We start from the raw sequence: 114,143 nt of genomic DNA, 5'->3' as shown, positions 1-114,143 counted from the left end.
AGTAACCCTGGAAGATCAGCTCACCGGAGATCAGGATCTCGCCGTCGTCCTCGATCCGCACGGCCACGCCGGGCAGCGGGCGGCCGACGGTGCCGATCCGGGTGCCGCTGGGCAGGTTGGCCGCGGCGGCGGGCGAGGTCTCGGTCAGGCCGTAACCCTCCAGGATCGTCACACCGACGCCGCGGAAGAAGTGACCGAGCCGGGCGCCGAGCGGGGCGCCTCCGGAGATGGCGTCCCGGCACCGTCCGCCGAGCGCGGCACGCAGCTTGCCGTAGACCAACCGGTCGAAGACCGCGTGCTGGGCGCGTAGCGCCAGGCCGGGTCCGCGAGGGGTTTCCAGTGCCTCGCTGTACGCGATGGCGACGTGCTCGGCGCGGGCGAAGATGCCGCCCTTGCCGTCGGCCTCGGCCTTCTGCTTGGCCGCGTTGTAGACCTTCTCGAACACCCGGGGTACGGAGAGCACGAAGGTCGGCCGGAAGTCCTGCAGCTCGGCGACCAGGTTCTTGGTGTCGGCGCAGTGCGCCATGGTGGCCCGCGCCTGCACGACGCCGATCTGGATCAGCCGGGCGAAGGCGTGCGCCAGCGGCAGGAAGAGCAGGGTGGACGCGCCGGCGTTGAACAGGTTCGGCAGCACCGGCACCGCGTTGGCGATGTCGGCGTACATGTTGCGGTGGGTGAGCACGCAGCCCTTGGGCCGGCCGGTGGTGCCGCTGGTGTAGATGATCGTGGCCAGGTGGTCGGCGCGGACGGCCTTGCGCCGCCGCTCGACCTCGGCCAGCTCGACGCTGGCACCGGTCGTGACCAGCTCGTCGACCCCGCCGAGGTCGATCTGCCAGACGTGGTTCAGCTCGGGCAGCCGGTCTCGGACATCGGCGACCAGGGCGGCGTGCGCCTCGGTCTCCACCACGATGGCGACTGCGTTGGAATCCTCGAGGATCCATGCGGCCTGCTCGGGGCTGGAGGTCTCGTAGATCGGCACGGTGACCGCGCCGACGGTCCAGATGGCGTAGTCCAGCAGCGTCCACTCGTAGCGGGTACGGCTCATCAGCCCGACCCGGACACCCGGCTCGATGCCGGCGGCGATCAGCCCGCGGGCAACGGCGGCCACCTCGTCACGGAACTGGAGGCAGGTCACCTCGGCCCAGGCGGTGGCGGTGCCCTCGGTGCCCGACGTGGGGCGGGCGAACTGGACGGTGTCGGGCGCGACCTCGGCGTTGTCCCAGACCGGATCGGTGAGGTTGGCCGCGTCGCCAACGGTGACGATCGGCGGGACGGAGAACTCGCGCACCTGCACTCCTTCGTGCTCGCACTGGTCGGACTGGCCGTCACCGTGGGCGTCGGCTGCCTCGAAACCTACCCGGCGGGCGGTCCAGGTGGAGTAGGCAGGATGCCCCGGGGGACTTCGTGGCGGTTGGGCCGACGCTGCCGGTGGGGATGCCGAGCCCCGCTGCCCCGCGCGGCGGGGGCGGCGCGACGTGGGGGCGGTACCCGCCGGGTAGCCTCCCCCCATGGCGGACTCCTCCACCCAGTCGATCATCATCGGCGCCGCACCGGATCGGGTGACGGCGGTCATCTGCGACTTCGCGCGCTACCCGGAGTGGACCGACGCGATACGCCGCGCCGAGGTCGTCGAGGAGTACGAGGACGGGTACGCCAGTCAGGTGCACTTCATCATCGACGCCGGGGTGATGGCCGACGAGTACGTGCTCGCCTACGAGTACGCCGAGGACCTGTCCCGCATCGAGTGGCACCTGGTGGCCCCGTCGAAGATGCAGAAGACCCAGCGCGGTTCGTACGACCTGGTGGGTAACCCGGACGGCAGCACCTCGGTGACCTACACGCTGGAGGTCGAGCTGTCGGTGGGAATGCTCGGGATGTTTCGGCGCAAGGCCGAAAAGATGATCATGGACACCGCGTTGAAGCAGCTCAAGCGCCGGGTAGAAGCAACCGGTGCGGCGCAATGACGTGTCCGGTGACACGGTAGAGGAGCCGAGGGTGGGCGGAACGGATCCGGGTTCGGCCCGGGAAGAGGCGGAGCGGCTGGTCGCCACCCTGCTCGCGGGGGCGCGACTGGCCTCCGCAGGCTCGGCGGGGGGCGCCCTCGGCTCGTTGGGCGGGCTGCTGTCTGGTGTCCTCGGTCACAGTGCCGGCCCGGACGGGCGTTCCGGCACCAGCGGTGCTTTCGCCACTGGTTCGGCGGAATGCTGCGTCTGCCCGGTCTGTCGGGGCATCGCCGCGTTGCGGGACCCGAGTCCGGAATTCGCCGAACGCCTCGCGACCGGCGCCGGTGACCTCGCGGCGGGCGTCGCCAGCCTGCTCCGCGCGTTCTCCCCGGCCGAGCCGCCCGCGACGAGCCCGTCCGAGCCGGCATCCGAGTCGACCGCCCCGCCGCCGCCGGCACCCGCCGCGAGCACCGACGGCGTGCTCCCGGAGCCAGCCGGGAACGACCCGTCCAGCACGGCCCGCGACGATCACGTCTGGCGCGATGCCACCCGTACCGGGCATGATTCTCAGCCGGCGCCGGAGCGGGACGTCTGGTCGGTCGCCACCCGGACGGCGGACCCACTCGCCCCGGCCGCCGCACCACCCGTCGACGAGGCCGGGTCGGCGACCGTACCGGCACCGACCGCCCGTCCCGTGGTGCCCGCGTCGCGGGTGCCCGACGACACTGGCGCGGAAGCTCCGGGCGACGGCGCCTGAGCGCGGGACATCCCGACCCGGACCGGCATACCGCCGGGACGCGGGCCGGACAGCAACAGCAGAGGGGAGCGCCAGCGGTGACGCTGACCATCGGAGTCGACGTCGGTGGCACGAAGGTGGCCGGCGGTGTCGTGGACGACACCGGCACGGTCCTCGTGCAGACCCGACGGGACACTCCCGCCGATGACGTCGGCAAGACCCGCGACGTCATCATCGAGCTGGTCGGCGAGCTGGCTGCCGGGCGGACGATCGAGTCCGTCGGCATCGGCGCGGCCGGCTGGATCGACGCCAGCCGCTCGACCGTGCTCTTCGCCCCCAACCTGGCCTGGCGGGACGAACCGCTGCGCGAGTACGTCAGCAAGGCCGTCGGCCTTCCCGTGATCGTCGAAAACGACGCCAACGTGGCCGCCTGGGCCGAGTTCCGCTACGGCGCGGCCCGCGACGCCGACGACTCCATGATCATGTTCACCATCGGCACCGGCGTGGGCGGCGGCATCGTGCTCGGCGGGGAGCTGATGCGGGGCGCGCACGGCATCGCCGCGGAGCTGGGCCACATGCTGGCCGTGCCGGACGGGCACCAGTGCGGCTGCGGCCGGCTGGGTTGCATCGAGCAGTACGCCAGCGGCAGCGCCCTCGTGCGTTTCGCCCGGGCCGGCGCCCGGCAGGAGCCCAACCGGGCCACCGCGCTGCTGGACCTGGCCGGCGGTGAGGTCGAGGCGATCACCGGCCCGATGGTGACCGCCGCCGCGCAGGGTGGCGACCCGATCTCCGCCGAGGCGTTCGCGCAGATCGGCCGGTGGCTGGGCACCAGCCTCGCCGACATGGCGCAGATCCTCGACCCGCAGACCCTGGTGGTCGGCGGCGGTGTGATCGACGCCGGTGACCTGCTGCTCGGGCCGACGCGCCGCTCGTACCTCGACGCGCTCGCCCAGCGCGGTCGTCTGCCGGTGGCCGAGGTGCTCCCGGCCGAGCTGGGCAACAGTGCCGGTGTGATCGGCGCCGCCGACCTGGCCCGCCGGATCTGAGGCGGTCCGGGATGGGCCAGGGTGCGGGCGTGCCACTGCGCGTGGTGTCGTACAACATTCACAGCCAGCGCGACGACACCGCCGCGCTGGCGGCGGTGGTCCGGGCCGTGGCGCCGGACGTGGTGATCGTGCAGGAGGGGCCGCGCCGGTTCCGGTGGCGGCAGAAGTCCGCCACGTTGGCGGAGTCGTTCGGCCTGGTGGTGGCCGCCGGCGGGCTGCCCGCGCTGGGCAACCTGCTGCTGACCAGCCTGCGGGTCCAGGTGCGGGGCACCCGGTGCCAGCGCTTCCCGCTGACCCCTGGCCGGCACCTGCGTGGCGCCGCGTACGCCGACTGCCGGGTCGGCGACGCCCGGTTCACCCTCGCCGGCTCGCACCTGTCCACCGATCCGGCCGAGCGTCCCGGGCAGGCCGCCGAGTTCAAGCGTGGGCTGGACGCGGCGACCAGCCCGGTGCTGGCCGGAGCCGACCTCAACGAGGGCCCGGACGGGCCGGCGTGGGCCACCGTGGCGCGCGGGTTGACCGACGCGGCGGTGGCGGCCGACCGGGCCGACCGGCTCACCTACTCCTGCGCCGACCCGCGCCGACGTATCGACGGCCTCTTCGTCGACCCGCGGATCACCGTGGTCGACTACGACGTGGTGGACACCCCGCAGACCCGCCTGGCCAGCGACCACTTCCCGGTCCTGGTCGACCTGCTGCTGCCCACCACCGGCTGACCCCCAACCCCGGCTCGACCGTCGACGTGTCCGCGTCAGGGCTGGACATCCGGCTCCGTTGTGGAGAGGATTTCGCGGCGACCGGCACGCGTGCCGTACAAAAGGAGATGTCCCGGTGTCCACCTCCACCGACCACGGCCGGCCCGACCCGGAAGCGACCCCGTCCGCGCAGAGCAGCGACGGCCGGCCAGTCTCCGACCGGGGCGACACGGTCTGCGTCATCGGGGCCGGGGCCAGCGGCCTGACGGCCATCAAGAATCTGCGCGAGCACGGGTTCGGCGTGGACTGCTACGAACGGGAGACGGGCGTCGGCGGCGCCTGGAACTGGCGGCACGACCGCAGCCCGGTGTACGCCAGCACGCACCTGCTGTCGTCCAAGCCGTTCACCCAGTTCCCCGACTTTCCGATGCCGGACTCCTGGCCGGACTACCCACACCACAGTCAGCTGCTGTCGTACTTCGAGCGGTACGCCGACCACTTCGACCTGCGTTCGCACATCTGGTTCGGCACCGAGGTCATCCGGGTTGAGCCCGCCGAGGGGGAGCGGTGGGACGTGACCACCCGCTCCACCGGCGGGTACGGCCCGGAGCGCACCTCCCGGTACGCTGCCGTGCTGATCGCCAACGGCCACAACTGGTCGCCGAAGCTGCCCCGGTACGAGGGGCTGGAGCAGTTCCGCGGCGAGATCATGCACGCCTCGTCCTACAAGGACCCCGCGCAGCTGCGCGGCAAGCGGGTGCTGGTGGTCGGCGCCGGCAACACCGGCTGCGACATCGCCGTCGAGGCCGCCCAGCAGGCGTCACGCTGCTGGCACTCCACCCGGCGCGGCTACTGGTACGCGCCGAAGTACGTGCTCGGCCGCCCCGCCGACCAGGTGAACGACGCCCTGCTGGCGCTGCGCGTGCCGCTGCGGGTGCGGCAGTGGCTCTACCACTGGACGATGCGGTTGACCGTCGGCGACCTGACCCGCTTCGGCCTGCCCAAGCCCGACCACCGGGTGTACGAGACGCACCCGATCGCGAACAGCCAGCTCGTCTACTACGTGGGCCACGGCGCGATCGGCCCGGTGCCCGACATCGCCCGGTTCCACCCGTACGCCGTGGAGCTTGCCGACGGCCGCGAGATCGACCCCGAGGTGGTCATCTTCGCCACCGGCTACCTGCCGCGCTTCGAGTTCCTCGACGCCTCGGTGTTCGGTGACAGTGCCGGCGCGGGTCGGCCCACGCTGTGGCTCAACGCGTTCACCCCGGGGCATCCGACGCTGGCGGTCGCCGGCCTGGTGCAGCCGGATTCCGGGTTGTTCACCCTGTCGCACTGGCAGACGGTGCTCTTCGCCCGACTGCTGCGGGCCCGCCGGGATCGACCGGAGCGGGCCGCGGCGTTCGCGTCTCGGGTGCGTGACCGGGCCGGCGAGCGCTACTCCGGGCAGGTCAAGGAGAGCAGCCGGCACTGGTTCGAGGTCGGTCACGCCGACTACCTGCGCGCCGTCCAGCGCGCCCTAGTCGACCTGGAGGGCAAGTGACCGGCGACCGCACAGGTGCGAGCGAGAGGCAGACCCGTGACTGAGCTGCGGATCATGCGGGGCCGGGAGTGGTCCCGCCCGGTCCGACCGGCACGGCGGGAGGTGCTCAGCGCCACTCCCGAGCAGGAGGAGGGGCGCCCGCCGCTGCTCTTCGTCCCCGGGTTCGGGCACGGTGCGTGGGCGTTCGCCGAGCACTGGTTGGGTCACGCGGCGTCGCGGGGCTTCCCGGCGTACGCGATGAGCCTGCGCGGGCACGGTGGCAGCGAGCCGGCGCCGGAGGCGACGCTGCGGGCGTACGCCCACGACGTGGTTCAGGTGGCCGCGGGTCTGCCGCGTCAGGCGGTGCTGGTGGGGCACGGCGCCGGGGCCCTGGTGGTGGCGCACGCGTTGGCCCGCTACCCGGCGCGGGGCGCGGTGCTGGTGGCGCCGGTCTTCGGCGGTTGGGGAGTCTTGGGGGCGGCGCTGCGCCGCAACCCGGCGGGCACGTTGCCGGCGGTGTTCGGCGGCCCGTTGCGGCTCAACCGTGGGCAGCTGTTCAGCCGTGAGTTGCCCGACGAGGAGGCCCGGCGGTACGTCGGACGGCTCGGTCGGGCGGGCCGGCGGGCGCAGTGGGCTCTGCTGGGCGAGCCGGAGGCCGAGCCGGCCGTGGGCACGCCTCCGGTGCTGGTGTTGGGCAGCCCGGATGACCGGGTGGTGCCGGCGTCGACGTTGACCCGGATCGCCCGCCAGTACGGTTCGGCCCCGCTGCTCTTTCCCGGGATGGGCCACGACCTGATGCTGGACTCGCGTTGGGCGGAGCCGATCGACGCGATCCTGGACTGGCTGGAGAAGGAACCCGCGGCGCACTGAGCGAGCAGGCGGCCCTGCGGCCGGACAGGCCCCTGCGGCCGGTCAGCCGCTGGCGTGGCGGGTTGCCGGGCTGCCCTTCGGGGTGGCGGGTCGGGGCACCCGAGCGGCGCCCTCGGGGTTGGCGTCGGTGCTGGTCAGCCAGCTGATCAGGGCTCCGCCCTCGTCCAGCGCGCGGAGGTAGGAGCGGGCCCAGGCCCGGATGTCGTGCTGGTGCAGGTAGGCGCGCATGGCCCGCATCCGTTCGGTGACGTCGGCCGGGCTGGCCCGCAACGCCGCGCGCAGCCCCTGCTTGAGCCCCTCCAGGTCGTGCGGGTTGACCAGGTACGCCTGGGACAGCTCGGCGGCGGTGCCGGCGAACTCGCTGAGCAGCAGAGCGCCCGTGTCGTCCACCCGGGCGGCCACGTACTCCTTGGCGACCAGGTTCATCCCGTCGCGCAGCGGAGTCACCGCCATCACGTCGGCGACCCGGTAGAGCGCGGCCAGCTCGGCCCGGTCGAAGGGCTGGGTGAGGTAGTGGATCGCCGGCTCGCCGACCCGGCCGAACTCGCCGTTGATGCGGCCCACCTCGCGCTCGATCCGCTCGCGCAGGATCTGGTATTGACCGACGCGTTCCCGGCTCGGCATCGCGACCTGCACCAGCACCGTGTCGCGGACCTTGACGTCGCCGTTGGCGAGCAGCTCGCTGTACGCCTTGAGTCGCTGCTCGATGCCCTTGGTGTAGTCCATCCGGTCCACGCTGAGGATGACCTGCCGGGGATCGCCGAGGTCCTGACGCAGCCGGCGGGCGCGGGCGGCCACCTCGGGACGGGCGGCGAGCGCGCCCATCTCGGCGGTGTCGATGGAGACCGGGAACGCGCCGATGCGCACGACCCGGTCGTCGATGCCGATGCGGCGGTCGGTGGCCGGCAGCTCCAGCACCTTGGTCACCAGTTGGGCGAAGTTGTGCGCCGCCTGGGCTCGCTGGAAGCCGACCAGGTCGGCGCCGAGCATGCCGCGCAGCAGCTCGGCCCGACGGGGCAACTGCATGAACAGCTCTGGCGGCGGGAACGGCACGTGCAGGAAGAACCCGATGCGCAGGTCCGGCCGGAGCGCGCGGAGCAGACCGGGGACCAGGTGCAGGTGGTAATCCTGCACCCAGACCACCCCGCCGGGCTCGGCCACCTCGGCGGTCGCCTCGGCGAAACGTTGGTTGACCCGTTGGTACGCCTCCCACCAGCGGCGGTGATGCTGCGGCTGCTCGACGGCGTCGTGGTAGAGCGGCCAGAGGGTGGCGTTGGCGAACCCCTCGTAGTGGTCGCGCAGGTCTTCCGCGGTGAGCGCGACGGTGTGCATCCGGACGCCGTCCACGTCCGGAAGCGTCGGGGCCGGCCCGACGCCACCGGCCCAGCCGACCCAGGTCGCCGGGGTGTGTCGCAGGAGCGGGTGCAGCGCGCTGACCAGCCCGCCCGGGCTGCGCCGCCACTCGCAGGCCCCGTCGGGAGCCTGGCTGTCGTCGATGGGGAGGCGGTTGGCCACCACCACGAGGGAACTCTGTCGCATCTCGGGCATTCCGATCAGCAGAGGCTGACCGCCGCGAGCAAGGAAAAACCGGTCAGTCAGCGGGGGAAGTGACGTACAGCGGTATTCCTACTGACAGTAAGTTACACCACTGTTACGCCCGCAGCGGGCCGGCGACCGTCCCGGGATGCGGGCCGGAATCAGACGACGGCGCCGTTGTCCGGGTCGTCCTCGTCCTCGTCGCCGGGGCGCAGCCGCCAGATCAGCGTGACGAAACCGGCCAGAATGCCGGTGAACCCGAACAGGGTGACCGCCGAGCGGTCCACCGGAAGCAGCCAGGGGAAGAGGAAGAGCGCGAACCCGATGACCACCCCGAGCACGCCGATCACCGCGTACTTGCTGACGCGGGGCAGCGGCGGTGGTGGAGGCGGGTGGTAACCCTCGTCGTCCTCGTCGTCGGGCAGGTCGGCGCCGAAGGTGTCCAACCCGTCGAGGAGCGACGGCTCGTCGGGCCGGGTGCCGCGCCCGATGGAAATGCCGGAGATGTCCGTCGCGGACGGCAGCCGCCGGACGTCGGTAGCGGTCGGGCCAGGCTCGTCGGCGCCGGAGCGGGCCAGCGGACCCGCGGCCGTTTCGTCCCGTTCGTCCACGTCCTCCGCAGCCGGCCACGGGTGCTCGCCGACCGTGGAGGTGCTGTGGAAGCCGGCAACGATCCGCGCCCACTCGGCGTCGATGTCCGGCTCGTCACGGGCCGGCGGCTGCTCCGGGGTGGTCTCGTCGGCGAGCTGGGTGAGGTAGTCCCGTGCGGTGGTCAGGTGCGAGCGGTCGACGTAGAGCCGGTCGACCGGCCGGGCCGGAACGGTGGTGGTGCGGGTGACCGGGTTGAGGTCGGCGGAGGGCTGCAGGTAGGCGGCGATCCCGCCGGCGGCCAGCACGTCGAGCAGGTGCTCGCCGACGCGCGGATCGACATCGCCGACGACGGCGTACTCGTTCGCGTCGAGCCCGTTGTCCCGCCGTCCCCGGCGGGCACCACCCGCTGACACCCGGACTGCCCCCTTAACGCGCCTTCCGGCGCGGCCACCCCTGCCCCTCGACGCCCGTCCGCACGCCGTGCTCTGAATCGTGACACGTCAGGGGCGGGTTCCGGGAGTGCGTTGTGTCGCGTCTTCCAAAGTCACGGCTGCTGCCGCAGGTCGCGGCAGGGGCTCTTTGTCCGTTCTTGCGCAACAAGTGCTATCTCGATGATCGTTGACGTCTGAGCGACTCGACACGCCGAGCGCCGCCCTGCTGAACTGCCAGCGATCGAGGCGGCGGCCGCATACCTGGACGACCGTGGTCGATGTGGTCAGCTTCCGCACTTCGTCCGTTGTGGTGGGAGTCCCCGCTTCGTAGGCTCCTCGGCGACGACGGCGTTCCCGGGGCCTGGCGCCGTCGCGGGCACATCGTGGGAAGGGACGCCGGTGCTCTACTGGCTGCTGAAGTACGTCATCCTCGGTCCGCTGCTCAAGCTGATCTTCCGCCCGCAGGTGGAGGGCCTGCACAACGTGCCGGCGACCGGTCCGGTGATCCTGGCCAGCAACCACCTCTCCTTCTCCGACTCGATCTTCACGCCCCTGATCACCGCGCGGAAGGTCACCTTCGTGGCCAAAGCCGAATACTTCACCGGCAAGGGGATCAAGGGCTGGCTGACCAAGATGTTCTTCGTCGGCACCGGCACGATTCCGGTGGACCGCTCCGGCGGCCAGGCCGCCCGCGCCGCACTGGACACCCAGTTGCAGGTGCTGCGCGCCGGGGGAGTGGCGGGGATCTACCCCGAGGGCACCCGATCGCCGGACGGCCGGCTCTACCGGGGTAAGACCGGGGTGGCCCGGCTCGCCCTGGAGAGCGGTGCCGTGGTGGTGCCGGTGGCGATGCTCAACGCCGACGAGATCCAGCCGCCGGGCAAGCTCATCCCCAAGATCGATCGGGTGCGGATCCGCTTCGGGACGCCGCTGGATTTCTCCCGCTACGCCGGTCTGGCCGGCGACCGGTTCGTCGAGCGCGCGGTCACCGACGAGATCATGTACGAGTTGATGGAGCTCTCCGGCCGGGAGTACGTCGACATCTACGCCCAGAAGCTCAAGGAGCCCGTCCCGGCGCCGGTGGCCGCCTGATCCCGGCTCAGCACGCCACCGCCGGCCCGGTCGGGCTGATCGGCCGACCGGCCAGGGCGAGCAGACCCGGGGCGTCGTTGCGCAACGCGAAGGTGCGTACCTCGGCACGCGGCGCCCGGGCGCCCGCCGGGTCGCCGGCCCGGGTCAGCTCGGCTGCCGCGAACGCCAGCGCGAGCACGCGGTCGCTGACGTCCGGGATCCGCCCGTAGGTCTCGGCGGCGACCAGGTGCAGCTCGGCCGAGCGCCGGTGGTCGCCGTCGGCCGCGGCCAGGGCCGCCGTCACGGTCCGCAACGCCGCCTCCGACCAGGGCGTGCGATGCCCGACCCGGCCCAGCATCGCGCGGACCCGCACCGCCGCGCTCCGACCGCTCAGGGCTGCGGCGTACGCGGCTGCGGCGATCCACTCCCCACTGGCCAGGGCCGGCACCGCTGACCAGCACCGGTCCAGCTCGTCGATCAGCTCCGCCGCCTCGGCCTCGCGCCCCTGCAGCGCCCGGCACAGCGCCGCCATGCTCAGCATCGTCCAGTGCAGTCGGTGGAACCCGCTGCGTCGCGCGGTGTCCAACGCGTCGGTCAGGTCGTCCGGATCCTCGTCGTCCCGCAACACCAGCAGACAGCAGCGAAGCCCGCGCACCTGCATGTCCCAACTTCCGGTGGGCGTGTCCACGAACGCCTCCGCCGCGGCGAGGAGCCGGCCGAAGTCGCCGTCGAACCAGGCGCGCATCGCCTCCGCCGAGTAGCTGGTGGTCAGGGTCTGCCCGCTGGCGGTACGCGCCGGCGCGGCCGAGAGCAGGGCGTTGGATCGCAGCCAGTCGCCTTCCTCTCGGATCGCCCAGGCGAGGTTCTGGGTGGCGCGGGGCAGCGCCAGCAGTTGACCGGCCCGGGCGAACTCCACGATCGCGTGCAGCTCGTCCAGGCCGACCCGGTCCCCGGACTGGTAGCGGGCGGTGGCCGCGGTGATCCGGGCGTTGGTGCGGCTCTCGGTCAGACCCAACCGCTCGGCGATCTCCGCCGCCGTGTCCGCCGCCGTCACAGCCTGGTCCCGCTCGTAGTTGAGCATGTGCAGTCGGCCCAGCTCCGCGTACGCGTCCGCCTTCTGCGGGCTGTCCGGCAGCGGCTCGAACAGGTGCACCGCGCGATCCAGGCAGGCCAGCGCGTCGCCGCGGTCGGCCCGCAGCCAGGCGGCCTGGCCGAGCAGCGTCCAGGCCCGGGCGGCGCAGGCGTCGTCGTCGTGCGCCAGCAGCCGGTCGGCGAGCGCGTGCAGCTGCTCCGGCCCGCCGCCGGAGAGGAACCCGTTGCCGTCCCGATAGAACGAGATCTCTGTGCTCAACAGCTCCAACTGGAGCCGACCCACCGGGTCGCTGTCGTCGGCCAGGCCGAGTGCCCGGCCCGCATGGCTGGCCGCCGCGTCCAGCCCGTGCAGCGCGTACGCCCGGCGGGCCGCCCGGTGCAGCGCCTGCCGCGCCGGCCCGGCGTAGCGCCGCACCTGCATGCCCAGCGAGCGGGCGATCTCGTGGGACGCCCAGCGGTGGTGGGCGAGCACCTCGGCCAGGTCGGTGTCGCGGCTGTGCGACAGCGCGTCGAGCCAGTCGGCGGCCCGCTCGTGCCGGGCAACCCGCTCGGTGCGCGGCAACCGCTGGTAGCAGACGTCGCGTACCAGCACGTGGCGGAACCGGAACTCCGCCTGCCCGGCCATCGTCGACGCGGACTGCTCGTGCACGAAGTCACGCTGTTCCAACCGGCGCAGCGAACGCTCGACCGACTCGACCTGCTGCCCGAGGGCGGCGGCCACCGCGCCGGGCCAGAACTGCACCCCGACCACCGAGGCGGCCAGCAGCACCGCGCGGTCCTTGGCGTCCAGCAGGTCCACCCGGTTGGCGATCACCGCGTGCACGCTCTCCGGCATGGTCAGCTCGAGGTGCTTGTCCAGCGACCACCCCCGCCCGGACTGGCGCAGCGCGCCCTGCTCGATCAGCATCCGGACGTACTCGTGGGCGTAGAGCGGGTTGCCGCCGGCCACCTCGATCAGCGGGCTCAGCATGTCGGCGGAGAACGCCGCCTGGCCGAACAGGTGCGCGTACAGGGCGGCGATGCCGGTGTCGCGCAGTGGCGGCAGGGTGATGGTCACCGAGCCGGTGATCGTCCCGGCCCAGCTCGGGTCCCGGTCGACCAGCTCCGGGCGGGCGGTGCACAGCAGCAGCAGCGGCACTTCGCGGGCCGCCGCCCCGAGCAGCTCCACGAAGCGCAGCATCGCGTCGTCGGCCCAGTGCAGGTCCTCGAAGACCAGCACGGTGGGGCGGCGGGTGGCCAACGCCAGCAGGAAACGCCGCCACGCCGACTCCGCCTCCTCGGCTGGAAGCGGCGTGCCGGGCAGCCCGACCAGCGGACGCAGCGCGTCCACCACCCGGTCCCGTTCGCCCGGGCCGATCAGCTCGCCGACGGCGGCGGCCAACCGCTGCGCGGCGCTGCCCGCCGGGTCGGTGTCCAGGATGCCGGCCTCGGACTTGACGATGTCGGCGAGCGCGGCGAACGTGACGTTCTCCCCGAACGGCGGGCAGCGCCCGATCCGCCAGGTCAGCGGCTCGTCGACCAGCCGGCCGGTGTGCCGGTAGAGCTCCCGCAGTAGGCGGCTCTTGCCGATGCCGGCCCGGCCGAAGATGGTCACCACCTGCGGCAGCCGGTCGCGTAACGACCGGTGCAGGGCGTTGACGAGCATGCCCAGCTCGTGTTCCCGGTCGACCAGCGGCGTGGTGTCCGGCTCCCGATCGGTGGGCTGGCGGCGCAGCGGGGACAGGGCGAGCCACACCTCGGTCGGCGACGACCGGCCGCGCAGGGTGACCGGAGGCTGCTCCTCGTAGCGGATCGCGTCCTTGGTCAGCGCGTGGGTGGTGCCACAGACCAGCACCCCTCCGGGTGGCGCGACCGACTGCATCCGGGAGGCGGTGTTCACCACGTCGCCGGCCACGATCGCCTGCCCGCCGTCGCGGGCGGCGGCCACGTCGACCAGCGCCTCGCCGGTGGCCACCCCGACCCGGAACCGCAGTTCGGTGCTGCCGGTCGGCGCGAACCGGGTGAGCACCCGTTGCAGCTCCAGACCGGCCCGTACGCAGCGTAGGGCGTCGGTCTCGGTGGCGATCGGGGCGCCGAAGAGCGCCATCACAGCGTCACCGATGTACTTCTCCACGACCCCGCCGTACTGGCCGACCACCCGGCGGGCGGCGGAGAAGAACCCGGTCTGCATGCCACGGACCTGCTCCGGGTCGGTCCGCTCGACGTACGGCGTGAAGTCGATCAGGTCGACGAAGAGCACGCTCACCCGGCGGCGGTCCTCCTGCGGCGTGACCGCGGCCGGTCGGTCCGCGCCCGGTCGGGGCGACCCGCACGAGGTGCAGAACGTGACGTCCGAGGCGAGCGGGCGCAGGCAGTGCGGGCACACAGCGCCCAACTCGGCGCCGCAGCCACCGCAGAAACGGTCCCCGTCGGCGGCCGTGCGTCCACAGCGTCCACACTGCGCGGCGATGACACCCCTCCACTGGCGAACCGGATGACGCCGGTGGCGTCCCCTGACAGTGAGTATCGCCGCCGGCGCGGCTGTCAGGTACCAGCCTGTTGGCTTGTGGACAGTCCAATCGGGTAGTCGGCGGACTAGATTCAGGCGGCCAGATATGGATCAGGGACCAGAGGGGGACAGGTCAATGGTGTACGTCAAGTTGGAGAGCGACTGGACCGACGGCAACGGGGTCAGCCACTCTGCCGGTGAGTCGGTGGACGTCGACGCCGCGACCCTCGCCAGCCTGCAGGCCGAGGGCATCGTCAGCGAGCAGTCCCACGGGCCGGGCGGCGACGGCAAGGGCCCGGACAAGTGGGCCGGGCCGGGCAGCTCCGGAGTGTGAACCAGCGCTGGTAACGCGTCGACGCGGTCGGGTCGCCTACGGGTGACCCGGCCGCGTCATGCCGTCTCGGTGCGTCAGCGGTCGTTCATGCCGGCGCGGCGGCGCAGCGCGGCCACGTCGGTCACCACGATCCGGCGCCCCTCGGTGCGCAGCCAGCCACGGCTGGCGAACGAGCCGATCGCCTGGTTGACGCTCTGTCGGGAACCACCGGCCATCTCGGCCAGCTGACTCTGGTTGAGCTCGATCGTGATCATCGGTGCCTGGCTCTCGCCAGCCAACCGGACCAGCGTCTTTGCCACCCGACCGGGCAGGTCGAGGAAGACGTGGTCGGCGTTCTGCTCGGTGAGCCTGCGGATCAGCCCGCCCAGGGAGCGCATCACCGCGTCCAGGATGCGGGGGTTGGAGTGCACCAGCTCCATGAACGCGCCCCGGGAGAGCGCGAGCGCCGCGCAGTCCTCGATGGCCTCTGCCGAGGCGGACCGGGTGGACGCGTCGAGCAGGGAGACCTCGCCGAGCACATCCGGTGGACGGATAACCGACAGCACGGCCCGCTCGCCGGTGGGCGCGGTGCGAAAGACGGCCACCGCGCCGCGGCGCAACACGATCAGCGACTCACCCGGGTCGTTCTCCACGAAGAGCAACTGACCCTTGCGGTAGGTGCGCGGGACGGCGGCGGCGATGACGCGCTGCCGCACCTCGGGCTCCAGCCCGGCGAACATCTCGACACCCGTGAGCGCGTCACCCGGCTCCGGCAGGCGAACCTCCACGGCCCAACCCCTCCCCGGTCATGGACCAAAAAATCGCTCACCGGGTGAACCTGATGGCCCTGACAAGGTGAACTGACACCGATTCGGCGTCCGGTAGCGATACACATCAGATCATGACGCTCCGGTCGCTTGCTGTACACCCCTCGAAGCACTTCCGTGACCGTCGCGAGCTGCGGCGTACCGCTTCGTGGGGTGCAGATCCAACCCGGCGGCGCGGGTCATCGCTGGCCTGGGCCGCGCCGTCCGCCGGCCCCGCCTGCCAGCGCCGCCGGGCGGTGGGCGAGGATGGCCGGAATGGTCTACCGCTACTTCTACGACTGCGAGTTCATCGAGGACGGCACAACCGTCGACCTCGTCTCGATTGGTGTCGTCGACGAGTACGGCCGCGAGTTCTACGCGGTCTCCACCGAGTTCGATGACTCCCGCGCCGTGCCCTGGGTCCGGCGGAACGTGCTGGACAAGCTGCCCTCCCCGGCCGACCGGGCCTGGCGTTCGCGCGAGCGCATCCGCGACGACCTGTACGACTTCCTGGTCGAACCGATCCGGGACCGGCCGGGGGAGCAGTTGGAGCTGTGGGCCTGGTTCGCGGCGTACGACCATGTGGTGCTCGCCCAGCTCTGGGGTGCGATGCCGGCGCTGCCTCGGGAGATCCCCCGCTACACCAAGGAGCTGCGGCAGCTCTGGGATGACCGTGGTCGGCCGACCCTGCCGGATGCGGACGCGGCCCGGCACGACGCTCTGGTCGACGCCCGGCACAATCTGGCCCGCTGGCGGGCGATGACGGCCCGCTGAGTGGCGGTGCACTGACGGTTGTGTCGCCGTAGGTTTGACCGGTTCTGTCCCGGGCATCGGTTCGACGAGTCGAGCCGAGGGAGAGTGCAATGAGCAACGAGTCGACCAGCGCCGCCGAGGCCCGCGCCCGGGTCACCGAACTGGCCCGGGCCGCGCGGATCTGCATGCTCACCACGATCGCTCTGGACGGGCGGCAGGTGAGCCGGCCGATGGGGCTCCAGGAGGCCGAGTTCGACGGCGACCTGTGGTTCTTCGCCTCCGCCGATTCGGCCAAGGTCCGTCAGATCCGGGTGAACCCGGAGGTCAACGTCGCCTTCTCCGACCAGAAGCACAACGCCTGGGTGTCGATCTCCGGCACCGCCACCGAGGGGTTCGACCGGTCCCGCGCGGAGCAGTTGTGGAGCCCGGTGCTCACGGTGTGGTTCCCGGACGGGCTGGACACTCCCGGCCTGACCCTGATCAGGGTGCATGCCAGCTCGGCCGAGTACTGGGACTCGCCCAGCAGCACCGTGGTCAACCTGCTCGGCTTCGCCAAGGCCGCCGTCACGGGCCGGCCGCCGGAGGCCGGCGAGAACCACGAGGTGACCTTCTGACCCGCGAGAGGTCGCCGATCGACCCGGGGCGCGCAGTCATCGCACAGGCAAGCCGACTACAGTGCGCAGTGACGGCCCGCCCCGGGCCGGCAATGGCGCCGATGGTCTGACCTGACACATATCCTGGGGCATATCGGGCTTTACCTGATGCTTCAGGAGGATGAGCAGATCATGCGTATCGGCGTGCTCACTGGCGGCGGCGACTGCCCGGGTCTCAATGCGGTCATCCGGGCGGTGGTCCGCAAGGGCGTCGCCACTTACGGTCACGAGTTCGTGGGCTTCCGGGATGGCTGGAAGGGCCCGCTGGAGGGTCTGTCCCGGCCGCTGGACATCGCTGACGTCCGCGGCATCCTGCCCCGCGGCGGCACCATCCTCGGCTCGTCCCGGACCAACCCGTTCAAGATCGAGAACGGCGTCGAGCGGATCAAGGACAACCTCGCCGCACAGGGCGTGGACGCGCTGATCGCGATCGGCGGCGAGGACACCCTCGGTGTGGCCACCAAGCTCTACGAGCTGGGTGTGCACGTGGTCGGCGTCCCGAAGACGATCGACAACGACCTGGGCGCCACCGACTACACCTTCGGCTTCGACACCGCGGTCAACATCGCGATGGAGGCCATCGACCGCCTGCACACCACCGCGGAGAGCCACCACCGCACCCTGGTCGTCGAGGTGATGGGCCGGCACGCCGGCTGGATCGCCCTGCACGCCGGCCTGGCCGGTGGCGCCAACGTCATCCTGCTGCCCGAGCGTCAGTTCGACGTCGAGCAGGTGGCCGGCTACGTCGAGAAGCGCTTCCAGCACCAGTACGCCCCGATCGTGGTGGTCGCCGAGGGCGCCCAGCCGCTGGACGGCCAGATGGTCCTCGCCAACCAGGAGCTGGACTCGTTCGGCCACGTCCGCCTCGGCGGCATCGGCCAGTGGCTCGCCGAGCAGCTGGAGGCCAAGACCGGCAAGGAGGCCCGCACCGTGGTGCTGGGCCACATCCAGCGTGGTGGCACTCCGACCGCCTTCGACCGGGTGCTCGCCACCCGCCTGGGCCTGCACGCCATCGACGCGGTCAACGAGGGCGACTGGGGCAAGATGGTCGCGATGCAGAGCACCGACATCGTCCGGGTGCCGCTGGCCGAGGCCACCCGCGAGCTGAAGACCGTGCCGCTGGAGCGGTACGCCGAGGCCGAGGTCTTCTTCGGCAGCTGATCCGCCAGCCCGCGGCGCGGCGAACCTGCGGGTCCGCCGCGCCGCGAGCCCCCGGGCGCCCTCCGGGCGCCCCGCGCCCATCGCCCCGTCGATCTAGGGCGTATCGCTGTATTTGGAGATCAACTGACGACGATCCGCCCTAGATCGGCGGGGTGAGGGACGGTGCGGGCGACATGGCAGCTGGGGTGCACACCGTTGCCGTTATCGGCGCGGGCAAGATCGGTGAGCTGATGCTCTCCGGGCTGCTGCGTTCGGGGTGGCCGGTGGATCGGCTGCTGGCTACCGCTCGGCGGCCGGCCCGCGCCGCGGAGTTGACCGAGCGGTACGGCGTACGAGTGGTCGACAACCTGACGGCGGTGGACGAGGCGGCGGTGCTCGCGGTCTCCGTGAAGCCGCAGGACGCCGCCGCGCTGCTCGACGAGATCGGTCCCAAGGTGCCGGCCGACAAGCTCGTCATCTCGCTCTGCGCCGGGCTGCCCACCAGCTTCTTCAGCCGACGGCTGCCCGACGGCACCCCGGTGGTCCGGGTGATGACCAACACCCCGGCGCTGGTCGACGAGGCGATGACCGCGATCTCGGCGGGCGCGTACGCCACCGGCGCGCACCTGGCGCTGGCCGAGGAGATGTTCAAGCCCCTCGGCCAGACGATCCGGGTGCCCGAGTCCCAGCAGGACGCGGTCACCGCGCTCTCCGGCTCCGGCCCGGCCTACTTCTACCTGCTCGTCGAGGCCATGATCGACGCTGGGATCCTGCTCGGGCTTCCCCGACAGGTGGCGCACGAGCTGATCGTGCAGACCGCGATCGGCTCGGCGGTGATGCTGCGCGACTCCGGCGAGCACCCGGTCAAGCTGCGCGAGGCGGTCACCTCGCCGGCCGGCACGACCATCTCCGCGATCCGTGAGCTGGAGAAGCACGGCGTACGGGCGGCGATGCTCGCCGCGCTGGAGGCCGCCCGGGACCGCGCCCGCGAGCTGGCCGCCCAGGCCGACTGAGCGTTGCGGGGCCGTGCGCTCCTGCGTGTGTGCCGCATACTGGCCCGGTGTTCACACTCGCCCAGGCCCGGCACCTGGTGGCCACCCTGCAGCCGCGCGTCGATGAGTTGATCCGGGTCCGGGCCGACCTGGCCGAGCTGCGCGTCGACCTGGCCGACCACGGCGTGAGCGCGCTCGGCGGGCTGGCCGAGGTGAAGGGGCTGGAGGCCCGGCTGCACGCCGTCGTCGACGAGTTGCACCAGCACGACATCCAGGTCAAGGGCATCGCCCCGGTGCTGCTCGACTTCCCGGGCGAGCGGGCCGGCCGCGCGGTGCTCTGGTGCTGGCTGGAGGGTGACTCGGACGTGCGCTGGTACCACCGGGCCGAGTGTGGCTTCGCCGGCCGCCGCCCCGTCTGAGAGCACTGCCCCCGCTGAGCGTCACGGCCCCGGCTCAGCCCGCCGCCGACTTCGGCAGGACCGGGTCGGCGGCCTCGGTCACCGCGAACACCACCACGTTGTCCCGGTAGTGCCCGCGCTGCCGGTCGAAGTCGCCGCCGCAGGTGACCAGGCGTAACTCCGCGCCGGGCGTCGGGCCGTAGACCACGGCCGTGGGGAACTGGTCCTTGCGGGTACGCAGCGACCCGGTCACCCGGAACGACAGGCGCTGCCCGCCACGCCACACCTCGACCAGGTCGCCGGGACGCAGCTCGCCGAGCCGGGCGAAGACCGCCGGGCCGCGCCGTGAGTCCAGATGCCCGGCGAGGACGGCCGGGCCGGTGTCGCCGGGGGCCGGGCCGCCGCCGTACCAGCCAGCGGTGTCGAAGTCGGTCGGCGGGATCAGCGCACCGGCGCGGTCCAGGCCCAGCACGGTGAGCGTGGAGTCGACGCCGATGCGCGGTACGCGTACCCGCGTGGGTGGGCCCTGTGCCGCGGGCGCGGCGGCCGTCGACGGGCAGTCGTCGGCGCAGCCGGGGTGCCAGCTCGCCACCGGTGGCGGCGGACCGGTGGTGGCCAGCCCGACCCCGGTGCCGGCGGCCAGGCAGACCGCCGCGCCGGCCGCGACCAGCGCGGCCAGCGGCACCCGGCGGTCGCGGTGCCGCCGGATCGACGGGTCGGGCCCGATGCTCACCAGGTGGTGCGCCGCCGCCGACGCCACAGCAGCAGGGTCACCGCGACGGCCGTCGCGGCCAACCCACCTACCACCAGGGGGTACGCGCCGAGCCCGGCCCTGGCGGTGCCGCCGGCGCCGGTGTCCACCCCGCCGGCGGGGACGACGGTGCCGCCCTCGGCGTCGCGGCGCAGCTCGGCGGTGAGCCCGCCCTGCTTCGCGTCGAGCACCAGCAGCGAGTAGACCGCGCCGCCGGTCAGCCGCACCTCGGTGTCGGTGCTCGGCCCGCCGGCACCGGTCAGCTTCAGCCGCCACCTGCCCGGCTCGACCTGCTGGTATTCGGTCGTGGTGGCGAACTGCACGCCGTCGGCGATCATCGGGCCGTCGGCGGCGGCCACGTCGAGCACCGGGGTACGCACGGAAGCCTGCACGACACGCACCTTGGCGCGGCCCTGCGTGGGCGCGCTGAGGTCGTCGTTGAGCACCCGCAGCCCCAGATCGGCGTGCCGGCCGACACCGGCCACCGTGTACGCATCGCCGCTGTTCACCGCGACCTCGGTGGTGAGCACCGGGGGATCGCTGGCGGGGGCGCCGGCCTCGCGCATCGCCACCGCGTAGCGGCCGGGTGCCAGCTCCAGATAGTCGGAGACCACGCCGTAGCCGACCCCGGGGAAGACCCTCGGCTTCGCGGCGTCCGGCGCGGCCAGGTAGACGTCGACGGCAGGGGTGTCGGGGGAGAGGTGAGCGAGCCGGACGTAGCCGACGGTGTCCGCGCCGGTCGCGGCACTGGCCGGAACCGGGGTGCCGGCGGCGGCGAGGGCGGTGGTGAGCAGGAGCGCGCCGGAGCCGGCCAGCAGCCGGCGGGGGACGGTACAAAGCGTGTGCATGTCGCCTCCGGAAGCACGTTCGGTGAGCGGGCGGCAACCCAGAGAACAGAGTCCCGTGTGCGGGACTGCAACGCAAGTTGCCGAGGCGAAGTTTCTGTCGCCGCCCCGTCGCTGCCCCGCCCGGTGCAAGATCCACGCTAGGGACCGGCATCCGACGCACCGTTCCCCCTCTTCCCGAGGGCGGACGGGCCGCCGCAGGACGTCGTACTCCCTTATTCTCGGTCGATGCGGGATCGCCGGGTGGCGCTGGTGTGGGCGGCCTTCGTCGTCGTCGCGCTGGTGTCCTGCGTGCTCGTGCTGCGACGCGAGGACCGGCTCTCCGACCTGCACATCTACTACGGCGCACTGTCCGATCTGCACGCCGGTAAGCCGCTGTACGGGTACGTGGCGGAGAACGGCGGGCCGTTCACCTACCCGCCGTTCGCCGCCCTCGTGCTGGGGCCGATCACCGTCGTCGGCGAAGGCGTACTGCAGGGGATCTGGCTGGTGGCGACGTGCGCGGCGGTGGTCGCCATCGCCGGGGCGGTCGGTGTCTCGCTGACCACCCGACAGTCCCGGCGCCCGCTCGTCGTGGCGGTGGCGGCCACGGTGCTGATGCTCTCCGCGCCGGTGCAGAGCAATCTGCGCTTCGGTCAGGTCAGCATCCTCATCGTGCTGATGGCCCTGCTCGACGGGATGGGCGTCGTCCCGCCCCGGCTGCGTGGGGTGCTGGTCGGGATGGCCGCGGCGATCAAGCTGACCCCGCTGCTGTTCGTGGTCTATTTTCTCGCCACCGGGCGCTACCGCGACGCCGCCCGCGCGGTGGCGACCTTCGTGGCCTGCGCCGGGCTCGCCGCGATCGTGCTGCCGGGCGAGAGCTGGACCTACTGGACCGAGGCGGTGCGGCAGACCTCGCGGATCGGCAACCTGGCCTCACTGGGCAACCAGTCCCTGCACGGGATGCTGCTGCGCATCGGTGTCGACGAGGCGACGTTGCCCCCGCTCTGGGCCGGTCTGGTGGCGCTCATCTGCGCGGCGGCGCTGCTGCGGGCCCGGCAGTTGGCGCTGGAGGGCCGCCCGGGGCACGCGGCGGTGCTCGTCGGCTGCGCCACCGTCGCCGCGTCCCCGGTGTCCTGGACCCATCACCAGGTGTGGCCGGTGCTCGCGGCGATGCTGCTGGTCGGCGCGTCCGGCGTCACTCAGCGGGCCGCTGGCGCGGCGCTGCTCGCCACGATGGTCGTCTCGTTGGGCGCGGTCCTCAGCCCGGTGTCGATGCGGCCGGGCGTGCAGTTCCTCTTCGAGAACGCCCGCGCCGTCGGGGTGTGCCTGCTGTGCCTGGCCGGCTTCGGTGGCGTCGCGGTCGCCGCCGCCCGAACCAGCCGGCGGCCGTCCCGGGGGCGGGGCTGGCTGCGGGTGGGCGTCCCGGCCACGGTCGCGGTCGCGTTCTTCGCCGTGCAGCCGTTGCCCGCCGGGGCCGACCCCACCTTCAAGGCGTACGTCCTCGACGACGTGGCCAACCCGCGATACTTCTTCGTCTGCCGTGGCCCGGTCGAGTGCGCCGCCTACGGCACCGACGCGCCGGTCACCTTCGGCACCCGCGCCGAGAAGACCAAGGTCCGCGTCAACGGTGTGGTCTCCCCACAGGTGACCCGACTGGAGTACTACTCCGCCCCCGGTGGGGCACCGCGGGCCATCCCGCTGCTCGACGCGTACCCGGGAACACGCACGTTCTCGTTCCGTTCGGCGAACATGGCCCAGGGGCGGCTCGTCGCGTACGCCTCGGACGGTCAGCCGATCGCCAGCTACGACGACGAACTGGCCGCCGCCCTCCGTACGGCCACCCGATAGGGGGTCGCACGAGGGGCGGGCGGCGTTGCTCAGCGGGTGGCGGCGGCCAGGGCGGCGCGCAGCTTCTCGGCGTCGGCCGGGGCCGGGTGCTCCCAGTCAGTCGGGTCGGCCGAGTAGATCGAGCCGTACGCCGGCGTGTCCGGCTGGTAGCGCCATCCCTCGGCCAGCGACCCGGCGTCCACGACGTCGTAGCCGATCCGGTCCAGGAAGGCGGTCACCTCGGCCTTCGCGGCGGCGTCGTCACCGGCGATCGCGAGGGCGCTGCGGTCGGCCGCGCCCGTCGGCCGGGGCAGCGCGGCCAGGTGCTTGAAGAAGATGTTGTTGAAGACCTTGACCACTCGCGACTCCGGCAGGTGCTGCTGGAGCAGCTCGCTGCTGGTGGTCTCGCCGGAATCCAGCTCCGGGAGGTTCCCGTCGCGCTGCGGGTAGTAGTTGTTGGTGTCGATGACGACCTTGCCGGCCAGCGGCTCCACGGGCACCGCGCGGTACGCCTTCAGCGGCACGCTGACCACCACCAGGTCGCCGACCTGCGCCGCGTCCTGTGCCGTGCCGGCGCTGGCGTGCGAGCCCAGCTCGTCGGCGAGGTCCTTCAGCGTCTCCGGGCCGCGCGAGTTGCTCAGCACCACGTCGTAGCCGGCGTCCACCGCCAGGCGGGCCACCGTGCCGCCGATGTTGCCACTGCCGATCAGTCCCACAGTTGTCATGTTGCTTCCCAACTCCGTCCACCCGCGACGCATTCCCGACCGGCGCGGTGGGTTATTCCCGTTGCCCGGTGCCGACCGGCTGCGCACACTGCCGGGCATGCGCTGTCTCGTCGAGGATCTCGCGACCTTCGCCGCCACGGCGGGTGCCTGGCTGCGGCGCGAGCCCGTCCTGCACAACGTACTGCTCACGCTGGTCGCCGACCGGCTCTCCGGGGACGTGCCACTCTCCGGTGCCGAGCGGTTCGTCCGGGTGGTCGACGACGACGGGGTGACGGTGGGGGCGCTGGTGCAGACCCCGCCGCGCTGACCCCACCCCGCCTCTTGGTCATGGAGTTGTGGCGGGGAGGGCCTTCTCGATGGCGACACGCAGTTCGTCGGCGGCGGGCTCGACCGTCGGGGCGAACCGGGCGGCGACTGTGCCGTCCGGGGCCACCAGGAACTTCTCGAAGTTCCACCGGATGTCCCCGGTGTGCCCGTCGGCGTCGGGGGTGTCCACCAGTTCGGCGTAGAGCGGGTGCCGGTCGGGCCCGTTGACGTCGACCTTCTCGGTCAGCGGGAACGTGACCCCGTAGTTGACCTGGCAGAAGTCGCTGATCTCGGCGGCGCTGCCCGGCTCCTGCCCGGCGAACTGGTTGCAGGGCACGCCGAGCACCACCAGGCCACGGTCGGCGTAGGTGTCCGCGAGTGTCTGGAGGCCGGCGTACTGGGGGGTGAGGCCGCAGCGGGAGGCCACGTTGACGACCAGCAGCGCCTTGCCGCGGTAGCGGGCCAGGTCGGCAGGGCCGCCGTTGAGGGCGTCGATCGGGATGTCGAAGACGGTCATGGGCCGAGGCTACGCGCCGACCGTGCGGGGCTCCGGAGGGTGGGCGGAGCGAATGCACTCCACGCACCAGAGGAAATCGAAACATGCGCATCTTGACGAAGTGATGACGCCGTGAGTACCGTCTCACCATCGCTTTTGGAAAGTTTCCTAACAGTTCGGGAGACGCCTCATGAAAAGATCGCTCCGCCGGGCCCTATGGGCCGGTGCCGTGGTCGCCGTGACCGTCGCAGCGGTGCCGGTGACCACCGCCTTCGGCGCCGGCACGGTCACCACCACGTTCACCAAGGCGCAGGACTGGGGGACCGGTCACGAAACGAAGGTGACCGTCACCAACGGATCCAGTGCCACCGTCAACACCTGGCGCATCGAGTTCGACCTGCCTTCGGGCACCACCATCAGCAGCGCCTGGGACGCCGACGTGACCAGCAGCGGCAACCACTACGTCGCGGTCAAGAAGAGCTGGGCCGGTGGGCTCGCCCCCGGTGCCTCGTTCAACTGGGGCTACAACGGCACGGGCGCCTTCAAGGCGCCGCTGAACTGCACCGTCAACGGCGCACCGTGCGGTGGCGGCACCCCGACCACCCCGCCGACCACGACGCCGCCGACCACGGCGCCACCCACCACCGCCCCACCCACCACCGCCCCGCCCACCACGCCACCGCCGACCACCACCCCGCCGAACCCAGGTGGCAAGAAGGTCGTCGGGTACTTCGCCGAGTGGGGCGTCTACGGGCGCAACTACCACGTCAAGAACATCCAGACCAGCGGCTCGGCCGCCAAGCTGACCCACATCCTGTACGCCTTCGGCAACACCACCGGTGGCCGCTGCTCCATCGGTGACAGCTACGCCGACTACGAGAAGGCGTACACGGCTGCGGACAGCGTCGACGGCGTCGCCGACACCTGGGACCAGCCGCTGCGCGGCAGCTTCAACCAGCTGCGCAAGCTCAAGCAGATGAACCCGCACCTCAAGGTCATCTGGTCCTTCGGCGGCTGGACCTGGTCCGGCGGCTTCACCCAGGCCGCGCAGAACCCGGCCGCCTTCGCCGAGAGCTGCTACAACCTCGTCGAGGACCCGCGCTGGGCCGACGTCTTCGACGGCATCGACGTCGACTGGGAGTACCCGAACGCCTGCGGCCTGACCTGTGACAGCAGCGGTCCGAACGCGTTCAAGAACGTGATCAGCGCGCTGCGGTCGAAGTTCGGCTCCAACGCCCTGGTCACCGCCGCGATCACCGCGGACGGCAGCAACGGCGGCAAGATCGACGCCACCGACTACGCCGGTGCCATCGGCAACCTCAACTGGTTGATGCCGATGACGTACGACTACTTCGGCGCGTTCAACGCCCAGGGCCCGACGGCCCCGCACTCGCCGCTCACCTCGTACACCGGCATTCCGCAGCAGGGCTTCAACTCGGACGCCGCGATCCAGAAGCTCAAGAGCAAGGGCGTCCCGGCCAACAAGCTGCTGCTCGGCATCGGCTTCTACGGCCGAGGCTGGACCGGGGTCACCCAGGCCGCACCGGGTGGCAGCGCCACGGGCGCGGCACCGGGCACCTACGAGGCGGGCATCGAGGACTACAAGGTCCTCAAGAACACCTGCCCGGCCACCGGCACGGTCGGCGGAACCGCGTACGCCAAGTGCGGCAGCAACTGGTGGAGCTACGACACCCCGTCGACGATCAACGGCAAGATGACGTACGCGAACAACCAGGGCCTCGGTGGCGCGTTCTTCTGGGAGCTCTCCGGTGACACCAGCAACGGCGAGCTCATTGGCGCCATCAAGGGCGGTCTCGGCTGAGCCGAAGGCCGACGCACCACCCACACGGCGGGGAGGGGCACGCACCGTCCCTCCCCGCCCGTGAGACACCGGCCCGGTCGACGCCCAGCGTCGGCCGGGCCGCCGTCGTTGGGTAGCGGCAGCTTGATGTGGCAGACTCGCGGCTCGGCACGTCTCGATCTCACCGTCGACGGAGGTGGTCATGCGCCCGACCCACCGCAGGCTGGCGGCGACCGCCGCCGGGCTGATGCTGCTGCCGGTCGCCCTGGCCGGTTGCGGGATCGGCCGCGGTGACGAGGAGCCGGCCGCCAAGGCCGAGCGTGCCCCCGCTGAGGAGGCCGCCACCCGCTCCCGTGAGCGCGTACAGGCGTACCTCGACGCGATGACCGCCAAGGACGTCGCCGCCGGCCGTAGCCAGCTCTGCGCTCTGCTGCACGACGGCTTCGACCTGGGTGCCACCGGCCCCAACGGCGACTTCGCCGATCACTTCCAGGTGCCTGAGGCGGCCATCACCGACATCCGGTCCGGTCAGCTGGGGCAGGAGGTCAGCGTCTCGGTCTCGGTCACCGTCGGCAAGCGCACCGTCGCCCGGCCGCTGGTGTTCACCGTCACCCGCGACGGAGGCGACTGGTGCATCGCCGGGGAGGCACCGGGAGGTGCTCCGGCCGCCGGCCCGACCCCGACCGGCGCCGTTCCCTCGCCCGCGTCCTGACCAGCGCCCGACGGGTTGATCTCCCATCTGCCGGAACCGTCCCCCTCGCCGCCCGTGCACCCCGACCGTCGCCGTACGCTTTCTGTCATGCGCCATGAGTGGCATCAGCTGAGCCATCCCGGGGTGGGTAGCCCGGGCCTGCAGACCAGCCGACCGACCGTCGACTCCGCCGAGGACGCCGCGCTCGGCCTGGACCGATGGCGGGAGCTGCCCCGCGAGCAGATCCCGCCGTGGTCCGATCCGGCCGCCGTCGCCGAGGTCTGCAAGGTCCTCGACACCGTGCCGTCGGTCGTCGCGCCCTACGAGGTGGACCAGCTCCGGCAGAAGCTTGCCCTGGTCTGCGAGGGCAAGGCGTTCCTGCTCCAGGGCGGCGACTGCGCCGAGACCTTCGTCGACAACACCGAGAGCCACCTGCTGGCCAACGCCCGCACCCTGCTCCAGATGGCGATCGTGCTCACCTACGGCGCGTCGCTGCCGGTGGTCAAGGTCGCCCGGGTCGCCGGCCAGTACACCAAGCCCCGCTCGCTGCCCACCGACGCGCGCGGCCTGCCCGCCTACCGCGGCGACCTGATCAACTCGCTGGAGGCCGACCCGGCCGCCCGGGTCGCCGACCCGCAGCGCATGATCCGGGCGTACGCCAACTCGGCGGCGGCGATGAACATGCTCCGGGCGTACCTCGCCGGTGGGCTCGCCGACCTGCACGCCGTGCACGACTGGAACAAGGGCTTCGTGAAGAACTCCCCGGCGGGGGAGCGCTACGAGGCGATCGCCCGGGAGATCGACCGGGCGCTGGCCTTCATCCGGGCCTGCGGCATGACCGACGACGAGGCCCTGCGCACCGTCACCCTCTACTGCTCCCACGAGGCGCTCGCCCTGGAGTACGACCGGGCGCTCACCCGGGTCTCCGACCGTCGGGCGTACGGGCTCTCCGGGCACTTCCTCTGGATCGGCGAGCGCACCCGGCAGATCAGCGGTGCGCACATCGACTTCATCTCCCGGATCGCCAACCCGATCGGCGTCAAGCTCGGCCCGACCACCTCCCCGGACGAGGCGATCGAGCTGTGCGAGAAGCTCAACCCGGACAACGTCCCCGGCCGGCTCACCCTGATCAGCCGGATGGGCAACCACCGGGTGCGCGACGCCCTGCCGCCGATCGTGGCGAAGGTCACCGCCGCCGGCGCCAAGGTGGTCTGGCAGTGCGACCCGATGCACGGCAACACGCACGAGTCGTCCAACGGCTACAAGACCCGGCACTTCGACCGCATCGTCGACGAGGTGCTCGGCTACTTCGAGGTGCATCGAGGGCTGGACACCCACCCCGGTGGTCTGCACGTCGAGTTGACCGGCGAGGACGTCACCGAGTGCCTCGGCGGCGCCCAGGGCATTGAGGATCTCGACCTGCCCGACCGGTACGAAACCGCCTGCGACCCGCGACTCAACACTCAGCAGTCGTTGGAGTTGGCCTTCCTCGTAGCGGAAATGCTCCGTGGCTGAGCCTGCGAGCCCCGTGGTCGGCAGCCGAAGGGATGGAAATGCCTGACATGTTCGTGGACCTGCGCTCCGACACGGTGACCCGGCCGACCGCCGGCATGCGGGAGGCGATGGCCACCGCCGAGGTCGGTGACGACGTCTACGGCGAGGACCCGACCGTCAACGCGCTGGAGGCCGAGGTCGCCGCGCTGTTCGGGCACGAGGCGGCGCTGTTCGCCCCGAGCGGGTCGATGGCCAACCAGATCGCCCTGCAACTGCTGGTGTCGCCCGGCGACGAGCTGCTCTGCGACGCCGACGCGCACGTGGTCACGTACGAGATCGGTGCCGCGGCCGCGTACGGCGGGATCTCCTCGCGGACCTGGCCCGCGGTCGGCGCGGACATCGACCCGGAGGTGATCGCCGGGATGATCCGGCCGGACGGCTATTTCGCCGTCCCCACCCGCGCGATCGCCGTCGAGCAGACCCACAATCGCGGCGGCGGCGGGGTGATTCCGCTGGCCACCCTGCGGGAGTTGCGCGGGGTCGCCGACGACGCGGGCGTCGCGCTGCACTGCGACGGCGCCCGGATCTGGCATGCGCATGTCGCCGACGGGGTGCCCTTGATCGAGTACGGGCGGCTCTTCGACACCCTGTCGGTGTGCCTCTCCAAGGGCCTTGGCGCGCCGGTCGGCTCGCTGGTGGTGGGCAGCGCGGAGAAGATCGAACGGGCCCGGATGATCCGCAAGCGGATGGGTGGTGGCATGCGCCAGGCCGGCATCCTCGCCGCCGCCGGTCGGTACGCGCTCGCGCACCACGTCGACCGGCTGGCCGACGACCACGCCAGGGCGGCCCGGCTCGCCGAGGCCGTCGCGCCGTTCGGGGTGCTCGCCACCGTGGTCCGCACCAACCTGGTCGCACTGGACCTCACCAAGCACGCCCTGGACGCACGTGCCCTGGCCGCCGCTGCGCGAGCCGAAGGCGTACTGATCTCGGTGCTCGGCCCCCGTACGGCCCGCCTGGTCACTCACCTGGGTCTCAACGACGCGGACATTGACCGAGCCACCGCAGCCCTCCCACGAATCCTGGCCGCCTAACCCCCCTCCACCCCCCGCCCCCCCGCCCCTCCACCCCCCGCCCCCCGCCCTCGCCGATCTAGGGCGAATCGTCGTGGTTGGAGATCAGCTAGCGACGATTTTCCCTAGATCGACGCGATGAGGGGTCTTGCCACGCACCCTCAGGGGCCGGGTTAGGAGGGTGGGGTTAGGCGGGTGAGGGTGGTGATGTCGGCGGCGTGGCCGACGTGCTTCTCGCTCGGGGTTTCCACGACTATCGGGACACCGGCGGTGGCTGGGTGGGCCATCAGCTCGGCGAAGGCGGGCTCGCCGATGGTGCCCTTGCCGATGTTCTCGTGCCGGTCCCGGGTGGAACCGCACAGATCCTTCGAGTCGTTGGCGTGCACCAGCCGCAACCGGTCCGCACCCACCGTGGCCACCAGCGTGTCCAGGGTCGCCGTCATGCCGCCCTCGGCCGCCAGGTCGTGGCCTGCCGCCCAGGCGTGGCAGGTGTCGAAGCAGACCCCGAGCATGGGGTGCCGGTCCACCGCGTCCAGGTAGGGCCCGAGCTGCTCCACCCGGGAAGCGAGTGACCGGCCGCCGCCCGCGCTCGGCTCGACCAGCAGCATCGGCCCGCCGGTGTCAGCGGCCCAGTCGAGCAGCGGCAGCAACTCCTGGCGGACCTGTCGCATCGCCGCCTCGGCGTGGCCCTCGTCCACCGAACTGCCCGCGTGGAACACCACCGCCCGAGCGCCGATCGCCACACCCCGACGCAGCGCGTGCGCCAGCGTCTGCGCCGACTTCTCGACCGTGGCCGGGGTGGGCGAGCCGAGGTTGACCAGCAGCGAGGCGTGGATGAACGCCGGAATGCCCCGCTCGGCGCAGCCCTCGCGGAACAGGGCGTCCTGCACGGGGTCACCGCTGGGCAGCGCCCAGCCCCGCGAGTTGGAGACGTAGACCTGCACCACCTGGGCACCGGTCGCGTCGGCGTACGGCAGGGCGGCCTTGGCCAGCCCACCGGAGGTGGAGGTGTGCGTGCCGACCGGCCGGGAGCGGGTCACCGGCATCTCAGAGGCACCCGATGGTGACCTGGGTGCCCGGCGGCACCTGCGAATTCTCGCCCGGGATCTGGTAGCGGACCACGGCGTTCGGGTTCACCTGAATCGCCACCGGGAAGCCCTGGCTCTCCAACACCTGCTTGGCCTGCTGGCAGGGCAGGTCGATCACCCGGGGCACGACGACCAGCGGTGGGCCCTTGCTGACATCCAGCTTGACCTGGGTGCCCTTCTCCACGCCGGCACCGTCGGCCGGGCTCTGGCCGAGAATCTCGTCCTTGGGCTTGTCGGAGTCCTTGTAGGTCTCCACCGGCACCAGGTTGAGCTGGGCCAGGGTGGTCCGGGCCTCGGTCAGGTTCTTGCCGACCAGGTTCGGCACCGTCACCGGCGCCCTGCCCCGGCTCAGAATGAGGGTGATCTTCGCACCCGGTTTGACCTCGGCGCCCACCTTGGGGGAGCTGTCCACCACGACCCCGGCCGGAAGGCTGTCGTCGTAACGGGGGGCTCCCCTGGCCACCACCAGCTTCACGTTGACCAGGTCCGCCTCGGCAAGCTCGAACTCCTTGCCGATCACGTCCGGCACGGGGAAGCGCTCCGGGCCGAGGGAGAGGGTCAGGGTGATCGTGCCACCCTTGACGATTTTGGTGGCCGACGCCGGGCTCTGCCCCAGCACGCTGTCCTTCGGGGCCTTCTCGTCGAAGCGCGGCTCACCGTACTTAAGGATGAGCCCAACACGGTCGGCCTGCGCCTGCGCGTCGGCCTTGCTCAGACTCACCAGCTGCGGGGCGGCCGTGTAACGGCCGACGCCGAACCACCAACCCCCGACGGCGGCCACCAGGCCCAGCACCACCACCACGGCCGCGACGGCGAGCCGGCCGTGGGAGTTGCCCAGCACCGTGCTGCGCAGGGCGGCGAGCCGGGCACCCAGGCCATCCGCCGGCTCCGGGGCGGCCCGACGTCGACCCGGCCCCTGGCTGCTGCCACCCTCGGGCAGCCGCGCCCAGGCCGGGCGGTTTGGCGGACGGACCGTGGCGACCATCATGGTCGGCTGGGAGAGTGGCGCGTCGCCACTGATCGGGCGGAGTACGGCGGTATGGCTGTTGGCGTCGCCCAGGCGGTCCCGGGCAACCTGCACCTCGGCCAGCAGTGCGCCGGCGTCGGCGGGCCGCGCGTCGGGATCGCGCCGGGTAGCCCGCTGCACCAGGTCGTCGAGGACCCGCGGCAGGCCGGGCACCAGCGTCGAGGGTGTCGGCACGTCCCGGTCGACGTGCTGCCAGGCGACGTCCACCGGGCGGTCCCCGTCGTACGGCACGCGGCCGGTGAGCATCTCGAACAGCACGATGCCGGCCGAGTAGACGTCGGTGCGCGGATCGGCACGGCCCTCGGTGACCAGCTCCGGGGCGACGTACGCCACGGTGGCCATCAGCTGGTTGCCCTGCTCCTCGTCGGCGCTCGCCTCGACCGCCCGGGCCAGCCCGAAGTCGGCCACCTTGACGACGCTGTCGACCAGGTTGGCGACGCCGCCGGTGGGCGCCTCGGCGACCAGCACGTTTTCCGGTTTGACGTCGCGGTGCACGAGACCGGCCCGGTGCGCGGCGGCGATCGCGGCGAGCATCTGCTCGGCGATGGCCAGCGCCTCGTCCGGATTGAGCCGGCGTCGCTCGGCCAGGACGTCGCGCAGCGTACGGCCGCGGACGTACTCCATCACCAGGTACGGCAGACCGGCGTGAGTGCCCTGGTCGTAGACCGCCACCACGTTCGGGTGGGTCAGCCGGGCGATGGTCTTCGCCTCGTCGGTGAACCGGGCCACGAAGTTGGCGATCCGGGCACGGGCCTCGGGCGCCTGGGTCGGGTGAATGATCTTGACAGCGACGGTGCGCTCAAGGCGTTCGTCGGTAGCGGTGTACACGGTCGCCATGCCACCACGGGCCACGCGACCGCGAATGCGGTAGCGCCCGTCGATCAGCGAGCCCAGCAACGTGTCGGCGACCTGTGTGTCCATCGGCAGGCAGTCTATGTGTCCAGGGGGTGAAGGTTGAACAGGATGCTACAGCCGGACGCTGAACTGGTCCGCCCCACCGCGCTCGCCGACCCTCATCCGCTGGTCAGCGACGGTCAGGAGAGCGGACTCCGATCGACCTTCCGGGGTGCCGGTGGTTCGTCGCGGCGGCGGCGTGGCAGGGTGGTCGGGTGACCGAACCCGTACCCGACCCGGCCGTGCCCGGCCTGGAGCTCGCCGGACCCACCGATCCGGCCGGCTGGCTGACCCTGCCCGACGTCGCCGAGCGCCTCGACGTGTCGATCAGCAAGGTGCACCAGATGATCCGTGACCGGGAGTTGCTGGCGGTCCGCCGCGACGGCATCCGCCGTGTCCCGGCCGACCTGGTTGCCAACCAGGTCGCGCTCAAGCACCTGCCCGGCGTGCTCAACCTGCTCTCCGACAACGGCTACGACGACGAGGCGGCCCTGCGCTGGCTCTACGAGCCGGACGACACCCTCCCCGGCGCCACTCCAGCCGCCGCACTCTCCGGCGACCAGGCCCGCGAGGTAAAGCGCCGGGCCCAGGCACTCGGCTTCTAACCCCGACCCTTCCCCCCGTCGATCATGAAGTTAGCGGCGCGACACGCCGACGCGGACGCCGCTAACTTCATGATCGACGCGCTGTGAGGCGGGGCCGGGGGCGCGGGCCGGGGGCGGGTGTGGGGTGGGGTGGGTTAGTCGGCTCGGCGGGTTGCGGCTATGGCCAGGTCTACCAGGGCTTGACGGGCCTCGGTGTCCAGGTCGACGGCGGTCAGTGCCGCCAGGGCGGCGTCGGTGAGCGTGACGATCCGCTGCTCGGTGCGGGCCAGCGCCCCGCTCGCGGAGATCAGCTCGCGCAGCCGGGCCACCCCCTGCTCGTCCAACTCCGGGTCGCCGAGCCGGCTGAGCAGCAGCTCACGGCCTGCGTCGTCGGTGGCCTCCACGGCCGCCGCCACCAGATAGGTGCGCTTGCCCTCGCGCAGGTCGTCCCCGGCCGGCTTGCCGGTCAACGCCGGGTCACCGAAGACCCCCAGCACGTCGTCGCGGAGCTGGAACGCCTCGCCCAGTGGCAGCCCGTACGCCGAGTAGGCCATCCGCACGTCGGCCGTCGCGTCGGCCAGCGCGGCACCGAGCAGCATCGGACGCTCGACGGTGTACTTCGCGGACTTGTACCGGGCGATCTTGCTGGCCCGTTCCACCGAGGTGTCCCCGGTGACCTGCGTCAGCACGTCGAGGTACTGCCCGACGGTGACCTCGGTGCGCATCTCGTCGAAGACCGGCCGGGCCCGGGCCAACGACGGCAGGTCCAGCCCCGCGGAGTGCAGCAGCTCGTCGGACCAGACCAGGCAGAGGTCGCCGAGCAGGATGGCCGCGGCATCGCCGAAGCCGTCCGGGTCACCGCCCCAGCCGGCCTTCCGGTGCCGCGCGGCGAACCGCCGGTGCACCGCGGGCTCGCCGCGGCGGGTGTCGGAACGGTCCATCAGGTCGTCGTGGATCAGAGCGCTGGCCTGGACGAACTCCAGCGCGGCCAGGGCGGTGATCACCTGGTCGCCGTCCACCCCGCTGGCGCCCCGGAACCCCCAGTACGCGAAGGCTGGACGCAGTCGCTTGCCGCCGCCGAGCACGAACGCCTCGATCGCCTCGGCCACCGGGACCAGGGCATCGTCCACCGCGGCGAGCCGGATCCGCTGGCCGGCCAGGAACTCGGTGAGGGCCTTGTCGACCCGCTCCCGTAGGCCGGCACGGTCGACGGGAGACACAGGAGCAGCGTGGGTCACGCCACGACGCTAGCGGGTGGCCGTGATCAGCGCTCCACCGCCACGCGTAGTCGCGCCGGGCCGCCCGCCGGTGCGGCCCGGGCCGGTTCGCCCGGCCGGTCGCGCGCCGGCCACCGCGGCGCGGCCCGGTCCGGTGGCCCGCGTCGAGCCGGCCCGACGGGTGGCCGCGGCGGCCTCGGCGAGCGCCACCAGCGGCACGTCCAGGACGACGGCGAGCCAGCCGAGCCAGAACCCGCCGGGGACGCGACGCTGTCGTTCCCATCGGGACACCTCGTGCCGGCTCAACGTCGGCACCCCGGCGGCGGCACACAACTCGGCAGCGGCGCGCTGCTGGCTCCAGCCACGGGCCAGCCGGCACCGGGCCAGCAGCGGCCCGAGCTGCGCTGGGCGCGGCGATGCGGTCGGGGTCATGGGTCCTCCCGGCGGGCGTCGGTGCGGTGACGACCCACCCGTCCGACCGGACGGGACCGGCGTCACCGCTCGGTTGCTGACCCCCGCGCGGGCCCGGGACCGCCCCCGCCGCCCCTCCCACGCCACCCATTCCTACCTCGGGGGTACGACGCCTTCCCGCCCGCCGGGCCGGGGCGCGCGGGGCGGCAGGGGCCGCCGAGGTGGGAAGCGCCTGGGTCGTGGCGGCATCGCCCGCTAGAGTCGGGTCGTGGCGCTCGGTCTTCCCTCGGTACTCCCCAACCCGCAGCCGGCGATCGGGGAGCTCATCCGTGAGCGCCAGCCGACCTTCTCGTTCGAGTTCTTCCCGCCCAAGACCGAGGCGGGGGAGCGGCTGCTCTGGCAGGCCATCCGCGAGCTGGAGTCGCTGCGCCCGTCGTTCGTGTCGATCACGTACGGCGCTGGCGGCTCGACCCGGGACACCACCGTGGCGGTGACCGAGCGGATCGCCACCGACACCACCCTGCTGCCGATGGCCCACCTGACCGCGGTCAACCACTCCGTCGCCGAGCTGCGACACGTGATCGGCCGGCTCGCCGGGGTGGGGGTGCGCAACGTGCTGGCCGTCCGCGGCGACCCGCCGGGCAACCCGGGCGGTGAGTGGATCCGCCACCCGGACGGCGTGGACTACGCCGAGGACCTGGTGCGCCTGGTGCGCGACGCCGGTGACTTCAGCGTCGGTGTGGCGGCCTTCCCGTACAAGCACCCCCGCTCGCCCGACGTGGCCAGCGACACCGCGCACTTCGTCCGCAAGTGCCGGGCCGGCGCCGAGTTCGCGGTCACGCAGATGTTCTTCGAGGCCGACGACTACCTGCGGCTGCGTGACCGGGTGGCCGCCGCCGGCTGCGACACCCCGATCCTGGCCGGTGTGATGCCGGTGACCCAGATCGGCACCATCGAGCGGTCCGTGCAGCTGTCCGGGGCGCCCTTCCCGACCGCGCTGGCGGCGCGCTTCGACCGGGTCGCCGACGATCCGGAGGCGGTCCGCCGGCTCGGCGTCGAGCACGCCAGCGAGATGTGCCGCCGGCTGCTGGACGAGGGTGTGCCGGGGATCCACTTCATCACCCTCAACCGGTCCACCGCGACGCGCGAGGTCTGGCAGAACCTGAAGGCCGGCGCGCGGGTGTGAACGCTGAGCTGGCGACACCTGATGCCCAGCACGACGGTTGATCCGTGGTGGGCACACAGCTGAACTGGGATCAGTACGCCACGGCGTGGGCGCGGCTGCACGGCGGGTTCGACCCGCGGGTCGCAGCGCCGGTGGTACGCGCCTGGCTGCGGTTCGCGTACCACGTCGGGTACGTGCTGGGCCGGCTGCGGGTCAGTCCCACCGCGGTCACCGTGGCCGGGGTGCTGCTCTGCTTCTGCGTACCGTTGCTGGTGACCCGGCCTGGCGACGGGCCGTTCCTCGGCGCGTTGTTCGTGCTGCTCGCCGCCGTGGCGGACAGCGTGGACGGTGCGGTGGCGGTCGCCACCAGCCGCACCACCCGGCTCGGCTACGTCTACGACTCGGTCGCCGACCGGCTCGGTGAGGTGGCGTGGTTGCTGGCGTTCTGGCTGATGGGCGCGCCGGGCGCGCTGGTCGTCGCGGGCGGCGCGCTGTCCTGGCTGCACGAGTACGTCCGAGCCCGGGCGGTCGCCGCCGGCATGCGCGACATCGGCGCGGTGACCGTGGGCGAACGCCCCACCCGGGTCTCGGTGGCGCTGGCCGGGTTGCTGGTCGCCGGCCTGGCCGGGCTGATCGAGCCGGACCTGGCCGCCGGCACCATCACCATGGCGACCGCGGTGTGGGTGCTGCTGGCCGGGTTCGGCCTGGGGCAACTGCTCTCCAGCATCCGGCGCGCCCTGCTCGACGCCGAGTGAGCGGCCCGTCCTGCTGAGTGGCCCGTCTTACCAGGCGGGGCCGATCTCATCGGCGACGATCTGCGCGGACAGGGTCACCATCGGCAATCCACCGCCCGGGTGGGTGGAGCCGCCCACCAGCCACAGCCCGCTCGCCGGGCCCCGGTTGGCGGGGCGGAGCAGCCCACCGGCGGTGCCGTAGATCGAGCCACCCGGCGCGCCGGTCGCCGCGTCCAGGTCGGCCGGGGTGCGGACCTCGCGGAACAGCAGCCGGTCGCGTACGTCCACGCCGCGCCGCGCCAGCACGTCCAGGACCCGATCGGCGTACGCGTCGGCCAGCCCCGGGCGTCGCCAGTCGACCGCGCCCGCCGCGGTGCCCTGCCGAGGGGCGTTGACCAGCACGAACCATGCCTCGTGTCCGGCCGGACGGACCATCGGGTCGTCGGCCACGGTGACGAACACCGTCGGGTCCGCCGCCGGGCGGGCCCGTACGCCGCGCCCGGGGTCGCCGAAGATCGCGTCGAACTCCGCGTCGTAGTCGTCGGGGAAGAAGACGTTGTGGTGGGCCAGCCCGGTGCTGCCGGAGACGCCGAGCAGCAGCACGAAGCCGGCGAGGCTGCGGTCGGTCAACCCGGCCAGCCGCCGCGGGTGCGGCAGCAGGTCACGGTAGACGGTGAGCGCGTCCACGTTGGCCACCACCACGTCGGCGGGCACCGGCGCGGTGACGCCGGCGAGGCGTACCCCGTGCACCCGGCCGCCGGTGGCGTCGATCCGGGTCACCGTGGCGTCGGTCCGCACGACCACGCCGAGGTCCAGGCAGCGCGTCAGCAACGCGTCGGCGAGTGTGCCCAACCCGCCGCGCAGATACCAGCCGCCGAAGGTCAACTCGGCGTACGGGACCGCGACCAGCGCCGCCGGTGCCCGGCGGGGGTCGGCGCCGGTGTAGGTGGCGTACCGGTCCAGCAGCATCCGCAGCCGGGGGTCGGACAGGTGTCGGCGGCCCAACCCGCGCAGAGTGCGGCCCGGGGCGATGGCGGCCAGATCGCCGACGCGCCAGGCCAGCGACGCGAGGTCGCGGGGGGAGTCGACGGTACGGCGCAGGATGTCCCGCGAGGAGGCGTTCCACACGCGCGCGGCCCGGTGCCACAGCCGCTGCCAGTCGGCTGCCGCCCGGTCACCGAAGGCGGCGCCGATCCGGGTGGCGAACTCCACCGGGTCGGCGCAGGAGTCCAACGTCGGGCCGCCGCCCGGGAAGACGTGCCGGACGATCGGGTCCAGCGGGACCAGGTCCAGGTATTCGTCGAGCTTCGCCCCGGTCGCCTCGAACAGGTCCTGAAAGACCTCGGGCAGGGTGAGCAGGCTCGGCCCGGTGTCGAAGTGGAACGACCCGGCCGGGGTGTCGTGTGCGTACCGGCCGAGCTTGCCGCCGACCGTGCCGGCCCGCTCGAAGACGGTCACCTGGTGCCCGGTGGCGGCCAGCCGGGCGGCGGTGGCGAGGCCACCCACCCCGGCACCGATGACCACGATCCGCGCCATGCCTCGCCCTCCTAGCTGACCGAGCGGCCCCGCCAGGTCAGGCGGTGTCGCTTCCGCAGATGGTACGACCGCAGGGTCAACCAACCGAGGACCACGACCGACACGGGGTGTGCGAGCGCGTCGGGCCACCACCGGCCCCCGGTCGCCCGTGCGGTGAGCACCCGACCGGCCACGCCGAGCAGGTAGCCGGCCAGGCCCACGGCGGCCACCCCCGGCGCGCCGGCCGCCAGACCCGCCAGCGCGATCAGCGGCGGGGCGGTGTAGAGCAGCAGCAGCGACGCCACCACGGCCGCCGCGGCGCCCGGGTGCCCGAACGACGCCCAGAGCGACTTCGAATACCCGTCGCGCAACTGCGGCCAGTCGTCGTACATCCGGCAGGTGGCCAGCCGGGAGCCGTCAGCCAGGGCGATCCGCCCACCGGACCGCTTGACCGCCCGGGCCAGCTCGACGTCCTCCAGGATCTTGTCGGCGACCGCGACGTGCCCGCCGGCGGTGGTGTAGCCGGCCCGGTCCAGCACCAGGAACTGGCCGCCCGCCGCGGCCAGCGACGGCCGTGGCGAACGCTCCATCGCGCGTAGCGGCAGGAAGGTCAGCCAGAGCCACTGCAGCAGTGGCTGCACCAGCCGGTCGGCCGCCGTCGCCACCACGATCCGGGGGTACGGCGACAGCAGCGTCGCGCGGGCGGCGCGCAGCTCGGTGACGGCCGCGGCCACGGCGTGCGGGGCGAGCACCACGTCGGCGTCGACGAAGACCAGCGCGGTGGCGGCCGGGTCGGCCCGAGTGGCCAGTTGCCAGCAGGCGTGTGGCTTGCCCAGCCAGCCCGGCGGCGGGGCGACCCCGGTGAGCAGCGTGACCCGGGGGTCGTCGCCGGCTATCGCGCGGACCACGTCGGCGGTGCCGTCGGTGGACCCGTCGTCGAGGACCACGATGCGCAGCCCGGGCACGCCGCGCTGGGCGAGCAGGGCGCGCAGGCATCCGGTGACCCGGGTGGCCTCGTCGCGCAGCGGTAGCAGCACGGCGACCGGCTCGTCGACCTCGTCCGGTCGGTCGGTGGGCCGGCGCAGCCAGTGGGCAGCGTTGAGCCAGGTGTGCGCGGTCAACGCGGCGACGGCGATCAGCAGGGCGAGCAGGACGGTCATCGGGTCGCGTCGACGCCGGTGCGGTGCGGTGCGTGGTCCTCCCGGCCGGAGTCACGGCCCCGGCGGGCGCGCAGCAGGGTCACCGCCAGCGGTACGGCGGTCACCGACATGCCGGCCGCGCCCCAGAGTGCCGAGGCGGGCAGGTCCAGGAAGACCGCGTGGGCCAGGATGCTGGAGAAGTACGTCCACAGGTAGAGCGCGATCATCGGGTGATCCCGCTGGTCGGTGTGCCCGGCGGTCGGGCCGGCCAACGGGCGCAGCGCGCTCATCATCAGCACCGCGAAGAGCAGCCAGCCCAGGTAGTTGCTGACCGGAATGCCGGGCAGACCGGGCAGCGCCGGGGTGGCGTTCCGCCAGACCCAGTAGCCCTCGGCCACCATCTGCGGATCGAGGAAGAGGTCCCAGGCGGCCAGCCCCACCGTGGCCAGCGCGATCCGCCGTACCCGCAGCCCGACCGCCGACCCGCCCGTTGCTCCGTCGCCGAGGGCGGTCGCACCACGGGTCAGTCGGACCGCCGCCAGCCAGGCCGGCCAGGCCATCCAGGTCCAGGCCAGCGGAATGATCAGCGGCACTCCGACCAGCTTGGGGCCCAGCTCGCCGGAGTAGTCGTAGCTGCCGAACGGGACACCGGTGGCCACCCCGATCGCCTCGATCGCGAACCCGCCGCCGGTGGCCACCGCGACCAGCGCCGCCGCGACCCGCGGGCCCCGGCTGAGCAGCGCGTGGCCGACCGAGAGCAGCCAACCGAGGACGACGGTGGCCACGGTGAGCCCGGCCCGGGTGGCGCCGGTGGTGAGGGGGTAGCAGATCTGGGCGAGCACGAGGACGGCGAGCAGCGTCCAGGAGATCCGCCGGGTCATGACACCGGTGGCTCGAGCGGCAGGTCCCGACCGAGTACGCCGAACGGTCGCTCGTCGCCGGGGAAGTGGAAGTCGCGCAGCACGTCGACGAAGCCGAACCGCCGGTACAACCGCCAGGCCCGCGAGGTCTGCTCGTCGGCCTCCGGGGTGGACAGCAGCACGGTGTCGCCCTCGGCCATGCCGAGCAGCGCGCGCAGCTGGCCGGTGCCCAGGCCGTGCCCCTGCGCCGGTGGCCGGACGTGCAGCTCGACCACCTCGAAGCAGTGGGTGAGCCAGCGCTTACGGGTCGGGACATCCAGCGCCCGGTGCACCTGGTCGTGCCACCACTGGCCGGAGGCGCCCAGGTAGCCGTATCCGAAGCCGGCGAGATGACCCTCACTGGTCAGGCTGGCGACCGCCCGGAAACCCGGCCGGCGGACGTGGGTGGCGATGTAGCCGCGCCGGGCCTCCAGCAGATCGGTGCGGTATCCCATCGCCTCGCCGTAGACGGCCACCACGTCGTCCAGCCGCCGGACGAGATCGTCCGGCGTCCAGCGCACCAACCTCATGCCCGTCCACCCTTCACCGTTCCCGGATCGCCGTCGGCGACCCACCCGAGCACCATCCGGTCGCCGACCACGTCGCGTACCTCGAATCGGGCGAACAGCTCCTCGGCGTACCAGCCCGCGGTGGGGGTTCGCATGATCGCCGCCCGATGCTCCGGGTGACGGTACGCGAACGCCACCAGGTCCGTCGGGTCGCGCCACACGCTGACCGTGCCCTGCCAACCCAGCGGCGCTTCCCCGACCCCGAACCGGGCCAGCAGCCCGGGCGCGTCGCGCAGCGCGGCGGCCACCGGGGGGACCGCCCGCCAGAAGGTGGCCGCCCGGCGGGCCCGCAGCCGAGCCCGGGTCAGGGCCAGCACCGGGCCGGTGACCCGGCCGCCCGAGGGGTCGCCGAACGGCCGCTGGCCGGACCACTCGCCCCGGCTGGTCAGCGGGCGCAGGTCGATCCGTGCCTGGGCGTGGGCGATGCGTGCCCAGGCGCGCCCGACCGACGAGTCGTCGAAGTCGGCCGCCGCGGCGGGGGAGTCCCAGACGGTCAGCGCCGCCCACCGGGTCAGGTCGGCGTCCCCCGGCCCGAATCCGGTGCCGGTCCCGGTGCCCAGCAGCTTGCCGAACCTGGCGCCCGGGAGGGCGCGCAACCGGCGCGTGTCCATCGCCATCCGGGTCAGCGCCCTGGGCAGCGCGCCACGGGAGGTCCGCCACACGTGCAGCGTGACCAGCTCCGGAACGGTGCTCACGCAACGTCGGCCGGGGTGCCGGCGGTGACTCGCAGCAGTTCTGCGTAGGTGGTGGGGAAGACCGCCTGCGGCACGCCACCCGCGGCCCAGATCTCGGGGTACGCCATCAGCGCCGTGTCCACCAGGGTGCGCAGCGGGTGCGGGTGCCCGAGAGGGGAGACCCCGCCGATCGGCTGCCCGGTGTGCGCCCGGACGAACTCCGGGGTGGCCCGGCGCAGCCGGGTGACCCCGATCGACGCCGCCAGGCGGGCGGTGTCGACCCGGTGCGCGCCGGAGGTGAGCACGAGCAGTGGCGCGTCGTCCGCGTCGAAGATCAGCGAGTTGGCGATCTGGCCGACCTCGACGTCGAGCGCCTCGGCGGCCGCCGAGGCGGTGTGCACCGCGTCGGGAAGCAGGCGGACCGTGCTGGGCTCACCGGCGCCGTCGCGCGCGCCGGTGCCGTCGAGCGCGTCCTGCACCGCCCGTACGTTCGGGTGTGGCTGCATCCGGCCATTCTTCCCGGTCTGCGGTTGCCGGGTTCACCCCGGTGCACCGGGCGGCGCGTCACACGTTGCATTTTCGTCGGAGGGGAGGTGTACTGTCAGCAGCAGTTAGAACGAGTGTTCGATTGCCTCGAACGCCCGTTCCAACCAGCCGGAGCGCGGCGTTTCGCGGCGCCAGTTCCGGCCGGTGCGGCTCCGCGGGCCGCACCTGGGTTTCCGGGCAGTCGCGAGCCTGGTCCCGACAGGCAGGAGCGTCGCCCGCCGCCCACGACCCCCGGGCGGCGGGCGACGAACCCGCCGGTACGCCGGCCGGGTGTGGTGTGGGGAAGCATCCACACCCGGCCGGCCACACCCGGTGCGTCTTCCTCCGCACCACCCGACCTCGGAGTCTCATCGGCGGCACCAGCGCGCCGAGGCGACGCCCCGGCCATGTGGAGGAGACACCCATGCCGACCAATCCGGCTCAGGCACCGACGGTGCCGGCGCACGTGCTGCCGCACCGCACCCCCGCGCAGCTCCTCACGTTGGCCCGGCGTGGGCTGGTCGAGGCCAGCCAGACCCGACCTGACGGCCTGCGCTACGCGGCTGCCCACCTGGCGGCGCTGCGCGCGGCGGCCGCCCTGCTCGCCGCCCGTGCCCGGCCCGCGCCGAGCCGACGCAACCGGATCACCAGCGTCTGGGTCCTCCTCTGCGCCGTCGCTCCGGAGCTCGACGAGTGGGCCCGGTTCTTCGCCGCCGGGGCCAGCAAGCGCGCCGCCGCCGAGGCCGGCATCCCCCGGGTGGTCAGCGCCCGGGAGGCCGACGATCTGCTCCGTGCGGCCGAACAGTTCGTCACGGTGGTGGAGACCGCGCTCGGCGTGGCCCACCAACCGGCCCTGGACGGCCTCGCCGCCTGACCCCGCCGCGCCACCGGCCGCCCTGCGGGGGGAGCCGGACGGCCGGTGGCGCGTGCCGGTCCTGATCTGTTCCACAGCAACGACGGGGGGTTGGTCCAATGGCGGGCCGCATGGTGGTCGGTTCCGCCGCACTGGCCGATCTGGTTCGCCCGGCGAGCGCACCCGACCCGGTCGGGGGCCACCGGGTGCTGCCGGTGGTGCCCGAGCTGACCGGTCTGCTGCCCAACCGCGGCCTGCGCCGGGGCAGCACCATCGCGGTCGCCGCCGGTCAGCCCCGGCGCAGCGGTGGCACCTCGTTGATGCTGGCCCTGCTCGCCGAGGCGTCCCGGGCCGGCTCGTGGTGCGCCGTGGTCGGTGTGCCGACGTTCGGTGCGGGCGCAGCCGCTGAGCTGGGCATCGCCCTGGACCGGTTGGCCCTGGTGCCCAATCCCGGCCCCGAGTGGGCCACCGTGATCGCCGCGCTGATCGACGGGGTGGACGTCGTGGTCACCGCCGTACCGGCCACGGTCTCGACCTCGGTCGCCACCCGGTTGGCCGCCCGGGCCCGGCAGCGCGGCAGCGTGCTCGTCCCGTACGGCCGGTGGGACGGCGCGGACGTGACACTGCAGGTGGTCCGTGGGGTCTGGGAAGGGCTCGGGCAGGGCCGGGGGCGACTGCGCCGCCGGGAGGTCACCGTCTCGGCGCGCGGGCGCGGGGCGGCCGCCCGACCCAAGGAGATCAAGGTCTGGCTCCCGGGTGACGAGCTGACCCGGGTGATCCCCCGGGCGACGCCGTCGACCGTGGGCCGACCGGCCACGCCCCTCGCTCTGGTCGGTAAGGGGTGACCGGCTCGCCGGCACGGACCCTGCTGCTGTGGTGCCCGGACTGGCCGGTGCTCGCCGCCGAGATCGTCGACGGGGTGCCGGCGACCGGCCCGGTCGCCGTGCTGCACGCCAACCGGGTGGTCGCCTGCTCCGAGCGGGCCCGCGCCGAGGGGGTGCGCCGAGGGTTGCGCAAGCGGGAGGCGCAGGGGCGCTGCCCGCAGCTCACCGTCGTGGAGTACGACCCGGGCCGGGACGCCCGGGCGTTCGAGCCGGTGGTCGCCGCGGTGGAGGAGTTGGTGGCCGGCGTCGAGGTGGTCCGTCCGGGCGCCTGCGCGGTGGCCGCCCGGGGGCCGAGCCGTTACCTCGGCGGCGAGGAGGCGGCCGCCGAGCGGATCATCGAGCACGTCGCCCAGTCGTGCCTGGTGGAGAGTCAGGTCGGCATCGCCGACGGGGTGTTCGCGGCCGGGTTGGCCGCTCGAGCCGGCCGGGTGGTGGCACCGGGCGGGACACCGGAGTTCCTGGCCGGGTTGCCGGTCGAGGCGCTTGGCCGGTCGGCGCTGGCCGACCTGCTGCGCCGGCTGGGGGTGCGTACCCTCGGCGACTTCGCCGCGTTGCCGGCGGGCGACGTGCTGGCCCGGTTCGGGTTCGACGGTGCGCTGGCCCATCGGCTGGCCGCCGGGCGGGACCACCGCCCACTCGCCGTCCGGCAGCCGCCGGCCGACCTGACGGTGACCACGGAGCACGACGAGCCGATCGACCGGGTCGACGCGGCGGCGTTCGTGGCCCGGGCGCTGGCTGAGCAACTGCACGAGCGGCTGGCCGGGCACGGGCTGGCCTGCACCCGGCTCGGCATCGAGGCGGTCACCGAGCACGGGCAGGAGCTGCACCGGGTGTGGCGGCACGATGGCCTGCTCACCGCCGCGGCCATCGCCGACCGGGTGCGCTGGCAGCTCGACGGCTGGCTCTCCGGCAGCAACGGCCGCGCTGGCGCCCGACCGGCCCGACCGACGGCCGGCATCATCCGGCTGCGACTGATCCCGGACGGGGTGATCGCCCAGGCCGGTCTGCAAGCCGGCCTCTGGGGGGAGACCGGCGAGGAGCGGGAACGGGCGCACCGGGCGTTGAGCCGTGTGCAGGGCATCCTCGGGCCGGAAGCGGTGGTCACCGCGGTGCTCGGCGGTGGGCGCTCCCCGGCTGACCAGGTGCGACTGGTGCCGTGGGGCGACGAACGCCTCCCCGCCCGTCCCGGTGCTCCGCCGTGGCCCGGTCGGCTCCCGGCGCCCGCACCGGCGGTGGTGCTGCCCAGCCCGCTCGCGGCCACGGTGCACGACGCCGCTGGCGAGCCGGTGGTGATCAGCGCCCGGTTGGCGGTGAGCGCGCCACCGGCCCGGCTGGTGGTCGGCACCGGCCGACCGGCGGAGATCGTGGGCTGGGCCGGCCCGTGGCCGGTGGACGAGCGCTGGTGGGCGTCGGCCGAGGCCCGCCGCCGGGCCCGGTTCCAGGTCGGCCTCGCCGATGGCACCGCTCTGCTGCTCGCCGTCGAGGCCGGGCAGTGGCTGGTGGAGGCGATCTATGACTGAGTTGGTCCTGTCCCGCCCGGGGCGGTCGGTCCGCTCCATGCCGGAGGCGGATGCCCCGGCGAGCGATATGCCTGTCAGGCATATTCATGACTCTCAGGTATATCGCTCACCGACCCTCTCACCGGCCGAGCCAACCATCGGGATCCGGCCACCCGTGGGGGCGGCTCGATGAGCTTTCACAACCCGAAGATGCCCTGGTCGGAGCTGGAGCAGGTGCTCTCCGGCTCCGGCAGGTCCGGCGGCTCCGGCAGGTCGGGCGGGTCCGGCGGCGGGCGGTCGCGCGAGGAGCGGCACCTGCACGTGGTGGACCCGCTCGCCGTGGACGCCGACGGTGGCGACTCCCCGGCCTGGAGCCGTAAGCGCCAGCACTACGAGGCGCCGGAGCTGACCCGCCCCGACGGTGTGGTGCCCTACGCGGAGCTGCACGCGCACACCAACTTCAGCTTCCTCGACGGCGCCAGCCACCCCGAGGAGCTGGCCGAGGAGGCGGCCCGGCTGGGGCTCACCGCGCTCGCCGTCACCGACCACGACGGCTTCTACGGGGTGGTCCGCTTCGCTGAGGCGGCTCGTACGCTGGGCCTGCCGACCATCTTCGGCGCGGAGCTCTCCCTCGGGCTGCCCGGCCCGCAGAACGGCGAACCCGATCCGCACGGCGCGCACCTGCTGGTGCTCGCGCACGGCCATGAGGGGTACGCCCGGCTGGCCACCACCATCGCTCGCGCCCAGCTGCGCGGCGGGGAGAAGGGCCGCCCGGTCTACGGGGAGCTGGAGGAGGTCGCCGAGGAACTGCGTGACCATGTGCTGGTGCTGACCGGCTGCCGCAAGGGGCACGTGCCGGCGGCGCTGCTCACCGAGGGCGTGGACGCGGCGGCCCGCGAGCTGGACCGGCTGACCACGCTCTTCGGCGCGGAGACGGTGGCGGTGGAGCTGACCGACCATGGTCACCCTGTCGACGCCGACCGCAACGACGCGCTCGCCGAGTTGGCCGCCGCAGCCGGGCTGCCGACGGTGGCCAGCAACAACGTGCACTACGCCAGCCCTGGCCGGCGTCGGCTGGCCACCACTGTCGCCGCCGTCCGGGCCCGACGCAGCCTGGACGAGATCGACGGCTGGCTGCCCGCGGCGGCCACCGCCCACCTGCGCAGCGGCGCGGAGATGGCGGCCCGGTTCGCCGCGTACCCGGGTGCGGTGGCTCGGGCCGCGGAGTTCGGCGCCGAGCTGGCCTTCGACCTCCAGCTGGTCGCGCCGCAGCTGCCGGCGTACCCGGTGCCGCCGGGGCACACGGAGATGAGCTGGTTGCGAAAGCTGACCGCCGACGGGGCACGCGAGCGCTACGGGCCGCCGCAGGCGCACCCGGCGGCGTACGCGCAACTCGACCACGAGCTGAACATGATCGAGGAGCTGGGCTTCCCCGGTTACTTCCTGGTGGTCTACGACATCGTGACGTTCTGCCGTGACCAGGACATCTACTGCCAGGGCCGGGGCTCGGCGGCCAACTCGGCGGTCTGCTACGCCCTGCGGATCACCAACGTGGACGCCGTCCGGCACCGGTTGCTCTTCGAGCGGTTCCTCGCCCCGGAGCGGGACGGCCCACCGGACATCGACGTCGACATCGAATCCGACCGCCGGGAGGAGGTGATCCAGCACGTCTACACCCGCTACGGCCGGGAGCACGCCGCTCAGGTCGCCAACGTCATCTCCTACCGGCCCCGGTCCGCGGTGCGGGACGTGGCCAAGGCATTCGGCTACTCACCGGGGCAGCAGGACGCCTGGAGCAAGCAGATCGACCGGTGGGGCTCGGTCGCCACGGTCGACGTCGAGAACATCCCCGAGCAGGTGGTGGAGTACGCCAACGAGTTGCAGACGTTCCCGCGGCACCTGGGCATCCACTCCGGCGGCATGGTGATCTGCGACCGGCCGGTGATCGAGGTCTGCCCGGTGGAGTGGGGGCGGATGCCCGGGCGCAGCGTGCTCCAGTGGGACAAGGACGACTGTGCCGCGGTGGGCCTGGTCAAGTTCGACCTGCTCGGCCTCGGCATGCTCTCCGCCCTGCACTACGGCTACGACATGATCGGGTCCAGGCTCGACCTGGGTGACATGACCCTGGACGACCCGGAGGTCTACGACATGCTCTGCCGGGCCGACTCGGTCGGGGTGTTCCAGGTGGAGAGCCGCGCCCAGATGGCCACCCTGCCCCGGCTCAAGCCCCGCGAGTTCTACGACCTGGTGGTCGAGGTGGCGCTGATCCGGCCCGGCCCGATCCAGGGCGGTTCGGTGCACCCGTTCATCCGGCGTAAGAACGGCCAGGAGCCGGTGACCTTCGCGCACCCGCTGATGCGCAACGCCCTGGAGAAGACCCTGGGCGTGCCTCTGTTCCAGGAGCAGCTGATGCAGCTCGCCATCGACCTGGCCGGCTTCGACGCGGCCGAGGCTGACCAACTACGCCGGGCGATGGGCGCCAAACGGTCGGTCGAGCGGATGACCCGCATCGCCGATCGGCTCTACGCCGGGATGGCCGAGCGGGGCATCGCCGGTGAGCTGGCCGACGACGTCTACCGCAAGCTCACCGCGTTCGCCAGCTACGGCTTCCCGGAGAGCCACGCGATGAGCTTCGCCTACCTGGTCTACGCCAGCTCCTGGCTCAAGCGCTACCACCCGGCGCCGTTCCTGGCCGCGCTGCTCAACGCCCAGCCGATGGGTTTCTACTCCCCGCAGACGCTGGTCGACGACGCCCGTCGGCACGGGGTGGAGGTCCGCCGTCCGGACATCAACGCCAGCGGGGCGAAGGCGGTGCTGGAGTCCACCCCGGACACGCGGTGGGGCAGTGGGCCGGGGGAGCCACCGCACGCCTGGGGGCTGGGCGGCCCGGCCGTCCGACTCGGCCTGTCCAGCGTACGGACCCTCGGCGCCGACGTGGCCGAGCGGATCGAGGCCGAACGGGCCACCGGTGGGCCGTACCGTGACATGCCTGATCTGGCCCGGCGGGTCGGTCTCACCGCCGCGCAGCTGGAGGCGCTGGCCACCGCGGACGCCTTCGCCTGTTTCGGGCTGACCCGGCGGCAGGCGTTGTGGGCCGCCGGCGCGGCTGCCCAGGACCGGCCGGGCCGGCTGCCCGGCACGGTGACCGGCGCGGCGGCGCCCACGCTGCCCGGGATGGAGGCGGTGGATCGGCTGGTCGCCGACGTGTGGGCCACCGGGCTGTCACCGGAGAGCCATCCGGCCCAGTTCATCCGGGGTCAGCTCGACGTGCTGGGCGCGGTGCCGATCGCCCGGCTCGGCCGGGTGGAGCCGGGGCAACGGATCCGGGTCGGCGGCATCGTCACCCATCGGCAACGCCCGGCGACCGCGGGCGGGGTCACCTTCCTCAACCTGGAGGACGAGACCGGGATGCTCAACGTCACCTGCTCGCCGGGGCTGTGGCAGCGCTACCGGCGGGTGGCCCGGACCAGCGCCGCGCTGGTGGTCCGGGGGCGCCTGGAGCGGCACGAGGGGGTGACCAACCTGGTCGCCGACCGACTGGACGCCATCGAGCCACCGGTCAGTCCCGCTTCCCGTGACTTCCGCTGACAGAGTGATCCACATTACGGTTTCCTGCGCCGTTGAGCGGGAGACTCCTCCCGAGCGGGCAGAGCGGCCCGTGATCCATGAGGGGGAATGACAGTGACGGGGAATCACGCGTACACCGGTGGAATCGCCAATGCCCGGCGGACCCGGCTGGGTGCCGGTTGGGTGCCATCGCACCTCGCCGACCCCCGCGAGTACGAGGTGACCAACGGTCCGGTGGCCAATGAGCGCCGGTCCCGGGCGGAGGACGAGGTCGAGGGCACCGAGTCCTGACCACTAGGCTCGACCAGGTGGAGCAGACCCGAGGCCGGTTCGCCGGGCCGCCGCTGACACCCCGCACCGCCGTGATCTGGTCGGTGCTCCGCGCCGAGCTGGACCGGCGTGGCGACGCCGAGCTCACCGTGCTGGACGTGGGTGGCGGCACCGGCGGTTTCGCCGTCCCGCTGGCCCGCGCCGGCCATCGGGTCACCGTGGTCGACGCCAGCCCCGACGCGCTGGCCGCACTCACCCGCCGGGCCGCCGAGGCCGGGGTGGCCGACCGGATCGCCGCAGTCCAGGGCGACGGCGACGCGTTGGCCGGGCTGGTCGAGCCGGCCGGCATCGACCTGGTGCTCTGCCACGCCGTGCTGGAGGTGGTCGACGATCCGACGCCGGTGGTGGCCGCGCTGGCCACCGCGCTGCGTCCCGGCGGTGCGGCCAGTGTTCTGGTGGCCGGACGGGCCGCCGCCGTGCTGGGCCGCGCGATGAACGGGCACCTGGACGTCGCGGCCGCGCTGGCCGCCGATCCGGCTGGCACCGCCGGGCCACGGGACACTTTGCGCCGGCGCTACGACGCCCCCGGCGCCGCCGCGCTGCTCGGCGCCGCCGGGCTGGTGGTCGAGGAGATCCACGGGGTACGCGTGCTGGCCGACCTGCTGCCGGCCGCGGTCGCCGATGGGCAGTCCGCCGCCCTCGTCGAGCTGGAACGTGCGCTGGCCGCCCAAACGCCGTACCGGGACCTGGCCGCCCAACTGCACCTGTTCGCCCGCCGGCCGGCATGATCGCCGAGTCGGGTGGTGCGCCGGCGCCGCTGGAGGTCCTCGGCCCGGACCACGGCGGCGGCCGTCTCGCCGACGTGCTGCCCAGCGCGCTCGCCGTGCTGGGCGTGCCCGGCGCGGCCGACCCCCTCGGGCTCGTCCCCGCGTTGGCCGGGGTACGCCGGATCGCTGTGCTGCTGGTCGACGGGCTTGGCTGGTACCAGCTGCCGACCGCCGCGCCGTACGCGCCGACCCTCGCCGGGCTGGCGGCGACGGTGGCCCGGCCGCTCATCGCCGGTTTCCCGTCCACCACCCCCACCAGTCTGGTGTCGCTGGGCACCGGAGTCGCGCCGGGCGCGCACGGGGTGCTCGGCTTCACCGTGCGGGTGCCCGGCACCGATCGGGTGCTCACCCACACCGACTGGGCCGCCGACCCGTCGCCACTGTGCTGGCAGCCGGTGCCCACCCAGCTGGAGCGGGCCCGCGCCGCCGGCGTGACGGTGACCGTGGTGAGCCGGCCGGAGTTCGGTGGCAGCGGGTTGACCCTGGCCGCCAACCGGGGCGGTGACTTCCGGGGCGCCGCCGGTGGGGACGCGGTGGCCGCCACCATGCTGGCCGCGCTGGCCGCCGGCTCCGGGCCCACCCTGGTCTCCGGCTACCACGCCGACCTGGACCGGCACGGCCACCTCAGCGGCGTCGACTCGGCGCCCTGGCGGATCGCCGCCACCGAGGTGGACACCCTGCTCGCCCGGTTGGTCGACGGGCTGCCGCCGGACGCGGCGCTGCTGGTGACCGCCGACCACGGCCAGCTCGACATTCCCGCCGCGCACCGCTTCGACCTGGACACCGATCCGCGACTGCGCGCCGGTGTGCGGCTGGTGGCCGGTGAGGCCCGGGTCCGCTACCTGCACGTCGAGCCGGGCGCGGTCGACGACGTGAGGGCCGCCTGGTCCGAGGTGCTGGGCGCCGCGGCGCGCGTACACACCCGTGACGAGGTGGTGGCCACCGGTTGGTTCGGGCCGGTGCCCGAGGAGCACCTGGATCGGATCGGCGACGTGGTGGTGACCTGCAACGACACGTACGCGGTCATGGCCAGTCGCACCGAACGACCGATGGCGTCGCGACTGGTGGCGTACCACGGGTCGGACACCGCCGCGGAGCTGACCGTGCCGCTGCTGGTCGTGCGCGGCTGACCGGCGCACGGTCCGGCCCGCCGACGGCTGGTGGTGTCGTACCGCCGGGTTAACCTGCCGGGATGGGCCGCAGTCAGTCGTTGCCCCGGGGCGACGATCCGCGCTTCGGGCCGGACGCCGACGACTCCGGCAGTCCGATCCTGCACGTCGACATGGACGCCTTCTTCGCCGCCGTCGAGGTGCGCCGCCGACCCGAGCTGCGCGGCCGGCCGGTGGTCGTCGGCGGCATCGGGCCGCGCGGGGTGGTCAGCTCGGCCAGCTACGAGGCCCGCCGGTACGGCGTGCGCAGCGCGATGCCGACCAGCCAGGCCCGGGCACGCTGCCCGCACGCGGTCTACCTGCCACCGGAATTCACCGCCTACACCGCCGCCTCCCGGGCGGTCATGCAGATCTTCCGGGACGTCACCCCACTGGTCGAGCCGCTCTCCCTCGACGAGGCGTTCCTCGACGTGACCGGCGCCCGCCGGCTCTTCGGCTCCCCGGCCACCATCGCCCGGCTGATCCGCCGCCGGGTCGCCGACGAGCAGGCGCTGACCTGTTCGGTCGGGGTGGCGCCGAGCAAGTTCGTGGCCAAGCTGGGTTCCACCCGGGCCAAGCCGGACGGCCTGCTGGTCGTGCCACCCGGGCAGGTGCTCGACTTCCTGCACCCGCTGCCGGTCGACGCGCTGTGGGGGGTGGGGGAGCGTGCCGCCGAGGCGCTGCGCCGGCTCGGCCTGGCCACCGTCGGCGACCTCGCCGAGGCGCCGGTGGGCATGCTCCGCCGCGCGGTCGGTGCCGCCTCGGCGGCGCACCTGCACGAGCTGGCCTGGGGACGGGACCCGCGCCAGGTCAGCCCCGAGCACGTCGACAAGTCGATCGGCGCGGAGGTGACCTTCGACGTCGACGTGGCCGACCCGCTGGAAATCCGCCGTGCCCTGCTCGCGCTCAGCGCGAAGGTCGGCGTCCGCTTGCGGGGCTCCGGGCAGGTCGGGCGCACCGTCTCACTCAAGGTCCGCCTGGCCGACTTTCGCACCGTCAGCCGCTCCCGCACCCTCGACGTGCCCACCGACACCGCCCGCGAGATGTTCGACACGGTGTGGGCGCTCTACACCGCATTGGACCCGGGCGAGAGGATCCGCCTCGTCGGTGTCCGGGTCGAAGGGCTCGCCTCGGCGCAGGGCGCGCCCCGGCAGCTCACCCTCGGCGCGCCCGAACACGGCTGGCGGGAAGCGGAAGCTGCCGCGGACGCCGCTGCTGCCCGTTTCGGGCGGTCCGTCATAGGTCCGGCCAGTCTGATGGGCGACCGTGATCCCCGCCGAACCGAAAATCCACCCCACCCGTAGGTCGTCCCGCTTTCCGACGCGCGACCCCCCTCGTAGACTTGCGGGTAAGCAGCCGGTTGGCTGCCACGGTCTGTCGGCCCGAGTGGGCCCGACCAACGTGACCGGGGAGGAGTGCCGTGCCGCTCTCGGAGCACGAGCAGCGGCTGTTCGAGCAGATCGAGCGGTCGCTTGCCGAGGACCCCAAATTCGCCTCGGCCGTGCGCGCCAGCGATCCGCGCTTCCATGCGCGGCGTCGCCTGCTCGTCGCCGCCGGCGTGATAATCGCTGGCTTGGCTCTACTGGTCTATGGCGCGGTGATCAAGACTCCACCGCTGGCGGTGGCGGGCTTCGTCGTCATGCTGGCGTCGGCCGCGTTCGCGGTGCAGTCGCACCGGAGGGCGCAGTCACCCGACCTGCACGTGGTGGGCGGCACGACGAGTCGTCGCCGTTCCCGCGGTGGTGGCCGATCCGGTCGCCGGTCGTCGCTCCTGGACCGCATGGAGGACAGGTGGCGGCAGCGCCCGGAGGGGCACCGCTGAGCCGGCCCCGCCGCTGAGGCGGGCCGTACGCCGCGACGAGCGGGTCGCCGGGCATAGCCCCCGGCGACCTCGGTCGTATCCGCGCGCCCTCTCCCGCTGACAAACCCGCCGATGACCAGTAGTCATGGGAAGCCGGATCTGGACGGGCGTTGGTCAGCGGGCCGCCCGATCGGCCAGCAGCCGTCGGGGGTTCCAGCGCAGCAGCCGGTACCGGGCTCGCCCGGTCAGCGCCACCATCCGGCCGGACGTGTCCGCGAGGGCGGTCCTCCACCGCAGCAGCACCGACGGCGGCAACACGGCGGCGAGCAGGCGGGTCCGTCGGTCCGCCCGCGCGGCGAGCGTCCCACGGACCGCGCGTAGCGCCGGCAGCAACCGCTCACCGGTCAGCGGATCCCGCGCGTAGCGGGCCCGCTCTTCCGCCCGGCCGAGCAGCCGCGCTGACTCAATCGCGGCGGTGTCGTCGCTGAGGGTGTCCCGGACGAGCCGGTCCGCGGTCGCCCTGGGCGTCTCGGTCAGGTCGACCGGGACCCGGAAGTCCACCAGTGTGTCGAGCAGCTCCGCCCAGGCGGCGTGCGCGTCCGCGCGGGCCCGGTTGGCGTCCGCGCCGACCACCACCGATCGCGTTCCCGGGTCGGTGCCGTCCTCGACGGCGGAGGCGGCCACCGCGGGGCTCGCCGCCTGGCCACCTCGCCGACGGCGCAGCGCCAGCCGGCGCAGAGCGGGGACCGCGAGCAGCATCAGCAGGGCCAACAGGCCCGCCGTCCACCAGGGCCAGACCGGTGGCTGCTCGTCGGGGGTCGTCCCGCCGAGGGACAGCCCGTTGTCGGTGTCCCGGTCGGCGTTGTCCGGGCCGGCCGGACCAGCCGACGCTTCGGGGCCCGCCGGGGTGTCCGTGACACCGGTGCCCGGGGCGGACGGCTCCGGCGCGTCAGTGTCCGGCGCCCAGGCCGACCGGGTGGAGCCCGGCACCCCGTACGCCGGTGTGGCGTCGAACGGCACCCAGCCGGCCCCGTTGAAGTAGACCTCGGTCCACGCGTGCAGGTTGAGGTTGGTCAGTGTGAAGGTGTCACCGTCGCGCTTGCTGCCGTTGGTGAACCCGAACGCCACCCGGGCCGGGATGCCGGCCGAGCGGACCAGCCAGGCCATCGCGGCCGCGTACTGCTGGCAGTAGCCGACCTTGTTGGTCAGGAAGTTGACGATGTCCTGACCGCTGCTGCCGCTCGCGGTGCTGAGCCGGTAGCTGAACCCGTTGTCCGCCGAGAAGTGCTGGTAGATCGCCAGCACCCGGTCGTAGTCGGTGCGCTTGTCCTGGACCAGCCCTTTGACCAGCTCCTCCACCTCGGGCACCGGCCCGGGGGTGGCGGTCAACTGTCGGCGTACCGGGTGGTCCGCCGGCAGCGGTTGGGCGGCTCGCAGCGCCGCCGGAGAGTACGTCGAGCGGATGTAGTCGAAGGAGTACTTCCGGCCCCGGGAGTTCTCCCGGTTGGAGAAGACGACCTGCTGGTTGGGGTCGTAGAGCCAGTTGCTGTTGAGGTCCTCGGTGCGTACCGGCTCGGCGTACACCGGCATCAGGGACATGCTCAGGCTCTTGGTGACCTCGACGGTCGCCCGGTAGGAGGTCTGCTGCACCCCTCGGTCAGCGCGTTCGGTCGGATCCGGCAGGTCCCGGTTGGTCGGTCGGCCGGTCGGGTTGCGCGCCTGGAAACCACTCGGGCGCAGCTCGTCCGCGACGGCGTAGCGCAGGTAGAACGGGTTCGGCTCGGACGTGGTCACCTTGACCAGGTCGGCCACCTCGGACTGGTTGAGTTGGCCGGCGAGCGAGGCGAACAGGTCGATCCGACCCGACGTGCCGCCCGAGCCGTTGCCGTTGCCATTGCCGTTACCCGGCCCCCGGCTGAGGGAGTCGAGTAGCCCGCCGGTCATGCCCGGCACCGCCAGCGGCAGCACCACCGCCAGGGCCACCCCGACCGCCGCGAGCCGACGGCCGGCGGACGCCAACGGCGAGGCCTCCCACACGTCGACGTCGCGGCCGTCGCCGGTGAACCGGCGCCCGAACCGGCGTACCCGGTCGACGTTGTCGGTGACCAGCAGCCAGAGGTAACCGGCGGCACCCACCATGAACGGCACCGCGGGGACGCTGTCCACGTAGACGGCGACCGGGACCGAGTAGATGGCGAGCATCGGCAGCCCCGCCAGCGCGGGCCGGTGCAACCCCACGGCCAGCACGTCCACCAGCACGGCGACCCCGCCGACGCCGAGCACAGCGAGGAACAGCAGCGGATCAGTGTCCGGGACCTCGACTCCGTACGAGCGCATGTCCTGCATGGAACCGGCGAGCAGATCGGCGAAGTGCGCGAACGTGCCCGGAGCGGGCAGGAAGGTGAGCAGCTCCTCGCCGCTGGGGAAAAGCCAGGTCAGGGCGAGCGCCAGCCCGGCCAGCATGCCCAGCACCTGACCCCACAGTGGTGCCCGGACGAGCCGGGTCAACGCGGCCGCACCGGCCACCACGGCGACCGCGATGACGGACTCGATCAACCACGTCCAGCTCTGGAAGATGGCCGACAGCGGCGCGGCGGCCAGCAGCGTGGCGGCGGCGGCCACCACGCCGGTGTTCCGACTGGCGATCATGAGGGGAACCTTCCGTTCATCGCACGCCGCCGGCGACCGTCTCGGCCAGCGCGGCGCGCAGGGCGAAGCCCTGGGAACCCCGCCCGGCCTGCGGCCACAGCGCCGGCAGTCGGGCGCCGTGGTCGACGCCGACCACGCGCCAGCCGCTCTGCAGCATGGCGAGGACGGCGGCACCGTGCGCGTGCTCCGCCTCGGCCCGGGCCTTCTCGGGCAGGCTGAGCCAGGTGGAGCTGTTCAGCAGGAAGCCGATGCAGGTGGCGCCGTTGCCCCGCAGCCCAGCCAGCAGCTCGGCCTCGGCCACGCTCACCGTGCCGAACAGTCCGATGATCAAACCGCCGTCGGCGCGCTGCCGGACCCGCTGCACGAGGCCGGTCAACTCGGCACGCTGATCCAGCCGGACCTCCGCGAGGTGGTCGAGCAGCGCCCCGTCACCGCCGGCCTCCGAGGCGTCCACATCCACGTCCGAGCCGGTGACCAGGCGCAGCTTGTAGCCGGCCTGCCGCAGGTGGACGGCGATGCTCGCGGCGGCGGAGACGGCCCACTCGAAACTGGCCGTCGGCCCCTCGCCGCGGTGGCCGTACGCCCGGGTGTCCAGTACGACCGTGGCGCGGCTCTCCCACGGCTGCTCCTCGCGGCGCACCATCAGCTCGCCGGTACGTGCGGTGGACTTCCAGTGCACCCGGCGCAGGTCGTCGCCGCGCCGGTACTCCCGGGTCGCCGCGTCATCCTCGCCGTGCACCGCCACCGAGCGGGCCCGGCTGTCGCCGCTGCCCGCGTACTCCCCGGGAAGCCGGACCGACGGCAGCGGGGTGACCTGCGGGATGACCGTCAGGTGGTCGGTGCTGGGGAAGGACCTGGTGAGCTCGCAGAGGCCGAACGGATCGGTCATCCGGACCACCAGCGGACCCACGTCGTAGCGGCCCCGCACGTCGGCCCGCACGGTGTACGCCACGGAACTGGCCTGGTGCGCGCCGAGCCGCTCCAACACCACGCGGGGCCGGCTGCCCAGCGCGTACGGCAGCCGGTCCTCCAGGAGGAGGGTGCCGGTCGGCAGCCGGGAGAGGTTCTGCAGGCGCAGCACCACCCGGGAGTTGGCGCCGACCGGGACCCGGTGCGGGTCCAGCGAGCGGTTGCAGGCCAGCTTGTAGCGGCTGCGCCCGACGTAGGCCGCGGCCAGCAACGGCAGGATGGCCAGCAGCACAGCCACCCTGAGCAGGTCCTTCTCGCCGAGGATGCCGGCCGAGATCGCCGCCGCGACCGCAGCGGCGAGGAAGGAGCGCCCGCGGGTGGTCAGCCCGCGTAGCCCGGCACGCACGTCATGGCCTCCGCGGCTCGTAGGGCGCGCGGCCGTTGCCGGAAGCGGGCCGGGTGTCGTACGGGTTGCGCTGCCGGTCGTGCGGCAGCGGCAGGCGGTGCACCAGCTCGGAGACGATCGCGTCGGTGGTGCGTCGGGCGAGCTGCGCGTCGGCGGTCGGGATGATCCGGTGCGCGAGCACCGGCACCGCGAGGGCCTGCAGGTCGTCGGGCAGGACGTAGTCGCGGCCCTCCAGGGCGGCGACCGCCCGGGCGGTGCGCAGCAGTTGCAGGGTCGCCCGGGGGGAGGCGCCGAGCCGCAGGTCGGGGGCCTCGCGGGTGGCGGTGACCAGGTCGATCGCGTACTGCTTGACCGCGTCCGCGACGTGCACCTGCCGGACGGTCGCGATGAGCTGCCGGACGATGGCCGCGTCGGACACCGCGCGCAGGTCGTTCAGAGGGTCGGTGGCGCCGTGCCCGTCGAGCATGGCCAACTCGGCGCTGGAGTCCGGGTAACCCATCGCGATGCGGGCGGTGAACCGGTCGCGCTGCGCCTCGGGCAGCGGGTAGGTCCCCTCCATCTCGATCGGGTTCTGGGTAGCGATGACCATGAACGGGGTCTGCAACTGGTACGTCACGCCGTCGACGGTGACCTGTCGCTCCTCCATGCACTCCAGCAACGCCGACTGGGTCTTCGGCGAGGCCCGGTTGATCTCGTCGCCGACCACCAGATTGGCGAACACGGCGCCGGGACGAAACTCGAAGTCGTGCGTCTCCTGGTTGTAGACGCTGACCCCGGTGACGTCGCTGGGCAGCAGGTCAGGGGTGAACTGGATCCGCCGCACCGTGCAGTCGATGGACCGCGCGAGGGCCTTGGCCAGCTTGGTCTTGCCGACACCCGGGACGTCTTCGATCAGGAGGTGGCCCTCGGCGAGCAGAACGGCCAGGGCGAGTCGCACGGTGGCGGTCTTGCCCTCGATGACCTGCTCGATGTTGGCCACGATGGCCTCGCTGGCAGCGCGGAACTCGTCGTGCGGCAGTAGGCCGCCCACCTCGTCCCAGGTCTGTTGTGTCACGGGCCTCCTCCTCGTCGCAGTCACGGCAGCTCTTTAGAGAGCACCTGGACCCGCCGTTGGGTTCGCGACGTCGAGCCTCTTTTGCCGCAGGAATCTCACTGGTCTCTCAGGCTAACCATGTTTGTCGTTATCGCCGACCCCCGCAGGTAGTCCGTCGGTTACGCCCCGGAATATTCGCCGGCCGGGGGACGCGGTGGTTTTCCAACTCCCTGGCGGCGGCGCGTTGCCGGGCCGGCAGGCGAGGTACACTGCCCGACATGGCCGGAGTCTTCCTGCTTCTTACCGGGCCGTGCTGATGCGCTGAACGCGCGACAGCACGGCGGCCCCTCCTGCGCGAGGGGCTTTTTTGTGCCCGCCGCCGGCCCGGCCCGGTGGCGCCGAGACGAAGCGAAGCGAAGCGAGGAGAAACGATGAGTGAGGCAGCCGCACCGGCGGGCGACATTCCCCCGTTCCGGTACACCGCGGCCCTGGCCGACGAGATCGAGACTCGTTGGCAGGACACCTGGGCGCGCGAGGGCACCTTCCACGCACCGAACCCGACCGGCCCGCTGGCCGACCCGACCCACCCCCGCGCCGGCGCGGAGAAGCTGTACGTGCTGGACATGTTCCCGTACCCGTCCGGCGCCGGCCTGCACGTCGGCCACCCGCTGGGCTACATCGGCACCGACTGCTACGCCCGCTACCAGCGGATGACCGGGCGCAACGTGCTGCACGCGATGGGCTTCGACGCGTTCGGCCTGCCCGCCGAGCAGTACGCGGTGCAGACCGGCACCCACCCCAGGACCACCACGGTCGCGAACATCGAGCGGTACAAGGCGCAGCTGCGCCGGCTGGGGCTGGCCCACGATGAGCGCCGCTCGGTGGCCACCATCGACACCGACTTCTACCGCTGGACCCAGTGGATCTTCCTGCAGATCTTCAACTCCTGGTACGACCGCGACGCCCGCCGGGCCCGCCCGATCGCCGAGCTGATCGCCGAGTTCGAGGGCGGTAACCGGCCCACCCCGGACGGCCGCGCCTGGGCCGAGCTGAGTGTCGCCGAGCGCCGCCAGGTCGTCGACGACCACCGACTGGCGTACGTCTCGCAGGCCCCGGTGAACTGGTGCCCAGGGCTGGGCACCGTGCTGGCCAACGAGGAGGTCACCGCCGACGGTCGCTCCGACCGGGGCAACTTCCCGGTCTTCAAGCGCAACCTGAAGCAGTGGATGATGCGGATCACCGCGTACGGTGACCGGCTGATCGAGGACCTGGACAGCCTGGACTGGCCCGAGCCGATCAAGCTGATGCAGCGCAACTGGATCGGCCGATCCACCGGCGCGCACGTCGACTTCCCCACCGCGCTGGAGCCGATCCGGGTGTTCACGACCCGGCCGGACACCATCTTCGGGGCCACGTACATGGTGCTGGCGCCCGAGCACGAGCTGGTCGACACGCTGGTGCCGGCCGCCTGGCCGGACGAGACGCGGGACGCCTGGACCGGCGGGCACGCCAGCCCACGGGCGGCCGTCGAGGCGTACCGCAAGTCGGCGGCGGCCAAGACCGACGTCGAGCGGCAGTCGGACAGCAAGGAGAAGACCGGCGTCTTCATCGGCGCGTACGCCACCAACCCGGTCACCGGCGGGCAGATCCCGATCTTCATCGCCGACTACGTGCTGGCCGGCTACGGCACCGGCGCGATCATGGCGGTGCCGGCGCAGGACGAACGGGACTGGGCGTTCGCCGAGATCTTCGAGCTGCCCATCGTGCGTACCGTGCAGCCGGCGGAGGGCTTCGACGGCAAGGCGTACACCGGGGACGGCCCGGCGATCAACAGCGCCGCGCCCGAGCGCGGCCTGGACCTGAACGGCCTGGGGATCGTCGACGCCAAGGCGACGATCATCGCCTGGCTGGAGGCGAACGGGCACGGCACCGGAGCGGTGACCTACCGGCTGCGTGACTGGCTGTTCTCCCGCCAGCGTTACTGGGGTGAGCCGTTCCCGATCGTCTACGACGAGACCGGCGCGGCCATCGCCCTGCCGGAGGAGATGCTGCCGGTCGAGCTGCCGGAGGTGGACGACTTCTCCCCGAAGACGTTCGAGGCCGACGACGCGAACAGCAACCCGGAGACCCCGCTGTCCCGGCGGCGCGACTGGGTCGAGGTCGAGCTGGACCTGGGTGACGGGCCGAAGCGCTACACCCGGGAGACCAACGTGATGCCGCAGTGGGCCGGCTCCTGCTGGTACGAGCTGCGCTACCTGGACCCGACCAACTCCGATCGGTTCGTCGACGCGGAGAACGAGCGCTACTGGATGGGCCCGAACGCCGACGGCGACTGTGGGGGCACCGACCTGTACGTCGGCGGTGCCGAGCATGCCGTGCTGCACCTGCTGTACGCGCGGTTCTGGCACAAGGTGCTGTTCGACCTGGGGCACGTGTCGTCGTTCGAGCCGTTCCGCAAGCTGTTCAACCAGGGCATGATCCAGGCGTACGCCTACACCGACTCGCGTGGCAGCTACGTGCAGGCCGAGGAGGTCGTCGAGCGCGACGGCGCCTACTACCTGGACGACCTGGTGGTCAACCGCGAGTACGGCAAGATGGGCAAGTCGCTGAAGAACGTGGTGACGCCCGACGACATGTGCGCCGCGTATGGCGCGGACACGTTCCGGGTGTACGAGATGTCGATGGGTCCGCTGGAGGTGTCCCGCCCCTGGGAGACCCGGGCGGTGGTCGGCTCGTACCGGTTCCTGCAGCGGGTCTGGCGGGCGGTCATCGACGAGCAGACCGGCGCGCTGCGGGTCACCGACGACCCGGCTGACGAGGCGACCCGCCGGCTGCTGCACAAGGTGATCGACGGGGTCCGTGGCGACATGGACGGCATCCGGTTCAACACGGCGATCGCCAAGCTGATCCAGCTGACCAACGGGCTGACCGGGCTGTCGGCGACGCCCCGCGAGGTGGCCGAGCCGCTGGTGCTGATGGTGGCGCCGTTCGCCCCGCACGTGGCCGAGGAGCTGTGGGGCCGGCTGGGCCACGACACGTCGCTGACGTACGCGGACTTTCCGACCGCCGACCCGGCGCTGCTGGTGGCCGACACGGTGACCTATCCGGTGCAGGTCAACGGCAAGGTCCGTGGTCGCATCGAGGTCCCCGCCGACGCCTCCGAGGAGACCGTCCGCGCGGCGGCCCTGGACGCGGTGGCGGCGGCCCTGGCCGGCAAGGAACCCCGCAAGGTCATCGTGGTCCCGGGCCGCATGGTCTCGGTGGTCGCCTAACCCACCCCACCCCACCCCACCCCGAGATCTCGCCCCGCCCCGCCCCGCGATCTTGCAGTTTCGGTCTTTGTTCTGCCCCTTTCGGGGCAGATTGTCGGGGCAGAAACTGCAAGATCGCCGGGGTGGGGGTGCGTCAGGGGCGGTGGGCGGTGCCGAGTACAGGCACAGACTGCCATGCGCCATGGGCGCCGCCGCGCCGTCCGTCGCTAATGGGCCGGCATCGCGGCCGGGCTTCGCAGTCCGGCATCGCGGCCCGGGTGATAGGGAGCGGGACGTCCACGGGCGCGTACTGCGACGAGCGTGATGACTCACAGGTATAGGTATGCCCCTGGGGCATCACGCTCACCGGCGCGCGTCCGCCGCCCGGCACGGCACGCCGGCTCCGAGGCATGAGATGTCGGCTCTGAGGGGCGACATTGCCTCAGGCGGTCAGCGCCGCCGCTACGGTGCGGCGGTGGGCGAGCAGCCAGTCCTGCCAGCGACGTACCCCGTCGACCGCGCCCCGCTCGCGCAGCCGGCGCATTCCCGGCTCGTCGCGGTCGGCGCCGGCGTCGATGCCCCGCCAGGTGTCCTCGATCTGGTCGAGCATCAGATCCACCAGGTCGTCCCGGGCAAGTGCCACCCGGGCCGGTCCAGTGGCTGCGGCCTCGTAGGCGTCGCAGAGCACGCGGCAGCGCCGACCCAGCTCGGCTGGGTCGGTGCCCTCGCCCAGCGCGGCCCAATGCCAGCCGGCGAACGCCACGTCGGCGATCCGGGGACCCGGTGCGGCCAGGTCCCAGTCCAGGAAAGCCACCGGCAGGGGACCGGCCCGGAAGTCGCGATAGACCGTGTTCTTCGGTGACAGGTCGCGGTGGCAGACCGTTTCGGCGTTCCCGGCCAGCGGAGTGCCCGCACAGGCGTCGTGCAGCCGTCGCATCAGCTCAGCCAGCCGCACCAGCGCCTGATCGGTGAAGAAGGCTTGGTCCTCCCGGTCCCGCCACGGGACCCGCCCTTCGATGTGGCTGAGTATCTGCCGGCCGCGCGCGTCGACACCCAGGTGTCGGGGGGCGAGGTTCGCGCCGACATCGGCCAGGTGGTGCAGGAGCGTGCTGACGAAGTCCAGGTTGGCCGGTGGCGTACGGCGTACCGTGTCACCGACCCGGACCACGTCGGCGACGAAGCCGCCGGCGAGTCGCTGCTCGCCGGGCAGGTCGGTCGGCTCGGGCACGGTCAGACCGGCATGGAGCGGCGGCGGCGCTCGGCGCGCCACCACTGGTGGATGAGCACCAGACTCGCGATCAGACCGAGGCTGGCCGGGGCGGCGGCGTACCAGTTGATGTGGCCCGGTGAGCTGACCGCCGCGCCGATCGCGGCGTACCCGAACGCGGTCGGCGCGGACGCGATCACGCTGCCGGTCAGAAACGGCGCCAGCCGGGCGGCGGTGGTGCCGTAGCCGTAGCTGACCAGACCGAAGCCGGCGATCGGCAGCAGCCGGACGGTGACCACGCCGAACACGCTCTGCCGCGCGAACCACCGGTCGAGGCGGGCCAGCCGGCCGCGGACCCGCTCGGCGACGAACTCCCGGCCGAGCAGCCGACCGACCGTGAAGCCGATCGCCGCCGCCACCAGTGCGGCGCCCAGGGCGTACGCGGCACCCTCCAGAGGGCCGAAGATGGCGCCCGCGGCGAGTGTGATGAAGGTCCGGGGGACCAGCGCGACCAGCAGCAGCGCGCCGCCGAGGATCGCCGCCACCGGGGCGAGGTCGCCCAGCCGGTCGGCCAGCAGCGGTAGCTGCGCCGGATCCGGCCGGGGCACCAGGAGCAGCAGCAGCCCGCAGCAGCCGATCAGCAGCACGAGCAGGGCGAACCGGGCGGCCGACGGCTGCCGGAGCAGCCGCCGGACGGCACGGATCATGCCCGGGCGGCGGCCACTGCGGAGCGGCGCTCGTTGCGGAGCCGGTCGGACCAGGTGTCGTCCAGCGGCGGGAGCTGGTGCGCCCCGGTGGCCCAGCGCAGCAGCAGGTCGGCCAGGGCCGGGTTGCGGGCCAGCGCCGGGCCGTGCGAGTAGGTGCCCAGCAGCTTGCCGCGCCACGCGCCCTCGGTGGCGCCGTCGTTGCCCACCCCGGCGGTGATCCGGGCCAGCGGGGAGACCTCCGGGCCGAGGTGGGTGCGACCGCCGTGGTTCTCGAAGCCGGTCAGTGGGGGCAGACCCAGCCGGGGGTCGATCTCACCGGCCAGCTCGCCGACGGCCCGGCTCTCGCCCCGGTCGGACTGCAGGTCCAGCAGCTCCAGGCCCCGGCACTGCACGCCCTTGGCGAAGAAGGAGGTGCCGAGCAGTTGGTAGCCGGCGCAGACGCCGAACACCACCGAACCCTGGGCGACCGCCCGGTGCAGACCGCCGTCGGCGAGCAGCCGCTGCGCGCCCAACGCCTGTGGGCCGTCCTCGCCGCCGCCGACCAGGTAGATGTCGGCGGTCGCGGGCAGCCGCTGGTCGGAGCGGACCTCCACGACCTCGACCGGCATACCGCGCTGGCGAGCCCGCCGGGCGAGGATCAGCGCGTTGCCCCGGTCCCCGTAGGTGGAGAGCAGGTCGGGGTAGATCCAGACGATGCGCAGGCTCTCAGATGACACGGTCCAACTCCGCTCGGATGTCCTGGAACGCGGTGTAGTTCGCGATGACCTCCAGCCGCCCGGGCGGGACCGACCGGATCGCGTCGTCGAACGTGCGTACGTGCTGGAACGGCACGTCGTTGACGTCCAGTCGGACCGCCAGGTCGTACGCCCGGTCGCCGGTGATCAGCACCTGCCGGCCCCGGAGCGGGGCGAAGTCGACGTCGAAGAGCCAGGAGGTGTCGAGACCGTCGGGGTCGCGCGCGTTGATGGAGAGCAGGGTCGGCGCGTCATCGGCCATGTCGAAGGCCTCCAGCCAGCTGGCCGGGTTCTTGGCCAGCAGCAGCCGGATGTTGCGCCCGTCCTTGTCGACCTGCGCGTAGCGGCCGGCGACCGAGGTGACGATGCCCAGGCGGGACACCGCGTCGACCGGCCGGACCCCGAACTCCGCGGCCACGGCCAACGCGGTCGCCGCGTTGCCGAGGTTGACCTTGCCGGGCAGCTGGAGGGACACCTTGTGCCAGGCGCCGGTGGGGTCGAGCACCCCCTCGTCCTCGACGACCCACTGCGGCTCCGGTCGGCGCAGCGGACAACCGGTGCACCACCACTGGTCGCCGGAGCGCTGGATGGTGGAGCCGCACTCCGGGCAGACCCAGGAGTCGTCGTGCCAGCGCTGGCCGGCGCTGAACCAGGTCACGTGCGGCGGGTTGATGCCGCGGGCGGGGTCGGCCGGAGGGGTGGCGGCCCAGACCACCAACGGGTCGTCGGCGTTGGCCACCACCCGCACGTTGGTGTGCCGGACCAGCGCCGCACGCCAGAGCTGCGCCATCATGGCGACCTCCTTGGCGCGGTCGAGCTGGTCGCGGGAGAGGTTGAGCAGCGCGACGACGTGCGGCTCGGTCGCCTCCAGCACCTGGGCGAGGTAGTGCTCGTCGACCTCCAGCACCGCGTACGGGGTGCTGCCGGCCTTGGCCAGTGCCGAGGTGTGCCCGCTGGGCATGTTGGCGCCGAACGAGTTGGTGGCGACCCGGCCGAGCACGCCGACCGCGGCGGAGGTCAACCGGGTGGTGGTGGTCTTGCCGTTGGTGCCGGAGACGAGCGCGATCGCACGTCCGGCCGACAGGTGGGCCAGCAGGTCCGGGTCGATCTTCAGGCCGATCCACCCGCCGATCACCGAACCGTCGCCACGGCCGGCCGCCCGGGAGAGCGCCGCGGCGGTCCGTGACACGGAGCTGGCCACCTTGGCCCGTAGGGGCATTTTCGCGTCCGTCACGCGAGCGAGGTTACCGGACCGCCCGCCCCTCCAGATCGCCGCCGACGGTGAACCGTTCGGCCGTGGTGGCTGCGCGGGTGGCCGGGTGGGCGTCCACCGGACGGAGTCGATCTATGTCGGAAAGCGGACCACGCCGGAGGGGCGCCGTGGCCCTCCACTGCGCTCCACCCCTTGTGACGTGCGGTTTTGCCGTCCGATCGGACGCGCCACGCGGGCGAATCTGGTTGCAGGTGGAGGGAAGTGGAGTAGAGTGGGGACCAATGGTGAGGCCGGGAGGGCTCACCGGCCCGGGGGGTCAGCGGCGCCGCGAACGCCGCTCAGGGGCAAGGGGGTAGGGCCGTGTTTCTCGGCACCCACACTCCGCGCCTGGACGAAAAGGGCCGGTTGATCCTTCCGGCCAAGTTTCGGGATGAGCTGGCGGGGGGTGTCGTGGTCACCAAAGGGCAGGAGCGCTGTCTCTACGTTTTCCCGACCCCTGAGTTCCAGCGAATCGCGGAGCAGTTGCGCGCGCAGCCAATGACGCACAAGGCGGCCCGGGCCTACAGCCGGGTCTTCTTCGCCAGCGCGCACGACGAGGTTCCGGACAAGCAGGGTCGGGTGACCATTCCGGCCCACTTGCGGGCGTACGCCGCGTTGGACCGCGAGTTGGTGGTCATCGGCGCGAGCACGCGGGTGGAGATCTGGGACAAGGTCGCCTGGGAGACCTACCTCGCCGAGAGCGAAGACGACTTCGCCGACATCGAGGAGGGGGTGCTGCCCGGCGGTCTGTAGGGCGGAACTGCGCCCGACGTACTGCGAGATCTCCAGCCGCTTTCGAGTTCCTGGCATCCCTTCCCCGGTGCCAGGCGCACGATCCAGTCATCGGGCGAGAGTCCGGTGTCCGGCGGGAGCGGATGGGGATCTGGCAGTACGACGGCAGCGCCGTCCGACGGCAGGCGCACGAACGAGAACGGACGTTTCAACCAGTGGGGGTCAACATGGGGGAGTTGCGCGGCACGCACGTGCCGGTGCTGCTCGAGCGGTGTCTCGAGCTGCTGGCCCCCGCGCTGGGTCGAGGCGGCCGTACCGTCCACGTCGACGCCACGCTCGGCCTGGCCGGGCACGCGGAGGCGGTGCTCGAGGCGCACCCGGAGACGGTCCTGATCGGGCTCGACCGGGACACCGAGGCGCTCGCCCACGCGCGAGTCCGACTGGCCCGGTTCGCCGATCGGGTGCACCTGGAGCACGCCGTCTACGACGAGTTGCCCGATGTGCTCGACCGGCTGGGCTATCCGGGCATCGACGGGATCCTGTTCGACCTGGGTGTCTCGTCGCTGCAGTTGGACGCGCCCGACCGCGGGTTCGCGTACGCCCAGGACGCGCCACTGGACATGCGGATGGACCAGACCCGGGGGGTGACCGCCGAAGAGGTGGTCAACACCTACGCACATCCGGACCTGGCCCGGGTGCTGCGGGTCTACGGCGAGGAGAAGTTCGCCGGCCGGATCGCCTCGGCGATCATCCGCGAACGGGAACGCGCCCGGATCACCTCGTCCGCGCTGTTGGCGGAGTTGGTTCGGGACTCGATCCCGGCACCAGCCCGACGAACGGGTGGGCACCCGGCAAAGAGAACGTTTCAGGCTTTACGGATCGAGGTAAACAGAGAGCTGGCAGCGCTGGAGACAGCGTTGCCGTCCGCACTCGACGCACTGACCGTGGGCGGTCGCATGGTGGTCCTGTCCTACCACTCCCTGGAGGACCGGCTCACCAAGGCGGCGCTCGCGGACCGGGTCCGCAACAAGGGCCCGATCGACCTCCCGGTCGAGCTTCCCGGGTCGGGTCCGACGTTCCGGCTGCTCAGCCGGGGCGCCGAACTGGCCGGGGAGGCGGAGGTCACCGCGAACCCGCGTGCCGCCTCGGTGCGGCTGCGGGCAGCGGAACGGCTCGACCCGAACGCGACTGAGCAAGGGCGGACCGACCGCGAACGGTCTCGCCGAAGGGTGAAGGGAATGCACCAGCCGGGCACGGGGTCCGCCTGATCCGTGGGGGGTCAGGGGGCATCGGGACGGTAGAGGGACGGATGTTGAGGGGGAGGGGACATGAACATTGACAAGCGCGACCGCCGGGACGTCACCGGCGGCGGGCAGCGCACACCGCGGTCGGGGGGCCGGACCGCGGCGGAGCGGGCTCCGCGCGTGGGGAACCGTACGCCACGCATCGATCCAGTGAACCGGCAGGGGGAGACTCGCGCCCGGGGGGCGCGCGAGTTCCCGACTCAGGGCACCGCCGCGCTGCGGCCGGCAGAGAAGGCCGCCAGCGTCGTCAGCGCCCGCCCGCCCCGGCTGCGGGTGGCACCGCCGCCGCCGGTGTCGGTGCCGCGCGCGCCGTTCGCGGCGCTGATCGTGGTGCTGGTGGTCGGTGGGGTGCTGGGCATCCTGGCGGTCAACACCAAGATCAATGAGAACGCGTTCCGGCTGGAGCGGCTGCAGCAGCAGCAGGCTCGACTGGACCTGGAGAAGCAGCAGTTGGACAAGCAGATCGCCGATGCCGAGGCGCCGGGCAACCTGACCGCCGAGGCGCGGCGGCTGGGCCTGGTCGACGCCGGCGAGCCGGGATACATCCGGCTGCCGGACGGCAAGACCATCGGCGTGCCACAGCCGGCGACCGGCCAGCCGTCGGTGACCAGCCAGGGTGCAGGAGGCTGACCCGTGCCACCAAGGTCGGACGAGCCGCGCCGGGACCCCAAGGGGACCCGGCGCGGTTCTTCGCGTGACACCGGCCCCACCGACGGGGAGCCGCGCACCGGCGAGCCGGGTATCGGGGGCATTTCCGGCGCTCGGGCGTACACCCCGAGGGGCCGGACCGTCCGCGAGGAGCGCGGCACGCCGGCGCGGAGCGGGGGTGCCGAGCAGCGGCGTACGCCGCGCAGCACCCGTTCCGGCGACCCGTTCCGGCCGGCGTTGCAGGTGCTCGACGGGGGTCGGGCCGCTGCCCGCGCCGGTCGGCGCGACGCCCCGGCCGCCGGACGCGGCGGCGTGGTGCGCACCGTCGCACCGCGCAAACCCCGTGGCCCGGGCGTCGACGAGCCGCCGCCGCGCCGCCGGACCACACCGCGCGCGCCGCGCCGTACCGACCGCCCGGCGGCCCGTCGGCCGTCCCGCAAGCCACCGCGCCCACCGAAGCTGGCCGACTCGCGGCTGCGGCTGCGGCTGGGCACCGCGCTCGCTCTGACGCTGTTCGCCACCATCGGGATCCGGCTGATCTTCCTTCAGGCGGTCGACGCTCCGGCGTACGCCGGGGGCGGCGTCGCCGACCGCACCCGCACGGTCGAGCTGCCCGCGCCGCGGGGTGCGATCTACGACAGCACCGGCGCCCCGCTGGCCCGTAGCGTCGAGGCGCGGTACGTGTTCGCCGACCCGACCAAGGTGAAGGACCCGCCCGCCACCGCGAAGGCCCTCTCCCCGCTGCTCGGCATCCCGGCGTCGAAGCTCGTCGAGCAGATGAAGCCTCGCAAGCTGGAGAACGGCATCACGTCCACGTTCGCCTACCTGGCCCGGGGCGTGGAAATTCCGACAGCCAAGCGGGTGCAGGCGCTGGAGCTGCCGGGGATCGGGGTGCACCGCGACGAGCGCCGCGACGTGCCCGGTGGTGACCTGGCGGCAAATCTGATCGGCTTCACCAGCCAGGACATGGCCGGGCTGGAAGGGCTGGAGGCCCGCTACGACGACCTGCTCGCCGGGCAGGACGGCAAGCGGGTGTACGAGGCCGGCCTCGGTGACCTCGCCGCACCGATCCCGGGCGGTTTCAGCCGGACGACTGCCGCCAAGCCGGGCAGTTCGCTGGCCCTCACCATCAACCGTGACCTGCAGTTCCGGACGCAGCAGATCCTCAGCACGGCGATGGCGCAGCAGCGCGGCGGCACCGGCGCGGCCGTGATCATCGAGATTCCCTCCGGTGCGGTGCTGGCGCAGGCCAGCAATCCCACCTACGACGCGGCGAAGCCGCTGCCCAGTGACCCGGTCGCCCGCGAGGACGCGGCGACCAGCTTCGTCGTCGACCCCGGCTCGATCCACAAGGCGATCACCTATGGCGCGGCGTTGCAGGAGGGCGTGATCACGCCGGACACCACGCTGCCCATCGCCAACAGCATCAAGATGGGCGACACCTGGTTCTCCGACACCCATCCCGCCGATGGCAAGCGGATGAGCGTGCCGGGAATGCTCGCCTACTCGTCGAACGTCGGCACCATCACCATCGCCGACAAGCTCGGCCGGGACCGGTTGATCGACTACCAGAAGCGGTTCGGGCTGGGTAAGCCCACCGGCGAGGGGATGCCGGGGGAGGCCAGCGGGCGGCTGTTGCCGGCCGACGAGTGGAGCGGATCGTCGTACGGGTCGGTGCCGATCGGGCACAGCGTCGACGCCACGCCGCTGCAGATGGCCGCCGCGTACGCCGCCATCGCCAACAACGGCACCTACGTGCAGCCGCACCTGGTCAAGGAGGTGATCGGCCCGGACGGGAAGCGCACGCCCGCACCGGCCCCGGTGACCCGTTCGGTGCTCAGCCCGCAGAACGCGGCAGCGCTGCGCACCATGCTGGAGGCGGTCACCACCGTCGACCATGCCACCGGCCTGGCCGCCGCCGTCCCCGGCTACCGGGTCGCCGGCAAGACCGGCACCGGGTGGCGACTGGTGGACGGCAAGAAGCAGCCCGGCGAGGTGTCCTCCTTCATCGGCATGGCGCCCGCCGAGAACCCCCGGTACGTGATCGCGGTCTTCGTGTACGCGCCCGATGGCGGGGGCGCGGCGATCACCGGGCCGGCGTTCCGCGACATGATGCAATTCACTCTGCGTCACTACCGCGTACCGCCGTCCGCGGGCGGTTCCGCACCCAAGTTCGTGGTCTATCCGCGCTGAGCAGCGACGGCGGGACATCATCGGTGAGTGCCGACGAACCACCGGGGCGGCTGTGCGGCCAGAACCGGACGACCGGGTAGGGTCTGACGCCGTGCCCGGCAATCCACGTCCACGTACCGTGACCGGAGTCCGGCTCGGTGATCTCGCCGTCCGCCTCGCCGTCGACCTCCCGGCGGACGCCGCCGGGGTGATCGTCACCGGGGCTACCCACGCCAGCCAGGAGGTCCACCCCGGCGACCTGTACGCGGCGCTGCCCGGTGCCCGTCGGCACGGCGCGGAGTTCGCCGCCGGCGCCGCCGAGGCGGGTGCCGTGGCCCTGCTGACCGACCCGGCGGGTGCGGAGCTGGCGGCGGGGATCGGCCTGCCCGTCCTGGTGGTGCCCGACCCGCGTGCCGTGCTCGGCGAGCTGGCCTCGGCCGTGTACGGCGACCCGACCGCCGGTCTCACCATGATCGGGGTGACCGGCACCGCCGGAAAGACCTCCACCGCGTATCTGGTCGAGTCGGGGCTGCGGGCCGCCGGCCACACCACCGGGTTGATCGGCACCGTGGAGACCAGGCTCGGTGATCTGGTGATCGACAGTGTGCGTACCACCCCCGAGGCGACCGACCTGCACGCCATGCTGGCCACGGCCCGTGAGCGTGGGGTCACCGCGGTGGTCATGGAGGTCTCCAGCCATGCGCTGGCCATGGGCCGGGTGGGCGGTGTCCGGTTCGCCGTCGGGGGTTACACCAACTTCGGCTCCGATCACCTGGACTTCCACGCCGACAGCGACGACTACTTCGCCGCGAAGGCCCAGCTCTTCGACGGGCGCTGCGCGATCGAGGTGCTCAACCACGACGACCCGGCGTTGCGGCCGCTGCTCAAGCCGGCGACGGTCACCTACTCGGCGGTCGGTGACCAGGACGCGACCTGGTGGGCCGACGGCGTGAGCGGCGAGGGGTACGCCCAGCGCTTCACCGCGCACGGCCCGGACGGCGTGGTCCTGTCCACCGGTGTGGCGCTGCCCGGCCGGCACAACGTGGCCAACGCGCTGTTGGCCATCGCCGCGCTGGTCGGCGCCGGGGTGGACCCGGCGACCGCGGCGACCGGTGTGGCCGCCTGCGGTGGCGTGCCGGGCCGGCTGGAGCTGGTCGACGTCGCCGCTCCGGTGCGCGGGGTGGTCGACTACGCGCACAAGTCGGACGCGATCGTGGCCGCGCTGGCCGCGCTGCGCGAGCTGAGCGTCGGCCGGTTGATCTGTGTGATCGGCGCCGGCGGAGACCGGGACCGGGGTAAGCGGCCGGTGATGGGCGCCGCCGCGGCGGAGGGAGCCGACGTGGTGCTGGTGACCGACGACAACCCGCGTACCGAGGAGCCGTCGGAGATTCGCGCCGAGGTGCTCGCCGGGGCGTACCGGGCCGGCACGGCCGCCCGGATCATCGAGGTGGCCGGCCGTCGTGCCGCGATCGACGAGGCGGTTCGGCTGGCCGAGCCGGGCGACGTGATCGCGCTGCTCGGCAAGGGGCACGAGCGGGGCCAGGAGGTGGCGGGCGAGGTGTTTCCGTTCGACGACAGCATCGAGTTGGCCGACGCGCTGCGGGCCCGCTTCGGCGATCTGGCGGGTCAGCGGTGATCGCCCTGAGCCTGGCCGAGGTGGCCGCGGCGGTCGACGGGCGGCTGGTGGCCGCCGACCCGGACGCCACCGTCACCGGTTCGGTGGAGTTCGACTCGCGCAAGGTGGGGCCCGGTTCGCTCTTCGTGGCGTTCCCGGGGGAGAAGGTCGACGGGCACGACTACGCGGCGACGGCGATCCAGGCCGGCGCGGTGGCGGTGCTCGGCAGCCGCGAGGTGCCCGGGGTGCCGATGGTGCTGGTCGACGACGCCCTGACCGCGATGGGTCGGTTGGCCCGCGCGGCGGTGGACCGGCTGCCCGGGTTGACCGTGATCGGCGTGACCGGCTCCTCCGGCAAGACCACCACGAAGGACCTCATCGGTCAGCTCACCGCCCGACTGGGGGCCACGGTGGCGCCGCCCGGCTCGTTCAACAACGAGCTGGGGCACCCGTACACCGCCCTGCAGGCCGGGCCGGGCACCCGTTACCTGGTGATGGAGAAGGGCGCCCGGGGGGTGGGGCACGTGCGGTACCTCTGCGAGCTGGTGCCGCCCCGGATCTCCGTGGTGCTCAACGTCGGCACGTCGCACATCGGCGAGTTCGGTTCGCAGGAGGCGATCGCCGTGGCCAAGGGGGAGCTGGTCGAGGCCCTGCCACCGGACGGGTTGGCCGTGCTGAACGCCGACGACCCACGGGTGGACGCGATGGCGAGTCGCACCGAGGCCCGGGTGGTCCGCTACGGCGAGGCGCCGGACGCCGACGTGCGGGCCGAGGACGTCACGCTGGACGAGCGGGGGCACGCGTCGTACACCCTGGTCACCCCGGAGGGGCGCGCGCCGGTGCGGCTCGGTCTGACCGGCCGTCACCAGGTCTGGAACACGCTCGCCGCGGCGGCGGTCGCCCGGGAGCTGGGCATGCCGCTGGCCGAGCTGGCCACGGCGCTCGGCGAGCTGGGGCTGGTCTCGACCCGCCGGATGGATGTCTTCGACCGGCCCGACGGCGTGACCGTCATCGACGACTCGTACAACGCCAACCCGGCCTCGATGGCGGTCGCGGTGCGGGCGCTGGCCAGCCTCGGCGAGGGTCGGCGTACCGTCGCGGTGCTCGGTTACATGGCCGAGCTGGGCCCGTTCGAGTCCGACGGCCACGCCGAGGTCGGCCAACTCGTGGCCGAGCTGGGTGTCGACCGGCTGCTCGTGGTGGGCGAGCCGGCCGCGCCGATTCACGAAGGCGCGACAGCGGTAGCGAACTGGGGAGGAGAGTCGGTGCTGCTCACCGATCAGGCGGCGGCCATCGAGGTGCTGCGGGGCGAACTACGACCAGGTGACGTCGTCCTGGTCAAGGGCTCCCGGTACCGGACGTGGGAGGTGGCCGACGCCCTGCGCGCCGACGCCGCTGGGGAGTCAACCCGATGAGGGCTGTCATCGTCGCCGTCGGGGTGGCCTTCATCGTCTCGCTCTTCGGCACCCCCATCGCGATCAAGGTGTTCACCCGGCTCAAGGCCGGCCAGCCGATCCGGTCCGACGGCCCCGCCATGCACCAGACCAAGAAGGGCACGCCCACGATGGGTGGCGTGGTCTTCATCCTGGCCACGGTGATCGCGTACGTGGCCGGCCACCTGGCCCTGACCACCCTGCCGGACGCGCAGATCGCCCAGGTCGAGCCGACGATCACCGCATTGGTGCTGCTCGGGCTGATGGTCTTCTCCGGCGCGGTCGGCTTCCTCGACGACTTCCTCAAGGTGCGCAAGCGCAACAGCGCCGGTCTGAACAAGCGCGGCAAGCTGTTCGGCCAGATCCTGGTCGGCGCGGTCTTCGGTGTGGTCGCGCTGTACTTCCCGAGCACGATGACCGACGCGACGGGCCTGGCGACCAACACCGAGACGGTGGGCAGCACCACGCTGAGCTTCATCCGGGACATCAACGTCCTGGAGGTCAGCAAGGTCGGCGCCGTGATCATCTTCATCTTTGTGGTGATGGGCGCGACGAACGGCGTCAACCTCACCGACGGCCTGGACGGTCTGGCCACCGGCGCCTCGGTGATGGTGCTCGCCGCGTACGCGCTGATCGCGTTCTGGCAGTACCGGCACTGGTGCGCCGACCCGAGCTACACGCAGGACTACTGCTACGCCGTGCGCGACCCGTTGGAGATCGCGCTGATAGCCGGAGCGGCGGCCGGGGCCTGTGTGGGCTTCCTGTGGTGGAACACGTCCCCGGCGCGGATCTTCATGGGCGACACCGGGGCGCTGGGGCTGGGCGGCCTGATCGCCGGCATGGCGATGTCCACCCGCACCATCCTGCTGCTGCCGATCATCGGCGGGCTCTTCGTGATCATCACGATGTCCGTGGTGATCCAGATCATCTCCTTCAAGACCACCGGTAAACGTGTGTTCCGGATGTCGCCCCTGCAGCACCACTTCGAGTTGGCCGGCTGGAGCGAGGTCAACATCGTGGTGCGCTTCTGGATCATCGCCGGCATCGGCGTAGCCATCGCCCTGGGCCTCTTCTACAGCGAGTTCCTCGCCAACATGACCTAACCCGTTACCCCCCCCGCGCCCTCCACCCCCTGAGCGCGTCGATCTAGGGCAAGTTGCAGTGGTTGAAGATCAGCTAGCAGCAATTCCCCCTAGATCGGCGCGGGCCAGGACGGGCGGGCGTGGGGCGACGGCGACACGCCGAGAGGGGCGTTGCGGTGGGCGCATCCGGGCAGAGCGGTGATGATGGGCAGATGGGGGAGGAACAGCGCACCAACGCGGCCGGCGCGACACGATCGGTGCGTGATCCGGTGGCGGAGGCCAAGGCCAGCCCGCGGCCCGGCGGGTCCGCCCAGCCGGGATCCGAACCACCACCGCAGGAGCCCACGACCGGTGGCTTGATCGCCGTGCGCGGGATGGACGCGGCCGGCGGGCTCGCCGCGCTGCGCGGCCTGCTGGACCGGCCGCTGGCCTCGTACTACCTGCTGATGTCCAGCGCCGGCCTGCTGCTGCTGATCGGGCTGACCATGGTCTTCTCGGCGACCAGCGTGAAGGACTACGCCGAGGACGGCAACGCCTCGGCCTCGGTGACCAAGCAGGCCATCTTCGCGGTGATCGGCATCGGGGCGTTCTGGGTCTGCCAGCGCCTGCCCGCCAGCACCTACCGATCGCTGGGCCGGCCGCTGCTGTTCACCTCGATCGCGCTGCTGCTGCTGCTCAACCTGCTGCTGGCCTACGCTCGGCTGAGCGGCCAGAAGTCGGCGCAGGTCGGCCCGATCGAGGCGCGGCTGCTCTGGCTGTTCATCGGCGGGATCCAGGTGCAGCCCTCCGAGTTGGCCAAGTTCGCGCTGGTGTTGTGGGGCGCGCACCTGATCGCCCGCAAGGGCGCCGCGCTGGGTTGGTGGCGGGAGTTGGCCACCCCGCTCTTCCCCGTGATGGGCCTGCTCTTCGTCCTGGTCGGTTACAACGACGTGGGCACGATGCTCTGCCTGCTGGCCCTGGTGGTGGGCCTGCTCTGGGCCGCCGGCGTACGGATGCGGGTCTTCGGCGCGCTGACGGTGGTCGGTCTGCTCGGTGTCGGCCTGCTCATCGCGGTGGCGTCGCTGGGTGCCGGCTCCGGCGAGCGCGGCCAGGAGAACTACCGCTTTGCCCGGCTGGCCAATTTTCTCAGCCCGCCGGACCCGGAGACGTGCAAGCTCGACGGTTGCCTCCAGTTCTACCAGGGTCGACTGGCCATCGAGCACGGCGGCTGGTTCGGTGTCGGGCTGGGCAAGGGCAGCCTGAAGTGGGACTGGCTGCCCGAGGCGCACAACGACTTCATCTTCGCGATCATCGCCGAGGAGTTGGGCGTGATCGGGTGTGTCGTGGTGCTCAGCCTCTTCGCGGTCCTCGCGTACACCGGGTTGCGGATCGCCCGGCGGGTCGACGACCCGTTCCGCCGGCTCGCCGCCGCCGCCGTTACCACCTGGCTGGTCAGCCAGGCCGTGATCAACATCGGCGGGGTGGTCGGGCTGCTGCCGATCACCGGCCTGCCGCTGCCGTTCATCTCCGACGGCGGAAGTGCCCTGGTCGTGACGTTGGCCGGGATCGGGATGCTCGCGTCCTTCGCCCGCGCCGAACCCGATGCGGCCAGAGCACTGCATGCCCGTCCGCCGGCCCGGTGGGTCCGACTACTCTGGGCCCCGTTGCCGCCGCTTCCCGGCCGGCGCCGCCGAGCGGCGACGCCGCCCGCTGGCCGAGGGTCCGTGCCCCGGTCCCGCGAGCGGCGCCACGACGATCAGGCCGTGCCGCGCGGGGTCCGACAGGACCGGAGCCGCAAGGGTACGGCGAGCGAGAGGAGACGCTGATGGGTCCGCTGCGTTCGGTGGTGCTCGCGGGAGGTGGCACCGGGGGACACATCTACCCGCTGCTCGCCTTCGCCGACTGCCTGCGCCGACACGACCCGGGCGTCCGGATCACCTGCCTCGGCACACCCAAGGGCATGGAGAACGAGCTGATCCCGCCGCAGGGCTACGAGCTGCGGCAGATCCCGGCGTACCAGCTGCCCCGGTCGGTCAACATGAACCTGGTCCGTACGCCGGGCCGGATGTGGACCGCGGCCCGCGCCGCGGGCAAGGTGATCGACGAGGTACGCGCCGACGTGGTCGTCGGCTTCGGCGGGTACGTCTCGGTGCCGGCCTATCTGGCCGCCTGGCGCCGGGAGCTGCCCATGGTGATCCACGAGGTGAACGTGCCGCCGGGCGTGGCCAACCGACTGGGCATGAAGTTCACCAAGAACATCGCCGTGGGCTTCCCGCACCAGCCCAGCCAGGCTGAGGCGCTGCGCGACGCCACCGTGGTCGGGGTGCCGCTGCGCCGCTCCATCGCCGCGCTGGACCGCTACGCGCTGCGCAACGCCGCGCGCGCCCACTTCGGGCTCCGTCCGGACCTGCCGGTGCTCTTCGTCGCCGGCGGCTCGTCGGGCGCCCGCTCGATCAACCTGGCGGTCTCCGGGGCGGCCAAGGAGCTGGCCCGCAACGGCGTGCAGGTGCTGCACGTGATGGGCGCCCGCAACGAGCCGGTGCCGATCCCCACCGACCTGCCGGTGCCGTACGTGACGCTGCCGTACCTGTCCGAGATGGAGCTGGGCTACGCCGCCGCCGACCTGATGCTGGCCCGGGGCGGGGCGATGACCGTGGCCGAGGTGGCCGCGATCGGGCTGCCCACGATCTTCGTGCCGTACCCGCACAGCAACCAGGAGCAGAAGCGCAACGCGCTGCCCGTGGTGGAGGCCGGCGGCGGGTTGCTGGTCGACGACGCGGAGCTCACCCCGGACTGGTTGGAGCGCACCGTCATTCCGCTGATCCGCGACCCGCAGAGGCTGTACGCGATGGGCGCCGCCGCGTCGGCGTACGGGCGGCGCGACGGTGACGAGGCGCTGCGCTCCTTCGTGATCGAGGCGGTGGCCCGATGACCGCGCAGTTCACCCCGGCCGGCACGCTCACCGCCGAGGACCTGGGTGCCGTTCACCTGATCGGAGTGGGTGGGGTGGGCATGCTCGGCGTGGCCCGGCTGCTGCTCACCCGGGGCATCCGGGTTTCCGGCAGCGATCTGCGTGAGTGGCCCTCGCTGGCGGGGCTGCGGGCGCTCGGCGGCACCATCTACCTCAGCCACGAGGCGACCAACCTCGACGGTGTGGACACCGTCGTCTACTCCTCGGCCATTCCGCAGGACCACCTGGAGTTGGTCGAGGCGCGTCGGCGCGGCCTGCGGGTGCTGCACCGGTCGGAGGCGCTCGCCGCGGCGATGACCGGCCGCCGGGCGGTGGCGGTCGCCGGCACGCATGGCAAGACCACCACCACCTCGATGGTGACCATGGTGCTCCAGCAGGCCGGTGTGGATCCGTCCTTCGTGATCGGCGGGGAGATCTCCGAGGTCGGCTCGGGCGCCCACCACGGCACCGGCGAGCACTTCGTGGTCGAGGCGGACGAGAGCGACCGCTCGTTCCTCATCTACCGCCCGTACGTCTCGATCATCACCAACGTCGAGGCGGACCACCTGAACACCTACGGCGACTACGCGACGCTGGAAGCGGCGTTCGTGGAGTTCGCCCGCCTCACCGACCCGGACGGGTTCATCATCACCTGCGCCGACGACCCGGGCGGTCGGCGGCTGGCCGAGACCCTGCGCGCCGAGGGACGGCGGGTGTTCACGTACGGCGAGGCGGCCGACGCCGACCTGCGGCTGACCGAGGTCGTCTCCTCCGCGCGTGGTGTGCGCTACCTGGCCGCGATCGACGGCCGGTCGCTGGGCGAGTTCCGGCTGCCCGTGCCGGGGCGGCACATGGGGCTGAACAGCGCCTCCGCGGTGCTGACCGCGTACCTGCTGCAACTGCCGTTGGAGGCGGCGGAGGCCGCCCTGGCGGTCTTCCCCGGTGTGCGACGGCGCTTCGAGCGCAAGGGTGCCGCGGACGGTGTGTTGGTCTACGACGAGTACGCCTACCACCCGACCTCGATGACGTTGGCGATGCAGACGCTGCGCGAGGTGGCCGGGGAGGGGCGGCTGATCGTCGTCTTCCAGCCCTACCGGCTGTACCGCACCCGCGACTCGCAGGCGGAGATCGCCGAGGCGCTGGCCATCGCCGACGAGGTGGTGCTGCTGGAGGTCTTCGGGCCGGGTGAGCTGCGCCAGCCCGGCGAGGGCTCGGCGGCGCTGATCGAGGCGGTGGCGCTGCCCGCGGACCGCAAGGTCTTCGTCGACTCGTGGGAGGCGGCGCCGGTCGAGGTGGCCCGTCGGGCCCGCCCGGGGGACGTGGTGGTGACCATGGGCGCCCCGCCGATCTCGCTGATGGGTGACGAACTGCTGGCCGCCCTGGGTGAGCGTACCGCCGGCTCCGCACCGACCGGGACCGTCGACCCGGTGGCCACCGCCCCGGTGGCCACCGCCCCGGTGATCGGTGATCCGGTGCCCGGTGGAGCCACGGCCGGCGGCGACGGAGCTGCCCTCGGTGGCACCGCCGCACCCGGCGGCACGGCGCCCGCGGCCGGATGAGTCCCGGCCCGGCCCGAGGGCGGACCAGCGCCGCCGACGGCGGCGCTCCGCGCCGCGGTCCGGCTCGGCGTTGGCAGCTGGTCCGGGCGGGACGGGACGCGGTACCGCCCTCGACCCGCCGGTTCATGGCGCGTGCCCGGCAGCGTCGCATGCGGGCGGCGCTGCCGTGGGCGGTGGCCGCCGGGGTGCTCGCGCTGGCCGGGCTGGTCGCCTGGACGGTGCTCGGCACCGGGCTGTTCGGGGTCCGTGAGGTGACGGTGGAGGGCGCCAAGCTGGTCACTCCGGTGCAGGTGCGCGACGCGGTGGGGGTGCCCGACGGGGTGCCCCTGGCCCGGGTCGACCTGGCCGCCGCCGCCCGCCGGGTCGGCGCGCTGCCGCCGGTGGAGCGGGCCACGGTGTCCCGGGACTGGCCCGGCACGCTGGTGGTGCGGGTGACCGAGCGGACCCCCGTGGCGGCGGTGCCGCAGGGGGAGGCGTTCGCCCTGATCGACCGGACCGGGGTGGCGTTCCGGACGGTGGACCGACGCCCCGCCGGGCTGCCGCAGGTGACGGTGGTCCGTCCGGCCGCCGACGACCCGGGCACCCGGGCCGCGCTGGAGGTGCTCGTCGCGCTGACCCCGCAGCTCCGTGCGGAGCTGGTGGACGTGAGTGTGGAGGGGTTGGCCCGGATCAGCCTGCGTCTGCGGGGGGACCGGACGGTGGTCTGGGGTGACGCGACCCGGGGTACGGACAAGGCTCGGGTGGCCACCGCACTGCTCGATGAGGACACGGATCGGATCGACGTGAGCGCGCCGGACGTGGTGACCTTCCGCTGACCGGGGAGCGTGCGGAGACGTGACCCGTCGCGCTCCGGTCGGCGACACGCCGGGCGGGTCCTTGGCTCATCGCGCGGCGGCGCTTACGTTGCCCCGAAGAGGATCAGTGGTTGACATAACTGTAAGCCTCTAGTAGAGGGTGAGGGTTCACCTCTGATCCTCGCTGGTGACAGCTGTCGTCGGCCACTGGGCTGGCCACGCCGTACCCGGTCGGCCGAAGCCAATCTCGAAGGAAAGGACCGGAGATGACACCTCCGCACAACTACCTGGCGGTCATCAAGGTCGTCGGCATCGGGGGTGGCGGCGTCAACGCCGTCAACCGGATGATCGAGGTTGGGCTCAAGGGCGTCGAGTTCATCGCGATCAACACCGATGCCCAGGCGCTGCTGATGAGTGACGCCGACGTCAAGCTCGACGTCGGCCGTGAGCTGACCCGCGGCCTGGGGGCCGGGGCCAACCCGGACGTCGGCAAGAACGCCGCCGAGGACCACCGCGACGAGATCGAAGAGGTGCTCAAGGGCGCCGACATGGTCTTCGTGACCTGCGGCGAGGGCGGCGGCACCGGCACCGGCGGCGCCCCCGTGGTGGCGAACATCGCGCGCAAGCTCGGCGCACTGACCATCGGCGTGGTGACCCGACCGTTCTCCTTCGAGGGCAAGCGCCGCCAGGTGCAGGCCGAGACGGGAATAGACGAACTCCGCAACCAGTGCGACACGCTGATCGTCATTCCGAACGACCGGCTGCTGGCCCTGGGTGACCGCAACATCAGCATGATGGACGCGTTCCGCACCGCCGACCAGGTGCTGCTCTCGGGCGTGCAGGGCATCACCGACCTGATCACCACCCCGGGTCTGATCAACCTGGACTTCGCCGACGTCAAGAGCGTGATGAGCGGTGCCGGCAGCGCGTTGATGGGCATCGGCAGCGCCCGCGGGGAAAATCGCGCGGTCGAGGCGGCCGAGGCGGCCATCTCCAGCCCGCTTCTGGAGCAGAGCATGGACGGCGCACGCGGCGTGCTGCTCTCCATCGCCGGCGGCTCCGACCTGGGCCTGTTCGAGATCAACGATGCTGCCCAGCTGGTCACCGACGCGGCCCACCCGGACGCCAACATCATCTTCGGCGCGGTCATCGACGACGCGCTCGGCGACGAGGTGCGGGTGACGGTCATCGCGGCGGGCTTCGACGGTGGCACGCCCGCGTACAAGGCGGCCGAGCCGACCCGCAAGACCAACACCAACCAGCCGGCGCAGCAGAGCACCCCGGTGCCGGCTCCGGCCACCATGCCGGCTCCGGCCCAGTCGCCCCGTCGGGTGCTCTTCGACGACGTGGACGTTCCCGACTTCCTCAAGAACGGGTCCTGAGCACCGCCGATGACCGACAGCTCAGCCGCGGTACGACCGGACCGGCGCGCCGAACTCGCGGCCGGCCTGGCTCAGGTCCGGTCCCGGATCGCCCACGCCTGCGAAGAGGCCGGTCGGGATGCCGCCGAGGTCACGATGATCGCGGTGACCAAGACCTACCCGGCCAGCGACGTGGTGGCGCTGGCCGGGCTCGGGGTGACCGACATGGGGGAGAACCGCGACCAGGAGGCGGCCGGTAAGGCCGCCGAGGTGGCGGCTGCCGGGGTGAGCCCTCGCTGGCACTTCATCGGCCAGCTGCAGCGCAACAAGGCCCGCTCGGTGGTCCGGTACGCCGACGTGGTGCACTCCGTCGACAGTGTTCGGCTGGCCCGGGCGTTGGCCACCGCGGCCGTCGACCGGGAGTCGCCCCTGGACGCCATGGTGCAGGTGAGCATCGACGGCGACGTGGCCCGAGGCGGTGCGCTGCCCGGCTCGGCCGACCCGGGGGCCGGGCTGGAGCCGGTGGCCGAAGCGGTGGCCGACGCGCCGGGGTTGCGACTGGCCGGTCTCATGGCGGTGGCGCCGCTGGGTTGGGAGCCGGATCGGGCCTTCGCACGACTCGCCGAGGTTGCCGAGGCGTTTCGGGCGGTCCATCCGGGAGCGACCGCGCTGTCCGCGGGGATGAGCGGAGATTTCGAAATCGCGATCCGATACGGCGCGACACATGTCCGCGTCGGTAGCGCGTTGCTCGGAATGCGTCCCACGCTGCGGTAGCCTGACCGCGAGACAAGCAAATTACATCAGTGTTGTTTCAGGGGCGGCGTCTCCTAGTCGGGGGTCGTGGCGTGCGACGCGAATCGCGCGCCGGGGGATTGCCGTTCCGGTCCGATGGGCATGGTTGTCCACTCGCGACGGGCGACACGGCACGGGGGCGCGTGCCGCACGGCGGACGGAAGGGCGCGGGATGGGTGCACTGCGCAAGGCGGGGGTCTGGCTCGGTCTGGTCGAAGAAGACGACGAGCGGGCCTACGACGACGGTGGCTACGAAAAGGGTGGTTACCGCGACTCGCGTTACCGGCAGAGCCGGTACGCCGAGGAGTTCGCCGACGAGGACGAGGACGATGCCGAGGAGCCGCCGGCTCCCCGGCCGCGCGCCAGTGAGCGGGGTCGGCTCTCCGAGCGGAACGGGCGGTTGAGCGAGTCCGAGCGTGGTGACGGCGAGCGTCCGGAACGGGCCGAGCGGTCCAGCGTGCGGTCGATCACCCGGTCGTCGGCTGGCGAGACCTCCGGCGCGCTGACCTACCACACCCGGGACAATCTGGCCCTCGCGCCGCAGGTCACGTCGCGTGAGCGGGCGATGCCCGAGGAGGAGCAGCGCTACCAGATCACCACGCTGCACCCGACCACCTACCGGGAGGCGCGCACCATCGGTGAGCACTTCCGCGACGGTGTTCCGGTGATCATCAATCTCACCGAGATGGATGAGGCCGATGCCCGCCGTCTGGTGGACTTCGCTGCCGGTCTGGCGTTCGGCCTGCGCGGTACGATCGAGCGCGTGACCAATCGGGTGTTCCTGCTCTCACCGGCTAACGTCCAGGTCACCGCAGAGGACAAGGCCAAGATCGCTGAGGGCGGCTTTTTCAGTTTGAGTTGACCCCGCCCGACCCGAGGGACGTCGCTGACCGTGTTGTCGATCTTACTGCAAGTGCTGTACCTGATCCTTTATGTCTTCCTGCTCGTTCTTCTGTCCCGGTTCGTGTTGAGCGCCGTCCTGCAGTACGGCCGTCGCTGGCAACCGGGGCGTGGAGCATCGGCAGGATTGGAATCCGTGTGGAGCGTCACTGATCCCCCTCTCAACGCGTTGAGGCGTGTGATCCCTCCGCTGCGAATTGGTAACGTGAGCATCGACCTGGCCTCCCTTGTGCTCCTGGTTATCCTGTTCGTGCTGATGGAGTTCGTGTTAGGGCCGTCGATCAGGGCATCTGCCTGATGACCGACGCGCTTTCGCGGCCGCAACTGACCCGAGGAGTTTCGATGCCGCTGACCCCGGCCGACGTCCACAACGTCGCCTTCAAAAAGCCGCCGATCGGCAAGCGGGGGTATGACGAGGAGGAGGTCGACGCCTTCCTGGACGAGGTTGAGCGCGAGCTCGCCCGTCTCATCGAGGAAAACAACGAGCTGCGCGCCCAGGTGGAGCGCGGCGGCCGTGGCGGTGCCCCCGCCGGCCCCGGCGGCGACGCCCGACTGGCGGCGGAGCTCAATGACGTCAAGGCCCAGCTGGACCGGGTGCAGCGCGACAAGTCGGCGGCCGAGCAGGCTGCCCGCGCGATGCAGGCCGAGCTGGAGCAGGTCCGTGCGACCGGCGGCCCGGCCGGCGGTGCCACCGGTGACGGTGAGCAGCAGGCCCTGCGCGTGCTGATGATGGCCCAGCGCACCGCCGACGACCACGTGTCCGACGCTCGCCGCGAGGCCGACCAGCTGCTGTCCGAGGCCCGTGGCAAGGCCGAGGAGGTGACCCGGGAGGCGCGCGCGAAGGCTGACGCCCTTGAGCGGGACGCCCGCCAGCGGCACCAGGAGGCCATGGGCGGCCTGGACGCCAAGCGCACGGCGCTGCAGAAGCACATCGAAGAGCTCAAGCAGTTCGAGCGCGAGTACCGCACCCGGCTCAAGGCATACCTGGAGAGCCAGTTGCGTGACCTCGACGGTCGCGGCCAGGGCCTTGAGGCGGAGATGACCCGCTCCGAGGCAGGCCGGGTCGCTGGCGGCAACGGTCTGGCCGCTGCGGGTCTCGCCGGTTCGTACGGCGGCGGCGGGCGCTCCGGCGCCCTCGAAGCCGGACGCTGAGCACCAGCCGGCGATCGTTGTCCGCCAATGGTGACGGTCGCCGGCCTCAACTGGACGGTACGACGCGGCGGGGGTGAGCCGTGATAGTCGCAAGTCTCCTGCTCATCCTCGTCGCGGTGGTCCTGCTGGTGCTCGGCCTGGCCGGCGGTTCCAGCTTCATGTTGATCATCTCCATCGCGGCCAGTCTGCTGGCCGCCGTGGCGTTGGTGGTGGGCGCCCGCCAGGCAGCCGCCAACCGCGCTACGGCGGACCCCGGCCGGACCGGCTGGCGGCACCCCGACGCACCCCGCACGGCCAGCCAGGCCACGCCGGGTGTCGCGTACGGGCCACCGCTGGTCGAGCCGGAGGTGCCGGTCCAGCACATGCCCACGACGGTCGGTACCGGCGGCACCGGGTGGCGGCAACCACCCGCGCCGTCGGTCGACCATGCGCCGCCCTTCGACGATGCGCCGCCCTTCGACCCGCGCGTCGACGATGCGCCGCCGTTCGACCAGGGGTCGCCAGTTGACCAGGGCTCGCCCTTCGTGACTCCGACCGACGACGGCTCCTCTCGCGCCAGGCCCGTCAGCCCGGCGTCGCCGTTCGCGGCGTCGACCGATGGCGCCTCCGGCTTCGGTGCGCAGGCAGCCGAGGAGCCGGCGGAGCAGCCGGTCACTCCCGCCGAGGCGGCCCGGGTGGCTCGACTGCCCGATGCCGTCGAGGTGGTGGACGGTCGCCCCCGCTACCACCTCGCCAACTGCCCGCACCTGCTTGGCCGGGTGGCCGAGACGCTGCCGGTCGCCGAGGCCGTCGAGCTCGGTTTCACTCCGTGCGCGCAGTGCGCGCCAGCCACCGTCCTGCTCGCCGACGCCCGGCCGATCTGAAGCGGGCACCGGTGCCCGCCCAGGACACGCTCACGGTGGCGGTACGGGTGAAGCCCGGCGCCTCCCGGGACCGGGTGGGTGGCCGCTTCGATGGCCCGCACGGGCCCGCCCTCGTGATCGCGGTGCACGACCCGGCCGTCGACGGTCGGGCGACCGAGGCGGCCCGCCGGGCGTTGGCCGGCGCCTTGGGCGTTCGACCCGCCGCGGTGTCACTGCGTGCCGGCGCGGCCAGTCGGGACAAGCTCTTCCTCGTCGATCGGCCCGGCCCGGAGCTGTCCGAGGTGCTGCGCCGACTGCGCGACGGATCCGCCGAGTGAGGAACGCCCGGGCCAGGCAACCGTGACGCCCGGGTTGGATATCGCGCTGCTGCTCGGTGCGGCCGTGCTGTTGGTCGCGGTCGGTGCGGTCCGGCTCTCCACGCGTCTCGGCGTGCCCAGCCTCCTGGTCTATCTGGCGCTGGGCGTGGCGATCGGCGAGGGTGGGCTGGGCATCCGCTTCGACGACGTCGAGCTGACCCGGGCCCTCGGCTTCTGCGCGCTGATCGTGATCATCGCCGAGGGCGGCCTCACCGCCCGGTGGACCACCCTGCGCCCGGTGCTCGGGTTGGCCTCCGCGCTCTCCACGCTCGGCGTGGTCGTCAGCATCGTGGTGGTCGGTGTCGCCGTGCACCTGCTGCTGGGGCTGGACTGGCGGTTGGCCCTGCTCTACGGCGCGGTGCTCTCGTCCACCGACGCGGCGGCCGTCTTCGCCACCCTGCGTCGGCTGCGGCTCCCGCCCCGGCTGGTGGCGACGCTGGAGGCCGAGTCGGGCATGAACGACGCCCCGGTGGTGCTCCTGGTGGTGCTGCTGTCCCATCAGGGTTGGTCGCACCCGTGGTGGTACGAGGTCGGGCTGGTCTGTTACGAGCTGGGTGTCGGTGCGGCGGTGGGCGTGGGGGCGGGCGTCGCCGGCACCTGGGCGCTGCGCCGGGCCGCGTTGCCCTCGGCGGGGCTCTATCCGATCGCCGCGGTGGGCATCACCGTGCTGGCGTACGCCGCCGGCGCGGTGCTGCACGCCTCGGGGTTCCTCGCCGTCTACGTGGCCGGGGTGCTGCTCGGCAATGCCCGGTTGTCACACCGGCAGGCGATTCTCGGCTTCGCGGACGGGCTGGCGTGGCTCGCCCAGATCGGGTTGTTCGTGCTGCTCGGGTTGCTGGTCTCGCCGGGCCGACTGGACGCGGCGGTGCTGCCTGCGGTGGTCGCGGGGCTGGCGCTGGTGCTGCTGGCCCGGCCGCTGTCGGTGGCCGTCTCGGCGCTGCCGTTCCGGGTCGGCCTCCGAGAACAGGCGTTCCTGTCCTGGGCCGGGCTGCGCGGGGCGGTGCCGATCGTGCTGGCCACCATTCCGCTCTCCGAGCGGGTGCCCGGCGCGGAGCGCCTCTTCGATGTGGTCTTCGTGCTGGTGGTGATCTTCACGCTGGTGCAGACCGGGACGCTGGGGCCGTTCGCCCGCTGGTTGCGGGTCACCGCCCCGGCCGAGGCCGCCGAGATTCATGTGGAGACCGCGCCGCTGGAGCGGATGCGGGCCGACCTGCTCCAGTTGGAGGTGCCGCCGGGCTCACGGTTGGCCGGCGTGCACGTCGACGAGCTGCGGCTCCCGCTGGGCGCCTCGGTCACCCTGGTGCTGCGCGACGGGGTGGGCTTCGTGCCCGCACCGGACACCCGCCTGAAGACCGGCGACAGCCTGTTGATCGTGGCGACCGTCGGGGTGCGGGACGCCGCGGAACGGCGGCTGCGGGCGGTCAGCCGGCGGGGTCGCCTGGCTCGATGGTTTGGTGAGTACGGGGATGAGGTGGTCGGTTGATCTGCTAGCGTTCCTTTTGCCCCAGTTAGGCAAGGCTAGGGGCTGATAAGCGGTACGACGGTGCGGCACGTTGTCGGACGCCTGTACGTTCCGTATTCTTGCCAACCTCCGGAGTGCGCGGCCATCGTCGCCGCGCGCCCCTTTTCGTACATGGGGGACGCCTTGGTCGGCGCCCCCTGACCAGGTGCCGCGGACCGCGCGGCTCCCCGGCCGAGGGAGCGACTCATGGCGAAGCCAGCCGACACCAGGACCGCCGGGCGCAAGCCGGTGGCGAAGGCCACCCGCAGCACGGCGGAGACCGAGAAGATCCGGGCGGCGCTGGCGGCGCGGCGGGACGAGCTTCGCGCCGAGTACGATCAGACGCTGAGTGAGATCACCGAGCTGCAGCGCGATCGGCTGACCGACTCGGCTGGGGACGACCAGGCCGACACGGGCACCAAGACGCTCGAGCGGGAGCAGGAGATCTCTCTCGCCAACAGCATTCTGGAACGGATCACGCAGGTTGAGCGCGCTCTGGAGCGCCTCGACGAGGGTGGTTACGGCTGGTGCGAGCGGTGCGGCAACCCGATCCCGGTCGAGCGCCTCGCCGCCTTCCCGTCGGCCACCCAGTGTGTGACGTGCAAGCAGCTGGAGGAGCGGCGCTGAGGTCCGTTCCCCGGCGGTGATGAGACGGTGAGCGATCACCGCCGAGATTGTCGATGGGGAGCGCATGACCGCAGTACCGTCCGCCGAACCCGGCCGCACCGACCCTGGCGGCGGCAAACGCCGGCCCCGGGCCGTCGCGATCCTCGCCGGAGTCGCCCTGGTGGCCCTGCTGGCCGACCTGGTCACCAAGCACCTCGCGCTGGCCGCGCTGACCGACCGGGAGCCTGTCCGGCTGCTCGGCGGGCTCGTCTACCTGAGCCTGACCCGCAACAGTGGTGCCGCCTGGAGCATCGGTGCGGACCACACCTGGATCTTCCCGCTGATCACCATCGGTGTGGTCGGCTGGATCGTCTGGATGGCACTGCGACTGCGCTCGCTGCCCTGGGCGATCTCCCTCGGCCTGGTGCTGGGCGGCGCGCTGGGCAACCTCGTCGACCGGATCTTCCGGGCACCCTCCCCCTTCCACGGGCACGTGGTCGACATGATCAGCCTCTTCGACCCGTACGGCCAGGTCTGGCCGGTGTTCAACCTGGCCGACAGTTCGCTGGTCTGCGGCGTGCTGCTGGCCGTGCTGCTGGAGCTGACCGGCCGCCAGCGTGACGGCCAGCGGGTCGGCCGCGACGGCAAGCCCACCGACACGAGCGCCGCCACCCACGGTGCCGACCAGAGGGAGCGGGCATGACCTCCGCGTTCGCCGCTGGCGGCGACCACCGCTCCCTGCCCGTCCCGGACGGCCTCGACGGGATGCGACTCGACCAGGCGGTGTCCCGTCTGTTCGGGCTCTCCCGCACCGCCGCCGCGGCCCTGATCGATGCCGGGGACGCGCTGGTCGACGGCACCGCCCGGCTCAACTCGCACAAGGTCAAGGCCGGCTCGTGGCTGGACGTCACGCTGCCGGCGCCGGTCGCACCGCCGACCGTGGTGCCGCAGGCGGTTCCCGGCCTGCGCGTGGTGTACGCCGACGACGACATCGTGGTGGTGGACAAGCCGGTGGGCGTGGCCGCGCACCCCAGCCCGGGCTGGACCGGCCCGACGGTGATCGGCGCCCTCGCCGCGATCGGGCACCGCATCTCCACCAGCGGCGCCGCCGAGCGGCAGGGTGTGGTGCACCGGCTCGACGTGGGCACCACCGGGATCATGGCGGTCGCCAAGAGCGAGCACGCGTACACGGCGTTGAAGCGGGCCTTCAAGTACCGCGAGGTGGACAAGGGCTACCACGCGGTGGTGCAGGGGCACCTGGACCCGCTGCGCGGCACCGTGGACGCGCCGATCGACCGGCACCCCACCCACGACTACCGCTGGGCAGTGGTCTCCGGCGGCAAGCCGAGCATCACCCACTACGACACGCTGGAGGCGTTCCCGGCAGCCAGCCTGGTCGACGTCCGACTGGAGACCGGCCGGACCCACCAGATCCGGGTGCACTTCTCCACCCTGCGGCACCCCTGCGTGGGCGACCTCACCTACGGCGCCGACCCCACCCTCTCGGCCCGCCTCGGCCTGGCCCGACAGTGGCTGCACGCTCGCGAACTGAGCTTCCTGCACCCCCGAACGGGGGACGAGGTCCGGTTCGTCAGCGACTACCCTGACGACCTGGACCGTGCGCTCCAGATCCTGCGTGACTGAGCGGCGACCGCCCGACACCGATCCGACGAGGGGATCCCGCCCGTGCGCGCCGGCAACCTGCTGCGGCAACTGGACCAGCGGCTGCTGCCGCCGCTGACCCGGGCCGTGGCCCGGCTGGGCGACCGGTCGGCGCGGTCCGGGGTGCTCACCTGGGCCGCCGTGCTCTCCGCTGCGGCGGTGCTGGGCACCGCGGTCTGGGCCGCCGACGACACTCCGGTCGGCGACCGGACGGTGGGTGAGGTGACCCGGGTAGGGGTGACCGACGGCGACTCCGTCCCCGGCTACCTGCGGTCCGCCGCGGCCGACCTGGCCGCGCTGCCCGCGACCGCCCCGGCCGCCGGGGACGGGACCTATGCGCTGGTCACACTGGACGCGTACCTGCCGCCGCAGCGTCTGGCGACGGTGCTCGGCGACGTGCCGGTCTCGACCGTCTTCGGGCGGGTTCCGCTGCCCGGGCGTCAGACCGAGATCGTCAAGATTCCCGCGTTGCGGGTGCCGGACGACGTGGTCGCCGGGATGACACAGGTGGCGGCCCGCAAGGACACCGAAGCCGCCGACTACCGGGCCAGAGCCGCCGCGGTCAGCGGTGTTGGTACGCCCGAGCGGGAGCTGCGTGAGCGGTACGCCAGCGGCGCTGAGGTGGCCGCCGCCGAGGCGGAGGCGTACCGCGCGGGTTGCGCCTGTGTCTACGCGGCGGTGGTACGGGCGACGCCGGTGGCGCTGCGCGGTGTGGCCGCCCGGCCGGACGTGCGGGCGGTCGACCCGGCCCCCGAGGTGTACCGACTGGACCGCACCGTCTTCACGCCGCCACTGCCCGAGCAGCGCGACGTGGTGCGCCCGCCGGCCGACACCGGGCCGAGCCCCGAGCCGACCCCGGGCGGGCGGTCGGAGCCGACGCCGGCCGCACCGATGCCCTCGGCGTTGATGGGCGAATCGTCGGAACCCGCACCGGTCGTGACGATCCCGTCACCCGAACCGTCGTCGGCGGAGCCCGCCGAGCCGGCACCGCCGAGCGTCACCACCTCCCCGGACACCACCGGCGCCGAGCCGCCGGCGCCCACGTCGTCGTGATCTGCGTCGGCTGGTGTGCGTTCTGAGGTGTGGTCCGAATAGGGTTTGGTTCGTAGCCTGTCAGACGGAGATCGATGGCGCTGGGAGGGCGGGCCGTGGAGGGCAGTGAGACCGGCTGGGGCCGGCCGGCCGAACCAGCGCCGCGGTGGCGCGCGTTGTTGGACCGCGCCCGGCTGGGCGGTCGCGGCGCTGAGCAGGCCGAGTCGGACCAGCGTGCCGACGAAGCGCCGCCGGATCCTCTGCCACGGCGTGCGGCCCCGAACGGCTACGCCGGGCGGGCGCCGGCCATCGGGCATCCGGCCGAGCTGTCGTACGGTGCGGAGCCCCCTTACCGGGCCGAGGCGACCTACCGCGTCGACCCCGCCTACCGGGCTGAGCCGGATTATCGGGCGGAGCCGGGCTATCGGGTTGAGCCGGAATATCGGGCGGAGCCGGCGTACCGGACCGAGCCGGGCTATCGCGCTGAGCCGGGCTATCGCGCCGAACCGGGCTACCCCGCTGAGCCGGGCTACCCCGCTGAGCCGAGCTACCGCGCCGAGCCGGACTATCGGGCTGAGCCCGATTACCGGGCGGAGCCGGGTTATCGGGTTGAGCCGGACTATCGGGCCTCGCCGGAATATCGGGCGGAGCCGACGTACCGGGCGGAGCCTGAGCCGCCACCACGCGGCCCCGAGCCGATCCAGTCGCGCTACGCCCTGTTGGACAACGGCTACCGGCCGGGCGACCCGCCGGTGGAGTCGCGGTACGCCCTGCTGCAGCGCGGCTACCAGCCGGAGACCGGCTATCCGGTGCCCGCGCCGCCGCCCCCGCCGGTCGCACCGCCGCCCGTCGCACCGCCACCCGCCCCTCCCGTCGCACCGCCACCCGCCCCTCCGGTTGGCTCGGCGATCGCCGAGCGCGCCTATCCCGCCCGTATCGAGTGGCGCTCGCAGGGCGTCGACCAGGAGCAGGAGCGGGCCAACGGGGTGCTCCAGCGGGACCTGGGCACGCCCCGGGTCTTCGCCTTCGCCAACCCCAAGGGCGGGGTGCACAAGACCACCGCCACCGTGCTCGCCGCGGCCACGGTCGGCAGCGTCCGCGGGCAGGGCGTGCTGGCCTGGGACGACAACGAGCTGCGCGGCACCCTCGGGCTGCGCGCCGGCAGCGCCCGGCACGCCCGGACGATCCGTCATCTGATCACCGACCTGGCCCAGATCGAGATCCTTGAGGGCGAGACCCTGCTGGATCGGCTGGACGACTACCTGCGGCACGCCTCCGACGGTTCGTACGACGTGCTGGCCGGCGAGGAGAGCCCGCGCTTCGCCCAGCGACTGGACCAGTTCACCGTCCGGCGTGTGCTGGAGTTGCTGCGGCGCACCCATGACGTGGTCTGCGTGGACACCGGCAACAACGTGGAGAGCCCCAACTGGCGCACGGTGATGCAGGCCGCCGACCAGTTGGTGGTGACCACCGTGCCCCGTGAGGACGCGGCGTTCAGCGCGGACTGGATGCTCGACCTGCTGCACGAGGAGGGCATGGGCGAGTTGGCGGACAACGCGATCACCCTCATCTCCTGTCCGACCCCGGGTCGCTCGGCTTTGCAGGAGGATCTGGAGCGGCACTTCGCCACCCGTACCCGTGGCGTGGCCGTGGTGCCGTACGACCCGGCGCTGGAGACCGGGTCGTCGATCGAGTACCACCAACTCCAGCCGGAGACCCGGCAGGCCTGGTTGCGGGCGGCGGCGATGATGGTGGAGCCGTTCGCACGGTGAGCGGGTCTCCCGCCACCGGGGCCCCGGCCCCGCACCAGGCCTGAGAGGATCATCGGGTGAGCCCGGACAACCCCGACCCTGAGCGGCCCGCCGACGAGCCCGAGCGGCCCGCTCCGCACGGCCGGTCGGGGGCGACCCCGCCGTCGGCCGAGCCTGACTCGCCGGCCGAGCTTCACCCGCCGGATGCCGCACCCTCGACGGCGTACCAGAGCTCGCTGGAGCTGAGCTTCGACGAGCCGCGTCGCCCGCTGCGTGTCGCGGCGACGGTGCTGGGCGCCGTGCTCGCGCTGGCGGTGCTGGGTGTGCCGTTCGGGCTGCTCTGGGCCGTGCTCGCGCCGGACACGCCGGTGCTCAAGACCGCCGAGGGGGCGATCTACACCGAGCCGCAACCGGAGCAGCCGATCGCCGCGGACGGGTGGTTCAGCCTGCTCGGGCTCGCCTTCGGGCTGCTGGTGGCGCTCGCCCTGTGGTTCGTGCTGCGTCGGCGGCGCGGCCCCGTCGGGCTGCTCGCCGCGGTGCTCGGCGCGTTGGTCGCCGCGCCGGTGGCCTGGCAGGTGGGGCGGCGGGTCGGCCTGGCCACCTTCGAGCGGCTGCTGGCCACCGCGCCGCCCGGGCAGGCCTTCACCAAACCCGCCGACCTACGGGCCGGTGGGGTCGACTGGCTGCTCGGCGTGCTGCCGGTGCCGCACGGCAGCCTGCTGCTGCCGGCGTTCGGCGCCGCGATCATGTACACCCTGCTGGCCGGCTGGTCGCGTTGGCCGGGGCTGCGCCCGGAGCCTGACCCTGCGGGGTTCAGTTGGGTGTCGGCGGGGACGCCAGCTCCGCCAGCGGCACCGGAACCGCCCGCACCTGACGCAGCAGGGCCGCCTCGCGGTTGAGCAGCCGCAGCTCGGCGCGGAGCCGGGCGGCGGTGTCGTCGATCGCCAGCAGCCGTTGCCGGTCGTCGACGGTGAGCGCCGCGGTCGCCGCCACCAGGTGGGAGAGCACGGTCGGGTCCTCCGGCAGTTGCTCGGAGATCTCCTCCGGGTCGGAGCGGATCAGGCCAAGGTACTGCCGGAACACCGCGATCACCCGGGCGGCCAGCAGGTCGGCGACCTCGTCCGTCCCGGCCGGCTCGGGCAGCCACTCGACGTCGGCGGTGAGGTAGGGCGTGGCGCTGTCGTCGACCTCGGCGATCCGGAAACGGCGTCGGCCGACAGTGACGATGTCGAAACCACCGTCGGCCAGCTCGGTCACCTGGCGCAGCTCGGCGGTGCAGCCCACCTCGTGCAGGGTGACCTCGCCCACGCTCGGTGTCGTGTGGGCGCCGGAACCGGCGGACGCGACCTCCCAGCCGGCCTGGATGGCCACCACGCCGAACTCGCGCGAGGCGCCCTCGGGCAGGTTGACAAGGTGTCGGACCAGCGCTCGGTAGCGCTCCTCGAAGATGTGCAGTGGCAGCACCAACCCGGGAAAGAGCACCGTTGCGAGCGGGAACACCGGCAGCCGTGCGGTCACATGGTCGAGCCTAACCAATCTCGCCGCCGTGGGCGTGGCCCGGCTCACCGTCCCGACGGCCGGGCGGCTCGGGTGGGCTCCGGACCAGCCGCCTAGACTCGCAAGGGTGCTGAATCGGATCGACCTGCGCAACGGTCTCGGTGACCCGCGCCGCCTGCTGCCCCGTGCCCAGCTCGACGTGTCGGTTGCCGTCGAGCGGATCCGACCTCTGGTGGAGGCGGTCCGGGAGCATGGGTACCCGGCGATCCGGGAGGCCAGCGAGCGATTCGACGGCATCTCCCCGGAGGTGCTGCGGGTGCCGGTCGAGGCGATCGCCGAGGCCGAGGGGGTGCTCGACCCGAGTGTGCGCGCCGCGTTGCTGGAGTCGATCACCAGGGCCCGTCGGGTGCACGACGACCAGCGGCGCACCGACCACACCACGCAGGTGGTGCCCGGCGGCACGGTCACCGAGCGGTGGCTGCCGGTCGACCGGGTCGGCCTCTACGTGCCCGGTGGCCTGGCCATGTACCCGTCGACCGTCGTGATGAACGTCGTGCCCGCCCAGGCGGCCGGGGTGCGCTCGCTGGTGGTGGTGAGCCCGCCGCAGAAGGACAACGGTGGCCTGCCTGACGCCCGGGTGCTCGCCGCGTGCGCGCTGCTCGGCGTCGACGAGGTGTACGCGGTGGGCGGGGCCCAGGCGGTGGCGATGCTGGCGTACGGCGCGGCGGTCGACCCGTCGGGTGACCTGCGGTGCGACCCCGTCGACCTGATCACCGGCCCCGGCAACATCTGGGTGACCGCCGCCAAGCGGCTGCTGCGCGGCGTGGTCGGCATCGACGCCGAGGCCGGGCCGACCGAGATCGCCATCCTGGCCGACGACACGGCCGATCCGGCGCACGTCGCCGCCGACCTGATCAGTCAGGCCGAGCACGACCCGCTTGCCGCGAGCGTGCTGGTCACGCCGTCGCTGGCACTGGTCGAGTCGGTCGAGCGGGAGCTGGCCCGGCAGGTGCCGGCGACCAAGCACACCGAGCGGGTGACCACGGCGCTGACCGGCGAGCAGAGCGGCGTGGTCCTGGTCGACGATCTTGAGGCGGGGCTGCGGGTGGTCGACGCGTACGCGGCCGAGCACCTGGAGATCCAGACGGTCGACGCCCGGGAGTGGGCGCTGCGGGTCCGCAACGCCGGGGCGATCTTCGTGGGCGCCTGGTCGCCGGTGTCGCTCGGCGACTACTGCGCCGGCTCCAACCACGTGCTGCCCACCGGCGGCTGCTCCCGGCACTCCTCCGGCCTGTCCGTGCAGTCCTTCCTGCGCGGCGTGCACCTGATCGAATACACGGAGGCCGCGCTGCGCGACGTGGCCCCACACGTGGTCACCCTGGCTACCGTGGAGGACCTGCCCGCGCACGGCCAGGCGGTTCAGGCCCGCTTCCCGGGAGGGACGGCATGACCAACCTGGACGATCTGCCGATCCGTGACGACCTGCGGGGGCTGTCGCCGTACGGGGCGCCGCAGCTGGACGTGCCGGTGCGGCTCAACACCAACGAGAACTCCTACCCGGTGCCCGAGCCCGTGGTCGAGGCGATCGGCAAGGCGCTCGCGGCCGAGCTGCGCGAGCTCAACCGATACCCGGACCGGGACGCGGTGGCGCTCCGCGCCGACCTGGCCGACTATCTCGGGCACGGGCTCACGGTCGATCAGGTGTGGGCGGCCAACGGCTCCAACGAGATTCAGCAGCAGCTGCTCCAGGCGTTCGGCGGGCCGGGGCGCACTGCGCTCGGCTTCGTTCCGGCGTACTCGATGCACCCGCTGCTGGCTCTCGGCACCGGCACCCGGTGGGTGCCCGCCGCGCGCGGCGTCGACTTCGGGTTGACCGCCGACGAGGCGGTCGCCCAGGTCCGCGAGCACCGGCCCGACGTGGTCTTCCTCTGCTCGCCGAACAACCCCACCGGCACCGCACTGGACCCGGCGGTGATCGCCGCGGTGCTCGACGCGGCGCCCGGCATGGTGATCGTCGACGAGGCGTACGCCGAGTTCGCCCGACCCGGGACGGTCAGCGCCCTCGCGGTGCTGCCCGGCCACCCGCGGCTGGTGGTCACGCGGACGATGAGCAAGGCGTTCGGCTTCGCCGGCGGGCGGCTGGGTTACCTGGCCGCCGACCCGGCGGTGGTGCAGGCCGTGCAGTTGGTCCGGCTGCCGTACCATCTCTCCGCGCTGACCCAGGCCGCCGCGCGCGCGGCGGTGTCCCACCGCGATGCCCTTCTCGGTACGGTGAGCGCGATCATGGTGCAGCGGGACCGGATCGTGGCGACGCTGCGAGAGCGCGGGTTGCGGGTCGCCGACAGCGACGCCAACTTCGTGCTCTTCGAGGTGGGCGGCGACCAGACCATTGTCTGGGACGCCCTGCTGGCACAGGGGGTGCTGGTCCGCGACGTCGGCCTGCCGGGCTGGCTGCGTGTGACCGCCGGCACCCCCACCGAGACCGACGCCTTCCTTTCTGCAATGGAGACTGTGCAGTGGGAGCGCGAGGAGTGAGCTTGCGAGCCCCGCAGTCGCGACCGAAAGGCAAGAAATGAGCCGGACCGCCCGGGTGGAGCGGATCACCAAGGAGACCAAGGTTCTCGTCGAGATCGACCTCGACGGCACCGGCACCGCCGAGATCAGCACCGGCGTCGGCTTCTACGACCACATGCTGCACCAGATCGCCCGGCACGGTGGCTACGACCTGACCGTGCGCACCGTGGGTGACCTGGAGATCGACGCGCACCACACCATCGAGGACACCGCGCTCGCCCTGGGCGCCGCGTTCGACCAGGCGCTCGGCGACAAGGCCGGCATCCGACGGTACGGCTCGGCGACGGTGCCAATGGACGAGGTGCTGGTCCGGGCCGCGGTGGACCTCTCCGGCCGGCCGTACGTGGTGCACGACGAGCCGGTGCTGGCCCCGTACATCGGGCCGGTGTACGCGACCAGCATGACCCGGCACATCTGGGAGTCCTTCGGTCAGGCGGCCCGGGTCACGCTGCACGTCGACGTGCTGCGGGCAGCCCGGCCGGGCGGTCACCCGGACGCGCACCACGTGGTGGAGGCGCAGTTCAAGGCGGTCTCCCGGGCGTTGCGCGAGGCCACCGCGATCGACCCGCGGGCGGCGGGCGCGATCCCGAGCACGAAGGGCGCTCTCTGATGAGCGCGAGGAGTGCAGCGCAGCGGAGCCCCGCAGTCGCGAATGAAAGGTGGCGCTGATGAGCGCGAGGAGTGCAGCGCAGCGGAGCCCCGCAGTCGCGAATGAAAGGTGGCGCTGATGGGAGCCGCGTTGCCGACGTTGTTGCTGATCCTGGCCGGGGTGCTGGTGGGCGGCACCTGGTCGCTGTACCGCCAGGGCGCGCCGAAGCCCGCCGTGGTCATCACCGCGCTGCTCGCGGTGCTCGCCACGGCCGCCGGGGTGCTCCGGCTGATCCCGGGGTCGGGCTCGTGACCGTCGACGTGGTGGTGCTCGACTACGGCTCGGGAAACCTGCGCTCGGCGGAGCGTGCGCTGGCTGCCGCCGGCGCGAACGTACGGGTGACCGACGACCTGGGCGTCGCGGCCGACGCCGATGGTCTGGTGGTGCCGGGCGTGGGCGCGTACGCCGCGTGCATGGCGGGGATCGAGGCGCTCGGCGCCGGCCCGGTGATCGCCGAGCGGGTTGCCGCCGGCCGGCCGGTGCTCGGCATCTGCGTGGGCATGCAGGTGCTCTTCGAGCACGGCGACGAGCACGGTGTGGTGACCAAGGGCCTCGGGCTGCTGCCCGGCGGGGTGACGCGGCTGGCCGCCACCCGGTTGCCGCACATGGGATGGAACACGGTCCGGGCCCCCCGGGAGTCGGTGCTGTTCGCTGGGCTGCCGGAGCAGGGCCGGTTCTACTTCGTCCACTCGTACGCGATGGGTGATCCGGCGGCGCTGGCCGCTGCCGGTGCCACGGTGACCACCGCCCACCACGACACGGATTTCGTCGCCGCCGTGGAGCGCGGTCCGCTCTCGGCGGCCCAGTTCCACCCGGAGAAGTCCGCCGACACCGGTGCCGCGCTGCTGCGCAACTGGCTTTCCACGCTGCCCAGCGGTGACTGAGCGTCGTCGCCCGGTGCCCGACCGACGGGCGTCGCGGTGAGCCGGGAGCGGGCTCGTCGGCGGGCGGTGCGTGAGGCGGAGCAGGCCCGGGAGCGAGCGGTTCGGCAGCGTCAGGTGGCTCGCCGGCAGCGCCGCCGCGCGGTGGTCCGCCGGTTGACGCCGCGGGTGCGGCGGGGCCGCTCCGGGCGGCTGGCCCGGCACACCCGGGGTGAGCGGGCCGCGATCGTGCTGCTCACCGGCGCGGCGCTGCTTCTGATCTGGACGTTCGTCGACAACCTGGCGTTGCGTATCGCGCTGATCGTGCTGTTGCTGCTCGTACTGCCGGCGATCGTCGTGATCGCCCTGGACCGTCGTACCTGATCGAGGAGAAGTAATTTTGAGTCTCACCCTGTTACCCGCTGTGGACGTCGCCGACGGCCGGGCCGTGCGGCTCGTGCAGGGCGCCGTCGGTAGCGAGAGCATCTACGGCGACCCGTTGGACGCCGCGCTGGCCTGGCAGCAGGACGGCGCCGAGTGGATCCACCTGGTCGACCTGGACGCGGCGTTCGGTCGGGGCACCAACGCGCACCTGCTCGCCGAGGTGGTGCGCCAGTTGGACGTGAAGGTGGAGCTCTCCGGCGGCATCCGGGACGACGAGTCGCTGCGCGCGGCGCTGGGCACCGGGGCGGCCCGGGTGAACATCGGCACCGCCGCCCTGGAGGACCCGGTCTGGTGTGACCGGGTGGTCGGGGAGTACGGCGACCGGGTCGCCATCGGGTTGGACGTGCGTGGTCGTACCCTCTCCGCGCGTGGTTGGACCCGCGACGGCGGTGACCTGTACGAGGTGCTGGAGCGCCTCGACAAGGCGGGCGCGAGCCGGTACGTGGTCACCGACATCACCAAGGACGGCACGATGCGGGGGCCGAACCTGGACCTGTTGCGCGAGGTGTGTGCTCGTACCGACCGGCCGGTCATCGCCTCCGGTGGGGTGTCCACACTCGACGATCTACGGGTGCTGGCCACCCTGGAGTCGGTCGGGGTGGAGGGTGTGATCGCCGGCAAGGCGCTCTACGCGGGTGCCTTCACTGTGGCCGAGGCGCTGCGGACGTTGGCCGAGGCGTGACGACCACCCGGCTCGGCTCAGGTGGTCCGTGGGAGCAGCGGTACGGCTACTCCCGGGTGGTTCGTGCCGGTGACCAGGCTTGGACGGCCGGCTGCACGGCCACCGTGGACGGCCGGGTGGTGCACGTCGGTGACGCCGCCGCGCAGACCGCCCAGGCGCTGCGGATCGGGTTGGCCGCGCTCGCCGAGGTGGGTGCGGAACCGGGCGACGTGGTCCGGACCAGGATGTACGTGACCGACCGGCTGCACGCCGATGAGGTGGGCCGGGCGCACAACGCGGTCTTCGGCGCGGTCCGGCCGGTTGCGACGCTGGTGGTGGTGGCCGGTCTGTTGGACCCGGAGCACCTGGTCGAGGTGGAGTTGGAGGCGTACCTCGGCGGTCGCTGAGGTCGGCTCGGCGGTGACCGTTGTCATGGCCGACCGTCGGCTCGATCGGTTGTGCACAATCTAATTGTGGGCTACGGTTCGACGGTGACCGATGATCTGGTGCTGCGCCGGCAGGTGTGCTTCGCCCTCTACGCGGCGTCGCGCGCCCTGACCGACGTCTACCGGCCGATCCTCGACGAGTTCGGGCTGACCTACCCGCAGTACCTGGTGCTGCTGGTGCTCTGGGAACGGCCCGACGACGCCCCCACGGTGTCCGAGCTGGGCGCCGAGCTGCGGCTGGACTCCGGCACGCTCTCCCCGCTGCTCAAGCGGCTGGAGGGGGCGGGCCTGGTGGTCCGGCGGCGGTCGGTCCTTGACGAGCGGCGGGTCGAGGTGGGCCTCACCGAGCAGGGCCGGTCGCTGCGGGAGCAGCTCTGCGACGTCCCGTTGCGGATCGCGCAGGCCACCGGGCTGGGCTTCGGTGAGCTCGTCGCGCTGCGCGACACCCTCACCCGGGTCACCGACACCATCCACCGACAGAAGGAGCAGTGACCATAATGCAGGTTCTCTACACCGCATCCGCGATCGCCACCGGCGAGGGCCGGGACGGCCGCGTCGAGACCTCCGACGGCACGTTCGCCCTCGACCTGGCCGCGCCGAAGGAGTTGGGTGGCGCCGGTGGTGCCGCGAACCCCGAGCAGCTCTTCGCCGCCGGCTACGCGGCCTGCTTCCACTCCGCGCTGCGGCTGGTGGCCCGCCGGGCCAAGGCCGACGTGACCGGCTCCGTCGTCGCCGCCGAGGTCGGCATCGGCCCGAACGGCAGCGGCGGGTTCGGGCTCACCGTGCAGCTCGTCGTCGACCTGCCCGCCGTGCCCCGCGAGATTGCCGAGCAGGTCATCGAGCAGGCCCACCAGGTCTGCCCGTACTCCAACGCCACCCGCGGCAACGTCGACGTCACGCTGACCGTCCGCGAGACCCTGCCCGCCTGACGTTGCGGACCCAGGCCCCCACCGCGGACGAGAGGACGACCATCCCATGACCAGCAACCGCCAGATCCACCTGGCCAGCCGCCCCCAGGGCTGGCCCACCGAGGACAATTTCCGGCTCGTCGAGACCGACGTCCCGACGCCCGGCCCGGGCCAGATCGTGGTCCGCAACCAGTACATGTCCGTCGACCCGTACATGCGCGGACGGATGAACGACGTCAAGTCGTACGTGGCGCCGTTCGCGCTCGACGCGCCGCTCGACGGTGGCGCGATCGGCGAGGTGGTGGCCAGCGAGGCGGCGGACATCGCCGTCGGCGACACCGTCCTGCACGGGCTGGGCTTTCGGGAGTACGCGCTGCTCGACGCCACCGCCGCCCGCAAGGTCGACCCGAGCCTCGCCCCGGTCAGCGCGTACCTCAGTGTGCTGGGCATGCCCGGGCTGACCGCGTACGCCGGGCTGCTGGAGGTGGCCGCGATGAAGCCCGGCGAGACGGTCTTCGTCTCCGCCGCGGCCGGCTCGGTCGGCAGCCTGGTCGGTCAGATCGCCAAGCTCAAGGGTGCCGGTCGGGTGATCGGCAGCGCCGGCTCGCCGGCCAAGGTCGAGCGGCTGCGGGCGTTGGGCTTCGACGCGGCTTTCGACTACCACGACGGGCCGGTCCGCGACTCGCTGCGGACGGCCGCCCCGGACGGCGTCGACGTCTACTTCGACAACGTCGGCGGTGATCACCTGGAGGCGGCGATCTCGGCCATGAACCTGCACGGACGGGCCGCCATCTGCGGCATGATCGCGCAGTACAACGACACCGAGGCACCGGCCGCGCCGCGCAACCTGGCGCTGGTCATCGGCAAGCGGCTCACCCTGCGCGGCTTCCTGGTCGGCGACCACGGCCACGTCCGTCCGGCGTTTATCCAGGACGTCGCCGGCTGGCTGCGCGAGGGCACGCTGTCCTACGACGAGACGATCGTGGACGGCATCGAGAACGCCCCGGCGGCGTTCCTCGGCCTGCTGCGCGGCGAGAACCTTGGCAAGATGCTCGTCCGGGTGTGACCCGGACCTCGTTTGCGGCGGTCGACCCGATCGGGTCGGCCGCCGTGCCATGTGCGGACGATAGGCTCGCGGCATGACGGTGGCGGTACGGGTGATCCCCTGTCTGGACGTGGACGCCGGACGGGTGGTCAAGGGGGTCAACTTCCTCGACCTTCGCGACGCCGGCGACCCCGTGGAACTGGCTGCCGCGTACGACCGGGCCGGCGCCGACGAGCTGACCTTCCTCGACGTCACCGCGTCCTCCAGCGACCGGGGCACCATGCTCGACGTGGTGCGCCGCACCGCCGAGTCGGTGTTCATCCCGCTGACCGTCGGTGGTGGCGTGCGGCAGGTCGCCGACGTCGACACGCTGCTGCGCGCCGGGGCGGACAAGGTGGGCGTGAACACCGCCGCCATCGCCCGGCCGGAGCTGATCTCCGAGATCGCCGACCGGTTCGGCCGCCAGGTGCTCGTGCTGTCCCTCGACGTACGCCGGGCGCCGGGCGGCGGCACACCCAGTGGCTTCGAGGTCACCACGCATGGCGGTCGGCGTGGCACCGGGATCGACGCGGTGCGGTGGGCGCACCGGAGCGCCGAGCTGGGCGCGGGGGAGATCCTGCTCAACTCGATGGACGCCGACGGCACCAAGGCGGGCTTCGACCTGGAGCTGATTGCCGCGGTGCGGGCAGTGGTGGACGTGCCGGTGGTGGCCAGCGGCGGCGCCGGCGAGGTGGCCCACTTCCCGCCCGCAATCGGCGCTGGTGCGGACGCGGTGCTCGCCGCCAGCGTCTTCCACTTCGGCGAGCTGACCGTGGCCGAGGTCAAGGATGCGCTGCGTCACAGCGGCCACCCGGTGCGCTGAGCCGGTCAGTGCCCGCTGGAGTGCCCCTCCGGTGACCGGCGGGGCGTAGGGATCGAGCGGACGGCGTACTCCTGGACGGCTGCCGCGTGGTCGGCCTCGTCCAGGCTCCAGTCGGCACTGCCCGGCGCGTGCCGGCGGGTCAGCACGCCCTGCACGGTGTCCACCATGGTCGCCACACCGGCACGCGGCCGGGTCCGCCAGAGCTGCTCACCCTCGGCGGTGATCCGGAACCAGCCGTCGGCGACGCTGACCAGGCCGGCGCCGACCAGCCGCTGGACCGCGGCCTCCACCTCGTGTCGCTGCGGGATCGCGTGGTTGAGATGGTCGGCGGTGGAGAGCACGTCGGTCAGACGGACGCCCTCCGGCCGTCGACTGGTCGCGGACCGATGGTGCCGCCCGGCCCCGCTCGCGATGACCAGCGAGACGAAGATCCACGCGTCCGTCCAGCGCCAACCGTTCTCCCCCATGCAGAGATGATGACGGCGCGCGTCGCGGAAGGGAACACCCACCCTCCATCCGGCACACCGCACCACCACGGCGTGCCGGCTCGCGGACGGTCGGTGAGGGCTCAGCCGGCGGGAGCGACCGGCGCGGCGGTGCCCGGTCCGGGTGCGTCGGCCTCCGATGTGGGCGCGTCCGGTGCGGCGGGTCCGGGCACCGCGAAGAGCGGCATGAAGAGCTGTGCCAGTGGGCCGATGGCCAGCGCGTACGCGACGGTGCCCAGGCCGACCGTGCCGCCGAGCAGCCAGCCCAGCGCCAGCACGGTGACCTCGATGACCGTGCGCACCAGCCGGATCGACCAGCCGGGCCGGCGGGCCACGAAGCCGGTCATCAGCCCGTCGCGCGGGCCCGGACCCAACTGGGCGCCGAGATACATACTGGTGGCGGCACCGTTGGCGACGATCCCGCTGACCAGTAGCACGATCCGCACCCAGAGCGGGCCGCCGGACGGCATCAGGGCCAGTGTGGCGTCCACCACCAGACCGATCACCACCACGTTGCTGACCGTGCCGAGACCCGGTCGCTGCCGCAGGGGGATCCAGAGCAGCAGCACCAGCGCGCCGACCGCGATGGTGACCGTGCCGAAGGAGAGCCCGGTCAGCTCGGACAACCCCTGGTGGAACACGTCCCACGGATCGAGGCCCAGGCCGGAGCGGATCATCAGGGCCATGCTCACCCCGTAGAGGACCAGCCCGACGTAGAGCTGGACCAACCGTCGCACCGGCCGGTGCCGAAGATTGCCAATCAGTGCCATGCATGCCACCCTAGGTGCCAATCCTCGCGGAGGAAGAGGCCAATATCCGAGGAGTGGCCATGGCGGGTGAGCTTCGAGGCGTCCAATTGGCCCGCCTGCTCGGGCAGTGGCACGCCCTGCCGGGCCGTCGGCGCAGCCCCGACTACGCCGCCCTGGCCGGCACGGTACGCGGCCTGCTCGCCGACGGCCGGCTGCCGCTGGGCGTCCGCCTTCCCGCCGAACGGGAGCTGGCCGAGGCGCTGCGGATCAGCCGGACCACGGTCACCGCCGCGTACCGGCAGCTGCGCGAGACCGGGCACCTGGCCAGCCGTCGGGGCGCCGGCAGCTGGACGATGCTGCCCGGCAACCACCGGGTGGCCAGCACCGGCCTGTGGACCCCGCTGGACGACCGCGAGATGATCGACCTCGGCGTCGCCGCGTTGGCTGCCCCGCCGCAACTGCTGGCGGCCGCCCGAGCCGCCACCGATGATCTGCCCCGCTACCTGGGCGGCGCCGGCTACCACCCGACCGGCATCATCGAGCTGCGCGAGGCGGTGGCCGACGCGTACACCGCCCGGGGTCTGCCCACCTCCGCCGACCAGATCATGGTCACCAGCGGCACCCAGCACGCACTGGACCTGGTGTTGCGGCTCGCCCTGGCTCCTGGCGGCAGTGTGCTGGTCGAGTCACCGACCTACCCCAACGCGCTCGCCGCGCTGGCCGGCCGGCGGGCCCGGATCACCACCCACGGCCTGGCCACCGACGCCGGCGGCTGGGAACCCGATCTGCTGCTGGGCAGCCTCCGGCAGACCCGGCCCAACCTGGCCTACCTGATTCCGGAGTTCCAGAACCCGACGGGTCACCTGATGCCCGCCTCGCTACGGGAGCGGGTGGTGGCCGCCGCCCACGCCGTCGGCACCGACCTGGTCATCGACGAGTCCTTCGTGGATCTCCCGCTGGACGGCACCGAGCTGCCACCCCCGGTCGCCGTTTACGACCGACACAGCCGTGTGGTCAGCATCGGCGGCATGAGCAAGCCCTACTGGGGTGGCCTGCGGATCGGTTGGGTGCGCGCCTCCGCCCCGCAGGTGCAGCGGCTGGCCGCCGTCCGGGTGGGGGTGGACATGGCCAGCCCCGTGCTGGACCAACTGGTCGCCGTGCACCTCCTCGCCGACGCCGACGCCATCGTCGCCGACCGTCGCGTCCAGTTGGCCGTCCAGCGCGACGCCCTGCTCGGCGCGCTGGCGCACCGCCTGCCGGACTGGCGGGTCACCGTGCCGCGCGGCGGTGTGACGCTCTGGGCCGAGTTGGACGGCCCGGTCTCCAGCGCGCTGGCCCGGGCCGCCGAGGAGGTCGGCGTACGACTGGCACCCGGCCCCCGGTTCGGCCTGGACGGCACCCTGGAGCGCTTCCTGCGGCTGCCGTTCACCCTGCCCGCCGCCGACCTGGTGGAGGCCGTGGGGCGGATCGCCGCGGTCCGCTACGACCTGGACCGCACCGGCCGGCAGCGCTGGCGGGAGCCGGCCGTCATCGCCTGAGCCGCCGCCGGTTGTGACCGACCGGGACCGACCTCCGGCCAGGTTGCCCCGAACCGGTCCGCGCTCGTCGCGGACCGCCCGAGAGAGGGTGAGCGGGCATCGCCGCGGTCCACCGGTCTGCCGGGAACGTGCCTTCGGCCCGATCGTGACTGCCACAATCTGCTGGTGGGCGAGGGTGCGAGGGTGCGTGGGGTCCAGCGGAGCGCGCCGGGCTCCCGGGCGACCCGCCTCGAACTCTTCTACGACCTGATCTTCGTCTTCGCCTTTCTGAACGTCACCACCGTCACCGCCGGCAATCCGACCGTTGGCGGCCTGGTCCGGTGCCTGGTGGTGCTGGCGCTGCTCTGGTGGTGCTGGACGGGGTTCGCCGTGCTGGGCAACCTGGTCCGTACCGACCAGGGCATCGTCCCGCTGGTCGGCTTCGCCACCATGGCCGCCGCCTTCGTGCTGGCGCTGAGCCTGCCGAAGGCGTTCGTCGACCGCTCCGGCGGGCTGCCCGGCCCGCTGGTCTTCGCGGCCGGCTACTTCCTGGTCCGGATGAGCGAGACGTCGATCTTCATCTGGGCCGGTCGCCGGAACCGGGACCTGCGCCGACGCTGGCGACTGTTCGCCCTGCCGCCGCTGCTGGCCACGTCGCTCATCGTCGTCGCCGCGCTGCTGCCGCAACGGCTCTTCGACGGCGCAGCCGAGGGGCTGGTCCGGCTGGCGTTCTGGCTCGCGGCCCTGGCCGTGGAGTACGGGGCTGGGTTCACGCTGCGCGGCACCGGCTGGACGGTGCTCTCCGCCGGGCACTGGGCGGAGCGGCACGGCCAGATCGTCCTGGTCGCCCTCGGCGAGGCCATCATCGCGCTCGGGCTCGCTCCCGGCGGCAGCGCGATTCTGCCGCTGACCTGGCCGGCGCTCGTCGCCGCGGTGCTCGGCGTCGCGGTGGCCGCAGCGCTGTGGTGGGCGTACTTCGACACCCTGGCGCTCGGCATGGAACAGACCCTGCACCGGACCCGCGACCCCGCCACCCGCGCCGCCCTGGCCCGCGACGTCTACACCTACCTGCACCTGCCGGTCATCGCCGGCGTCATCCTGTTCGCGCTCGGACTCAAGGGGCTGATCCACGAGGGAGCCGACGTCGGCAGGCCGAGCTGGGGGGTTCCGCTGCCGAACTTCGACCTGCTGGCGCTCTACGGCGGGGTCGCGCTCTATCTGCTCACGCTCATCGTGCTCGGCCGGAAAATGCTCGCCGTTCCCCGCTGGCCCACGATCGGCGGAATCCTGCTGCTGCTCGTGCTGGTGCCGGTGGCCGGTTCGCTGCCTGAGCTGTTCGCGTTGACCATGCTGGCCGTGGCCACGTGGCTGGCCGTGGGGGCGCAGACGATCGTCGACGCCCAGCGCCGGCGCGGGGTCCGGGAGGTGGCGCTGGCGGAGCAGCTCGCCGTGGAGGAGGACCAGACGAGGTGGCGCGGCCATCACCTGTGAGGGCCCCGTGCCGGCGGGGAGCCGGACACGGGACCCTCGGTGGAATCAGAGCTCGGCGAGGGTGCCGGCGTACATCTTGTCGATCTCGGTGGCGAAGTTGCTCTCCACACCACGCCGCTTGATCTTCAAGGACGGGGTGATCTCGCCGTCCTCGATGGTCAGGTCGCGTGGCAGGATGGCCACCTTCTTGATCGTCTCCCAGCGGTTGAGCTTCGCGTTGAGCTGGGCGACGTACTCCTCGACCATCGTCTGAGCCTCCGGCGAGGCGGCGATCTCGGTGTAGCTGCGTCCCTCCAGCGGACCGCCGGCGACCCAGCCCTGGATCGCGTCCGGGTCCAGCGTGACCAGCATCGTGCAGAAGTTGCGGGCCTGACCGACGACGACCGCCTGCGAGGTGTACGGGCAGATCGCCTTGAACATCCCCTCGATGTGCGACGGTGCGATGTACTTGCCGCCCGAGGTCTTGACCAGGTCCTTCTTGCGGTCCGTGATCCGCAGGTAGCCCTGCTCGTCGAGGGTGCCGATGTCGCCGGTACGGAAGAAGCCGTCCTCGGTGAACGCGGCGGCGGTCTCCTCCGGCAGGTTGTGGTAGCCGCGCATCACCGGCCGACCACGCACCAGGATCTCCCCGTCGGTGTCGATCCGGCACTCCAGATCACCCATCGCCCGGCCCACCGTGCCGATCCGCAGCCCGGCGGGCGGGTTGACGAAGTTCCCGGCGCTGGTCTCGGTCAGGCCGTAGCCCTCGGAGATCGGCAGGTTCGCCGCGGCGAAGAAGGTGGCGATCTCCGGGCTGAGCGGCGCGGCGCCGGACACCAGCACCCGCATCCGGCCGCCCAGGCGGGCCTGGAGCTTGCTGAACACCAGCTTCTCGGCCAGCCCGTAGCGCAGCTTCAGCCCGCCCGGCACCGGCTTGCCGGCCTGCTCCAGGGTCACCTTCTCCTTGCCGACGCCGACCGCCCAGGCGAAGATCTTCGCCTTCGCGCCGCCGCCGGCCTGCGCGGTGGTCACCGCCCGGTTGTAGACCTTCTCGAACACCCGGGGAGCGCCGCACATCAGCGTCGGCCGGATCACCGACAGCAGGTCGACCAGCTTGTCCACCCGCCCGTCGACGTAGGTGGGCAGCCCGACGTGGATGGCGCCGCAGAGCAGCGTCTTGCCGAACGAGTGGGCCAGCGGCAGCCACAGGTACTGCAGGTCGTCGTCACGCAGCAGCCCGACCTCCTCCTGCGCCACGGCCTCCCAGCACCAGCCGCCGTGCAGCAGCTCGACGCCCTTGGGTCGGCCGGTCGTGCCGGAGGTGTAGATCAGGGTGGCCAGGTGGTCCGGGCCGATGCCGGCCACGAGCATGTCGATCAGATCGGGCTCGGCGGCCAGCGCGGCGGTGCCCCGCTCCTCAAGCTCGGCGAGCGTCAGTTGCGGAATCGCGGCGGCCGGGTCGACGGCACCGTCGAGGAGCACCACGTGGGTCAGCGCGGGCAGGTTGGCGCCAGCGATCTTCGCCGCCTGGGCCGGGTTCTCCGCGAACAGCACCCTCGACGCGGAGTCGGCGACGATGTATGTCGCGTCCGCCGGCTCGGTGGTCGGGTAGACGGTGGTGGTCGCACCGCCGGCGCACATGATGCCGAGGTCGGCGATCACCCAGTCCAGTCGGGTGTTGGCGAGGATCGCGACCGGGTCCTCCTGGCCGACACCCAGGCCGTGCAGGCCGGCGGCGACCGCCTTGGCGCGCTGGCCGACCTGGTGCCAGGTCAGCCAGACGGGCCCCGAGTCGTCGGGGGCCGGGGACGCAAACGCGTTGTGGTCGGGGGTGGCCGCCACGCGCTTGAGGAACATGTCCGGGATGGAACGGTACGGTACATCGAGAGCCATCGCTGTAGCCGCCTTCGGGGGTGGTGGCGTGACGATCGTCACGTCATGATGGTTACCGAAGAGTATTGCCTGGCACCGTGCATCGGCTAGCCCTGGTGATCGTCTGGCCGTCCCATCCCACCAACCGGTACGGTCGAATCAGGCGTACCGGGCAGCCACGAGTGACCAGTCGTAGGTGGCCCGGACCCAGTTGCGTCGGGCGGTCAGGGCGTGGCGCATCCCGTCGTTCCCGCTGGCCAGCAGCGCTTCCTCCGCATCCAGGTACGCCGCCAACCCCTGGTTGAACCGGTTCGCCGCGGCCCGGAGCGCGGCCGCCTCGTCCGCGCCGCTGTCCTGGGCGATCACCGTCACCAGGTTGTGCGCGTCCGGGTCGGCCTGGCTCTCCTTGCCATAGGAGAAGAGGTCGTTGCACCAGCAGACCAGGTCCACCGCCAGCAGATCCAGGGCGAGCAGCGCCGGATCGGCGCGCTGGGCCGCCCCGGGTGGCTGTGCCGACGCCAGGTCGGTCAGGGTGAGGCAGGGGTGCACGCCGCCGATGTGCCGGCGCAGTTGGACGTACTCCGTCACCTCGGGCACCCGCCGACGCTCCCGGTTGCCCGCCTCCCAGAGCAGTGCCAGCAGGTACTCCCGCATCTGGCTGACGAACCGCAGCAGCAGTGCCGCACGGCCGTACAGCCGGGTCCGACGGCACAGGTCGTGCAGCGCGTCACCCAGCGGCCCCATGGCGGGCGGTACGACGTCCGGGTCGCCGCACCGGTCCAGCACGTCGAGCAGAGTGCTGATCGCCGGCCCCAGCCGGACCGGGTCGGCGCCGAGGCCGTCCTCGTCGCAGGCGTCGTCCATCACGAAGAGCCAGCTGATCAGGTCGGTGAGCAGCCGCAGCCCGTCCACCGAGCCGTCCGGGCAGGCGCGGCCCGCCAGGCCGGCGGCGTCGGCCCGTTGCAGCCGGTGCACACGGTGGCTCGAATCGACCAGCCCGAACGCGCGCGCCCACTCGACGCTCTCGCTCGCCACCTGCTCAGTGGCCCCATGGCGTCCAGTGGGAAACGGGGGCTGCCGCAGCGCCGAGATCGCGAAACTCCGCACAGTACGCCCCCACCTCGTGCCGCCCTGGGCGGGACGGCGCGGTGAAGCGTACGGGAGCAGGTATCAGCCAGCGTCACTGGGTGTGGAAGTTCCACAATGGAATTGTGACCGTTCACATGCCGATGGTCACATGCCCAGGCCGGCGGCGCGCAGTCGTCGCGAGGCATCCGTCGAACCGTCCAGTTGGACCCTCGCCACCCGTTGCCGGCCAGAGAGGAACAGCACCAGCTCGGCCGGGGCACCCACCACCCGCAGCGGTTCGCCACCGCGACCGACGGAGATCTCACCGTGACCGGGCGCCTGCACGTAGAGGTCCGCCGGAAAGCGGCGCAGTGCCAGGCGAGCCATCGGGACCACACGCTTCCAGAGCGTGCTCTGCAGACCGGTGGGAAGGTCACGCGGCTGCCATCCGGAGCCGGCGCGCCGCACGTCCTCGTGATGGATGAAGAACTCCATCGTGTTGGCCAGCTCGTCGGTCAGCGGGTTGCTGACCGGGCTCCACAGCGGCGGTCGTCGCACCTGCGCCACCAGCTCGGGGTAGGGCCGCGCGGCGAGTTGCCGACGGACCCGTTCGGCGTAGCCACGCAGCGGCGGCAGCAGGATCCCGCCCGCCGCGTCCGGGCGGCGCTCGCGTAGCACCAGGTGCGCGGCGAGGTCACGGGTCGCCCAGCCCTCGTTGATCGTCGGGGCGTCCGGCCCGAGGGCCAGCAGGAGATCGGCCAGCGCCTCGCGCTCGGCTCGGGCGTACCTCGGCATGGCCCGATCGTAGGCCCGCCGGCCCGCCGGCGCGCGACAGCGGTCGCCTGGTCGGCGTTTGCCGCTCGCCGCCCATCCGGTACGTGACGGTCGACATATCCGGTCCGGGTCGGCGGTGCCGGTCCGGACCGGTAAGGATGAGGGAGATAATTGCGGCTTACGGCGGGGGAGAGCGTGGCGAGCAGGACAAGTCGGGACGTGCTCAGTCGGGGGATGGGCGTCCTGCGGCAGGCGATCCGCGAGCAGCCACGGATCTTCGCGGTGGCGGTCGTCGGCAGCGTGCTGTTCGGCGGGATGATCATCGTCAGTGCGCGGGTCGTCGGGACGGTCATCGGCGACGTGGCGCTTCCGGCCATCGCTCGCGGCGAGGTGGGCGCCGGCACCCTGGCGCTGGCCGCAACCGCTCTGTTCGGGATCAGCGTGCTGCGGGTGGCGGGCATCGTCGGCCGCCGGCTCGGCGCCGGCTACATGCAGTACCGCCTCCAGGCCTCCTACCGCCGCCGGGTCACCCGTCGGTACCTGGAGCTGCCGCTGTCCTGGCACCACCGCAACTCGACCGGCACGCTGCTGTCCAACGCCAACTCGGACGTGGAGGCGGCCTGGTACCCCATCGCGCCGCTGCCCTTCGCCGTCGGCACGGTGGTGATGCTGGTCGGCGCGATCGTCTCGCTCTTCGCCACCGACTGGGCGCTCGCCCTGGTGGGCCTCGCGGTCTTCCCCGCGCTGTTCGCGCTCAACGTCGTCTACTCCCGCCGCATGGCGCCCCGGCAGGCCCGGGCGCAGCGCCTGCGCGCCGAGGTCAGCGGCATCGCCCACGAGAGCTTCGACGGCGCCCTGGTGGTCAAGACGATGGGCCGCGAGGCCCAGGAGACCGCCCGGTTCGCGGACCGTGCCGGCGAGTTGCGCGATTCGTTGATCGCGGTCGGTCGGCTGCGCGGCGTCTTCGACCCGCTGCTGGAGACGCTGCCCAGCCTCGGCACCCTCGCCGTTCTGGTGGTCGGGGCGTTCCGGCTGCGCCAGGGCGCGATCAGCGTGACCGAACTGGTCAGCGTGGCCTTCCTCTTCACCGTGCTGGCCTTTCCGGTGCGGGCCATCGGTTGGGTCCTGGCCGAGCTGCCGCGCAGCGTCGCCGGCTGGGACCGGGTCCGCCGGGTCCTCGACGCCACCGGCGAGATGGCGTACGGGCAGCGCGTGCTCGACCCTGCCAGCCCCGGCCCTGCCACCCTCACCTTCAGCGACGTGCACTTCTCCTACCCGCCCGCTGAGGCGCACCAGCCCGGCGTGCAGGTCCTCGGCGAGGTCGGCTTCACGGTGCCAGCCGGTCGGACGGTGGCCCTGGTCGGGCCGACCGGCGCCGGTAAGTCCACCATCGCCTCGCTGGCGGTGCGACTCGTCGACCCGGACTCCGGCGTGGTCGCCCTGAACGGGGTGGACGTGCGCGAGCTGACCGCCGCGTCGCTGGCCGGCACGGTGGCCCTGGTCGCCCAGGTGCCGTTCGTCTTCGACGACACGGTCCGCGCCAACATCGCCCTCGACCGGGCGGGCATCGACGACGAGGCCGTCTGGGCGGCCCTGCGGCTGGCCGAGGCGGACGGTTTCGTCGCCGCGCTGCCCGACGGTCTGGACACCATGGTCGGCGAGCGGGGCACCTCGCTCTCCGGCGGGCAGCGGCAGCGGCTCACCCTGGCGCGCGCGCTCGCCGGCCGGCCGCGCCTGCTGGTGCTCGACGACGCGACCAGCGCGGTGGACCCGCGGGTGGAGGCGGCCATCCTGGCCGGGCTGCGGTCGTCGACCGCTGAGCCGGGGGTGCCGGCAGCGTCGATCCTGGTGGTGGCGTACCGCCGGGCCACCATCGCGCTCGCCGACGAGGTCATCTACGTGGAGCAGGGACGAGTGGTGGCCCGGGGCACGCACAGCGAGTTGTTGGCGACCGTGCCCGGCTACGTCGACCTGGTCACCGCCTACGAGCAGGCGGAGGTCGAGCGCGCGCAGGAAAGCCCATACGGCGACGAGGTCGCGCCGCTGCCCTCGGGCCTGGAAATCGAGGTGGACCGGTGAGCGCGAGGAGTGCAGCGAAGCGGAGCCCCGCAGTCGCGAACGAAAGGCCAGCACGGTGAGCGCGAGGAGTGCAGCGAAGCGGAGCCCCGCAGTCGCGAACGAAAGGCTGGACCGGTGAGTGCGACGACGGGGAAGACTGACGAGCCCGTGGTGCGGGAGGAGACGACCTGGCAGACCCTGCGCCGGGGTCTGGCGCTCTCGCCGGAGCTGCGGACCGGCCTGGCCGGCACCTTGGTCCTGGCGTTGGTCTACATGGTCGGTCGGGTGGCCGTGCCGGTCGCCGTGCAGCAGGGCATCGACCGCGGCATCGTCGGTGGCCTGAATCTGGACGTGGTCTGGTCGGTGGTCGCGATCACCGCGGCGATCCTGACGATCACGACGATCTGCGGCTATCTGATGATGCGGCGACTGTTCACGGTCAGCGAGACGGCGCTGGCCAACGTACGGACGCGGGCGTTCCGGCACGTGCACGACCTGTCGATGTTGCACCAGCAGTCGGAGCGGCGCGGCTCGCTGGTCTCGCGGGTGACCAGCGACGTCGACCAGATCACCCAGTTCCTCCAGTGGGGCGGGGTGATCCTGCTGGTCAACCTCGGTCAGCTGGTGGTCACCACGGCCGTCATGCTCGCGTACTCCTGGCAGTTGACCCTGGTGGTGTTGGCCGCGTTCCTGCCGGCGGTGTTCGTCATCCGGCAGTTGCAGCGCCGCCTCGGCACGGCGTACGCGACGGTGCGCCAGCGCACCGGCGCGCTGCTCGGCGCGATCGGCGAGAGCGTGGTGGGCGCGCCGGTGATCCGGGCGTACGGCGTCGCGGGGCGCACCTCGCGGCGGCTGGACGAGGCGATCGACGGTCAGCGTCTGGCGCAGCAGCGGGCGATCCGGATCAGCATCGTGGGCAGCTCGGTCGGCGAGCTGGCCGCCGGGCTGGCACTGGCCGGTGTGGTGGTGCTCGGGGTGACGCTGGGCGTGGGCGGCACGCTGTCGATCGGCCAGCTGACCGCGTTCCTGTTCCTGGTGACGCTCTTCATCCAGCCGGTGCAGATCGCCACCGAGGTGCTCAACGAGGCGCAGAACGCGATCGCCGGCTGGCGTCGGGTGTTGGACGTGCTGGACGTCGCCCCGGACGTGGCCGACCCGGGGGAGCAGGGGCGGGATCTGCCGGGCGGGCCGTTGGACATCCGGTTCGCCGGTGTGCGGTTCGCCTATCCGGGTGGCCCGCCGGTGCTGCACGACATCGATCTGGAGATCCCGGCGAAGAGCCGGGTGGCGGTGGTCGGCGAGACCGGCAGCGGCAAGACCACCTTTGCCAAACTGCTCACCCGTCTGATGGACCCGTCGGCGGGGGCGGTGCTGCTGTCCGGGGTGCCGCTGGCGGAGGTCCGGTTCGACTCGCTGCGCTCCCGGGTGGTGATGGTGCCGCAGGACGGGTTCCTCTTCGACGCGACAGTGGGGGAGAATGTCCGGTTCGCCCGGCCGGAGTTGACCGACGAGCAGCTGAGCGCCGCCTTCACCGAGCTGGGCCTGTCGGACTGGCTGGACGGTCTGCCGGCGGGCCTGGACACGCCCGTCGGCGAGCGCGGCGAGGCGCTCAGCGTCGGGGAGCGGCAGCTGGTCGCGTTGGCCAGGGCGTACGTGGCCGACCCGGACCTGCTGGTGCTGGACGAGGCGACCAGTGCGGTGGACCCGGCGACCGAGGTGCGGTTGCAGCGCACCCTGGACGCGGTCACCCGGGGTCGGACCACCCTCGCGATCGCGCACCGGCTCTCCACGGCGCAGGCCGCCGACGAGGTGATCGTGGTGGACCGGGGTCGGGTGGTGCAGCGCGGCCCGCACGACGAGCTGGTCCGCGATGCCGACTCGACATACGGCCTGCTCTACGCCTCCTGGCTGGAGCAGACCCGGTAATGAGGGAGCGGTTGTGGTGGACGCCGGTGGCCGGGTGCTCTAGGCTCCGGGTTAGGTAAGCCTAACCTTTGAAGGAGGTCGCGCCCATGCGGCCAACCCCCGCCGAGATCGTTCGTACCCTCGTCGCCGGCCGGCTGCCCGGTCTCGTCCACCTGGCCCACCGGCCGGGCCCGCACCACGCCCGGCACGTGACCGACCCGGACGGGCGGGTGTTGCTGCTGGTCCCGGTGGCCAGCCACCTGGCCACCGCGCTGCAACCGGTTGCCGGGGGCACCGACGTCGCGGTGGTGCTCGACGTGCTCGACCTGCCGCCCGCCGCCGGCGCGCCCGCTCTGGGCCGGGCATGGGTCTCCGGCTGGGCGGCCGAGCTGCACGGCGACGAGGCCCGCCACGCGGCGGTCGACTTCGCCGTGGTGGAGCCGACCGGCGACCTGCTCGACCTGGGCACCCGGTTCCGGCTGTACCGCTTCGAGGTGGTCGAGGTCCGCTGGGAGCGGGCCGGCGTCGTGCACCGGATCGACCCGGGGGAGTACGCCGAGGCCGAACCGGACCCGGTGCACCCGGTCGAGGCGCGCCTGCTCGCCGACCTCGCCGAGCGCGACAGCACCCAGGTGACCGAGTACCTGCGCCGGCAGCTCGGGTTGACCGAGCAGACCCCGGACGGCCCGCCCCGGGTGGTGCGCATTGATCGCTACGGGCTGGTGGTCGCCCTCGGTCGACCGGGCGCCCGGCGTCGGATCCGGCTGGCCTTTCCCTGCCCCGTGGCGGACCCGACCGATCTGGCCCGGCTGCTGCCGCCGCTGCGCCGCCCAGCCGAGGCCCGCCCGCCAGGCTGATCGCCTCTAGGACGGCAGTGGTCCGGTGAGGTACCGCTGGATGGTGGGGCCGATCGCGGCGACCAGGGTCTCCGGGTCGGCAGAGGCGACCGGCTCCATCCGCACGATGTGCCGGATCATGGCCAGGCCGATCAGCTGGGTGGCCACCAGGGAGCCGCGTAGCGGCAGCTGGGCAGGGTCGACCTCGAGGTGATCGAGCACCCGGCGCAGCATCTGGGTGGTGACGAAGTCGCGCAGCAGCCGCGCGGTCCACTCGTTGCTCACCGCGGAGCGCAGCAGCGCCTGCGCGGCGCTGCCGGCCGGGGAGTCCCAGACGGCGAGGAAGGTGCGCACCAGGCGCTCACCGAGGCCGTCCCGGTCGCCGGCGAGCACCTTCGGCAGCATCTCGCCCGGATCGACCGGGAAGTTCATCGCGGCCAGGAAGAGCTGGTCCTTGCTGCCGAAGTAGTGGTGCACCAGCGCCGGATCGACCCCGGCGATGGCGGCGATGGCGCGGATCGAGGAGGCGTCGAAGCCACGCTCGGCGAACGCCGTCCGCGCCGCGTCGAGGATCGCCTCCCGGGTGTCCGGGTTGCCTGGTCGCCGGCCGGTCCGCCGCGTCATCGCCACCTCGTTCGTCCACCTGGGGGCGCCGTGGGCCGGCCGCGAGGTCGCGATGGCCTCTTTCGCGGGCAGGTCAGCGACGTAGACCAGCAG

Annotated in this window: 107 protein-coding genes and 1 pseudogene (1 of these 108 running past the window's edge); 75 read left to right on the top strand and 33 right to left on the bottom strand. The window is 72.6% G+C overall.

Annotated elements, in window-relative coordinates:
• Positions 1-1,288 carry the 5' portion of a long-chain fatty acid--CoA ligase gene (locus ABZS37_RS17625; RefSeq protein WP_355170107.1) on the bottom strand. The gene continues 527 nt to the left of window position 1, outside the view, so only the first 1,288 of its 1,815 coding nucleotides appear in the window; it begins with the start codon at positions 1,286-1,288; its stop codon lies off the left edge, out of view.
• A gap of 220 nt (positions 1,289-1,508) precedes the next feature.
• On the opposite strand from ABZS37_RS17625, the gene ABZS37_RS17620 reads away from it, so the two are divergent.
• The 6 genes from ABZS37_RS17620 (at position 1,509) to ABZS37_RS17595 (ending at position 6,812) form a co-directional block, all read left to right on the top strand.
• Entirely contained in the window at positions 1,509-1,964 is a 456-nt protein-coding gene (locus tag ABZS37_RS17620) for an SRPBCC family protein (RefSeq protein WP_355170106.1), read from the top strand.
• A gap of 31 nt (positions 1,965-1,995) precedes the next feature.
• Positions 1,996-2,700 carry a hypothetical protein gene (locus tag ABZS37_RS17615; RefSeq protein ID WP_355170104.1) on the top strand — a complete coding sequence of 235 codons (705 nt, stop codon included), beginning with the start codon at positions 1,996-1,998 and terminating at the stop codon, positions 2,698-2,700.
• Positions 2,701-2,777: 77 nt separating this feature from the next.
• A complete protein-coding gene (locus tag ABZS37_RS17610) occupies positions 2,778-3,725 on the top strand; it encodes an ROK family glucokinase (protein ID WP_355170102.1) in 948 nt (315 codons plus the stop codon).
• A gap of 11 nt (positions 3,726-3,736) precedes the next feature.
• Complete coding sequence (locus ABZS37_RS17605) at positions 3,737-4,441, top strand: endonuclease/exonuclease/phosphatase family protein (RefSeq protein WP_355170100.1); 705 nt, start codon at positions 3,737-3,739, stop codon at positions 4,439-4,441.
• Positions 4,442-4,556: 115 nt separating this feature from the next.
• Positions 4,557-5,963, top strand: coding sequence for an NAD(P)-binding domain-containing protein (locus tag ABZS37_RS17600; RefSeq protein WP_355170098.1), 1,407 nt, complete (start codon positions 4,557-4,559; stop codon positions 5,961-5,963).
• Positions 5,964-6,017: 54 nt separating this feature from the next.
• Complete coding sequence (locus ABZS37_RS17595) at positions 6,018-6,812, top strand: alpha/beta fold hydrolase (RefSeq protein ID WP_355170139.1); 795 nt, start codon at positions 6,018-6,020, stop codon at positions 6,810-6,812.
• A gap of 42 nt (positions 6,813-6,854) precedes the next feature.
• On the opposite strand, the gene ABZS37_RS17590 is transcribed toward ABZS37_RS17595, so the two are convergent.
• Together ABZS37_RS17590 and ABZS37_RS17585 are read right to left on the bottom strand one after the other, a co-directional pair.
• A complete protein-coding gene (locus ABZS37_RS17590; RefSeq protein ID WP_355170096.1) occupies positions 6,855-8,351 on the bottom strand; it encodes a trehalose-6-phosphate synthase in 1,497 nt (498 codons plus the stop codon).
• A gap of 158 nt (positions 8,352-8,509) precedes the next feature.
• Positions 8,510-9,352, bottom strand: coding sequence for a DUF308 domain-containing protein (locus ABZS37_RS17585; protein ID WP_355170094.1), 843 nt, complete (start codon positions 9,350-9,352; stop codon positions 8,510-8,512).
• A 417-nt stretch (positions 9,353-9,769) separates the two neighbouring features.
• Between ABZS37_RS17585 and ABZS37_RS17580 the strand changes: the two genes are divergently transcribed.
• Positions 9,770-10,462, top strand: a complete 693-nt coding sequence (locus tag ABZS37_RS17580) for a lysophospholipid acyltransferase family protein (protein WP_354994902.1) — start codon at positions 9,770-9,772, stop codon at positions 10,460-10,462.
• Between the two features lie 7 nt (positions 10,463-10,469).
• Here ABZS37_RS17580 and ABZS37_RS17575 read toward each other — a convergent pair whose 3' ends face one another.
• Positions 10,470-13,982, bottom strand: coding sequence for an adenylate/guanylate cyclase domain-containing protein (locus ABZS37_RS17575; protein WP_355170137.1), 3,513 nt, complete (start codon positions 13,980-13,982; stop codon positions 10,470-10,472).
• Between the two features lie 175 nt (positions 13,983-14,157).
• Here ABZS37_RS17575 and ABZS37_RS17570 point away from each other — a divergent pair, with 175 nt between their 5' ends.
• Complete coding sequence (locus tag ABZS37_RS17570; RefSeq protein WP_354994900.1) at positions 14,158-14,355, top strand: hypothetical protein; 198 nt, start codon at positions 14,158-14,160, stop codon at positions 14,353-14,355.
• Between the two features lie 74 nt (positions 14,356-14,429).
• On the opposite strand, the gene ABZS37_RS17565 is transcribed toward ABZS37_RS17570, so the two are convergent.
• On the bottom strand, positions 14,430-15,122 hold the full coding sequence (locus tag ABZS37_RS17565; RefSeq protein WP_030337710.1) for a Crp/Fnr family transcriptional regulator: 693 nt from the start codon (positions 15,120-15,122) through the stop codon (positions 14,430-14,432).
• 294 nt (positions 15,123-15,416) lie between these two features.
• Here ABZS37_RS17565 and ABZS37_RS17560 point away from each other — a divergent pair, with 294 nt between their 5' ends.
• The 5 genes from ABZS37_RS17560 to ABZS37_RS17540 all read left to right on the top strand — a co-directional run bounded on the left by ABZS37_RS17560 (position 15,417) and on the right by ABZS37_RS17540 (position 19,097).
• Positions 15,417-15,914 (top strand): polyadenylate-specific 3'-exoribonuclease AS, encoded by a 498-nt coding sequence (locus ABZS37_RS17560; protein ID WP_030488918.1) that lies wholly within the window; start codon positions 15,417-15,419, stop codon positions 15,912-15,914.
• Positions 15,915-16,003: 89 nt separating this feature from the next.
• Positions 16,004-16,507 (top strand): pyridoxamine 5'-phosphate oxidase family protein, encoded by a 504-nt coding sequence (locus ABZS37_RS17555; protein WP_354994899.1) that lies wholly within the window; start codon positions 16,004-16,006, stop codon positions 16,505-16,507.
• Between the two features lie 171 nt (positions 16,508-16,678).
• Positions 16,679-17,707: a 6-phosphofructokinase gene (locus tag ABZS37_RS17550; RefSeq protein WP_354994979.1), complete on the top strand. Its 1,029-nt coding sequence runs from the start codon at positions 16,679-16,681 to the stop codon at positions 17,705-17,707.
• Positions 17,708-17,880: 173 nt separating this feature from the next.
• Entirely contained in the window at positions 17,881-18,699 is an 819-nt protein-coding gene (gene proC, locus ABZS37_RS17545; RefSeq protein WP_354994898.1) for a pyrroline-5-carboxylate reductase, read from the top strand.
• Positions 18,700-18,746: 47 nt separating this feature from the next.
• The gene (locus tag ABZS37_RS17540; RefSeq protein WP_354994897.1) at positions 18,747-19,097 is read left to right on the top strand and encodes a DUF2203 domain-containing protein; all 351 of its coding nucleotides are present in this window, start codon (positions 18,747-18,749) and stop codon (positions 19,095-19,097) included.
• A gap of 34 nt (positions 19,098-19,131) precedes the next feature.
• On the opposite strand, the gene ABZS37_RS17535 is transcribed toward ABZS37_RS17540, so the two are convergent.
• Positions 19,132-19,836 carry a class F sortase gene (locus tag ABZS37_RS17535; RefSeq protein ID WP_355170092.1) on the bottom strand — a complete coding sequence of 235 codons (705 nt, stop codon included), beginning with the start codon at positions 19,834-19,836 and terminating at the stop codon, positions 19,132-19,134.
• Complete coding sequence (locus tag ABZS37_RS17530; RefSeq protein WP_355170090.1) at positions 19,806-20,675, bottom strand: DUF4397 domain-containing protein; 870 nt, start codon at positions 20,673-20,675, stop codon at positions 19,806-19,808. Before ABZS37_RS17530 ends, ABZS37_RS17535 begins: the two co-directional genes overlap by 31 nt.
• 225 nt (positions 20,676-20,900) lie before the next feature.
• On the opposite strand from ABZS37_RS17530, the gene ABZS37_RS17525 reads away from it, so the two are divergent.
• The gene (locus ABZS37_RS17525; protein WP_355170088.1) at positions 20,901-22,502 is read left to right on the top strand and encodes a glycosyltransferase 87 family protein; all 1,602 of its coding nucleotides are present in this window, start codon (positions 20,901-20,903) and stop codon (positions 22,500-22,502) included.
• Positions 22,503-22,531: 29 nt separating this feature from the next.
• Here ABZS37_RS17525 and ABZS37_RS17520 read toward each other — a convergent pair whose 3' ends face one another.
• The gene (locus ABZS37_RS17520) at positions 22,532-23,206 is read right to left on the bottom strand and encodes an NADPH-dependent F420 reductase (protein WP_355170086.1); all 675 of its coding nucleotides are present in this window, start codon (positions 23,204-23,206) and stop codon (positions 22,532-22,534) included.
• Positions 23,207-23,303: 97 nt separating this feature from the next.
• Here ABZS37_RS17520 and ABZS37_RS17515 point away from each other — a divergent pair, with 97 nt between their 5' ends.
• The gene (locus tag ABZS37_RS17515) at positions 23,304-23,513 is read left to right on the top strand and encodes a hypothetical protein (protein ID WP_355170084.1); all 210 of its coding nucleotides are present in this window, start codon (positions 23,304-23,306) and stop codon (positions 23,511-23,513) included.
• 18 nt (positions 23,514-23,531) lie between these two features.
• Here the strand turns inward: ABZS37_RS17515 and ABZS37_RS17510 are convergent, their stop codons facing one another.
• Positions 23,532-24,029, bottom strand: a complete 498-nt coding sequence (locus tag ABZS37_RS17510) for a glutathione peroxidase (RefSeq protein ID WP_355170082.1) — start codon at positions 24,027-24,029, stop codon at positions 23,532-23,534.
• Positions 24,030-24,198: 169 nt separating this feature from the next.
• Between ABZS37_RS17510 and ABZS37_RS17505 the strand changes: the two genes are divergently transcribed.
• From ABZS37_RS17505 to ABZS37_RS17490, 4 genes are all read left to right on the top strand, one after another.
• Positions 24,199-25,830 (top strand): glycosyl hydrolase family 18 protein, encoded by a 1,632-nt coding sequence (locus ABZS37_RS17505; RefSeq protein WP_355170080.1) that lies wholly within the window; start codon positions 24,199-24,201, stop codon positions 25,828-25,830.
• 181 nt (positions 25,831-26,011) lie between these two features.
• Positions 26,012-26,521, top strand: coding sequence for a hypothetical protein (locus ABZS37_RS17500; RefSeq protein ID WP_355170078.1), 510 nt, complete (start codon positions 26,012-26,014; stop codon positions 26,519-26,521).
• Positions 26,522-26,608: 87 nt separating this feature from the next.
• Complete coding sequence (locus ABZS37_RS17495; protein ID WP_355170076.1) at positions 26,609-28,015, top strand: class II 3-deoxy-7-phosphoheptulonate synthase; 1,407 nt, start codon at positions 26,609-26,611, stop codon at positions 28,013-28,015.
• A 38-nt stretch (positions 28,016-28,053) separates the two neighbouring features.
• Entirely contained in the window at positions 28,054-29,085 is a 1,032-nt protein-coding gene (locus tag ABZS37_RS17490) for a GntG family PLP-dependent aldolase (RefSeq protein ID WP_355170074.1), read from the top strand.
• Between the two features lie 152 nt (positions 29,086-29,237).
• Here ABZS37_RS17490 and ABZS37_RS17485 read toward each other — a convergent pair whose 3' ends face one another.
• Both ABZS37_RS17485 and pknB read right to left on the bottom strand, forming a co-directional pair.
• A complete protein-coding gene (locus ABZS37_RS17485; protein WP_355170072.1) occupies positions 29,238-30,110 on the bottom strand; it encodes a deoxyribonuclease IV in 873 nt (290 codons plus the stop codon).
• Position 30,111: 1 nt separating this feature from the next.
• Positions 30,112-32,100, bottom strand: a complete 1,989-nt coding sequence (pknB, locus tag ABZS37_RS17480) for a Stk1 family PASTA domain-containing Ser/Thr kinase (RefSeq protein WP_355170070.1) — start codon at positions 32,098-32,100, stop codon at positions 30,112-30,114.
• A 42-nt stretch (positions 32,101-32,142) separates the two neighbouring features.
• Here pknB and ABZS37_RS17475 point away from each other — a divergent pair, with 42 nt between their 5' ends.
• Together ABZS37_RS17475 and ABZS37_RS17470 are read left to right on the top strand one after the other, a co-directional pair.
• Positions 32,143-32,292, top strand: coding sequence for a hypothetical protein (locus ABZS37_RS17475; RefSeq protein ID WP_355170068.1), 150 nt, complete (start codon positions 32,143-32,145; stop codon positions 32,290-32,292).
• Positions 32,289-32,678, top strand: a complete 390-nt coding sequence (locus ABZS37_RS17470; RefSeq protein WP_354994885.1) for an Rv2175c family DNA-binding protein — start codon at positions 32,289-32,291, stop codon at positions 32,676-32,678. Before ABZS37_RS17475 ends, ABZS37_RS17470 begins: the two co-directional genes overlap by 4 nt.
• A gap of 134 nt (positions 32,679-32,812) precedes the next feature.
• Here the strand turns inward: ABZS37_RS17470 and ABZS37_RS17465 are convergent, their stop codons facing one another.
• Positions 32,813-33,895: a polyprenyl synthetase family protein gene (locus ABZS37_RS17465; RefSeq protein ID WP_355170066.1), complete on the bottom strand. Its 1,083-nt coding sequence runs from the start codon at positions 33,893-33,895 to the stop codon at positions 32,813-32,815.
• A gap of 9 nt (positions 33,896-33,904) precedes the next feature.
• Positions 33,905-34,306, bottom strand: a complete 402-nt coding sequence (locus ABZS37_RS17460; protein ID WP_355170064.1) for a helix-turn-helix domain-containing protein — start codon at positions 34,304-34,306, stop codon at positions 33,905-33,907.
• A 247-nt stretch (positions 34,307-34,553) separates the two neighbouring features.
• Between ABZS37_RS17460 and metF the strand changes: the two genes are divergently transcribed.
• Together metF and ABZS37_RS17450 are read left to right on the top strand one after the other, a co-directional pair.
• Positions 34,554-35,471 carry a methylenetetrahydrofolate reductase [NAD(P)H] gene (gene metF, locus ABZS37_RS17455; protein WP_355170062.1) on the top strand — a complete coding sequence of 306 codons (918 nt, stop codon included), beginning with the start codon at positions 34,554-34,556 and terminating at the stop codon, positions 35,469-35,471.
• Positions 35,472-35,515: 44 nt separating this feature from the next.
• Complete coding sequence (locus ABZS37_RS17450) at positions 35,516-36,205, top strand: CDP-alcohol phosphatidyltransferase family protein (RefSeq protein WP_355170060.1); 690 nt, start codon at positions 35,516-35,518, stop codon at positions 36,203-36,205.
• 27 nt (positions 36,206-36,232) lie between these two features.
• On the opposite strand, the gene crtI is transcribed toward ABZS37_RS17450, so the two are convergent.
• From crtI to ABZS37_RS17420, 6 genes are read right to left on the bottom strand one after another with little or no spacing between them, the layout of a single operon-like run.
• Positions 36,233-37,720, bottom strand: a complete 1,488-nt coding sequence (crtI, locus tag ABZS37_RS17445) for a phytoene desaturase family protein (protein ID WP_355170059.1) — start codon at positions 37,718-37,720, stop codon at positions 36,233-36,235.
• A gap of 11 nt (positions 37,721-37,731) precedes the next feature.
• Entirely contained in the window at positions 37,732-38,859 is a 1,128-nt protein-coding gene (locus tag ABZS37_RS17440; RefSeq protein WP_355170058.1) for a glycosyltransferase family 2 protein, read from the bottom strand.
• Positions 38,856-39,719 carry a carotenoid biosynthesis protein gene (locus ABZS37_RS17435; RefSeq protein WP_355170056.1) on the bottom strand — a complete coding sequence of 288 codons (864 nt, stop codon included), beginning with the start codon at positions 39,717-39,719 and terminating at the stop codon, positions 38,856-38,858. Before ABZS37_RS17435 ends, ABZS37_RS17440 begins: the two co-directional genes overlap by 4 nt.
• Entirely contained in the window at positions 39,716-40,267 is a 552-nt protein-coding gene (locus ABZS37_RS17430; protein ID WP_355170054.1) for a GNAT family N-acetyltransferase, read from the bottom strand. Before ABZS37_RS17430 ends, ABZS37_RS17435 begins: the two co-directional genes overlap by 4 nt.
• Positions 40,264-41,001 carry a monooxygenase gene (locus ABZS37_RS17425; RefSeq protein ID WP_355170052.1) on the bottom strand — a complete coding sequence of 246 codons (738 nt, stop codon included), beginning with the start codon at positions 40,999-41,001 and terminating at the stop codon, positions 40,264-40,266. Before ABZS37_RS17425 ends, ABZS37_RS17430 begins: the two co-directional genes overlap by 4 nt.
• Complete coding sequence (locus tag ABZS37_RS17420; RefSeq protein ID WP_355170050.1) at positions 40,998-41,486, bottom strand: YbaK/EbsC family protein; 489 nt, start codon at positions 41,484-41,486, stop codon at positions 40,998-41,000. Before ABZS37_RS17420 ends, ABZS37_RS17425 begins: the two co-directional genes overlap by 4 nt.
• Before the next feature lie 443 nt (positions 41,487-41,929).
• On the opposite strand from ABZS37_RS17420, the gene ABZS37_RS17415 reads away from it, so the two are divergent.
• From ABZS37_RS17415 to ABZS37_RS17375, 9 genes are all read left to right on the top strand, one after another.
• Positions 41,930-42,379: an SAV_6107 family HEPN domain-containing protein gene (locus ABZS37_RS17415; RefSeq protein WP_354994874.1), complete on the top strand. Its 450-nt coding sequence runs from the start codon at positions 41,930-41,932 to the stop codon at positions 42,377-42,379.
• Between the two features lie 98 nt (positions 42,380-42,477).
• A complete protein-coding gene (locus ABZS37_RS17410; RefSeq protein ID WP_355170048.1) occupies positions 42,478-43,203 on the top strand; it encodes a hypothetical protein in 726 nt (241 codons plus the stop codon).
• Entirely contained in the window at positions 43,200-44,762 is a 1,563-nt protein-coding gene (locus tag ABZS37_RS17405; protein WP_355170046.1) for a DNA polymerase Y family protein, read from the top strand. The genes ABZS37_RS17410 and ABZS37_RS17405 overlap by 4 nt, the downstream gene beginning before the upstream one ends.
• 168 nt (positions 44,763-44,930) lie before the next feature.
• A complete protein-coding gene (locus ABZS37_RS17400; RefSeq protein WP_355170044.1) occupies positions 44,931-48,329 on the top strand; it encodes an error-prone DNA polymerase in 3,399 nt (1,132 codons plus the stop codon).
• Positions 48,330-48,422: 93 nt separating this feature from the next.
• Positions 48,423-48,599 carry a hypothetical protein gene (locus ABZS37_RS17395; RefSeq protein ID WP_167454721.1) on the top strand — a complete coding sequence of 59 codons (177 nt, stop codon included), beginning with the start codon at positions 48,423-48,425 and terminating at the stop codon, positions 48,597-48,599.
• Positions 48,596-49,366 carry a methyltransferase domain-containing protein gene (locus ABZS37_RS17390; RefSeq protein ID WP_355170135.1) on the top strand — a complete coding sequence of 257 codons (771 nt, stop codon included), beginning with the start codon at positions 48,596-48,598 and terminating at the stop codon, positions 49,364-49,366. The genes ABZS37_RS17395 and ABZS37_RS17390 overlap by 4 nt, the downstream gene beginning before the upstream one ends.
• Positions 49,363-50,535 carry a nucleotide pyrophosphatase/phosphodiesterase family protein gene (locus tag ABZS37_RS17385; RefSeq protein ID WP_355170042.1) on the top strand — a complete coding sequence of 391 codons (1,173 nt, stop codon included), beginning with the start codon at positions 49,363-49,365 and terminating at the stop codon, positions 50,533-50,535. Before ABZS37_RS17390 ends, ABZS37_RS17385 begins: the two co-directional genes overlap by 4 nt.
• A gap of 62 nt (positions 50,536-50,597) precedes the next feature.
• Positions 50,598-51,857, top strand: coding sequence for a DNA polymerase IV (locus tag ABZS37_RS17380; RefSeq protein ID WP_355170040.1), 1,260 nt, complete (start codon positions 50,598-50,600; stop codon positions 51,855-51,857).
• 116 nt (positions 51,858-51,973) lie between these two features.
• Entirely contained in the window at positions 51,974-52,375 is a 402-nt protein-coding gene (locus tag ABZS37_RS17375; RefSeq protein WP_354994868.1) for a DUF3040 domain-containing protein, read from the top strand.
• A gap of 153 nt (positions 52,376-52,528) precedes the next feature.
• Here ABZS37_RS17375 and ABZS37_RS17370 read toward each other — a convergent pair whose 3' ends face one another.
• Genes ABZS37_RS17370 through ABZS37_RS17360 form a run of 3 tightly spaced genes read right to left on the bottom strand, consistent with a single transcriptional unit; the run spans position 52,529 to position 57,372 of the window.
• Complete coding sequence (locus ABZS37_RS17370; protein WP_355170038.1) at positions 52,529-55,003, bottom strand: DUF3488 and transglutaminase-like domain-containing protein; 2,475 nt, start codon at positions 55,001-55,003, stop codon at positions 52,529-52,531.
• A gap of 16 nt (positions 55,004-55,019) precedes the next feature.
• Positions 55,020-56,318, bottom strand: a complete 1,299-nt coding sequence (locus ABZS37_RS17365) for a DUF58 domain-containing protein (protein ID WP_355170036.1) — start codon at positions 56,316-56,318, stop codon at positions 55,020-55,022.
• Position 56,319: 1 nt separating this feature from the next.
• A complete protein-coding gene (locus ABZS37_RS17360) occupies positions 56,320-57,372 on the bottom strand; it encodes a MoxR family ATPase (protein ID WP_355170034.1) in 1,053 nt (350 codons plus the stop codon).
• 410 nt (positions 57,373-57,782) lie between these two features.
• On the opposite strand from ABZS37_RS17360, the gene leuS reads away from it, so the two are divergent.
• Positions 57,783-60,623, top strand: a complete 2,841-nt coding sequence (leuS, locus tag ABZS37_RS17355; protein WP_355170032.1) for a leucine--tRNA ligase — start codon at positions 57,783-57,785, stop codon at positions 60,621-60,623.
• 421 nt (positions 60,624-61,044) lie between these two features.
• On the opposite strand, the gene ABZS37_RS17350 is transcribed toward leuS, so the two are convergent.
• Genes ABZS37_RS17350 through ABZS37_RS17335 form a run of 4 tightly spaced genes read right to left on the bottom strand, consistent with a single transcriptional unit; the run spans position 61,045 to position 64,469 of the window.
• Complete coding sequence (locus tag ABZS37_RS17350; RefSeq protein ID WP_355170030.1) at positions 61,045-61,830, bottom strand: phosphotransferase; 786 nt, start codon at positions 61,828-61,830, stop codon at positions 61,045-61,047.
• A gap of 2 nt (positions 61,831-61,832) precedes the next feature.
• On the bottom strand, positions 61,833-62,516 hold the full coding sequence (locus tag ABZS37_RS17345) for a VTT domain-containing protein (RefSeq protein WP_355170028.1): 684 nt from the start codon (positions 62,514-62,516) through the stop codon (positions 61,833-61,835).
• Entirely contained in the window at positions 62,513-63,232 is a 720-nt protein-coding gene (locus ABZS37_RS17340; RefSeq protein ID WP_354994857.1) for a glutamine amidotransferase, read from the bottom strand. The genes ABZS37_RS17345 and ABZS37_RS17340 overlap by 4 nt, the downstream gene beginning before the upstream one ends.
• Positions 63,222-64,469, bottom strand: a complete 1,248-nt coding sequence (locus ABZS37_RS17335; RefSeq protein ID WP_355170133.1) for a MurT ligase domain-containing protein — start codon at positions 64,467-64,469, stop codon at positions 63,222-63,224. The genes ABZS37_RS17340 and ABZS37_RS17335 overlap by 11 nt, the downstream gene beginning before the upstream one ends.
• A 354-nt stretch (positions 64,470-64,823) precedes the next feature.
• Here ABZS37_RS17335 and mraZ point away from each other — a divergent pair, with 354 nt between their 5' ends.
• The 25 genes and pseudogenes from mraZ to ABZS37_RS17210 all read left to right on the top strand — a co-directional run bounded on the left by mraZ (position 64,824) and on the right by ABZS37_RS17210 (position 91,645).
• Positions 64,824-65,255: a division/cell wall cluster transcriptional repressor MraZ gene (gene mraZ, locus ABZS37_RS17330; protein WP_030488958.1), complete on the top strand. Its 432-nt coding sequence runs from the start codon at positions 64,824-64,826 to the stop codon at positions 65,253-65,255.
• 206 nt (positions 65,256-65,461) lie between these two features.
• Entirely contained in the window at positions 65,462-66,502 is a 1,041-nt protein-coding gene (gene rsmH, locus ABZS37_RS17325; RefSeq protein WP_355170131.1) for a 16S rRNA (cytosine(1402)-N(4))-methyltransferase RsmH, read from the top strand.
• A gap of 60 nt (positions 66,503-66,562) precedes the next feature.
• The gene (locus ABZS37_RS17320) at positions 66,563-67,168 is read left to right on the top strand and encodes a hypothetical protein (protein WP_355170026.1); all 606 of its coding nucleotides are present in this window, start codon (positions 66,563-66,565) and stop codon (positions 67,166-67,168) included.
• A 3-nt stretch (positions 67,169-67,171) separates the two neighbouring features.
• The gene (locus tag ABZS37_RS17315) at positions 67,172-69,379 is read left to right on the top strand and encodes a penicillin-binding protein 2 (protein ID WP_355170024.1); all 2,208 of its coding nucleotides are present in this window, start codon (positions 67,172-67,174) and stop codon (positions 69,377-69,379) included.
• A 52-nt stretch (positions 69,380-69,431) separates the two neighbouring features.
• Positions 69,432-70,994 (top strand): UDP-N-acetylmuramoyl-L-alanyl-D-glutamate--2,6-diaminopimelate ligase, encoded by a 1,563-nt coding sequence (locus ABZS37_RS17310; protein WP_355170022.1) that lies wholly within the window; start codon positions 69,432-69,434, stop codon positions 70,992-70,994.
• Entirely contained in the window at positions 70,991-72,388 is a 1,398-nt protein-coding gene (gene murF / locus ABZS37_RS17305) for a UDP-N-acetylmuramoyl-tripeptide--D-alanyl-D-alanine ligase (RefSeq protein WP_355170020.1), read from the top strand. The genes ABZS37_RS17310 and murF overlap by 4 nt, the downstream gene beginning before the upstream one ends.
• Positions 72,385-73,509: a phospho-N-acetylmuramoyl-pentapeptide-transferase gene (gene mraY, locus ABZS37_RS17300; RefSeq protein WP_354994851.1), complete on the top strand. Its 1,125-nt coding sequence runs from the start codon at positions 72,385-72,387 to the stop codon at positions 73,507-73,509. The genes murF and mraY overlap by 4 nt, the downstream gene beginning before the upstream one ends.
• A 353-nt stretch (positions 73,510-73,862) precedes the next feature.
• Complete coding sequence (locus tag ABZS37_RS17295) at positions 73,863-75,293, top strand: putative peptidoglycan glycosyltransferase FtsW (RefSeq protein WP_355170129.1); 1,431 nt, start codon at positions 73,863-73,865, stop codon at positions 75,291-75,293.
• Positions 75,293-76,399, top strand: a complete 1,107-nt coding sequence (gene murG / locus ABZS37_RS17290) for an undecaprenyldiphospho-muramoylpentapeptide beta-N-acetylglucosaminyltransferase (protein WP_354994850.1) — start codon at positions 75,293-75,295, stop codon at positions 76,397-76,399. Before ABZS37_RS17295 ends, murG begins: the two co-directional genes overlap by 1 nt.
• A pseudogene (gene murC, locus ABZS37_RS17285) lies at positions 76,396-77,835 on the top strand (UDP-N-acetylmuramate--L-alanine ligase); the annotation flags it as partial. The gene murG and the pseudogene murC, both read left to right, overlap by 4 nt.
• Before the next feature lie 137 nt (positions 77,836-77,972).
• Entirely contained in the window at positions 77,973-78,791 is an 819-nt protein-coding gene (locus ABZS37_RS17280; protein ID WP_355170018.1) for an FtsQ-type POTRA domain-containing protein, read from the top strand.
• 245 nt (positions 78,792-79,036) lie between these two features.
• Complete coding sequence (gene ftsZ / locus ABZS37_RS17275) at positions 79,037-80,152, top strand: cell division protein FtsZ (protein ID WP_355170016.1); 1,116 nt, start codon at positions 79,037-79,039, stop codon at positions 80,150-80,152.
• A gap of 9 nt (positions 80,153-80,161) precedes the next feature.
• Complete coding sequence (locus ABZS37_RS17270) at positions 80,162-80,905, top strand: YggS family pyridoxal phosphate-dependent enzyme (protein WP_355170014.1); 744 nt, start codon at positions 80,162-80,164, stop codon at positions 80,903-80,905.
• Positions 80,906-81,095: 190 nt separating this feature from the next.
• On the top strand, positions 81,096-81,785 hold the full coding sequence (locus ABZS37_RS17265; RefSeq protein ID WP_355170012.1) for a cell division protein SepF: 690 nt from the start codon (positions 81,096-81,098) through the stop codon (positions 81,783-81,785).
• A 30-nt stretch (positions 81,786-81,815) separates the two neighbouring features.
• Positions 81,816-82,121 (top strand): YggT family protein, encoded by a 306-nt coding sequence (locus ABZS37_RS17260; RefSeq protein WP_354994844.1) that lies wholly within the window; start codon positions 81,816-81,818, stop codon positions 82,119-82,121.
• A gap of 44 nt (positions 82,122-82,165) precedes the next feature.
• On the top strand, positions 82,166-82,975 hold the full coding sequence (locus tag ABZS37_RS17255; protein ID WP_354994843.1) for a DivIVA domain-containing protein: 810 nt from the start codon (positions 82,166-82,168) through the stop codon (positions 82,973-82,975).
• Between the two features lie 80 nt (positions 82,976-83,055).
• Positions 83,056-83,838, top strand: a complete 783-nt coding sequence (locus ABZS37_RS17250) for a hypothetical protein (protein ID WP_355170010.1) — start codon at positions 83,056-83,058, stop codon at positions 83,836-83,838.
• 11 nt (positions 83,839-83,849) lie between these two features.
• A complete protein-coding gene (locus ABZS37_RS17245; RefSeq protein ID WP_354994841.1) occupies positions 83,850-84,155 on the top strand; it encodes a DUF167 domain-containing protein in 306 nt (101 codons plus the stop codon).
• Positions 84,156-84,177: 22 nt separating this feature from the next.
• Positions 84,178-85,677: a potassium/proton antiporter gene (locus tag ABZS37_RS17240; protein WP_355170008.1), complete on the top strand. Its 1,500-nt coding sequence runs from the start codon at positions 84,178-84,180 to the stop codon at positions 85,675-85,677.
• A 225-nt stretch (positions 85,678-85,902) separates the two neighbouring features.
• Complete coding sequence (locus tag ABZS37_RS17235) at positions 85,903-86,322, top strand: TraR/DksA C4-type zinc finger protein (protein ID WP_124770807.1); 420 nt, start codon at positions 85,903-85,905, stop codon at positions 86,320-86,322.
• A gap of 64 nt (positions 86,323-86,386) precedes the next feature.
• Entirely contained in the window at positions 86,387-87,004 is a 618-nt protein-coding gene (gene lspA / locus ABZS37_RS17230; RefSeq protein ID WP_355170006.1) for a signal peptidase II, read from the top strand.
• Complete coding sequence (locus ABZS37_RS17225) at positions 87,001-87,945, top strand: RluA family pseudouridine synthase (protein WP_355170004.1); 945 nt, start codon at positions 87,001-87,003, stop codon at positions 87,943-87,945. Before lspA ends, ABZS37_RS17225 begins: the two co-directional genes overlap by 4 nt.
• Positions 87,946-87,987: 42 nt before the next feature.
• Positions 87,988-89,016 (top strand): hypothetical protein, encoded by a 1,029-nt coding sequence (locus ABZS37_RS17220; RefSeq protein WP_355170002.1) that lies wholly within the window; start codon positions 87,988-87,990, stop codon positions 89,014-89,016.
• Between the two features lie 74 nt (positions 89,017-89,090).
• Positions 89,091-90,767 (top strand): AAA family ATPase, encoded by a 1,677-nt coding sequence (locus ABZS37_RS17215; RefSeq protein WP_355170000.1) that lies wholly within the window; start codon positions 89,091-89,093, stop codon positions 90,765-90,767.
• Positions 90,768-90,823: 56 nt separating this feature from the next.
• The gene (locus tag ABZS37_RS17210) at positions 90,824-91,645 is read left to right on the top strand and encodes a DUF2567 domain-containing protein (protein WP_355169999.1); all 822 of its coding nucleotides are present in this window, start codon (positions 90,824-90,826) and stop codon (positions 91,643-91,645) included.
• Here ABZS37_RS17210 and ABZS37_RS17205 read toward each other — a convergent pair.
• On the bottom strand, positions 91,560-92,264 hold the full coding sequence (locus tag ABZS37_RS17205) for an LON peptidase substrate-binding domain-containing protein (RefSeq protein WP_355169998.1): 705 nt from the start codon (positions 92,262-92,264) through the stop codon (positions 91,560-91,562). The two genes, ABZS37_RS17210 and ABZS37_RS17205, sit on opposite strands and share 86 nt — an antisense overlap.
• Before the next feature lie 106 nt (positions 92,265-92,370).
• On the opposite strand from ABZS37_RS17205, the gene hisD reads away from it, so the two are divergent.
• From hisD to hisF, 12 genes are all read left to right on the top strand, one after another.
• Positions 92,371-93,693 (top strand): histidinol dehydrogenase, encoded by a 1,323-nt coding sequence (gene hisD / locus ABZS37_RS17200; RefSeq protein ID WP_355169997.1) that lies wholly within the window; start codon positions 92,371-92,373, stop codon positions 93,691-93,693.
• A complete protein-coding gene (locus tag ABZS37_RS17195) occupies positions 93,690-94,778 on the top strand; it encodes a histidinol-phosphate transaminase (RefSeq protein WP_355169995.1) in 1,089 nt (362 codons plus the stop codon). The genes hisD and ABZS37_RS17195 overlap by 4 nt, the downstream gene beginning before the upstream one ends.
• A 37-nt stretch (positions 94,779-94,815) precedes the next feature.
• Complete coding sequence (hisB, locus tag ABZS37_RS17190) at positions 94,816-95,427, top strand: imidazoleglycerol-phosphate dehydratase HisB (RefSeq protein ID WP_204941261.1); 612 nt, start codon at positions 94,816-94,818, stop codon at positions 95,425-95,427.
• A 117-nt stretch (positions 95,428-95,544) separates the two neighbouring features.
• The gene (locus ABZS37_RS17185; RefSeq protein WP_355169993.1) at positions 95,545-95,718 is read left to right on the top strand and encodes a hypothetical protein; all 174 of its coding nucleotides are present in this window, start codon (positions 95,545-95,547) and stop codon (positions 95,716-95,718) included.
• A complete protein-coding gene (gene hisH / locus ABZS37_RS17180; RefSeq protein ID WP_355169991.1) occupies positions 95,715-96,350 on the top strand; it encodes an imidazole glycerol phosphate synthase subunit HisH in 636 nt (211 codons plus the stop codon). The genes ABZS37_RS17185 and hisH overlap by 4 nt, the downstream gene beginning before the upstream one ends.
• A 36-nt stretch (positions 96,351-96,386) precedes the next feature.
• Complete coding sequence (locus tag ABZS37_RS17175) at positions 96,387-96,710, top strand: hypothetical protein (protein WP_355169989.1); 324 nt, start codon at positions 96,387-96,389, stop codon at positions 96,708-96,710.
• A 16-nt stretch (positions 96,711-96,726) separates the two neighbouring features.
• Positions 96,727-97,452 (top strand): bifunctional 1-(5-phosphoribosyl)-5-((5-phosphoribosylamino)methylideneamino)imidazole-4-carboxamide isomerase/phosphoribosylanthranilate isomerase PriA, encoded by a 726-nt coding sequence (gene priA / locus ABZS37_RS17170; protein WP_355169987.1) that lies wholly within the window; start codon positions 96,727-96,729, stop codon positions 97,450-97,452.
• Positions 97,449-97,838, top strand: coding sequence for a RidA family protein (locus tag ABZS37_RS17165; RefSeq protein WP_355169985.1), 390 nt, complete (start codon positions 97,449-97,451; stop codon positions 97,836-97,838). The genes priA and ABZS37_RS17165 overlap by 4 nt, the downstream gene beginning before the upstream one ends.
• A gap of 84 nt (positions 97,839-97,922) precedes the next feature.
• Positions 97,923-98,369 (top strand): MarR family transcriptional regulator, encoded by a 447-nt coding sequence (locus ABZS37_RS17160; RefSeq protein ID WP_355169983.1) that lies wholly within the window; start codon positions 97,923-97,925, stop codon positions 98,367-98,369.
• Positions 98,370-98,374: 5 nt separating this feature from the next.
• Positions 98,375-98,806 carry an organic hydroperoxide resistance protein gene (locus ABZS37_RS17155; RefSeq protein WP_355169981.1) on the top strand — a complete coding sequence of 144 codons (432 nt, stop codon included), beginning with the start codon at positions 98,375-98,377 and terminating at the stop codon, positions 98,804-98,806.
• A gap of 46 nt (positions 98,807-98,852) precedes the next feature.
• Positions 98,853-99,851 (top strand): NADP-dependent oxidoreductase, encoded by a 999-nt coding sequence (locus ABZS37_RS17150; protein ID WP_355169979.1) that lies wholly within the window; start codon positions 98,853-98,855, stop codon positions 99,849-99,851.
• 73 nt (positions 99,852-99,924) lie between these two features.
• A complete protein-coding gene (gene hisF, locus ABZS37_RS17145) occupies positions 99,925-100,692 on the top strand; it encodes an imidazole glycerol phosphate synthase subunit HisF (protein ID WP_354994822.1) in 768 nt (255 codons plus the stop codon).
• Positions 100,693-100,697: 5 nt separating this feature from the next.
• Here hisF and ABZS37_RS17140 read toward each other — a convergent pair whose 3' ends face one another.
• Positions 100,698-101,159, bottom strand: coding sequence for a hypothetical protein (locus ABZS37_RS17140; RefSeq protein WP_355169977.1), 462 nt, complete (start codon positions 101,157-101,159; stop codon positions 100,698-100,700).
• A 101-nt stretch (positions 101,160-101,260) separates the two neighbouring features.
• Positions 101,261-101,947 carry a hypothetical protein gene (locus ABZS37_RS17135; protein WP_355169975.1) on the bottom strand — a complete coding sequence of 229 codons (687 nt, stop codon included), beginning with the start codon at positions 101,945-101,947 and terminating at the stop codon, positions 101,261-101,263.
• A gap of 59 nt (positions 101,948-102,006) precedes the next feature.
• Between ABZS37_RS17135 and ABZS37_RS17130 the strand changes: the two genes are divergently transcribed.
• Entirely contained in the window at positions 102,007-103,464 is a 1,458-nt protein-coding gene (locus ABZS37_RS17130) for a PLP-dependent aminotransferase family protein (RefSeq protein ID WP_355169973.1), read from the top strand.
• A gap of 183 nt (positions 103,465-103,647) precedes the next feature.
• Positions 103,648-104,934, top strand: coding sequence for a low temperature requirement protein A (locus ABZS37_RS17125; protein ID WP_355169971.1), 1,287 nt, complete (start codon positions 103,648-103,650; stop codon positions 104,932-104,934).
• A 45-nt stretch (positions 104,935-104,979) separates the two neighbouring features.
• On the opposite strand, the gene ABZS37_RS17120 is transcribed toward ABZS37_RS17125, so the two are convergent.
• The 3 genes from ABZS37_RS17120 to ABZS37_RS17110 all read right to left on the bottom strand — a co-directional run bounded on the left by ABZS37_RS17120 (position 104,980) and on the right by ABZS37_RS17110 (position 108,648).
• Positions 104,980-106,806 (bottom strand): long-chain fatty acid--CoA ligase, encoded by a 1,827-nt coding sequence (locus ABZS37_RS17120; RefSeq protein ID WP_355169969.1) that lies wholly within the window; start codon positions 106,804-106,806, stop codon positions 104,980-104,982.
• A 138-nt stretch (positions 106,807-106,944) separates the two neighbouring features.
• Complete coding sequence (locus ABZS37_RS17115) at positions 106,945-107,820, bottom strand: terpene synthase (RefSeq protein ID WP_355169967.1); 876 nt, start codon at positions 107,818-107,820, stop codon at positions 106,945-106,947.
• Between the two features lie 198 nt (positions 107,821-108,018).
• Positions 108,019-108,648 (bottom strand): TIGR03085 family metal-binding protein, encoded by a 630-nt coding sequence (locus ABZS37_RS17110; protein ID WP_355169965.1) that lies wholly within the window; start codon positions 108,646-108,648, stop codon positions 108,019-108,021.
• Positions 108,649-108,822: 174 nt separating this feature from the next.
• Here ABZS37_RS17110 and ABZS37_RS17105 point away from each other — a divergent pair, with 174 nt between their 5' ends.
• The 3 genes from ABZS37_RS17105 to ABZS37_RS17095 all read left to right on the top strand — a co-directional run bounded on the left by ABZS37_RS17105 (position 108,823) and on the right by ABZS37_RS17095 (position 113,447).
• Entirely contained in the window at positions 108,823-110,706 is a 1,884-nt protein-coding gene (locus ABZS37_RS17105) for an ABC transporter ATP-binding protein (RefSeq protein ID WP_355169963.1), read from the top strand.
• A 114-nt stretch (positions 110,707-110,820) separates the two neighbouring features.
• Positions 110,821-112,611, top strand: coding sequence for an ABC transporter ATP-binding protein (locus ABZS37_RS17100; RefSeq protein WP_355169961.1), 1,791 nt, complete (start codon positions 110,821-110,823; stop codon positions 112,609-112,611).
• Between the two features lie 86 nt (positions 112,612-112,697).
• Positions 112,698-113,447 (top strand): DUF2470 domain-containing protein, encoded by a 750-nt coding sequence (locus ABZS37_RS17095; RefSeq protein WP_355169959.1) that lies wholly within the window; start codon positions 112,698-112,700, stop codon positions 113,445-113,447.
• 6 nt (positions 113,448-113,453) lie between these two features.
• Here ABZS37_RS17095 and ABZS37_RS17090 read toward each other — a convergent pair whose 3' ends face one another.
• Positions 113,454-114,050 (bottom strand): TetR family transcriptional regulator, encoded by a 597-nt coding sequence (locus ABZS37_RS17090; RefSeq protein WP_355170127.1) that lies wholly within the window; start codon positions 114,048-114,050, stop codon positions 113,454-113,456.
• Between the last annotated feature and the right edge of the window lie 93 nt (positions 114,051-114,143).

The organism is Micromonospora sp. NPDC005413, assembly GCF_040606435.1.
Classification (GTDB): domain Bacteria; phylum Actinomycetota; class Actinomycetes; order Mycobacteriales; family Micromonosporaceae; genus Micromonospora.
This window is presented reverse-complemented; position numbering and strand designations above follow the sequence as displayed.

Coding starts and splice junctions, on each gene's coding strand:
- ABZS37_RS17620 (WP_355170106.1), top strand. CDS start 1,509: ATGGCGGACTCCTCCACCCAGTCGATCATCATCGGCGCCGCACCGGAT.
- ABZS37_RS17605 (WP_355170100.1), top strand. CDS start 3,737: ATGGGCCAGGGTGCGGGCGTGCCACTGCGCGTGGTGTCGTACAACATT.
- ABZS37_RS17595 (WP_355170139.1), top strand. CDS start 6,018: ATGCGGGGCCGGGAGTGGTCCCGCCCGGTCCGACCGGCACGGCGGGAG.
- ABZS37_RS17590 (WP_355170096.1), bottom strand. CDS start 8,351: ATGCGACAGAGTTCCCTCGTGGTGGTGGCCAACCGCCTCCCCATCGAC.
- ABZS37_RS17570 (WP_354994900.1), top strand. CDS start 14,158: ATGGTGTACGTCAAGTTGGAGAGCGACTGGACCGACGGCAACGGGGTC.
- ABZS37_RS17560 (WP_030488918.1), top strand. CDS start 15,417: ATGGTCTACCGCTACTTCTACGACTGCGAGTTCATCGAGGACGGCACA.
- ABZS37_RS17555 (WP_354994899.1), top strand. CDS start 16,004: ATGAGCAACGAGTCGACCAGCGCCGCCGAGGCCCGCGCCCGGGTCACC.
- ABZS37_RS17550 (WP_354994979.1), top strand. CDS start 16,679: ATGCGTATCGGCGTGCTCACTGGCGGCGGCGACTGCCCGGGTCTCAAT.
- proC (WP_354994898.1), top strand. CDS start 17,881: ATGGCAGCTGGGGTGCACACCGTTGCCGTTATCGGCGCGGGCAAGATC.
- ABZS37_RS17530 (WP_355170090.1), bottom strand. CDS start 20,675: ATGCACACGCTTTGTACCGTCCCCCGCCGGCTGCTGGCCGGCTCCGGC.
- ABZS37_RS17525 (WP_355170088.1), top strand. CDS start 20,901: ATGCGGGATCGCCGGGTGGCGCTGGTGTGGGCGGCCTTCGTCGTCGTC.
- ABZS37_RS17520 (WP_355170086.1), bottom strand. CDS start 23,206: ATGACAACTGTGGGACTGATCGGCAGTGGCAACATCGGCGGCACGGTG.
- ABZS37_RS17515 (WP_355170084.1), top strand. CDS start 23,304: ATGCGCTGTCTCGTCGAGGATCTCGCGACCTTCGCCGCCACGGCGGGT.
- ABZS37_RS17510 (WP_355170082.1), bottom strand. CDS start 24,029: ATGACCGTCTTCGACATCCCGATCGACGCCCTCAACGGCGGCCCTGCC.
- ABZS37_RS17505 (WP_355170080.1), top strand. CDS start 24,199: ATGAAAAGATCGCTCCGCCGGGCCCTATGGGCCGGTGCCGTGGTCGCC.
- ABZS37_RS17500 (WP_355170078.1), top strand. CDS start 26,012: ATGCGCCCGACCCACCGCAGGCTGGCGGCGACCGCCGCCGGGCTGATG.
- ABZS37_RS17495 (WP_355170076.1), top strand. CDS start 26,609: ATGCGCCATGAGTGGCATCAGCTGAGCCATCCCGGGGTGGGTAGCCCG.
- ABZS37_RS17490 (WP_355170074.1), top strand. CDS start 28,054: ATGCCTGACATGTTCGTGGACCTGCGCTCCGACACGGTGACCCGGCCG.
- ABZS37_RS17485 (WP_355170072.1), bottom strand. CDS start 30,110: ATGCCGGTGACCCGCTCCCGGCCGGTCGGCACGCACACCTCCACCTCC.
- pknB (WP_355170070.1), bottom strand. CDS start 32,100: ATGGACACACAGGTCGCCGACACGTTGCTGGGCTCGCTGATCGACGGG.
- ABZS37_RS17475 (WP_355170068.1), top strand. CDS start 32,143: ATGCTACAGCCGGACGCTGAACTGGTCCGCCCCACCGCGCTCGCCGAC.
- ABZS37_RS17460 (WP_355170064.1), bottom strand. CDS start 34,306: ATGACCCCGACCGCATCGCCGCGCCCAGCGCAGCTCGGGCCGCTGCTG.
- crtI (WP_355170059.1), bottom strand. CDS start 37,720: ATGGCGCGGATCGTGGTCATCGGTGCCGGGGTGGGTGGCCTCGCCACC.
- ABZS37_RS17440 (WP_355170058.1), bottom strand. CDS start 38,859: ATGACCGTCCTGCTCGCCCTGCTGATCGCCGTCGCCGCGTTGACCGCG.
- ABZS37_RS17435 (WP_355170056.1), bottom strand. CDS start 39,719: ATGACCCGGCGGATCTCCTGGACGCTGCTCGCCGTCCTCGTGCTCGCC.
- ABZS37_RS17430 (WP_355170054.1), bottom strand. CDS start 40,267: ATGAGGTTGGTGCGCTGGACGCCGGACGATCTCGTCCGGCGGCTGGAC.
- ABZS37_RS17420 (WP_355170050.1), bottom strand. CDS start 41,486: ATGCAGCCACACCCGAACGTACGGGCGGTGCAGGACGCGCTCGACGGC.
- ABZS37_RS17415 (WP_354994874.1), top strand. CDS start 41,930: ATGCCGACCAATCCGGCTCAGGCACCGACGGTGCCGGCGCACGTGCTG.
- ABZS37_RS17410 (WP_355170048.1), top strand. CDS start 42,478: ATGGCGGGCCGCATGGTGGTCGGTTCCGCCGCACTGGCCGATCTGGTT.
- ABZS37_RS17400 (WP_355170044.1), top strand. CDS start 44,931: ATGAGCTTTCACAACCCGAAGATGCCCTGGTCGGAGCTGGAGCAGGTG.
- ABZS37_RS17385 (WP_355170042.1), top strand. CDS start 49,363: ATGATCGCCGAGTCGGGTGGTGCGCCGGCGCCGCTGGAGGTCCTCGGC.
- ABZS37_RS17380 (WP_355170040.1), top strand. CDS start 50,598: ATGGGCCGCAGTCAGTCGTTGCCCCGGGGCGACGATCCGCGCTTCGGG.
- ABZS37_RS17370 (WP_355170038.1), bottom strand. CDS start 55,003: ATGATCGCCAGTCGGAACACCGGCGTGGTGGCCGCCGCCGCCACGCTG.
- leuS (WP_355170032.1), top strand. CDS start 57,783: ATGAGTGAGGCAGCCGCACCGGCGGGCGACATTCCCCCGTTCCGGTAC.
- ABZS37_RS17345 (WP_355170028.1), bottom strand. CDS start 62,516: ATGATCCGTGCCGTCCGGCGGCTGCTCCGGCAGCCGTCGGCCGCCCGG.
- ABZS37_RS17335 (WP_355170133.1), bottom strand. CDS start 64,469: ATGCCCCTACGGGCCAAGGTGGCCAGCTCCGTGTCACGGACCGCCGCG.
- rsmH (WP_355170131.1), top strand. CDS start 65,462: ATGGGGGAGTTGCGCGGCACGCACGTGCCGGTGCTGCTCGAGCGGTGT.
- ABZS37_RS17320 (WP_355170026.1), top strand. CDS start 66,563: ATGAACATTGACAAGCGCGACCGCCGGGACGTCACCGGCGGCGGGCAG.
- mraY (WP_354994851.1), top strand. CDS start 72,385: ATGAGGGCTGTCATCGTCGCCGTCGGGGTGGCCTTCATCGTCTCGCTC.
- ABZS37_RS17295 (WP_355170129.1), top strand. CDS start 73,863: ATGGACGCGGCCGGCGGGCTCGCCGCGCTGCGCGGCCTGCTGGACCGG.
- murG (WP_354994850.1), top strand. CDS start 75,293: ATGGGTCCGCTGCGTTCGGTGGTGCTCGCGGGAGGTGGCACCGGGGGA.
- ABZS37_RS17280 (WP_355170018.1), top strand. CDS start 77,973: ATGAGTCCCGGCCCGGCCCGAGGGCGGACCAGCGCCGCCGACGGCGGC.
- ftsZ (WP_355170016.1), top strand. CDS start 79,037: ATGACACCTCCGCACAACTACCTGGCGGTCATCAAGGTCGTCGGCATC.
- ABZS37_RS17270 (WP_355170014.1), top strand. CDS start 80,162: ATGACCGACAGCTCAGCCGCGGTACGACCGGACCGGCGCGCCGAACTC.
- ABZS37_RS17265 (WP_355170012.1), top strand. CDS start 81,096: ATGGGTGCACTGCGCAAGGCGGGGGTCTGGCTCGGTCTGGTCGAAGAA.
- ABZS37_RS17255 (WP_354994843.1), top strand. CDS start 82,166: ATGCCGCTGACCCCGGCCGACGTCCACAACGTCGCCTTCAAAAAGCCG.
- ABZS37_RS17235 (WP_124770807.1), top strand. CDS start 85,903: ATGGCGAAGCCAGCCGACACCAGGACCGCCGGGCGCAAGCCGGTGGCG.
- lspA (WP_355170006.1), top strand. CDS start 86,387: ATGACCGCAGTACCGTCCGCCGAACCCGGCCGCACCGACCCTGGCGGC.
- ABZS37_RS17225 (WP_355170004.1), top strand. CDS start 87,001: ATGACCTCCGCGTTCGCCGCTGGCGGCGACCACCGCTCCCTGCCCGTC.
- ABZS37_RS17215 (WP_355170000.1), top strand. CDS start 89,091: ATGGCGCTGGGAGGGCGGGCCGTGGAGGGCAGTGAGACCGGCTGGGGC.
- ABZS37_RS17195 (WP_355169995.1), top strand. CDS start 93,690: ATGACCAACCTGGACGATCTGCCGATCCGTGACGACCTGCGGGGGCTG.
- hisB (WP_204941261.1), top strand. CDS start 94,816: ATGAGCCGGACCGCCCGGGTGGAGCGGATCACCAAGGAGACCAAGGTT.
- ABZS37_RS17185 (WP_355169993.1), top strand. CDS start 95,545: ATGGGAGCCGCGTTGCCGACGTTGTTGCTGATCCTGGCCGGGGTGCTG.
- ABZS37_RS17155 (WP_355169981.1), top strand. CDS start 98,375: ATGCAGGTTCTCTACACCGCATCCGCGATCGCCACCGGCGAGGGCCGG.
- ABZS37_RS17150 (WP_355169979.1), top strand. CDS start 98,853: ATGACCAGCAACCGCCAGATCCACCTGGCCAGCCGCCCCCAGGGCTGG.
- hisF (WP_354994822.1), top strand. CDS start 99,925: ATGACGGTGGCGGTACGGGTGATCCCCTGTCTGGACGTGGACGCCGGA.
- ABZS37_RS17140 (WP_355169977.1), bottom strand. CDS start 101,159: ATGGGGGAGAACGGTTGGCGCTGGACGGACGCGTGGATCTTCGTCTCG.
- ABZS37_RS17135 (WP_355169975.1), bottom strand. CDS start 101,947: ATGGCACTGATTGGCAATCTTCGGCACCGGCCGGTGCGACGGTTGGTC.
- ABZS37_RS17130 (WP_355169973.1), top strand. CDS start 102,007: ATGGCGGGTGAGCTTCGAGGCGTCCAATTGGCCCGCCTGCTCGGGCAG.
- ABZS37_RS17120 (WP_355169969.1), bottom strand. CDS start 106,806: ATGGCTCTCGATGTACCGTACCGTTCCATCCCGGACATGTTCCTCAAG.
- ABZS37_RS17110 (WP_355169965.1), bottom strand. CDS start 108,648: ATGCCGAGGTACGCCCGAGCCGAGCGCGAGGCGCTGGCCGATCTCCTG.
- ABZS37_RS17095 (WP_355169959.1), top strand. CDS start 112,698: ATGCGGCCAACCCCCGCCGAGATCGTTCGTACCCTCGTCGCCGGCCGG.
- ABZS37_RS17090 (WP_355170127.1), bottom strand. CDS start 114,050: ATGACGCGGCGGACCGGCCGGCGACCAGGCAACCCGGACACCCGGGAG.